The sequence below is a fragment of the Enterococcus sp. DIV1083b genome (genome assembly GCF_051713705.1).
In the GTDB taxonomy this organism is placed as follows: domain Bacteria; phylum Bacillota; class Bacilli; order Lactobacillales; family Enterococcaceae; genus Enterococcus_D; species Enterococcus_D casseliflavus.
The window spans coordinates 518812-634154 of the sequence record NZ_JBIOQJ010000001.1 but is presented as its reverse complement, the minus strand read 5'-3'; the positions used below and the strand labels follow the sequence as shown (position 1 = coordinate 634154).

Genomic DNA, 115343 nt, shown 5'->3' with positions numbered 1-115343 from the left:
GAACCAATTGATTTGATCGACGGTGACCAAACCTTAAACAAGACCGCCGTGTCAGAAACGATCGCAGCTTTCAATCACGTGCAGTTTACGTATGAAGGTGCCGAAGAACCTGTCTTAGAAGATATCAGCTTCGAGATCCATCGAGGCAAAACGACAGCGATCGTTGGTGGAACTGGTTCTGGCAAAAGCACCATCGCCAAAGCGCTGTTGCGTTTCAAAGATGTGACTGCTGGTTCGATCACGCTTTTTGGCCGCAACATCAAAGAGATCTCACAAGCCGAATTACGGGACCAAATTAGTTATGTCCCGCAAAAAGCGCTCTTGCTTAGCGGCACGATTCAAGAAACCTTGCGTTTCGGCAATCGTCCAGCAACCCATGAGGCGATGGCAAAAGCCGCTGAAGTTGCTCAAGCCAAGTCATTTATTGAAGGCTTGCCTGAAGGTTATGAAAGTCCAGTTGCTCAAAAAGGCAGCAATTTCTCTGGCGGTCAAAAGCAACGATTGAGTATTGCCCGAGCGCTGACAAAGCCAGCAGAAATCTACTTCTTTGACGACAGCTTTTCTGCTTTGGATTATCAAACAGACGCCAACTTGCGGCGTGCATTGAAAGAATACACGAAAGATGCCGCCGTCATTATCGTGGCTCAGCGGGTATCGACCGTCAAAAATGCCGATCAAATCATTGTCTTGGATAACGGCAAGATGGTCGGTAAAGGAACCCACGAAGAATTATTACGCAATTGCCAAACTTATCAAGAGTTTGCCTCATCTCAAGGAATGGGAGGAATGAAGGATGAGTAAACAAACAATGGATACCCCAAAAAACATGAAACATACAAGCCGACGCTTGCTGCGTTTGCTGATGGAACAAAAAGCCCGCTTTCTACTGATTATCGCTTCCGCCTTGTTCTTTTCCTTACTAATGTCCATCGCCCCTTTGATCTTGGGGCGTGGACTGGATAATCTGATTGCCTTGTTTCAACAAGAAGGCTGGCAGATCAATGATTTTTGGCAAAGTATTTTAGGTCCAGTCGTCCTTTTAGCGGGAACGTGGCTTTTGATTAGTCTCTTTTCCTTGCTGCAAGAGTATACGATGGCCAGTGTCAGTGAAACCCTGACCTTGACTTTACGCAAACAAATCAGTGACAAATTCAATCGCCTGCCTATCAGTTTTTACGACAAACATCATACTGGCGATATTTTAAGCCGAGTGATTCTCGATTTAGATAAAGTATCCGAAGTCTTACAAGTCGGTTTGATGCAGTTGATCACCGCAACCATCAGCATTACCTTCGGCTTGATCGCTATGCTTTATCTCAGCCCATTACTGACGATCGGCGTGGTTCTGATTTTGCTTTTGAGTGCTTTTGTGACCACCGTTCTCGCACGAAAAAACTTGAGCTACTTTACCAAAAACCAAGAAACATTAGGTGCAGTTAGCAGTCGTGCGGAAGAGTTTTATACCGCAAATCCGCTGATCAAATCCTACAACCAACAAGTTGCCGTTGAAGCGGAAATGGCGGAATTGAGTGAAGCCCAATTTAAAGCCTTTCGGAAAGCACAGTTCGTCAGTGCAGCTATCAATCCATTCGTGCGCTTTATCAATCAAATCGGCTTTATCTTAAGCGCCGTCGTTGGTGGTCTAATGGTGTTGCAAGGGCAATTATCCATTGGTCTCGTACAAGCCTATCTGCAATACATCAACCAAGTGTCTGAACCGATCACGCAAGCCTCTTATATTATGAACACCTTGCAAAGTGCCTTAGCATCTCTCGAACGAATTTTTGAGATCCTTGATTATCCTGAAGAAGAAACTGCGACCCAACAACTGCCAGTTCCACAAAACATCAAAGGAAAAATCGATTTTCAACACGTCTCCTTTGGCTACAGCAAGGAAAAACTCTTGATGGAAAACGTCGAATTTTCCGTCAAACCAAAACAAACGGTCGCGATCGTCGGACCAACAGGTGCTGGAAAAACCACCATGATCAATCTTTTGATGCGCTTTTATCCATTGAATGGTGGGAAGATCTTGCTGGACGATCAAGACATGATGTCCTTTTCGGCACCGGCAGTACGGAAAAAATTCGGTATGGTGCTGCAAGATACATGGCTGTTCCAAGGAACCATTGCTGAAAATATCGCTTATGGCAATCCCGATGCCACTCGGGAAGACATCTTGGCTGCCGCGAAAGCCGCCCAATGCGACCACTTTGTGCGGACCCTGCCCAACGGTTACGATACCGTCATTGGTTCCGAAAGCGAACTGTCACAAGGACAACAACAATTATTGACGATCGCTCGGGCGATTTTAGCAGACCCAACGATCCTGATCCTTGATGAAGCCACCTCCAGTGTCGACACGCGGACGGAACAAATGATCCAAACGGCGATGGATCGTTTGACCCAAGGACGAACCAGCTTTATCATCGCCCATCGTCTTTCTACCATCAAAAACGCTGACTTGATTCTAGTGATGAAAGACGGCTCCGTCGTCGAAAAAGGCTCCCATACTCAATTGCTGGCACAAGATTCCCTTTACGCCCAACTATATAACAGCCAGTTTGCAACAGCTTGATGAAAAAGCCGAACCACCAACCAATGACTTTATAAACTGTCGAGGTTGTGGGTCGGCTTTTTTCTTTTTCCGTAAAAATCTGTGAGCACCAAGGCTAACTACTATTACCTTCAATTGCTTCTCTTTTACTCAACTTTTTTTAGTGCTGCTTGGATAAGCGGTACTTTTCCTGGTTCTTTTTTTATGATTGCCATTAATTTTCCTGAAAAAAGTTTTTTCTCTTGGCAATTATACCCGTCTAGATCTGCGGGATCGCCATTAGCAAGTCCGAGGATTGTTCCATTTTTTACCAAAACCGCTACAAGTTCGTCTGCAGTTGGCACCTCGATCCCTTCTGAATCGATTCCTTGGATCTCAAATAGAGAGTAGTCCGCTCCACAGAATCGTTCTTTAACTGTGACAGAATCAGTCGGACCGCTTGTTTTTCGAGTTGCTTCAATTGTTTGTTCCTCTTTGACACCAATGGCTTTTAAACAACCTGGTTCATAAGGAATATGCCAAGATAGGCCATCTTTATCATTTTTTTTCTTTCCAAAACTCTTCCCGTTCAGAAACAACTCAACAGTATGACAATTAGAAAAAGTCCTCACCTCCGTAACCCCTTGGTCAATTGTTAACCCTTCTTTGTTCCAGTGAGGAAACACATGAACCATTGGTGTTTCAGTCCACCTTGATTGATAATAATAAAAAGAATCCTTTTCAAATCCGACCGTATCTGTAATTCCAAATTGAGAACTGATTCCAGGCCAGTGAAACGGTGCTGGCTCACCGTAGTAATCCATAAATGTCCACAAGAAGACACCTCCCATATAGGCATGTTCTTCTAAGTAACGCAGTACTTCTTTCGGTTTAGCCGTACCACCGGTTCCTGGCTCTTCAGGCTTTCGTTTCCCAGGTAAGACCATAGAATAAAGAGAACCAAAGTTTGAAGTATGACATTTTTCGCTGTTATCTTGATAGACCCCTCTTGTCGAAAAGTAAGAAGCACTTTCCGTACTAAGATATGAAAATAGCGGATACTTTTCCTTTACAGCAACTAAACCTGTCCCATTTACAGCAGACTCAGGATAATTGACCCCGTTCACATCAAAAATACGCATATAAGAAGCATCCACCTGACCAGCAGGATTAAGTAATTCCGCTGAAACAATGAGACTTTGCGAAGTATGGGTTCGGATCACAGCTGCTAATTTTTGTGCCATTCGGTAAGCAAGCGGCGTATGACCAATCACCTCTTCATTACAAAGGGACCAAAAACAAAGAGAAGGATGATTACGTGTTTGCTTCACCATTTTTACCAGCTCATTTGTCCGCCACTCACTAGATTCCAAGATGCGGTTCTCGTTCATAACGATGATACCTAATTCATCACATAATTCAAGGAGATCTTTGGAAGCAAAGTGATGTGCACTGCGATAGGCGTTTACCCCCATTTCTTTCATTTTCAACAGCTTATACCGTAAAATATCTTTTGGTAATGCGACACCTAGACCACCAAAGTCTTGATGCTCACAGACCCCTCTTAATTCTTTACGTTCCCCATTAAGCAGAAAACCTTTCGTAGTATATGCGACTGTCCTAATACCAAAACAAAGCTGATAGTCATCGATTTGGTTCTCGCCATCAAATAGTTGAAAAGTAGCTTGGTATAGATGTGGATTCTCGAGAGACCATAGCTGAGGCGCGCAGATTTTTTGGCAATAACTCCATTCTGTTGTCGCCAAAGGATCTACGTTACACTCATGGATATTTTGTTGATCAGCCACCTGACTTTTGATCGTTATCTTTTGTTTTTTCTCAAAATGATGGTTAGCAAGACCAATGGTGATTTTAAGGAGCGCTTCCTGCTGGTTTATTTCAGTTGTTTCGATAAACGATGCTTCTGCCACAATCTGAAGCTTTGGTTTTATTTCTAAATATACATCCTTATATATACCTGCTCCCTCATACCACCAGCCTTCCGCGCCTTTCGTCGTATCCACTTTGATCAACACCACATTCACTCCCTCTGAGCCGATGCGTATCAGTTCAGAGACATCAAAAGAAAAATCAGAGTATCCACTGTAATGATCACCTAGAAATACACCATTAAACCAGACAGATGCCATACGCATGACGCCCATAAAGTGGAGAGTCACTTGCTTTTCGTTCACTTCATCTAGAGTTAACGCAAAAGTCTTACGGTAATAGGCAATGCCATCTGGCTTTGATCCACTCATCAGTAAATCGGGATCATTAACATACGGAAGTTCATTTTTCCAATCATGAGGGAGATCAACAGATACCCAATCTTCGTCAAGTTCACTTTCCAAAGCAGTGTTCGCCAACATTCTCAAGCCTTTTTCACGATCACCTTGAGCAATCAGCCGTAGAAAATGTTCTCCACCAGCACCTATCAAAACAGTATCCCCCGCTTCATTTTCAAGCGGAGCTGCCAAGCCACCGATAGCTGCGGCTTTTCTGACTGTTTTCATTGGCTCTTCTATCTCACCTAAGTGAAATTGCCAGCCATCATTCAGTAATCGATTTTGTCTCATTTTTTCTCCTCCTTCTTATAAAAGTTATTTTGCTCTAGCTAAAAAGTCCCCACAAAATGGATCGATCGGGCTCTTACCTTTAAACGGTTCTTTCCCTAGCAATTTCTGGATTACAGCCTCCACTGTTTCTGGATTTCCTGTATACGCATTGATAAAAGTTGAAACATAAGGGATGTCAAATAAGTGATAGGGATTGGCAGTAGAAACAAAAATGGTAGGGAGATCCTTTTCATACCAGGGAGCATTTGCGGCCATCAAATGATTCCAATCCAAACGAACTGTTGTCTGATTGCTGGCGGTCTCAACATTAGCAACATACAATGCCAAATCAAATTTATTTCCAAGATCCTCAACCCCTGCCTCGAAAACCTCTTGGAAATCCAATTGTTGATTATCGAAAAGGTTGACTTCAAATCCAGCAGCTTCTAATCCAGCTTTAAAAAGCGGACCCACTCGTCCTCCCTCTTTAAATCCACCGTCGTCAGAATCACCCAAAATAACGAGACGGATTCGAGGGTATCGTTGTGGGGTGAGTGGTAAGTGTTTTTCTCTGTCTTTGACCAATGTAATCGACTCATCAGCAATTTTTTTCGTTACCCACTGATATTCAGTACGATCGATGACACTTTTAGGAGTACTATTGACTGTCTCTTCCCTTACTTCAGTAAATAAACCATGGTACATCTTGACTGCTAAAATTCGTGCGACTGCTTCATCCAAACGTTCCATACGAATGCTTCCCTCTTTTACAGCAGATGCGATCACTTCATAATCTTCATCAATATTTTTATTAAAAAGCAACATATCGATTCCTGCATTGATTGAAGCAACGAGTCGCTCTCTATGAGGCATGATCGTCATGTAACCGACCATTGGTGTTGCATCAGTGATAGCCAAACCATTGAAGCCCAGTGTATCTCTTAGTAACCCGTTAACTAGAAGTTTCGAGCAAGAAGCAGGCATCAATTCGGTTTCTCTGATAGTTGGTGAAAGTTTTCGCTCCCACGCAGGCTGATAAATGTGTCCCACCATGATACAGCTGACGTTTTTTTCAATAAACTGGCGATAAATAGTCCCATACGATTCCATCCACTCATTCGCGGAGAGTGAATTGATCGAACTCAGTAAATGTTGATCCCTTTCATCAACACCGTCCCCAGGAAAATGCTTGATCACTGGAATGATGTTACTCTCAGAAAAACCGTCTATCTGCGCTTGAGCCATGCGAATAATTCGTTTTTGATCACTTCCAAATGTGCGAGTATTCGTGATTGGGTTCTTGAAGTTATAATCAATATCGACAATCGGTGAAAAAGCCATATTAATACCAATTCGAGCCGCTTCCAGCCCAGCAATTTTTCCTAAGTAATAGGCATTTTCGGTGCAATCTGTAGCGGCGATCTGCATAGGATTACCGACCCATGTCCCTTCCGTAAGAATACCATTCCCACCTGACTCTAAATTTGCTGAAAGAAATAACGGTATTGTGCTAGCATCTTGGACTGCTCTTAGCTGATCCTTCAATTTTTCAGCATTGTCGGGGCGATACATCATTCCACCCGGTTGGTATTTCTTAATAAAAGCCGTCAATTCCTTTACAGAACCTGATTGTCCAATCACGAAAAAAAGCTGACCAATTTTTTCCATAACTGACATGTTTTCTACGATCTTCTGAATTTGTTTTTTCCTTGTCTCTGTAAATTTGAAAAGTGTTTCTCTTGTCTCTCTCACTGAGTTGTCCTCCAATCGATAGTTTCACAGACGACGAGCGCAAGAATCACTTCACTCTTGCGCTCGTTTGTTGTTATTATGGTTAACTGTAAATCCTGTGCGAGTTTCTTATCCAGCTTGTTCTTGTGCTAAACGTTCTTCTTGAACTGCTTGATTATCTAAGGTTTTAAAGAACGGGTAATAGATAGCCATAGAAATAGCAACTGCAAATAGTTGATAGATACCAAAAGAGAGACTCCCTTGAACGATGCCGTGGATCAGCGGAGGTAACGAGCCCGCCCCTAGGATGCCAATCGGTGCGGTAATGATTCCCATAGAAATCAATGCGTACCCAAGAGAAGTGATCACTAATGGCGTCAATAAGAACGGAATCAAAAGCATCACATTCAACATTACCGGCATTCCAAAGACAACTGGTTCATTTACACCAAAAAGACCGCTTGGAAATACGATTTTTGAAAATGATTTGTAGCGCTTACTCTTGGAAAATAAAAACATGTCAGTCACTAAACCAATCGTTGCACCGCTCCCCCCTAAACATGCCAAATCGTATAACCCAAAATTAATGGCATGAGGGACTGCTTCTCCCGCCGCCACAGCAGCACTATTGTCTGCAAGATAACCCAAGAAAATCGGCATGAGAATCGGCAATACGGTCATTGAACCATGAATCCCGAAAAACCATAAGAGATTCGAGATCAAAATAAGAATCAAAAAGGCAGTTAAGGAACCCGTCAATCGCTGCAATGGTTCTTGAAGCAATGTATAAACAAAATCTGTCGCTGAATTATAACTAGTTACGCTAAAACCAAATTTAACAATTCCAAAAAGTGACGCAATCACAACTGCTGGAATTAAAGAAGTAAATGACTTGGTCACCATTTCTGGCACCCCATCGGGCATTTTGATCGTAATATTTTTTTCCACAAACAATTTCATCAGTTGAATCGTGATCAGTGAAACGAAAATTGCCACGAAGACCCCGCGCGCGCCTAAATAATTGGTACTTAAAAATGAAGCTCTTGCTTCGGGATTTTCAGTGAGTGGCGTTAATAACAGGAAACATACCAATGAGATGAACCCCGTCCCCAAGGCTTGTTCTTTGATCCCGAATATTCCTGCTCCACAGTAGGCAATACTAAATGCCATATACAAACCTAATAAATCAATTGTGTAAGCTGGAATATAATTCATTACTGTACCAATGTTGGTCACTGATAGAAAGTTTTGATACGGTTCCCAGCTTAAACTAGAAATAACTGTAAAGATGGCACCTAACATAATAACGCCTAGTAATGACATCGAACCTGTACTCACACTTTTTAAATAGCGATTCGAAGAAATTTTATTCGCAACGGGAATAAATCTTTTTTCCATAAAGTGGATAAATGCATTCATTTTTCTTACCCCTTTTTAGTGTTTTTTATTTTATTTTGGTACCAATAGTAACTGTCTTTGGGAATTCGTCGACATTCTTTTGGATCTTCATCTGTGCGATCAACAAAAATCAAACCATATCGCTTTTTAAACCCTTGGTGTGAACTAACCAGATCAAGTAGTGACCAAGGACTATAACCCAATAAAGGATATCCTTCCTCCATAAAACGCTCACATTGCTTAATATGCTGTTCTAAGTAATCAATACGATAGACATCGTGAATTTGCCCATCTTCAATACGATCAGAATACGCTAAACCGTTTTCAGTCACCATCATTGGTAAATGGTATTTTTCATAAATCGACCGCATACCTATATATAATCCTTCAGGGTCAATACCAAATTCCATCCATTTCGTCTTCGTTAAATAAGGATTGTTCCCTAAGGTAAATCGCTCATTTCGATAAAATGGTGGTAGTTTGCTTGTATCTTCTCCCGGTTCAACGGCACGTATACAGGTACTACAGTAATAGTTTATCCCTATAAGATCTGGTTTATTCTTCTTCAAAATTTCTTGATCAGCTGGTTCCGTTTCTGGATACCAACCTTTCTCATTCAAATAATTGCAGTAGCTTTTCGGGTACTCGCCGAATACTGACATGTCGAGAAAACAATTTTGTAAAAAGTCTTCGGCGTTCTTAGCTGCTAAGATGTTCCTTGGCGAAGGTGTTTCAGGATAAACAACTTGCATAGAGCACACCGGTCCAATTTTCCCATCTCTTACGATTTTTCGAAAAACTTGAATTGTCTTTTTCTCAGCTAGCGACATATTGTAACTCATTTGATACATCTGCTTCATTTTTTCATCTGCATCCGTTTCGTGATTGCCATTTAAATCAGAAGCTGCTGTGACGATCAATTGCTCGTTGATCGTTCCCCACAACTTGACTCGATCACCGAAATGCTGAAAGCAAACTTTTGCATAAGCAACAAAGTAATCAATACATTTTCTTGATTTCCATCCGCCAAATTTGGTTACCAATGCTTGCGGCATTTCAAAATGATAGAGGGTAGGAAAAGGTGTGATTCCTTTTTCAAGACACCCATCAATCAAACGATTATAAAAATCGATGCCTTCTTGATTCGGCTGATCACCATCACCCATGACACGTGTCCAATTGAACGAAAAACGATAGAGATCGATCCCTAAGTCTGCCATTAATTCAATGTCTTCGCTTAGATGATGATAGTGATCGGACGCGATCTTCGAATCTGCAATTCCCTCCGGTACGTGACGCACATCTGTTGTTGCAATCCCTTTTCCACCTTCACCAAAGCCTCCTTCTACTTGAAATGCTGAGGTTGATGCCCCCCAATAAAAATCTTTTTTAACCATTGTTCCTTCCACCTTTCCCTTATAAGAAAACGATACCATTCAGAATTAATTCTAACGACAACAAAACAAGACCTCTGGTTTCAAATCCAAAGGTCTTGTTTCAAAATATGAAACTATTGAGGCAAATAGAACTTTTTCATATACATATAAATCAGTAACTCCATCGTGTATAGAATAGCAATCCGTCCTTCGGTGTTTTCGTTGATCTCTCCACAGAGGATAATTTGGTCTGCACTTCGCTCAATGATTGGAGAATGCTTAAACGTAAAGACGATAATTTTGATTCCCTTTTTCTTCAATGCTGCAATCACTTTTTCACTAAAGTAAAAGAAACCACCCTCCATCGAAAAAATCAAAACCAAGCTATCTGGCGAGCTTTCTTCCACAATTTTTAATTGCTCTTCCACTGTAAAACCAATCCGAATAATTTTATCCATGCTTGCTAATTTGCTTTGCAAATGCTGTCCCATAAAAGCAGCAAATTCTAAGCCAAACACAGCAACGTTTTCTGTTTCATAGATCGCAGAGACCACTGTTTCAAGTTCTGAAATCGAGAGATGTTCTTTGGCGTACCTCAAATTGATCAAAAGATTTGAGGTGAATTCGTCCAGAAATTTCTCCCTTTGTTCCACGGGCTGGATCACTTTTTTGGAATAATCGCTGACGATATCGATCTCTTTTTCAACCGCTTGTTTGAATTCCGTATAAGATGAAAAAGCCAAAATTCGAATGAATCGCGAAATCGCTGCAGTCGACACAAAGCATTCTTCTGCGAGTTCATAAATGGTCATCTTAGGGATTTTCGAAAAACTTCTTAGAATCGCCTGTGCAATAAAGTAATTATTGTCTTGTTTTTTCTGATTATTTAAATAGCGCAACAAAAGACTTCTGACTGAGGTTCCTTTATTTTCCATTCGTGCTACCTCCTAAATACGCTTTCACCTAAATATACAATGAAAGCTAGGGAAAGCAAAGTTGAATTGGTGAAATTCTCCTTATACTCTGCGCCCATTTCGATAATTTAAATCTAAAAACCTTTCCCTTGCCTTGCCCGTATCCATATTCCATAATCAGACGTGAGCGATGATCCATCAAACAGACCGTATGGGAGTGTTACGAATGAAAAATTTTCAGATGACGTTTATTACTTCTACGACCACCAATCGTTGGTTGAAACTATTGAATCTTTTGGAACGGCATAAGACCCTTTCGAATCGTGAGTTGTCAAAAGCTGTCCAGAGTTCGCGGCGCACGATCATTTATGATATGGAGGGGCTACGGAACTACTTTGGAAGTACGCTAATGATCGAATCCACGTCGAATGGCTATTCTCTTCATGAATTACTACCGAAAGAATATCTGGAACGAAAACGAGCGCTCCTTCAGAATGAACCGTTATTCGTTATTCTTGAGCATCTGTTTAAGGGAGAATATCGGACAGTTTCCGAATGGGCAGACTATTTTTATCTTTCTGAGAGTTCCCTTTTACGCTATTTGACACTTTTTGAAAAAGCCCTGAAGCCCTTTCAGTTATCTGTTGATCATAAGAATTTCCGTCTGATCGGATCAGAAGCGGATATTCGCAAATTTTTCCATGCCTTTTATTATGAGTCGGATGCTACGCCTCATACGGTACGTCCAACCATTGCTGTGCAAAATATCGTCTTAGATTTTTTTCGCAATATACGCGGCAAAACCAATAATACAGCTTCATTTTGGTATATCAGTTATTGGTTGTATATTATCCTTGAGCGTCATCAAGCGGGAGAAACTGTCGTTGTCTCCGAACAATTAAAAAAGATCGTCTTGGCAGATGAACTCTTCCAAGAAATCCAGCCCCTCAATCAATCTTTGCTTCTCTTCACTAGGAAACATTTGTTCCTCTAAGTTACTTCTTGTTGATGCAATTGTTTGCTGTGTTACACCTTCTTGTAGTTGCTCAAAAGTATCCCCTACAAAAAGATCATAGACACTTTGCCCGAATTGGCGATCATCTTCATAATAGCGATCTTCCATCAAGACGCCGGTAGCTGCCGCATGGATCGGATTACCTGATGGATTAAGATCTCTGATCGTATAAGTATCACCACGTCTCGGTCTCAATTGGTCATTTAAATTTACTTGCCAAATCATATGGGAGCCTGTCGCAGCATTTTTAAATGTCTGAGCCGACTGTCCATTGCTAAATGTAACCCTCGCGCCATAATTTATGAAATGCTTACTGATATCATGATTGAATACAGGTAACCCATTCGCATCTTCCTCTATCCATACATTAAAAATATAAGCACTACTTCCAGTTGTATTGAGTGTTTCTCTTTTGTTAAGACCCTTCAAAGAATAGATGGGGCTTCCTTGAGTATTCATCTGTAGTACTTGTTCAGATAATGCGTTTGTGTCCGTCATATCCCTAGCTTCTGACTTTTGGGTATCATCTGGTGCTAAATGTTGTTCTTGTGGATCGACTGGTTCATTTTCAGCTTGTTTTGCTGCCTCTGGCTGCTTCTCTTCTAACCCATCCACTAGTTTTTCTATGTTATAATTTTCTTCCAAATCCTCGTGCTCTTGTGCCATCGCTACCACTGGTAATGATGATAAAGTCATTTGGCAAACGAGTAATAAACCTGTTGCTTTCAATTTAAAATTGTTTTTCATTTTATTTTCCCTTCCAACTCAACCTATATATCTTTCTATCGTTGTATTTCTTCATGTTCTCCGGTTAATGATGCTTGTACGAATTCATCCTTCCTCATCAGGTAGTTTGTCATAGAATGACTTCGCATTTTCTTCTGAGCCAATCACCGCTGCTAGAATGGAGAACATTGTCCGATGACTGATCATTAACAAACCTGTGACTTCATCACTAAATTAGTTATTCATAAGTCACCCCTGCTTCTCTATTCTTTCGTACGTTAAAGATTCATTTCACTTTTATCACGCGTCCTTTCTTACTCCCTTAAAAAAAATCTGTCTTAGACCTTATTGGAACAACCTATTCGATAGAAACTCACTAAATATCATAGATGAGCTCTAAAAAAAGATGTTTTTTTGACGAAATTTTATTGTTTTAATCGAGGTTAAATTTAACACGGTTGCTCATCGAGCAATAAATCAAGATTTGCAAACCTGTGTGAATAAATTGATTTTCATTTTCTTTTCAAATAAGGCATTTTGAAAGTTTGTGCAAAAAAAAGCGTTATAAAAAAAGACGATTCCTTATGATTTAAAAAGGATCGTCCATTTTTGTTATTACCTGTAACCACTTGACTCAATACGATGGATACATTGTTTTTGCCTACTCATTCTTAGCATTGTCTGAAACATTTTTATCAACAGTTATCTTCAACAGAATGCTTCTTTTCTATAAAAAATGTCAGAAAAAAGCAAAATAAAAGAAATTATATGTAATTTTACACATCTTCTAAAAAAATTCATTTTTCTTTGGTATACTAAACGTAGATCTGCATATCATTAGATTTACGTTGCCCGTTAGTGAAGTTTCAGGCAACGTTTCTTTATGGGGGATAGATAAAAAATGGAAGAGAAAAAGATTTTTGAGAAGCGCTGGTTATTAGCTACCAGTGAACAACGAGAGAAATACCAAGCCTTGATTGCCTCTTACCCTTCAATCGAATGGACATTCAAAGAAAAAAGCTACCTTTTATGGCTGTGTCAGTTAGACAGTGATACGTTCAAAACCTTTGAAGCGATTTTTGATAAACTAGTAAATGCCAACTAATTATTTTCGCGTAGGCTGTTCTTTCACCAAAATAACCCAATCTTTTGGTATTCAGGAATAGTGGGCATATTTTCAGATAACTCCCTTTTTTATTAGACAAACGAATAAAAGCCGCACCCGTCGATCGTAACGGTTGCGGCTTTTCTCTTTGATCTATCCACCCATGTCCTCGTCATGCTGTGTTGCAACACGTGGATTAGGCTGTGGGAACGCTTAACGCTTGCCCTAACTGAGGATCGATTTTTTCAATCACTCTTAGCCAATCTTGATGATCGGGGATTGCTTTTAGTAAAAGAGAATCAGTCGATAAGATGAACTCTGATAAATATTCACTATAATTCGTGACCACAAGATCAATGGCGTTTTCCTTCAAATAATCGCTCGTCAATTCATTGATTTTTGGAAAAAATACCCGATGATCATTGCCGACATAACGCAAGAAGCGCGCACGAATCGTGTGACAGGCATAGAGATCACCTTCTATTATCAACGCGATCCGTTTAACTTTTTGAGCATAAAGCTCCCTGATTGCTTCACTGTAAAGGGTCAGTGCCGCACAAACATCTGACAGATACTCCTGTTTGACCCCTAGAATCGCTTGGTGCTGCTTCATAAATGCCAGATTTTTTTGATAAGCAGCAGAACCATGCTTTTGCGCTTCAGTTTTTACTTCTGTTAGCAAGTGATTTAAAACGGGCGCCAGCTGCTCATTGATTTTCTTTGACAGGAAAAAGGCGTGGATCATCGTCTGGACCTGTTGAGGCTCTTGAAAGGAAATGCCCCATTCTTGCACGAAGCGCTGACTCAGTTCTTCGAGTTCAGGATACAGCCCAAACGCTGCAACGAATTGCTGCTCTTTTTCAGGCTCGGTCAAAGTTCGTTTCATCACGGTCACTAAATAAAGCCACATCATTTCTTGTTGCGGTAGTCTTACTCGGTATAGCGCTTCGATTTTAGGCGCTAAGTTCTTCATTATCGCAAACGCCTCATGCGTTTCGACGATTGCTGCCAACGATCGAGGAATCTGAACAGTCTTTCCCAGTTGATAGCGCTTGATCGCAATATACAAACTATAATAAAAATCACTCGGAGAAACGCCTGTATTCACCAGCGCTGTGGGAATTTTTGAGAAGGCATCACTGACTAACGCGATCAGTTCTTTGGGGGGCAAGAGCGTATGCGGCGTGACATCTGATTCATAATAAAAATCTTTAAAAAACTTGCGAATATTGGCTTCTGATCCACTCAAATTCACCGGTTGCAAGATCCACTCTAAATGATACTTTCGTAACGTCGCAGAAGCGGTATTCAAATAACGACGCATCGTACTTTCTGATACATATAAGCGCTGCGCCCACTCTTCAACCGAACAGAATTCCCCGTGGAAAATGGCTTCCACGATTTGATACATGCCTTCTTCTGCAACAAGCTCCTTTTTTTGAGACAAGTATCTTTTCGGATCAGTTTCCCTAAAATGATAGCCATTGGCTTCAAGAGTAAATTCCGCTGCCTCCTGCAGATAGGTTTTCAATTCCTTGATGTCAGAGCTGATCGTCCGTTGGGTCACATCAAGCTTGTTGGCTAAACTTGCGATGGAACAAGTCCGTTCTCGCTCAAAGGTATTTAACATTTGAAGCCATCGAACGGTCGTTTTGTTTAGCATAAAATTTAACTGCAATTCTCTCATTTTGCCCTCCGTGTTTCTCCTTCACCGACTGGTTTCTTTTCTATAGTACAATATTTGCGTCTATAAAAAAACCTTCCTATTTCCCAAATTTACTTAAGTTGGTGTTAGAATATGTACTTAAGTGAACAAACAAGGTATTCTCTATGTAGACTCTTTTTGTGCAACTGGAGGAATTTGTATGACAAATATGGTTTATGGATACGCCCGTGTATCCACAAGACAACAGGATCTCTCTCGTCAATTGGATTTACTTGACCGGTATGAATGCAACAAAATTTATACTAAAAAGATCAGTGGTGTACGCGCAAATCGTCCTGAATTAAATAAACTAAAAAAACGAGTGAAAGAAAACGATAAAATCATTATTGAAAGTTTCTCGCGGCTAGGAAGAAGTACCAAAGACCTGATTGATCTCGTCTACTTTTTTGAAAAGAAAGGGGTAAAAGTCATCAGTATCAAAGAAAATTTTGATACACAAACCCCTCAAGGAAAATTAATGATGACTGTTTTCCAAGCCTTTAGCCAATTCGAACGAGACATCATCGTTGAGAGGACCAAAGAAGGCTTAGAATCCGCGCGTGCTAGAGGAAATATTGGCGGTCGTCCACGAATCGATCCCGCACTGATCCAACACGCATTGCACCTTTATCAAAAGGAAGGAAAAGCCGTTGTGGATATCTGTGCCCAAAAAGGCTTAAAGCACTCGACTTTTTATCGCTATCTTAGTCTGGAGAAGGATGAGGTCATTTCATAAATACACGTGCTGGTTGAACTTCGTACTTTCGGCTGCTCACTATATAAAAAACAGGACGAACATTGCTGATGTTTGTGATGGCTTAAAGATCGATTTTTTTCTCTCTTATAAGCGATTCATCCAGCTTGTTCGTCCTGTATGTTTTATTCTGCTAGCTCTTCTGTTGATCCTATTGTTGTTTTCTCCATGATTTCTTACGGAACAAGAACACCAGTCCGCCGATTAAGAATAGGATACCTGTCACACTTAGCAAGACACTGCTTGTTTCTCCTGTTTTTGGCAGTTGCTTAGCAGTGGATTGTTTGCTTGCTTTGATCCGTGCTTTCTGTTCCGTTGCTGAGGGTTTGTCTGATTGTTCTGATGGCCGTTTTCCGTTTCTCTCTTGATCGTTTGTTTCTGACGTCTCTGTCTCAGGACGTGTCTTGATCGGTTCTTCTATTATTGGATCAGACGCTTCAGTTTCAGGGATTTCAGTCACAGGCGACTCACTTTCCGGACGATTTTCTTCTGGTACTTCTGTTGGCGTTTCTTCAGGTGTTTCGTTAGGCGCTTCGCTGACTTTTGCTTGTACAGTAATCACGGCATAGGCAATCACTGCTCCGTAATGGTAGGAGACCGTGTACTGACCGACTATGTTGTTGTTCACTGTGCCGTTGACTTCTACTTCTGAAAAGGCTACTTCTTTGCCATCACGATCGATGGCAGAATCAATGTTTGTTTCTGGTAGCCATTCATCGCCTTGCTTGATCGTTGAATCGTGAACTTTCAGGGACGTTTGATCCGCTTTTACGGTGATAGTGGCTTTGCTTTTTAAACCGTGATAGCTGTAAATGACCACGTATTCGCCAGCTTTTGTTGTATCTGCTTTGCCTGTAACAGTGATATCCCCAAAATCAACAGGTTTACCATCCCGATCCGTTGCGCTGTCGAAGTTGTCCTTGGCTTCCCAGTGTTCCCCTGTGTACAACTCGCTATCGTGAACTTTAACTGTCGTTTGATCGGCTTTGACGGTGATAATGGCTTTGCTTTCTACGCCATGATAGCCGTAAATGACTTCATACTTGCCTGCTTGCGTTGTATCGACAGTCCCCGTGACAGTGATATCCCCAAAATCAACAGATGAACCGTCTCTATCTGTTGCACTATCGAAGTTGTCCTTGGCTTCCCATTGTTCCCCTGTGTACAACTCGCTATCGTGAACTTTAACTGTCGTTTGATCGGCTTTGACGGTGATAATGGCTTTGCTTTCTATCCCATCATAACGATACACTACCTCATAGGTCCCCGCTTTCTTGGTATCCACGCTTCCGTCAACGCTCACATCGGCAAAAGCAACTGGATGGTTGTCCCGATCGACGGCTTGGTCGAAGTTATCTTCTGGGGACCAATTTTCGCCGACGTACAACGAAGAATCGTGAACAGTAATCGCAGTGAATCGAGGTTTGACGAGGACCGTTGCTTCTTTGCTTACATTGTTTAAGTGGTAGCTGATTGTATAAGTACCCGCTTGACTAGTATCGACTTGCCCAGACACACTGCCGCCCTCAGCGAGGAATTCCTCGTAAGTCAGTATTTTTCCTTCTTTTGAGACTGCTTGTTCAAAATTATCCGCGGCTTTCCATGTATCTCGTTCATAAACCGTGGTATCTTTCACGGATAGCGCTGTGAAATCCGTTGGTGCTTTTTGATAGACGTAGGTCACTGTCGCTTCGCCTCGAGGAAAATTCCCTTTTGCATTCGTCGGTAGTTGATTGGTATCAAGAACGTACCCTGGAATTTCTGGAATAAACGCACTTGTAGAGACATTATAGGGTTCATTGGTACTATTATGGATGGTTTGAGAAGGATAGATTTCCATCCGAGATTCATCCACATACTTAATGGTCAGATGGCTATTTGTAAAGCGAACATTATATGTCGCCGTAAACAAAAGGTTTCCGTTAACATCGGTATATTCTACAACCGCTGTTAGACCGTAATAGTTGATCGTAAAACCTGTGAAGCTTGTCCAAGATATATTTAATTGATTGGTACCAGTCACTTCACTTGTATACCATAGCCCCACCAGCATGTATACCTTATCCGTTTTGTAGACATAAAAATCTTCTGTCAACTGCGGGTCTTGGTATAGTGTTTGGTGTGCGTATTTTTCCGGGATTGGCAAATCCAAAACCAGTGCTTTATACTTGATCGGATCATATTCTACAGTCAGATCGTAGTTGAAACTCTCGATACTCTTCGTTGATTCTGCAGCGAAAGGTTGACTATCCGTAGATTCTACATTGGTTTCAGCAGATGGGGCAGTAGCTGAAATTTGAATTTTTTCTGCAGTATCAGCTGCGTTAGATTGATTTGTTTCTGGGTTTGAAGTGGTGGTCACCACTTCACTTGCGGTTGTTTCGGAAGATACGACGTCAGCATTTCCTTCTTGGGAATCTGTCTTTTCTCCTGTGTCCATGCTTCCTGTTGAAGCTGTCAGCAAGGGAACGGTGGAGTCTATTGATGGTGTTTGCTGCTCTGTTTGTTGTGTTTCTGTTGCCTGAGCGATCGGCCATGTGCTTGGAAAGGTTGTCCCTAAAATCAGCATCCCTACTAAAGCGCTCTTACTTATAACTACGCGTTTTTTCATTTTCATTTTTTCTCCTTTTTCTTTTCCCCAACGTTATTCACACTTATCTTTGTACCAATCTATCCAAGCGTTTTAGGTCTGCAACTGGCAAGGTTGTTTTTTCTAAAAAGCTGTTTTCAATGACTGTTTCACACTCGATGAAACATGCGGCGCACCATTAACATGAAATCCGCCAATTTTCAAGGGATAAGACTTCTTGATTGGTGCAGAGTATTATATAATTTACTTAAAATGAGCGTAATTTCAATGGATAGGTGGTGACCTCAATGTTAGAAAATTTATCTATCAACTTGCATCGGGACAAAGCATTTTCTCGACAAGTAAAAATCTTGCAAGTGCTAAATGCTGCACCGACAGGGTATCATCCACAAGAATTGGCGACATTACTAGGGCTATCTTTGCCTACAGTTACCAAAGAGCTGAGTATTTTAAGTGACAGTTTGCCAAAAGACCTGGTCAAGATCACACTCTCAGAAACGAACATCGTCTCGATCGCTTATGCGCCGAACGCTTCCATCAATTCTGCCATTCAATACCTGGGGATGGAAACGCTGGAGTTTAAAATCATGACGAGTATTATTGATAATAAAAAATACTCTATTCACCGAGCAACGATTGAATTCGGTTATTCTCGCAGTCATCTTTTACGGACGATCAGCTACATGAACAAGTCGTTGCAAACCTATTCTGTAACTATTGCCACGAATCATCTTGACTTTATTGGTACCGAAGCGGACATCCGATTTTGTCTGTTCGTCTTTTTTTCTGCTTATGGCGATAGCACGATTTTAGATAAGGATAGTCCAGCGGATGCCCGCCTGCTGGTCCAAAAAGCCAAGGAAGCCAACACGAAAGATTTGCATTACAGCCATTACCGACTTGCTCTGTGGTTAAGTATCGCCAAGCGTAGGTGGCGCTATTCTTACTTTTTGACCTTGCCGCCGTCTTTAGAACGCAATCTATTGGAGAAAGAACGCTTCGCTATTTTCTCAGAAATATTAAACGAACATTACTTGAAAAAATACCGAATCATCCACTTGCCGCAACAAGAGCTGCTTTGGATCTTTGTCAATGCGCTCCACTGTCTTTCCTATAGTACGATGGACATCAACGGCGAAAGCGATGCGGATTACATTTTTCACCATACAGAAAGACCAGAAATTATTGCAGAAGCGGCTGCCTTTTTAGAGAAATCTGGCGTCGCTATTCCACCTGCAGCTGCCCACAAGATCATCGCTTATCTCGTAAATCTTCGCCTGCTGACGATGATTTCTGCCAATTATGAGTTTGCTGATCCGCAGATCAAAGCCTTTGTTGAAACAACATTCAAGACGGATTACCTTACTTGGAATGAGTGGTTGAAACCCTTCAACGATCAAAGCCGCTTCTTTTCCTTTACTCACTTGGAGCATATCTCAGTCACATTGACTTTGTTAAGCGAGTTAGCGCCTAATCCCCAGCTGAAAAAACACCTCAAAGTAGCCTTTGCTTTTCAAGGCGGTGCTGGATTAGATGCTTTCTTAGCCGCATCAACGGAATTATTTAAAAACGACCATACAGAAATCAGTTACTTTTTTGAAGTGGCTCCTGATGAACAAGAATTGATCCATCGGGAAATAGATTTGATCGTCAGCAATTTTGACTTGCATCTGAAAAGCAACACCAAATTTCAGCAACTGCGCATTTCCAATGTCCCCACCCTTTCGGACTGGACGATCATCCACAAAACGATTGAACAGCTGATTCAGCCAAGAATCACACCGATTCGTTGACCTAAGGAAACTGACGGCCTTCTTGAAGGAAGCGCCGCCAGTTTTTCATTGCGCGGTTTGCTATTTTGACCCTTTCCTAAGTATCCATTTTTCTTTTCTCTTAGCGTGTCTATTTTTTTCACATCAGAAAAAAATCAGACCTTTTTTGCAAGATTCCTCTCCTAATAAACGCTTTTCCATTCAAGCGCAGCGGAGAAAGCCCCTGTCTTGTTTTTATGTGCTGTTCGTAATCCCTGAAAAGTTGGCCTGCTTCGTGGATTTTTTAATAAATGAAATTTTAGCGGATATCCTTAGCCACAAATGTGAAATTCGTTATTTTAAAAGCAAAGAAACATACGGTCATAACAGACTGCATGTTTTAAATAACTTTTGTATCTATTTTTTTTATTTACTAGAAAAAAAAGAAATTTTCTCCCCGCTCCTTTTTTGTATAATAGGTAAAAAGAGAGGGGAACAAACGTGGATTTTATCAAGGAGCTGCAATCCTTCAAAACAATCGTCGAGGAAGGTACGTTTACTAGAGCTGCCGCCAAACTAAACTATGCCCAGTCGACCGTTACGAACCATATCAAAAAGTTAGAAGACGAATTAGAAGTAGCGTTATTTTTGGAAGGAAAAAGCAATGTATTGACCTTGGAAGGCGAATTGTTGAAACAGGAAGTACCCGAACTGATTGCCCACTGGGAGCGGGTCAAAGAACAGTTGATCAATGCTTCCCATACGGTCGAGTATTCGTTGCGGATGGGTATCCTTCAACCCTATGACATTTTGGTTTTGCCTGCACTGCTTCACGATTTTTCGCAGCACTATCCAAAAATAAACTTCGAGATCGTCGTGGGCTCAACACTGGAATTAGCCAATGCACTAAATGAAAACCGAATTGATTTCGCCTTATGCTCACTTCCTCACGAGAAACATTTTGCCTACGAGGAATTGTTTCAAGAAGAGCTTTGCTGCATTACCTCAATCTCAAACCCATTAATCATCAATGAGCTAGCCGACCTTGAAGGGAGCCATCTCTATCGTTCCAAGTCTGATTGTCCAGCTCGCACAAAAATTGAAAGCTATCTTGACAATCAGGTTCCTTCGATCCATTGGGAGTCTGTCAGCAACATCAGTACGATTCCTTACTTGATCGAACGAACTGGATACTGCAGTCTGATCCCTCGTTCCATCATTGAGCAAACTCATGCTCGAGTAAAAATCGTCTCGCTTCCTTTGCCTGATCCCCACATGTCGATCGGCTTATTGTCAAAACATCCACTGATGCTTTCTCCCAGCATCACAAAGAATTTTGTCTTCGAACTAAAAGTGCGCTTACTATCCTTGTTATAAAACGGTTTTAAACTACATTGATTTTTATGCAACTATGCTTTTGCTAGAAAATGATGACAGTCATTTTGCAAACCTCGTTACAGCGGGAAACAAAAGAGCTGCACCAAGTCTTTACGTTTTAAAGACTTGGTGCAGCAAGGTTTTTGAATTCGCTTACGGTTATAAAGTTACAAGATAGTATCTTTTCTCACGTTTCGATTTTTTGTTACTATTTTACTTTTTTTATGCAACCTGATACGATTATTCATGTAAATCGAAGAAAAATCAGAAAAGATGTCGTTATTCTTAACATTTCCGATTTTTTCTCCGATTGTAAAAAATAGAAACGTTTTTTCATCATTTATAAAGTATACTCAATTTTGAAGCGACGAGTTCTCAAGAAACTGAGGCTTGTACCCCGCAGGGCAAAGTCTTTGGGTAGTTATTGCTCAAGGAAGCTGTTTTTGCAATTGTCAGAAAAAATAGACGATGAGAAAAGGAGGAAAAACCATGTTTATCATTGAAGCGATCTTCAGCTTTCTAAGAGACGCATTAGGTGTGATCCTAGCTATTCTCTTAGGGACGCTTTGCTTGTCGATGGTGGTCAATTTGATCGTTATCGTTGTAAAAAACACCTATTCAAAATTTAAAAAGAATTATTAACGAATCGCTATCTTCTAATAGATAGCTTTTTTAGATCGTTTTTTCAATGGTTTTTTCAACCTCTCAGGTCTCTTTTTTGCCTTTGTAATATCTTTTTTCAAACTCAATCCAAGACTTGCTGAATTCATGGTTAGAAAAGGCACTTTTCAAACCTGAACGCTGCTTAAAGCGAAAGACCTCTTCGCGGTCCATCCCCAATTCCTTGGCAATTCGTTCATCCGACCACTCGTTAGCGACCAACTGCTGCACGATGTTTCCCATCTTCTCGATGCCATGGGTACCACGTGCTCGATTGTGGCGAATCGTTGAAGCGATGCGATTCTCAAAAGGCTTATCGATCACTGTGACCGGAACGCTTGGCAACGCCAGGCGGTCTTTTGCTACGACATACCGATGAAACCCATCGATCAAAATATACTTGTCCTGCTCCTTATCGTGGTAACAAACCAATGGCTGCGTAAAGCCATCTTCTCGAATCGACAGTTCCAGTAAATCCATTTCTGGAGCAGCCACGGTGTTGGGGTTATACGTATTCGCGTGAATCTTGCTGACTGGGATCAGCTTCGCCGCTAACACTGGAAAATCGATATCGCTCATGAGGTACTACACTCCTTTTTAGAAATGAATAATTTTTTGTTTGTCGATAGACCGCAAACCCTTTTGACTCCAAAAGTGCAATTTCACTAGGCTGGTTACTAGAAGCGAGAATCTCTGCTTCTGGGTAGTTGCGGCTGATATCCACCAGCATTTTCCGTAAAAGAAACTTTTTAAATTGAGCGGCTGGATCTTTTTCATAAAATTCCCCTAGCTCCACTTTGTTGGCGCCTTTTTCATAATAAGAAAAAGCAGTCACCCTTTTTTCGTCATCAAGAATCACGTACCAGTAGCAGTTCTCATCATTGACTAAGTACGGAAATTGCTGCTGATACACCCGTTCCGCAAAAAAAACCCCCATCAATTGATAGAATTGGCTTTTCTTATACGGTGGAAAAAATAAAACCAATCGTTCGTTCACAAAACCCTTCCTCTCTAAGGACGCACTCGTCCATCGTTAGGTGATTTTTTTCGTTAAATACTCGTATTTGGCATTCAATTTTTTTAACTGATACTTGGGTAAATACTCGATCCCCAAAGCCGCCCCAAAATCGACCGCCAACTCATACAATTCCGTCTCATCTTTTTTCGTCAAACTATATTGTCGCGTACTCAAAGAAAAATCATTTTTTTCTAACGCACGAGCGATCCCTTTCCAGTCATGCCAGAGTACTTCGTCTTTCAGCCAGTCCTTACGTTTGGTCACATCGGGTATATCTTCCACTTCGATCCCGTGCTTTTCTCGATAATGATCAATCAAAATCGTGATTTTGCGGTAATAATGATCCTGTAATTTCTTTGAATAAAGTCCAATTGATTCCAGTAAAAAGACCGCATACTCTTGCCAAGTCATATGACTGGGCTTTCTCGTATTGTAATGCGCCAGCAATCCTGTCTGGGCATACAAGCGACCAAAATTGGCTCCTGACACACGGTTGACGACGCGTTCCCACGTTTCCGGTTCCACCAAAGCATATTGGTACAAGCCTTTTCGTTGCTGCATGCCATAAGGCTGACAGATCCGCATTTGATGGATCGGAACGCCATGATCATACAACTTTTCATAAAAGCCATTGATCGGCCAGTCAAAATGGGCATAGGCTCCCCACACATCTTCGGTCTTCCAATCATAGATGGGGTAAAAATTGACGACCATTGAATCTGCTACTTGCCGTTTGATCCAGCATTGCTTCCGAAAGTTATACTTTGGCGATGTGATCGATCGATACCGATACAGACTTTCCTGGGTTCGTATCCCCACGCCACAAGCAACCGGCTCAAACTGATGATAGCTTGCGTACCAATGAGCAAAGTTTCGTAAAAACTTATCAGGGTTCATATTTGCACTCTGATAGATTTCCATCAATGATTCATCCAAATCAGCAAGTGAAATCGCATCTTTGGGCATCAGTTGTACCCACTTCTCACGTTCTTGTTCATCCCACATCAGCCATTGTGGCTGAAAGACGCTGGTATTGTTGTCCTCGTAAAAGGGCAAACAGAAGTGGAAGGTTTGATTGATACTTGGTAACGCTTTGATTTTTTCCATGAACGTTCTCGTAGCATCATAATTTGCCTCGATATCTAAAATCAGCAGATCAAAGGTTTTCTTTTTTTTCTGTGCGACTTGGTCAGCCAACTGGATCATGGCCCCGCTATCTTTTCCACCACTGAAAGAGAAATACACATGGGGAAACGTATCAAAAATATATTCCAAACGCGTCATCGCCGCTTCTAGCACATTTTCCTTACAATATTTCTTCATAAAAGCTCATGTCCTCATTTTATTTGTCCTTTTTTTGAATAAGTATTACATTCTAGTATAAAGTTTCACTTGGCTTCTTACAAGGACTTAAGGGAGATTTCCCTGTTATTTCATACAGCGACATGTTGAAATACGCGCGCTCAGTATCAGATAATGAGTCAACTACAGGCTAAAAAAAGCAGAGATATCAATTTTTTCAACGTCATAATCGCTGCTTGCTACTGATACATCTGCTCTTTTTTGAATCACAAAAAGATAGCCTGTTTTTTCTATGATTTAGCTAATAGAAAGCAATACCATCAACCTGATTATCCGTTCATTCATCACATGTACTTAATTTTCCATAACAGTGAAATTTCTTTGCTGAGGTCTTTGAGCTTCATAGCCTTTTGGATATTTTCAGACATCTTCTTGTAATTACTGATTTTTTCTTCTTTGGGCAGCAGTACATATTCTCGCTTGATTGCTTCAAACTTGTCTTCATGATCGATCACCAGAAGTTGCGTGATCAGATCATGGGCGATCCACCGATGATAGGAATTTTTGTGGGTATGCAGTGCCCAGATCCGTTCCCACTCATCATAAATCAGCTCAGGGTTTTTAGTGGCTACTTCTTTAATAATCAAATAACTATTAAAATACTCATTGATATGATTTTGACCATCAACGACATTCTCCACTAGCTTCTCCCTTACCTTTCGATCATCGATCGCCGTTTGCACAAACGGTTGGGGATCAAACGATGTTGTCTGAAAATGACGCGCGATTTCTTGGTAGTCCATGCTTTCACCTTCTTTAAATGATTGATTTGCAGCAATTGCTATTTTTTTATCCATATCATCATTTTAACAGAATCTTCGCACGAAAAAAGCGCTTTTTTGATTGCTTTTACGTTCCTTAAACGTTGGTCTCCTGTACCAATAGAAAGTGATCGTTCGTTGGCGCGCATTTTTCCTGGCAATATCCAATTTAAAATCGATCAAAAGAAACAGGGAAATCCCTCAATGAAAAGAAGGATTGTAGTCTTTCATCCAATGATCCATTGAGTTCTGACATTCGTTTCTTTGTAGTTTGTGATTTCTTATTCCATCGTATTCTTGACCTTGCGTCTGCAAAAGAGCGCCTATACTAATAATTTTCTCAATGAAGAATGTGATAAAAATGACATAAAAAAGGAAGTCCCATGACGGGACTTCCTGAGTTTCGTTTCTTTAAATACTATTTCACGCATAGCTGCGAGATGCTGGATCACGCGTCCTTTCTCCGAATACCTCGGTCGGTAGGCATTTTGATCCATTGTTCGGGTGGACGTTTTCTGATTTTTTTTGGTGCAAACATCAGTTGAACCGTTCTTTTGACAAAGTTATTTCGGTATACGTTTTCCATAACTTGCACGCCCTTTTCAATTGAATTAGGAAGTGGTGACGCCGATCGTTCTTCCTACCTTTATTATAAGCGTGAAGACGGGACAAAACAAACAATATAGCTGGGGATTTCTGGCTTTCTTTCCCTCAACTTTGTAATCGATCGCTCGCTAAATTGGTATGATCCTTTGAATAATATTCAACTAGCCATCGTATATTTATTGAAAAACCAAATGAAAAATTACAGAAAAGGTTGATTTCCACTCGAATAAACAGCCGAAAGGACGAGTTTTTGAATGAAAAATCGTTTCACTTTACTTTTTCTTAAATTTTAATTATTATTCTTTTGAAATAAGATTAATGAAGGAGATAAAAACATGGAAAAATACCAAGTGTTCCCTGGTCAAAACTATCAGGCAAATGTTATTGGCTTTACCGGTTTACAAGAAGTTAGTGTGATTCATGTTTACGAAAATACTGCGACTGTTCTAATCAAAGAAACAGCTGAAACAGGTGTTGCGAAATTATGTAATTTTCTAGTGGGTGCAACACAATTAGTTAGTTGATGCTTTGTAATTAATCAAAACATGATGGAGCAATTTGCCATCCAGCATGTTGTAGGAAATCGCTCCAGAGATACTCGTCTGTGAGATTGCCTTTTTCCTATTCATCAATTACAGCAGTATTTTTATTTATCTACTCAATATCTCTCTACTTTATATATAAATAGTGTTAGAATGAACAAAAGGAAACGTATCAGGCTTCCCCCAAGAGAATCTTCCCCAAGTACTCTTGTCTGATACGTTTCCTATTTTTGTGGCGAAAAAGCCACAGACCAATGGTAGCCCTTTACTCTGTGAAAAGCAAGCATTCAAAATTGATTTTTTATTTATTTTTTTATTTTCCTTCCTCAAATTCCCTTTAAAAAGCAGGCAAAAACACACCTCTCGACGAAAAGGTGTGTTTTTTTATAACGATGATTATTCACGAATAATAAGTTCGTAAGGCAGAATGATCTGCTCTTGTTTTCTTTCTTGAAACAAGCGAAAGGCTTCTTTGCCGCATTGATCCAGATGAAACTCAACGGAAGAAAAGTGCAGCATATGACTGATGAGCAGGTTTTCTTGCCCAATCACGATGGGTGCTGTCCCGTGGGAGTATTGATTTAAGATCATCGCTGCGATCTCGTCCCCATTTGTGATCACCCCATCGATTCCTCGTTCCTTAAAAAATGCAGCTGCGGGAATCCCATCTTGTGCTTTGATACAATCCCAATAAATATCTGCTTCAGAAAAATTAGGAAACAGCTCCTTGGCTTTTGCGATCGTGTTGACTGAATTGCAGCTGAGGCGTTTGCTGCGCCCTAGCGTCAGTCCCAAGCATTTTACACCTTGTTCTTTCAAATAATTGATACTGGCTGTCACAGAGCCGACCAAGTCGATCGCAACGAAAGGAACGGCAGTACCGGTCGAATTTTCACAAAAAACAATCGGTCCTTTTTCCATGTAGGGATAAAATGTCTCGATATGATTTGCGCGAGTGATGACGATCAAGCCATCAAATCCCTTTGCAGCGAATTCTTCTAGATATTCTAGCTCCAGCTTCCGATCAAAATTGGTCGGCAGCAACGTCACCTTGTATTTTTGGGCAAAGGCTTCTTCCATGATGCCATTTAAAATTCCATCAAAGAAGGCGTGATTGACAAACGGTACGATGACTCCAATATTATAGGTTTTCCCCGAGCTAAGTTTTTGGGCGATTTTATTCGGTTTGTAATCCAGTTCTTCCATCACCGCCAAAATCGCTGCTCGCTTTTGCTCATCAACATAAGGATGTCCATTGATCACACGAGAGACCGTCGTGATCGAAAAACCAGTAATTTTTGCTATATCGCGAATCGTTGCCATTTCTTTCATTCCTATCTGATTGTTTTGCTCGTGACCTAAGTCTACCATAGAAAATTAGTTGTTCCACTTTCGACAATTTTCTGAAAAGGTCCCTTAGTTGATTGTACGGTATGAAACGAGTTTCATAGCAAGACTATTGCCCACATAATTTTTCTTTAACTTCTACCTAGCATACGAAAAAACTGCTCAACATCTCTAGAAGAGCAGTTCTCTTTGATAAGCGCTCAATTCATTTCTCTAAACTGCTTTGGCGAACAACCTGTTACTTTAAAAAAAATAGCGATAAAAATTACTCAAATCGCCATAACCGACGAGTTCAGCAATTTCTTGGATCGGTAAGTTGGTTTGTTTTAAATAGACTTTGGCTTTGCTGATTTTCATTTCCAATATCAATTGTGAAAAAGTTTTACCAGTTTTATTTTTTAGAATACGTGCAATTTGTCGCTGGCTATAGTTGAACTTCTTAGATAAGTCGGCAATTGATACTTCTGCAAAATGATTCTGCAAATATTGAAGCATATCGATTATTTCTGACTCCTCTCCCGCTTCAGTATCTAGGCTGACTTGATTGGTTTGTAATCCCCTTAAAAGCCTGATAAAAAAAGTATCAAGAATATTCTTCAACATTCTTTGAGAATAACCATCTGTTTTATTGATTTCTTCTGTCATCAATAAAATTCCTTCTGATAAATCAGCAGCTGGCTTCGTATGAAAATAAAGAAATCGCTTGCTGTTTTCGTAAAGTGCATTTAAAAAGAAGTGCGATAAAATATCCTTATCCTCTAATAAACCGAAAAAAGAAGCATTGAATGTACTTTTACGAATCAAAATATTGAAAGCTTCTAAATCATCGGTAAATCCACTAATAGCATGGGTAGTCCTCGGTGCAATAATCACAACATCCCCTTTTTTCAATTCATAGGTCTGATTTTCAAAAAAATTATAACAGCTACCATTTAATACATAAATCATTTCAAAAAATTCATGTGCATGGTAATTTGCCGGTAAATAGCGAATGTGTCTAATCACTTGAATGTCAGCATCTTCTTCGATCAAGTAGTGCTCCGAGAGTTCTGGTCTGAATTCCGAGAAAATTTGTTCTAGGATCAACCGTTTGCTTGATGCTAAATTTTTGGGAATTACTTTGTCATGAAACGGTACCTGGAGTTCTAATTCTGGGCAAGCCAAATAAACTTCTTTTAATGCTTTTTCAAGAATCGTTAGTGTCGCCATTGTGAAATCCTCCAATGTCTTTTTTTACTAATCGGGTTGGCAATAATAGCTAAGACACAAAAAAGAATACCGCTTACAATTTAGGTATCAAAAACTTAGTAGTAATACTAGCAAGCCATTAAAAGAATTGCAAGCTTCATTTTTGGCAAATGTTGAAAAAAGGAAGGAAAATTTATGACAAAAACTTGGCAAGCAACTTGGATCGAACCGCAGCAAGAGCCAACTCGAAAAGAACCACCATTCAGTTTGGCGGATATGTTTTCAGGAAAAAAAGTTGTGCAGGATCCTCCCGAAGAAAGGTTACTCCCACCACATTATTTGAAAAAGATATTCACTGTTGAAAACAAGTCTATCAAACAAGCATCCCTTACGATGACGACACACGGCATCTACCAAGCAAAAATCAATGGACAAGCTGTATCAGAAGCCTTATTTGCGCCAGATTATACCTCTTACACGCAGTATCTTCAATACCAGACATATGATGTGACCCACATGTTAAAAGAAAAAAATGTTTGGTCGGTAACGTTAGCTGACGGCTGGTACGCCGGCAGGGTCAGTGTCAGTGGAGGCAGTGCTCAATTCGGTGATCGACTAGGTATTTTAGGAGAAATCGAAATCTACTATACCGACGGTACGTATGAAATCATTGTGACAGACGAAGATTTTGTTAGCAGCCATGGCAAATATGTCTACAGTGATCTTTTTATTGGTGAAAAACAAGATTTGCGTTTAGAAAAGGAAAACTGGGAAACCGATTTTGACCTAACTGGATTTACGAAAGTATCAAAAGCAGATTATGGCTTCGATCAGTTGACTCCTCAAAGAGGACCGCAAGTCAAACGCCAAGAAAAGCTTGCAGCAAAGAGTGTTTGGTGGGAAAAGGACGCTGTGATCGTAGACTTCGGCCAAGTGATCGCAGGTCGTGTCCAGTTGCAGATTCCATTGGCAGATGGACAGGAAATCACCATTGAGCATAGCGAAGTGCTCGATCGGGAGGGGCATTTTTTCAATAATATCGTTGGAAGAAACAAAAACCAAAAAGATGTATTTATTGGCAACGGACGTGAAGCCTGCCTAGAGCCTGATTTTACCTTTCACGGATTTCGCTACATCAAAATTGACGGGCTTGACGTACTGCCTGATAAACAGTCTGTTTGGGCATATGCGATTTATTCTGATATGAAAGCAACCGGCTCTTTTACTACATCCAATCAAAAATTAAATCAGCTGATTGAGAATATTCAATGGAGTCAAAAAGGGAATATGCTATCGATTCCAACAGATTGTCCGCAACGGGAACGGGTCGGCTGGACAGGTGACATTCAAGTGTTCGGTCCAACAGCAACTTTCTTTATGGATGTTTATGACTTCTTAGGTCGTTGGCTAGACAATGTCCGCTTGGAGCAACAAGCAGATGGACAAGTTGTCGATTATACCCCTGCCCCACGAGATTATTTTGAAGGGGAGTCACTTACTGGTTCTTTGTCTTCTGCTGGTTGGGGCGACGCAATCGTCTTACTTCCTTGGACATTGTATCAACGGTATGGCAAGTTAGAAATTTTAGCCGAAATTATCAAGCAATGAAGCGTTGGCTCTCCTTTAGTCGAAAAAGCGCCGCTGGGAACAAGACGGATGACAAACAATATTTATGGGATACAAAGTTTCATTTTGGTGACTGGATGTTTCCTAGCTTTATGATCGGAGAAGATGCGAAAGGTCCGATGGAAACGGCACTCGTCACGAAAGACCTTTTCGGTACGGCTTTTCTAGCACACTCGTCTCAACTTTTTGCTCAAATCAGCCAGCTACTGGATGAAGAGGAAGAAGATTGGAATGATTTTAGTCATAAGGTAAAAGCTGCTTTTCAGAAATATTACTGGCGCGATGATCACCTTACCGCTGATTTTCAAGGAAGCTATGTGATCGCACTCGCGTTTGATCTTTTAGATGAAACAGCGTCAAAAGCTGCAGCAGCAAGACTATCCGAACTGATTATTGCAAACAATTATTGCTTAGACACTGGCTTTTTATCCATCCCTTATCTCCTTGACGTTCTTTGTGATTATGGCTATCAAGAATTGGCATTGAAGCTCTTACTACAAGAAGAATGCCCTTCTTGGCTTTACGAAGTCAATCATGGGGCAACCACGATTTGGGAGTCATGGGCATCGATTCAACCTGATGGTACAGTCTGTGATTTTTCTTTCAACCACTATGCATTTGGTTGCGTTGGGGATTGGCTAGTGAGACGTTTGGCAGGATTGCAAGTAACAGAACCTGGTTTCGCTTCTTTTACAATTTCACCGCTTGAGCAAAACGTGATCCCAAGTTATCACTTGAACTATACAACGGCATATGGTGACATTGAGATCGAACGAAGCAATGACCAATTCCATTTAAGAGTGCCACAAAATACGAAAGCAACCTTCCAATATGGAGAGACCTCAAGAGTGTTAACATCTGGCGAACACCATTTAACGATTAAAGGAGAGAAAATAGATGAATAAAACAAGACTAAAAATAGGAGTTCTCTGTTTGAGCTTTTTAGGCATGAGTTCTCTGGTCATCACAAATGCTTACAGTGCGATTATTTTAGATTTCCCCAATGAATCAGTGGCAAAAATCCAAATGATAGGTACGATTCCAAGGTTAGGATCAATGATCACAACGTTACTTGTCGGTATCTTAGCCATGAAATGTCCAAAGAAAGTTCTAGCTCTTTTAGGGGTTTTATTAACAGGAATTGGTGGATTAGTGCCTGTTTTCTTTCACTCTAGCATCAATATATTACTAGTATTTGCTTTTGTTTTAGGGATCGGACTTGGCTTCACGAATACACTTAGTCCAATGCTACTATCCGAGTACTTTGAGGGTGAAGACCGAGCAAGTTTGATGGGTATAGGTACATCTATTGGTTCTCTCGGATCGGTTGTCATGATGTTAGGTGGAAGCTTCCTCGGTGCCAATGAATGGCAAAATACGTATTACATTTTTCTAATCACTATATTAATTTTCTTTCTAATAGCAGTAAATCTACCGATGGATAAGGTAAAAACCAAGGATTCTACTAAAGCCGTTGACAAAGAAACAAATCCTTTCAACGTTTTGAAATCAATGAGTAAGCTTATTTACGTTCTTGCCATTTTATCATTCTTAATGACGTTCATTTATATAGTCTATCCAAGCAACCTATCTATTTTGGCTTATTCTAAGGGTATTGGGGGAACAAGCACAACAGGAGTGATTAATGCTGTTGGTACAGTCGGAGGATTTTTCGTTGGGTTCGCCTTAAAATACATTAACCGTGTAACCAAAGATAAAACACTAGCTTTAGGCTTCTTAGCAATGGGACTTACTTTCTTAGTTAGTCGTTTTTCTTCTACAATCTTTGGCATGTCAATTGGTGCAATTTTATCTGGATTTGCTATGGCAATGGTTATGGCTTCAATTCCGTTTTATATTTCATTGAAAGCTCGCCCATTTGAAATTGCTGTCGCTATGTCAGTATTTCAATTCCTTAGTTCATTGGGAGGAATTTTTACACCGATGGTCCTCGGCTGGTTGCAGATTGATCCGGGAGAGCAAGCTTTTCTATTTGGTGGAATTGTCTGCATAAGCATCAGCATAATAACTTTAATAACTCGTATTGGAAAACGTGCGTTAAGTCAAGAACCTGTAAATGAAAAATCACTATCCCAGAATCAAATTTAAACATCTCATGTACGAGTAATTGTTTTAACACCAAAACAAGCCTAAACCGACCATTTCGGGTTGATTTAGGCTTGTTCTATTAGTTTTGCACTTTCTGCAGCGCTCGTTTCTTCGTATATCTTCGCATCAGCAGCTCGATGCCCTTATCCGCAAAGCGTTGCATGTAGGCGGAAAAATTCAACAAGGCAATCAAGAGAATGAGGTTGAGATAGCTGGTATTGCCTAGGTTAAAGAGGTCGCGACCGACGATCAAAGCAGCAAAGTACAAGATCTGAGTGCTGAAAAAAATCATCGTTCGATAGCTGTTGATCGCTGGATAGACTTTTTTCTGGATCAAGCGATAGTTCCAAGCAGTAAAAATAATGCTCATGATCGATAGAGCTTTACTGCTGCTGTTGAACCAATAGCCAAAGTTGATGATCAGCAAAGTTCCTACCGTAATCGTCAAGGCTGTTGGAAAAGCATTTTTGAAAATCGTCGTCATAAAGTCCCCTTTGATCCGATTGAAGTCTGGTTCAAAGTTTAAAAAGAAGGTCGGAATGCCGACAAAGCAGGCATTGATGATCGTTAATTGGATCGGCTCAAAAGGATAGGTCGTTCCTGATAACAACGTCCCCATGGTGATCATGATGGAGAATAAGACTTGCACTAGCACCAATGAACCTGAGCGGGTAATGTTATTGATCACTCGGCGGCCTTCATCCATGACCGATGGCAAAGCATCAAATTGATTTTCCAAAAGAACCAGATTTGACACTTGACGCGCAGCATCAACACCAGAAGCCATTGCGATGGAGCAGTCGGCTTCTTTTAGCGCCAAAACATCGTTGACGCCATCGCCAGTCATCGCGACGGTATGCCCTTGTTCTTTCAAGTAGAGCACCATTTCTTTCTTTTGTTGCGGCGTCACTCGACCAAAAATCTGATAGTTGCTGACAGCTTCTTTTAATTCGGTCGCAGTTAATTTTGACACATCGATAAAATCAGCTGCTCCTGGTAGATTGACTTTTTTCGCGATTTGACTGACTGTCACTGGATCATCGCCAGAGATGATCTTGCATTGGATTGCCTGTGAACGAAAATACTCCAAGGTCTCTTTGGCATCTTCACGGATCGTGTCTGACAGTAAATAAAATCCTAACGGTTCAATATCCGTCGGCAGTCCTGCCTCCTCATAGCCTTGCGTACTGTGGGCCAAAACGATCACTCGGTAGCCTTCTTCTGCCAGCTGCCTTTCCTGTTTTAAGACAGCTTCATGGTTGGTTCCTAGTAAAATCGACGCAGCTCCGATGAAATAAGTGCCTTGTCCTTCAAACGTGACGCAACTGAATTTACGATCTGATGAAAAAGGGACGACTTGCTGCATCTGGTACGTCGTTTTTTCTGGGAAAAAGGTTCGCAGCGCCATTGCCGTTGGGTTCTGATCGGGTAGCTGCGCCATTAAGTTACCAGTGATTTCTGCCAACGGTGTGTCCGATTGAAAGGAAATCGTCTTTTCCACCGTCATCTTGCCTTCGGTGATCGTGCCCGTTTTATCTAAGCAAAGAACATCGACCCGTGCCAAGGCATCAATGCAGTTCAATTCCTGCACCATCACTTTTTTGCGCGCCAGATAGACGGCACTGATGGTCAATGTGACACTGGTCAATAAAAACAAACCTTCGGGGAACATTCCCACAGCTGCCGCCACCGTCCGTAAGATGGCGGTGTTGAAAGTTGCATGAGAAAAATAGAACTGTTTGACGAACAAGAGGGTACATAATGGGACCAAAATCAGGCTGATCCAACGAATGATTTTGTTTAAACTGCCTTGGATCAAGTATTTTTGTCGTTTGATGGTTTTGGCTTCTTTGTTGATTTTTGCGATATAGTTGTCAGCGCCTACGTGGATCACTTGGCATAACGCTTCGCCAGCAGTGATAAAACTGCCAGAAAACAACTCGTCTGCTGGCTGCTTGTAGATCGTATCCATTTCACCAGTCAGCAAGGATTCATTGACTTCTAAAGATCCTTGAATGACTTTGGCATCCGTCGGCACTTGATCCCCGCTTTTCAGTCGTAACACATCATCCATTACGAGTTTGTGTATCGGCAAGTTCTCCAGCTTGCCATCCCGATAAACATCGGCTTTGGCAACTTTTAGCAGTGCCAGCTTATCCAGCGTTCGTTTGGAACGAACTTCTTGAAAGAGATTGATGATCACATTGCTGAAGACAACAAAGACGAACAAACCGTTTTGATAAGAACCCGTCAAACAGACGAGAAAGAATAGGACACAGTTGATCAAATTGAAAAAGGTAAAGATATTGGTAAAAAGGATTTTCGGGTACGTATTCGTCGTATCCTTTTTTGTCTTATTGACTTGACCGCGCTGCACCCGCGCCTTGACTTCTCCTGACGCCAAGCCAATGGTTTGGTTGTTTTCGATGATCCTCACCCTTTCTATTCTTAGTCATTTACTTTTATTTTGCTGAATATTCAGCAAACTTGCATCAGACTTGGGAATGGTTTTGTGTGTTTTCTATAAAACCAATTGGCGGCGATTGCGTAAGATAGGCCATCGACTCCCCGCTTTTTTTCTGTAAAAAAACAAGTACTGTTTAAAATATAGCATACCCTTTTACGAATTGGCGTTTCATTTTTGTCACCTTCGCGTCACTTTAGGAATTAAAATAACAGTTTATTCCTTAACCTAAACCGACTAGACAATAAGCTAGTATAGGCTTTCCAGGTGGTTTCTTGCGATGACACAAAACAAAAAAAACAGCTGATCTTCACAGATCAACTGTTTAACAATTCTTTAAGTTAGCTGTTCCTCAGTTGCTAAAAAACGCTCAACCCGCTTGCTTCTTTTATTGATCAATGCAGTGCTTCCTTTTTCCATTTTCGGATTTTCGTTCGGAAATTGGTAAAGGGTGCTACTGTATTGATATGGATCCATTTATAGACTGGCCACTGTGCTTTGGTGGTTGCCCAATCCCGCTGCCCTGCTTCAAACAATTCCTGATCGGATAAGCCTTCGATCCACTGGCAAAGGGCCGTCACTTTTTGGTCTAAGAGCTCCTGCTGCTGTGCTAAGGTCAAACTGCCGTATGTCTGATAAAAAGATTGATACAATCCGCCAAGGTTGTTCCATTTGTACCCTTCAGCAGGTGTGTGAACGCTCATCCCTTGCTGTTCCTGTGCTTCCCATGACAATAACAAACTGACCCAGCCGATTTGGTAAGACAAGTTTTCTGAAGGGGTCTTGTCGACACTTGCTATCCGTTGATTTCGCAGGGCTTCAGGAATTTCATCAAATTCTTGGCGAAATTTTTGGTAACGTTCTGTGATCTCTTGGATCAAGTCTGCTTTGCTTTCGTACTGTCTCATTGTTTGGCCTCCTATTCAGGAAAATAGCTGCTCTTTGTCGCTTTCAGCAATGGCGATAAAAATCGTTACTTCGCCGTCTGGCGCATATTGTTCAAAATCAAAGGAATACTTGCGCTGCAGCTGCTGGTTTTCTTCCTCAGACCAGATTTGACGCCAAGTAGTCAAAATGCCCTGCGCATCGCGCCGATCGATCGGATACTTTTTCCAAGTATATTTTTCTGTATCAAAGTCTGCTTGCTCCGTTTCTTCGAAACAAAGCGAAACGGCATAGTCTCCTTTATAGTTTGACTCATACTCGTGGTAAACGCAAGCGATGACCGTTCCTTTTTCTGCGGCTTTCTTGACCGCCTCGCTGTTTTTCTCCCATAAGCCAGTGATTTTTGCTTGAATCGCTGGATCAGTAAAATTATTGGTTCTTTCCGTTGCCATTATCGAAAATTTCATTGGAGTTCCTCCTTCTTTGTCTTTATGATACGATAGAAACCTAGACACCTTGTGTCAGTGTTTTATCATCTTTTTATAAAAGGAGTAAACCAAGTGAGCACGACACGCCTATTCGGCCTTATCTACCACCTGTTGAATCATGAAAAAGCAACCACTTCTGAATTAGCCAAACAATTTGAAGTCTCGACTCGCACCATCACCAGAGATATCAATACCCTAAGCAGTATTGGCGTGCCCATCTATACCGAAACGGGTCGAAATGGCGGCGTTTATTTGTTAAGCAGTTTTGTGTTGGATAAAGTGTTATTATCAGAGGAAGAACGGAAAAACCTGCTTTTGGCGTTGAAAGGGATTCGCCAGCTGACGCCACAGATCAGTGGGCAATCGCTGGCAAAACTGCAATCCTTGTTTAAGCAGCCCGGTGCTGATTGGCTAGAAGTGGATTTTTCCACTTGGCATCGGCGAGAAAACGGCAACGACACGTTTGATTTATTAAAAAAGAGTATTTTAACAAACCACGTGATCACCTTTGACTATATCAGTAAACAGGGACTGCAAAAACGCATCTGCCAGCCTTATAAACTGCTTTTTCGCTCGCAAGCTTGGTATCTGCAAGCCTTCGACCAGCAAAAGAATGCCTTTCGGACATTTAAAATCAGCCGCATGAGTCAAGTCCACGTCACTGACCAGCATTTTTTCCCAGTCACTGCACCTGATTCTGCCATTGAGTTGACTGTTGACACCTATCCTGCGCGTCTATTCTTTCAAGCCGACGTTCTTTATCGGGTATATGATGAGTTCGATCATCAGGATATTACTTTGACGGAGGAAGGCACTGCTGTGGTTACCGTTGATTTGCCCGAGGAAAGCTGGGTAGTGCCCTATTTGTTCTCTTTTGGAAAAAGCCTACGCATTTTAAGTCCCCCTCGACTAAAGAATCGTTACCAAGAAGAAGTTGCTGCGATTTATGCCAATTTGTCCGAGAACGAGGGCGCAAACTGATTTTTTTAGGAAAAGGTTCCCTATTGAAAGGAGTGTTTGATTTGAAGGAAGTGATCGTACAGTATGGCGGAGTTTCGCTAAACCGCCTTTGCCAGCAGTTGGAAGAAAATCAGATTCACTTAAACGCGTATGCCAACCAGCTCTTGCGCCATCCCCAGCTCTCCTTCAGTGCCGATAAACAGCGTGCTGCTTGTGTGATTGTTCCCCTTAAAGAACTGGGACTCCCCCAAGGCGGCTCTTTGACGGAGATTTTTGCAGCTGCGCCTTCTTATGGATTGACTTGTTGTACCTTGGAAATGGCCTTACACTTTCGTCTTAGCTATCGCCAACTGGCAAATAGTACCGGACTGGAATCCCAAGGAAAAGCGCCAGCTGCCGCAATCACGATCGCTTCTGTGCCTTTGGAAAAAACCGACGATTTCCCCAAAGGATTCTACGTTCGCCGCATCGATGGGGTTGACTGGCTACGAGGCTATACTTGCGATGCACGCCACCAGTTTGCACCGGATGACCTGTTTTTGTTTCAACGACGAGACCCGCTGCCAGAGACCTTCAACTGAAGGGGGAACAAATAGTTACCAATCAAGCGTCCCCATTTCCCCTTACTGCAATCATTCTGCAAGATAGGGAGAATCCAAAAGGACGAAAGGAGAAATAGATGAACTTAATACCAATGAAAGACAGCTACTACGCTGCCTACTTAGCCAATGCTGTTTTCGAATACGCCAATGACAAAGTCCAAGCAGGCACATGGGCCAAAGACGAGGCCCTCTCCCTCGCCAAAGAAAGCTTTGCTTCTTTACTTCCTCAAGGGACTGCCACTGAAAACAATCACTTGTTTTCTTTATTTGCAGCTGATTTTAGTGAACCGATCGGGGTGATTTGGATCAACACAGCTGCCCAGAAAGCCTTCATCTATGACTTTATCATCGAGGAAGACCAGCGAGGAAAAGGCTATGGCACCAAAGCGTTACAAGCTTTGGAAAAGTGGGCGATCCAGCAAGGCATCACTGAGATCGGCTTGCACGTTTTTGCCCATAATCAATCTGCGTATCAGCTATACAAAAAAATGGGCTATTTGGAAACAGATATTACGATGGTTCGACGTTTCGCTGAATGAGTGGTGTTGAAACACGAAACCTAACGATCGTTCTTGAACGATAAGAAAGGAGTGAGAAAACTTGTATTGGTTGATTTACCTTTTGGTCGTTGCATTTGCTCTCGGATGCTTTTTGTGTAGTGTTCAGTTTCGCAAACAAAAATGGGGCTTCTTGATAGCTGGATACAATGATTTGACTGAAAACCAAAAAGCACAAGCAGATAGTCAGGCAATCTCAAAGTCAATGAGCAAATGCGCCTTTTGGACAGGTGTTTATGTTTTGGCTTTGGGTCTTGTGCTCTATCTGCTGCTTGAAGAAATCGGTAATCCGTCAATAATTAGGATAGTATGTGCCATCCTTACCTTGCTTTTTGTTCTCTTCATTTTCAATGAAGTCCGAAAAAATCGTTCGTACTATTCGATAAATAAAGACTGAGATAAAGAGAGAATTTCTCGTTTTACTCATAAGGTATTTCTAAGCGATCACTGTAATCCAAGTTTTTTTAACCAATGATTGGTTGTTTTAAACGAAAACATCTGAATGTGATCCCCCTAGGACCGTCATCTAAGACGGTTTTTTTTTTAGGTTATTAGACGACAGTTCTTCCTTGTTTTATAAGAAGATTTCTCACATATCTTTTCGCAATCGAGCCAGCTGTCCTTTCTGAATTCTCCCTTGCCTCTTGTTTTTCTTACACTGCACCATTATATTTATACTTATTAGACATTTTTTTATAGAGAGGACGTTTCCCTTGAATTATCCCTTATTAAATGAACAAATGCCTCAGACCATCATCCGTGTTTGGCGGTTGCGGACAATTACTTCACTGATCATTTTCAGTTTACTTTTCGCTGCTTCTTTTTGGTTTTTATCCATGCAAAACTGGCTTCATTTCTGGGTGTTCGCCCTTTGGTCAAGCCTATTGGCACTGACTTTGATCAGTCATCTGCTTTCTTTTGTGTTGATGAGCTACCGTTACAAATTCCATCGCTACGAGATCCAAGAAAAGGATATCGCTATTCAACGTGGCTATCTATTTCGCAGCACCACGTATATTCCGATCCGTCGAATCCAGCACATCGAAACGGACCAAGGGATCTTTTTGCGAAAATACGCTTTAGTCTCCTTACAGATCCATACGGCTGCCACCAACCACACCATTGAAGGCTTGCCAGTGGCGCAAGCCGAACGCTTGCGAGAAACCATCATGAATTTAGTCGAGGTGGTCAAAGATGATCTATGAAAAACAACGACTGCCGTTGCTGTGTATCGGTCTTTATTGGTTCAAAAATTGCAAAAATTTTCTGGTACTAGCATTTTTGCTTGTATTCAAATTATTCAACGACGCCCCTTCTTTTCCGATGATTCTGGGCGGCATTCTGCTATTTTCACTGGTCTGTCTCCTTTTTGCGGTACTGTCTTACGCTCGCTTTACCTTTCAAATCGATCAAACGAGTGTACTAGTCAACAAAGGACTCTTTATCCAAAAACAAACGATTTTGCCATTTGAACGCATACAAACGATTCAAGAGAATCATTACTTTTATTTACGTCCGTTTAAACTAGCTGAAGTGAAGTTGGAAAGCGCCGCAAGTTCGAGTGGCGAAGCCGAAATTCTTTTCCCCGCATTGCCGCTGGCTCTCATTGCCTCCATCGAAGCGTCAAAAAAGGCGGCGACACCACAACAGCCGAATGCCCAAGCAGCTATTGGAGAAGAACCAACCGACGATTACGCTGCGTTTTCGGCTGAGAAGTCAGCCAAGCCGCCGCTAGAAACATTCACTTTGAAATTCAAGGAGATTTTCTTGTTTTCTCTCACTGATTTTTCTGTTTTCACCTTGGTTCTAGTCATCGGCTACAACGTGATCGACAACATTCCCAATTTCTTTGCCTATGCATCGGAATTGCAGCAAATTGGCCTTTTATTAGGTGCTGCAATTTTACTCGGGCTGCTGATTTTGTTTTTCTTCCTTGCGATCGCCAGGAATCTTTTCCGCTATTATGGCTTTACGGTGAAAACGAACCAGCAACAGTTGTTGATCACGCAAGGCTTGTTTTCTAAACGTCACCAAACGATTCCCCTCGCTAGGATCCAAGGGCTGAGTGTCGAACAAAACCTTTATCGAAGAATCTTTCATCTAAGCTCCGTCAAATTACTGCTGGCTGCTGGCAGTTCGTCAGAAAGCGACGATACGGTCTATCTGTTCCCCATTTTGAAAGAGGCGCAGCTGACCGAAACATTGACCCGCTTTTTACCCGAATGGTCGTTTCAACAAACCGCTCTAGTGAAAAATCCACGACCCAACTTTTGGTACTTCTGCCGTTGGCCGCTGCTGATCGGACTGCTTGCTGTAGGAATCTCTGCCTTCTTTTTCTGGTGGTTAGCGCTGATTTTCTTCGTGTTCTTTGGCTCCTTCGTGTTATCAAGCATCTGGCGAGGCAAAATACAAGGCTATCAATTTTTAGATAACCACGTATTGTTGTGCCAAACGATCCGCGGTCTTACGAAGGTGACCGCTTATCTGAAGAAAAATAAAATCCAAGATTTCACTGTCACCACCACGCATTGGCAGCACAAAAGAGGGCTTGGCAAGTCACAGCTAACCATCAAAACCGAAGATACTCTCACCGAAAGTAAGCTGTTCTACTTTCCATTAACCGAAGCAGAAAACTTACGGCGCTGGTTTTTGTCTTAGTTCATAAAAAAGCGTCAAACAGCAGGACTGACACGCTGTTTGACGCTTTTTATACAAGATCTGAAAGGAATGAAAAGGAAGCATCAACCATTGATTCGCTGATGCTTCCTTTTTCTATCCCTTGACCTTCCACTCGACTATTTGCTGCTTGATTGAAGCAGCATCTAAGCCATATTCTTTTTGCAAAAAATCGGGTGTGCCGACTTGACCGAATCGTTCGTTGACACCAATACGTTTTAAGGGGACAGCACTGCCTGTTTCAGCAAGCACTTCGGCGACGGCACTTCCTAGTCCACCGGTAATAGAATGATTTTCGATGGTGATGACTTGCCGTTTCCCCTGAACTTCGCGGAGGATCAATTCTTTATCGATTGGTTTGATGGTAAACATGTCGATCACTTCGCAGCTAATTCCTATTTCTGCTAATTCTTCTGCCACTTGCAGTGTTTCAGAAACCAATTGTCCGCTAGCAATCAACAACAGTTCATCGCCTGGTCTTAAAATATTGCCTTTTCCTAGTTTAAAGGTCGAGCCTTTTTCATAAATCATCGGAACCGCTTTCCGATTGCCTCGTACGTAATGAATGCCTGATAATTGGCTAAAGGTTTTTATGATCCACGCCATTTGGACTTCATCCGCTGCATCGCAGACGACCGATTGGGGAATCATTCGCATCAAAGCCACATCTTCCCATGTCGTATGGGTGCCGCCGTTGTGCCCGACTGCAAACCCTGGATCAGAACCGTAAATATTGATCGTATTGCCGCCATAGCCGCCAGAAATAAACAGCTGATCGAATACCCGACGCGTTGCAAATGGCCCAAAGGTGTGGATAAAAGGTGTATAACCAGTTAAACTCAAGCCAGCTGCGACACCAACCATATTGGCTTCCGCGATCCCCATGTTGATAAAGCGTTGGGGATGTTTGTTGGCAATCGTGGTCCAGCCGCTGGCAGAACCAAGGTCGGCATCTAACGCAACTAGCTGGTTATTTTCATCCATGAGTTCCACCAATGTGTCAACGACACAAGTACGCAGCTCTTTACCAGCAGCAGTGGTTTTGCTTAATGTAAACATGCCTTAGCGTCCTCCTTCGATTTTTATCGTCAATTCTTTGATTGCCGCTTCTGCCGCTTGATTGATCTCATCCGTGGTAAACTTCACGGAGTGATTGGCATCTAGTTCTTCAAAGAAAGGAACGCCTTGTCCTTTCACGCTGTCCAAGACAATGCAAACCGCTTGGTCTTCGATTGCTTTGCAGCGCTCGATTGCCTCATCAATGGCTTGCATGTCTGCCCCTGGAACTTTTTCTGTATAAAAGCCAAAAGCAGTCATCTTCTGCTGGATGTCAAAGGGATCAAGAATGTCTTTGGTTGGCCCATCTAGCTGTTTTTTGTTGTCATCAATAATGACGATACAGTGATTCAGTTTAAAGTGGGCAATGTATTGGAAGGCTTCCCAGCACTGTCCTTCATTTAGTTCGCCATCTCCAACGATCAAATAAACAAAATTGTCCTTGCCTGCCAAGCGCAGGCCTGTCGCGATCCCAGCAGCCATGGAAGTCCCCTGTCCCAGTGAACCTGTGGTGGCATCAACCCCTGGCGTTTTCCAGCGATCCGGATGGGAAGGCAGTCTCGTGCCGCCCTCATTGATCGTCCATAACCACGACCGATCAAAATAGCCCGTATTTGCTAATGCACTATACAAGGCGGCGCCAGCATGCCCTTTTGACAAGACGAGTCGGTCACGATCCGCCCACTGTGGATCTTGTGGATTGATTCGCAGCTGTTTGCCGTACAAAACGGCCAATAATTCAACAATTGAAAAGGAGCCGCCCAGATGGCCTTGCCCCATTTTCTTGATGCTGCAAAGGGTATCTAAACGAATCTTTGCCGCTAATTCTTCAAGCTCGTGGTATTTTTGTTCACTGATTGCCACTATTTATCCCTCCATCCTCTATTTATTCAGAAACAGATTTTGCCCGACTGTTTTTCTTGAAAATCGTCAATCCGATCAAGACCGCGACTACCGCAATTATCCCTGAGAAGATGGCGATTTGACCGCCCATATTGGCTAGGTTTCCTAGGAAGATCCCTGCAACCCCATAGTCGGTATCAGAGAAAGTTGATCCTTGGAACCCAAGATCCCCCATGACTGGCATCAACAAGATCGGCATGAAGCTGATAATGATCCCATGAATAAAGGAACCAATGACAGCGCCTCGCACACCACCCGTTGCATTGCCGTAAACACCTGCTGTTGCGCCGCAGAAGAAATGGGGCACGACACCTGGAATAATAACGGTTGTTCCTGTGAAGACCATGATGATCAAACTAACGATCCCTCCGACAAAACTGGTTAGAAAACCAATCAGAACAGCATTTGGCGCATAAGGAAAGACGATTGGACAATCCAATGCAGGAATCGCATTAGGAACAAGCTTTTCAGAAATCCCTTTAAAGGCTGGTACGATTTCTGCCAAAATCAGACGGACACCAGCTAAAATCACAAAGACACCAGCGGCAAACGAACCTGCTTGCTGCAACGAATAAATGATCGAGTTCGTGCCATTGCTAAGATTTTCCGTAATAAATTCACTCCCAGCAAAAATTGCTACGATCACGTATACAACCGCCATCGTAATCGTGATACTAACAGTAGAATCCCGCAAGAAAGACAGGCCTTTCGGAAAATTGATGTCTTCGGTAGATTTTTCCTTATTGCCGACGTATTTCCCAATCAACCCGCTCAATGCGTAGCCGAAGTTCCCCGTATGCCCCAATGCGACGGAATCATTTTTAGTAATTTCTCGGGTAAACGGTTGTGCGATCGCTGGGAAAATCGTGTTACAGATCCCTAACGCTAAGCCCCCAAATAAAACTAGATTAAAAGTATTCATTCCAGTAACGCTCAAAATAACCGCAATCATACACGCCATATACAACGTGGCATGCCCAGTCAAATAAATGTATTTAAAGCGAGTGATACGGGCAATCAAAATATTGAAGGCCATTCCGGCTAACATAATAAGTGCGGTATAGGTGCCGTAAGTTGTCAACGCTAGCGCAACGATCGCTTCGTTATTTGGTACGACCCCTTGCATGTTAAAGGCTGCTTGGAACATCTCCCCAAATGGCGCCAGAGAGCTTTCGATCACTCCAGCCCCGGCAGTGACCACGAGAAACCCAACAAAGGTTTTGATGCCCCCTTTGACGATCGTGGCAATGTCTTTTTTCTGCAGCACATTCCCCAAAACGGCGATCAGCGCAACTAAGATCGCTGGGGTACTCGCGATATCAACAAGAATATCTAAAAATTCGTTCATGACTGTCTACTCCTTTTTATAGTAATCCTTTTTCCTGACAAACGGCTTGAACCTTTTGCTTCAATTCATCGAGATCGATAATACTGTCTAAAACTACGATCTCACCTAGATGCTGCGCACTATCGGCTAAATCGCCGCCAACGAAGAAAACATCCGCCATATCGGGTGCAGCACTTCCTAAATCATAATGGGACACTTCCACGCCTGAGACACCCAGTTCATTTAATACAGAATTGATATTCATCTCCACCATAAAACTTGATCCTAATCCTGACCCACACACTGCTGCAAATTTCATTTTTCATCTTCTCCTTCTCTAATCACTTCAATTATTTGATCCGCATTGGTTGCGGAAAGTAACGCAGTTAGTTTTTCATTATTCGACAAAATTTTAGTTAAACTCGCTAACGCTTTTAGATGGAGTTCATTGTCAACCGCCGCCAAACATATAAACACGTGAATGGGGTGTTGCGGATCATCATTCAAAAGCACTGGTTCTTTGACTTTTAATAACGACATCCCGATGGCATTGACCCCATCTTCTGGACGTGCATGAGGCAAAGCGATGCCTTTTCCAATATGGATAAAGGGACCGTGATCCACCACTTTATTGATCATGGCGGTAATATACTGCTCCTCAATTTTATTGGTCTTTTTTAATGGCGCAGCAGCTGCTCGAATGGCTTCTTGCCAAGTCAGCGGCACCTCGGTAAATTGGATGGTTTCTGCTGTTAATAAATCTGATAACATCGGACGTTGGTCTTCCCTTCTATTCAATTCTCGATTGATTTTTCTTTGCAAAATTTTTCTCAGCTTTTGCTTACTGATTCCTGCTTTTAAATCAACATAGGGTAAAATCACTTCTAACACATCGTCAATGGAATGCAATCCAGTTTTTGAAGGGAAAAATGCCGCTTGTACTTTTTTAACCAGTTCATCCTTCTCAATGGGTGTCATAATCGGATTGATCACATAACAGGGTCGTTTGGTTTTGATCGGCGCACTGGAAAAAATCAGATCAATCTCTTCATTAAACCGAACATTTTCATACTCTTCGATCGAACGAGCCGGCAAAAAATGGATCTGGGGAAACAGTTCCTTTAATTCTGATTCCAAAATCAAGGATGAACTGATGCCACTGGGACAAACGACTAATGCATTCAGTTGGAAGTAATCACGTTTGGCCTTTTGTTTACTGATTTCTCCACCAAACAAAATCGTAAAATAACCGATTTCTTCATCAGGGATCGTGCCGACGAGGTCTTCTAAAGAACCCAGTGCTCGTCTCGTCAGTTCAAACAACTCATTGTATTGCAGCTTGATTTCTTCAATCAGTACATTCTCCAGTGGAAAACCGTAGCGGATTCGAAAATACGCTGGGACAAGATGATAGAATGTGTTCATCAAAAGGGTGCGATAGTCCACAAACTCGATAGCTGCCAGCCGTTCCATTTCATGAATGATCTTACTGGCACATTCCAATAAAAACTCTAATGAAGTATCTTCGATATCTCCTTGCAGAATCGTTTTCAACAGGATCGTTACATAAAGTTCTTCTGTTTTCCGATCTTTGATGTCAGGAAATTCTGCTAAAAACTGCTGACTGACTTGATGGACATGCAGCGACTGGAGCAGCGGTATTTCTGTCTCCGCTAAAGAAACAGCCGTTTCTGCCATCCGAAAGGAGAGATAATTAAGAAAATAAAGCATTTCTTCGAAGCGACTCGGAACGATCACCAGATTGAAGGCAGTCAGTATTGCGGACAAACGATCTCTGATTTGAACATATATCGTTTTATCCTGCTCATAGATTCCCTCAAATAAGAGCAAGTTCCCGTTTTTCGTATTGGATAACGTGCTGACCTTTCGAAAGGCAAGAGCGCGAATCTGATATTCCTCTCCCTCTAGATAAAAGCCATATTTTCGAGAGTACAATAGTTGAATCTTGAAAGCTGCAAGTTCCTCTCTGATCCCCTTTACATCCTTCAAAATCGTATTTTTACTGACATAGAACAGCTCTTGAAACTGATAGACGGATAAATCTTTCACTGCTGAAAAAGTCAGAAGATAAATCATGGACCGCCGCTCTTCTTCCGAAAAAAACAACGTATTCTTCTGGACATCGAAAAGAATTTCCGGCCATTTTCGTTGAATCAGTGAAGGAATCAAAACTTCTCCCTCATGAATCATGATTCGTTGATTCAACCGCTGTTCAGTGATTTGATTGATTTTGGCAATCTCCGCCAAAAAATCCTCATCCCTCCACTTCGTCAAATCAAGAAACGCCTCAACATTTGGTTCTGAAAACAGATACGTCAATTTGAAATGAATCATATTTGCTACCCCCACCTAAACTATAGCTTGCACAAAATGAAATCGCCATCATTTCTCGGTACAACTGAAACTTCGTTTTTTTTTAACGATGGACCGAAGAGGTGATTTCAAGGATTACCATAACATCCAATATAGTATCCGAGAAGGTTTTGTTGATAGAAACAAATGGATAAAAAATACAACATTAAAAAAAGCGAATCATTTACTGATTCGCTTAGATACTGATGCTATTTGTTGTTTTATTATTGAAACTATCAGAATCATTAAAAGCAATCGTCATTTTTCCAATATACTTTTTTAAAGTTATTTTCTGATACCTAAAAGACTTATCTTAATGAATGATGGAAAATAAGCTTTTTCTATCTACTCACTTATACTCACAGGAATCGTTGTTTCCGTTTCTTGCGCCTCTGCGGTTTCATTTTTCACTTGCTGCTTTTCCAATATTTTGAAAAATGGCATATAAATAAAATATGAGATAGCAATTGATACAAAAGACCAAACGGCTGCTCCAATACTACCATTAGTAGCTAAATAAGGACCAATAATAGGAGGAATAGTCCATGGAACTTGAATAACAATCGGTCCTACTATACCAATATTCATTAGGATATACGTACCGATACATAGGACCATAGGCGTTGCTATAAAGGGAATAAGCATTACAGGATTCATCACAATAGGCAAACCAAAAATAACCGGTTCATTGATACAAAAAATAGCTGACGGCAATGATAATCGTCCAATCGACTTATACATCTTACTTCTGGAATGGAGCATATTTAACACTAGACCTAGTGTTGCTCCAGTTCCGCCTAAACACATAAAGACAATCCAAAATCCATCGGCAAAAACATGAGGAACTTCTACACCACTTTGAAAAGCTGCCGTATTATCAGCAAGATAACTTAGGAAAACAGGGGTCGCAATTCCAGACAAAACATTGTCTCCGTGGATTCCACATATCCATAGCAAACAAACGAGAAGTGTGTATAGCAGCATGCCTGGGAGTGTTCCCATCCCTTGCATTAAAGGTTGGAAAACAATAGTAATGATTTCATTGATATCAACCCCTAATAAAGTTCTGACGATCCATATAACGGTCAGAATAAATGCTCCTGGGATTAACGTTGCAAAAGAAGTTGCTACAGTGGGCGGCACACCTTCTGGCATTTTTATTACAATATTATGAGTGACAAACCATTTAAAAGCATGAGTGACAAATACCCCAACAATGATCGCGGTAAACATACCACTAGCACCAAAATTAGCCAAATTTATCGTCCAGTCATCGTTTAATGTTGCTAGAAGAAAGCCGATAGTTGTGAGCATCGAATTAGAAATAGCATCAACACCAAACTCTTTTCCTAAATGATAGCCTATGCCAATTGCAGATATCAGTCCAAGGATTCCGAACGTAACATTGACTGGTGCATTCAACTGCGGCCCCCAATTTGACACAAAATCCATCCATGACTGTATTGGAAAGTTACCAATGATTAGGAAGATACTTCCAACAATAGTAAAAGGAATCGTCATGGAAATCCCATTTCTTATAGCAACTAAGTGTTTACTATTGCCTATTTTCAGCAATATAGGCAATACCTTGTTCTCAATGACCTGCATCGTTTTTCCTCCTTTTAGTTCACGACTTCCTTATCAACCACCAACACAGGATCTTTGTGCAACCATAGAGAAGTAACTGGACACTCTTTTGTAATCGTACCGCTTAGAAATTGTTGTATCGCAGATTTCTTTTTTGCTCCACTAGCTTGTACGATCATTGTTCCAGATTGTAATAATTGTCCTATCCCTAACGTAATTCCTTTCGTACGATCAACTTTCTCGTCTGAAAAATATTTTTTCCCAACACTTTGGGTTGATTCGTCTAAGATCACTATATGAGCTTTATCTTCGAAGGACGAACCAGGCTCATTAAAACCTAAGTGACCATTTACTCCAACCCCAAGCAAACTCAGTGTTAATCCTCCATTCTCCTCGATAAATTTATCAGCTTTTTTGCATTCCTCATTTAAATCATCGGCTAAAGGATCAAATGTGTGAAGTTGCTTTAGGTCAATAGGAACCCGATTGAATAAGTTTCTTTTCAAATAGGATATACAACTGCCTTCATTTTTCGGATCGATTCCAACCCATTCATCTAGTTCAATAAACTTTGCCTGGGATAAATCTATTTCTTTATTGATTGCTGCTTCTGCAATGATGTTAAGCGTTCCTACGGGTGTATCACCACCTGCAAAGCAATATAACCCATTTGGCTTTTCTTTCAAGACATCTAAAATGAGTTTTGCACAGATCTTACTGACTTCCTGGTAATTTGCCTCAACATAGTATTTTATATTCATTGTCATTCTCCTTTAAAAAAATTCGGCAGATATTCTTTGTGTGCCAAAAGCATTTCATCAAGTAGTTGCTTTGCTGTCCTATCACTTGGAACTAAGGGATTGATCGTCATCGCTAATAAAGCAGTGTTATAGTCTCCCGTAACAGCTGCTTGGGCCGCTATACGTTCAAAAGACTTAATTTGTTGAACTAGCCCTTTGATAGGAATAGGTAATTCACCTGTAGTCAAAGGGATCGGTCCTTGTTTTGTAATCAAACAATTTACTTCAACCGCTGAATCACAATCGATATCACTGATGGCTCCATTATTTCTTGTATTGACCGTTTGAATATCACGTTTGTCATTATAGATGGAATTAATTAAATTACATGCTGCTTCACTATAATAAGCGCCCCCACGTTCTGATAATTGAGGTGGTTTGATTGCTAGATGTTCATCTTTATAAAGTTCAAACAATTCATGTTCGATTTTCTGCACAACTTCTGCACGAGTTCCTTCTTTTTCTGCTGATTGTTTTTGCTCAGACAACATAGTGGCTGTTTGATAGTAATACCTTAAATAGCCGATGGGAATCATGCCAAGTGTTCGGAAAAAATCTGGTTCCCATTCTAAATCAGCAATATTTTTCAGACCAACTGCATCACCAGCATCTTGCGTCATCAATGTAAGTACTTTTTGGGTCACATCAATCCCTTTATGATAAATCTTTTTCGCAAAAACCATATGATTTAGTCCAGTAAATTCAACATATAATTCTTCTTTGGGTACTTTTAATGTTTCTGCAATGCCACGTTCTATTCCAATTGGTCCATTACACAAACCTACTACTCTACGCATATTGCTATGGCGTAAGACAGCTTCTGTCACCATGCCAGCTGGATTAGTAAAGTTGATCAGCCATGCTTCTGGGCAAAGACGCTCCATGTCTTTCACTATTTCTAAGATAACGGGAATCGTGCGTAATCCTTTAAAAAGCCCTCCTGGACCATTCGTTTCTTGTCCAATCGTGTCATATGTTAAAGGGATTCTCTCGTCTTTCGCTCGCGCTTCCAAAAGACCTACACGAAATTGGGTCGTAACGAAGTCCGCATCCTTTAATGCCGCTTCACGATCAAGAGTCATATAAATTTTCATTGGAAGTTCCGCTTTTTTTACCATACGTTTAGCAAGTTCCCCAACAATTTCTAATTTCTCTCTTCCTTGTTCAATATCCACAAGCCATAATTCTGAAATCGGTAATTCAGCATATCGTTTAATAAATCCTTCTATCAATTCTGGTGTATAACTTGATCCACCGCCAATTGTTGCAATTTTTATTCCTTTATCCATCCTGAAACACTCCTTTAACTTAACTACATGGTCAGTATAGATTATTTTTATCTCCATAAATACCGCCTTTAAGTAAACGGTTACAAAAGCAAAAGATTGACACCGGTTACAATCCTGTTACAATTTGTAACAGGAGGGGATTACTATGTTGTTTCTTGACTATCAACCAGACTTAAATGAAACGGATATTGAAGTATATAAAGCAATAATTTCAGACGTAAATGCAGTTGCTTCCATGAGTATTCGTGAATTAGCTGAGAAAAGTCATACGAGTACTGCCAGCGTACTACGCTTTTGTAAAAAATTTCGCTGTACCGGTTTTTCTGAATTTAAAATTTACCTCAGTGCGTATCTCGAATCTCTTAAAGAAGAAAAAGAGGTAAAAACACTTGATTTTGAGAGTGAACTCTTGAATTTTTTAGCACGGACACAAGACAAATTCTTTGAAGATAAATTTGATGAGGCAGTTCACTTATTGATGGAAAAAGAGCTGATTATTTTTATTGGCGTAGGCTCCTCAAATGTTGTTGCTGAATATGGTTCTCTTTATTTCTCGTCACTATTTAACATGGCGATTCGCATTGAAGATCCTAGTAATTACCCTATTAATTACCTATCCACTGAGTTAGCAAAAAAAATGTGTATCGTCGCTTTATCCGTTTCGGGCGAGACCACAGAAATCATTCAATATTTAAATCATTTGAATCTATCAGAAAGCTCAGTAATAGGAATTACCAGCAGCTCTAATTCAACACTTTCTAAATTAGCTGATATTGCAATAACCTATAATATTTCGCTAGAAAAAATTAATGAAGCTGATATTACAACACAGATACCGGCAATGTATATTATTGAAAAGTTAGCCAAAACCGTGAGAAAAAGAATGGAAACTCAATAGATTTGTAAAAAAAATTCTTCAGGTAATTCTTTCCCTCTATTCACAAGTTCACTGATTGATATTTCCACAAAAAAAAGAGACTCACATGTATCTATGTGGTCTCTTTTTGATATACAAATTTGTTCAATTTATTTGTTTCTCTTCCCTTTGGTTTGAGAAGACTTCAAAAAATCTTGTGAAGTTTCCTCTTCTCAATCATTTGCCTCTTCATTTCCTATTGTTGAGGTAACTTTTTCATCGATACGTAAAAATGGTAAGTAGATAAAAACACTCACAGCAATGATCGCAATTTGCAAGACTGATGCTCGCCAATCGCCACCAGTTGCTAAAAATCCAGATATGACGGGAGGAGTGGTCCAAGGTATCTGCACGACTACATGATTGATCAAACCAACAGCTGTCGCAAAATATGCAACTGTTAGGGAAAAAATCGGCGCCAATACAAATGGAATAATCAAACTAATATTGAAAACAATTGGTAAACCAAAAATGATTGGTTCACTGATATTAAAAAGTGCTGGAGTTACGGATAATTTTGCAAAGTCTTTGTAATCTTTACGACGACTAAAGATAAAAATAGCAATTAGCAAAGCAATAGTATTTCCTGATCCTCCCATAACAGCAAACGTATCTTTAAATGCCATGTTTATGATATGTGGAATATCTTCTCTATTCGCATAAGCAGCCATATTCTCTTGCATATTTTGAATCAAGAACGGATCGAGAAGTGAACCTGATATCACTGCTTGATGAATTCCAAACCCAAAAAAGAGATTTGCAATTGAGGTAATTAAGAGGAACCCTGGTAAACCTGTCGTTACCCTACTTAAAGGCCCAGTGATTAGAGTAGTAATCAACGAATTAACATCCATATTGAATAATTGATTGACAGCAAATGAACCAATTGCGAAGGTAGTCACGGTAATCATGATTGGAATAAGGACGTTAAAAGACTTCAACACAGCTGGAGGGATATTTCCTGACAATTGAATTTGTAACTTTTTATTATTAGATAACTTAATAAAGAGTTCCGTAGCAGCTAAGCCCACAAAAATTCCAACGAACATTCCTGACGCACCAGTATGAGTGACAGGAATAACCCCACCTACTTCCAGCGCTTCTTGACTTCCTTCTGGTGTAAACATCGTCATCATAGGGGTGAGAACAATAAACGTTGAAATAGCGACTAGAACAGCAGCAATATGATTTGTATAATTTCTGCTAACACACATATGATAAGAAACTGCCGCAACAACTAATAGCGTCGTTATACTTAGCGTTCCATTACTGATGGAAGTCCCGATTTCTTGAATCGTCGTTAATGTTGCTGGATCAATGATATTTCCCATAAATCCTGTTGGCTCTAAAATAACATAGTTGATCAATGTAACAAATCCCGCCAACATCATAAAAGGCATAAAAGTGGCGAAAGCATCCCTTAGTGTTCGAAGATGAATCTGGTTCCCTAGCCTTGTGGCTATTACTCCGAACTTTTCAAAAATAGCATCTTTTTTACTCATAATCCCGATCAGTCTCCTTTTTTAGTTGTAAGCGATTGCTTATGGGATGATCATACACCAGCTTTTTAAAAAAGTAAATATCTTTATTTAAAATTATATATCTTTTTCAAAAGTCAAAAAAAGACCAACGAAATTCGTTGGTCTTCACTTCTCAACAAAAACTGCTTCAAAAATAAAATCTTTGTATAAATGTCTCGAAAGAGAATATTCAAACGGTACACCAGATGACAATGACACCACTTTGTCTACCTCTATCATAAACTCGCCTGGTTTTACAGAAAGAATTTCCGCATCGAAGTCATTTGCCACATCACCTTTGATCCAAATATGGGAAGATTTAATCTCTAGACCAAGCTCATTTGTAATGTAGCCATATACAGAACGTTTCAAATGCTTTGGTTCTAACCCCGGTATAACAGAAAGTGGCATAAACGTTTGCTCAATAGAATACGGTTGTTCATCAATAAAACGACTTCTAATAATATTATAGACATACTCTTTTTGATTTATTTCTAAAATTTCTGCCACTTCATTCGATGGCAACTCAATTGAGAACGTATGGATTTCAGAAGTCACATGTTCTTCCCCTACTAAATCAAAAAGACCTTCATTTGGTCCAAACACTTTCGAATTATCAATTGGTCTGCGTAGAACTTCCGTTCCGAATCCACTACGTGTTCGTAAAACTCCCTCTGATACTAGCATATCAATACCTTTCTTCACAGTGAGCTTACTTGTTTGATACTCATGCGCAAGTTCATCGCCTGTAGGTAATTTTTCGCCGATTTGATAGGTTCCATTGGCAATTTTTTTCTTTACCTCCGTATAAACCTCCATATATTTTGGCTGTTTCTTCATAACTTACTCCCTCATACTCATCTCTATTACTTATACTTTAACATAAAAAATTGTCTTTTTACAGCTAAAAACATACCCATCACGAAAAGATATATATTTTTAATAAAAAGTATTTATTTATACTAAAAGCAATGTTACACTATTAAAAACGAACAGGAGGAAACGATAATGTCAAGACAAACTCAGTTAACATTTCCAGATGACTTTTGGTGGGGCTCCGCTTGGTCAGCAGAACAATCTGAAGGGCGTGGAGAAACAGGAAAAGCAGAGACCGTATGGGATCGGTGGTTTCACGAAGAACCTCATCGTTTTTATAAACGAATTGGACCTAGTATTACGACAGACCATATCCATCGTTACCACGAAGATATTCAATTGATGAAACAAACGGGGCACAATTCATTTCGTGTGTCTATCTCATGGGCACGAATGTTTCCAAATGATGGGGTTGGTAAACCAAACGAGAAAGCGATAGCCTATTATCGAGATCTTTTTACCGAAATGAAAAATAATAATATCAAAGTTTTTGCGAATCTCTATCATTTTGATATGCCCGCAAAATTACAAGATAAAGGGGGATGGGAATCACGTGAAGTTGTTGATGCTTATGTAAATTTTGCTGATACCTGTTTTCTAGCGTTTGGCGACTTAGTTTATCATTGGTTCACCTTTAACGAACCTTTGGGGCCAATCTTGGGCTCTTATTTAGAAGATTTTCACTATCCAAATCTCATTGATTTTAAGCGTGGTGCTCAAGCAGCGTTCTTTACCATATTAGCCCATGCAAAAGCCATTCAAACTTTTAAAAAATACCAGCTATCTAGCAAAATCGGAGTAATTCTCAATTTGAGTCCGACTTTCCCAAGAAGCCAAAATTCAGCAGATAAAAAAGCAGCAGAAATTGCGGATCTTTTTTATACTCGTAGTTTCTTAGATCCCATGGTCAAAGGAGTATTTCCAGAAAAACTAGTCTCGTTGCTGGAGGAATATGACCAATTACCCGTTGATTTCAATGACACAGACCTAAAAATTATTGAAGAGAATACCGCACAGATACTTGGTCTAAACTACTATGAACCACGCCGTGTCAAAGCAAGAACTTCTGCCGTTAATCTAGAAAGTCCATTCTTACCAGAATGGTTCTTTGAACCGCATATTATGCCTGGCCGTCGAATGAATGAATATCGTGGATGGGAAATCTATGAAAAAGGAATTTATGATTTATGTATGGACATCAAAAATAACTACGGAAATATTGAATCCTTTATCTCAGAAAACGGTATGGGTGTTGCTAATGAAGAACGGTTCATGGATGAAAATGGACAGGTGATTGATGACTATCGCATTGAATTTATCCAAGACCATCTCGCCTATTTATGGAAAGCAATTCAAGATGGCTGTAATATAAAAGGATACTATCTATGGACATTCATTGATTGTTGGTCATGGATCAATGCATATAAAAACCGCTACGGCTTAGTTTCTTTAGATTTAGCCACACAGAAACGTACAATAAAGAAAAGCGGCTTGTTTTACAAGGAACTAAGTAAGCAAAACGGTTTTTCCTACGATCTCGAGCGACTGGTAGATTAGCATTCACGAATATGATCGATAGTGATCTGTATAGAAGAAACCTGTTGCCACAACTCCTCTTTCGCACCTTTTAAGAAGGCGACAGGGTTTTATTAGTAAAAAAATAACCGTTTCCTTGCTAAAGTCGACGGTTATTTTTTTGTCATTTTTCACTGTGGCTAGGATACGAAAGAGCAGCATGGCAATAAATGTACCAGAATTTATCTGGAACTTATTAGCCGCTAGTTTCGATAATCATGCTTCCCTTTTCTTTAAACATTGCATTCGTTTTTAAATGTTCGAACACTTTTCCAAAATGACTACATCGAACACCTTATTCCAATTGAGAATAAGGTTTTGCCTATGTCGCTTATCGATTTTGTTTGAAAATATCCTTGTTAAAGTTGAAAAATCACTCTCTTCTTGCTATACTAACTATGTAAAGAGGAGTTGTGGCCACAACCCCTCTGCAGCGCCATTTAAGACGGCGACAGGTTTATTAACTTAAAAAATAACCGTTTTCCTGCTAAAGTTGACGGTTATTTTTTTTTGTCATTTTTCACTGCGGCTAGGATACCAAAGATCAGCATGGCGGTAAATGTACCAAAACTGATCATTAGCCCGATTGCTTCCGCTGTGGACAAAAAGGCTTCTCCTTTCTGAAGAGTTAGTACTTACATTCATAAGCACCACCACCTTTCAAAGATAGCCACCGTCACAAACTTTACTGCAGTCAAATGGTACCATACTTCCATCAATAAAACTTTCAAATGCCAAGGATTTATCGTTATTTTTTTCACGGTGCATGGTCTATTTGCTTTGATTCATTCCATAGAATCGTCAAAATAACCTGCTGTTCTTTCTTCAAGGCTGATCCGCTCTTTCCCGACATTCTCCAGTCCCTTTTCTCAGTCCCAATCAAGGGCCTCCATCAAGAAAAATAGTCAAAAGTCAATATCATTCTATTCACCAAAAACCACTTTTGTTATAGTAACAAAAAGGAGAATGCAGATGAGAAATGAACGAAAAATCATTCAAGATAGCACCCTTGGTGTAGAGGCTTTATTATTTAACGGCATCCAGCAGGAGTTTCCTAACCATTGGCACGAATATTATGTGATTGGCTTGATGGAAGCTGGGACGCGTCAATTCACCTGTCAAAATACCTGCTATATCGTTGAAGCAGGCGACTTGATTTTGATTCCGCCAAAGGCTGCCCACCGCTGCCAGCAACTCACGGAGGAAAAGCTGGTTTACCGCAATATCCACTTAACCCCGGAGAACATGGCGGTACAAGTACAAAAAATTTTTAACACTCAATTGACGCCGCACTTTCCTGAACCGGTCATTCGCCAAGTGAAAGAAAAAGAGGAATTTCATGCAGTGCACCAGCTGTTGCTGTCGGATCGCGGCGATGAGTTTGAAAAGCAAGAACGCTTTACTTGTCTCCTTCACGACCTGCTTGTTCAGTATGCGGATTTCACCCACGAACAAACAGATCCGGTTTCAAATAAAGCCGCAGCGGCAAAAGCCTATATCGATCAACATTATGCCGAAAAATTGTCCTTGAGTGAATTAAGTGACGTTCTTGGAATGAATCAGTACGTCTTGATTCGGCAATTTACCAAAGCGTATGGGCTGTCGCCGTTTCAATATTTAAGTACGGTGCGCATCAGTGCTGCCAAGAAAAGACTGGAAGCACAAGAAGCAATTGCAGAAGTCGCTTTTCTGACAGGTTTTAGTGACCAAAGTCATTTTACCCGTATCTTTAAAAGCTTGATTGGGGTCACCCCGAAAGCTTACCAAACAATTTACCAAGAAGATGGAGTGAGAACGTATGAATAACCAAGAAAAATGTGTCATGATTATCGATGAACAATTACCGATTGGCTTAGTTGCAAATACTGCTGCAATTTTAGGCGCAACCTTGGGCAAATTGTTTCCCGAAGGAATCGGAGAAGATATTTACGATTCGACAGGCAGAAAACACCTTGGCATTGTCAACTTTCCCATTCCTATCTTAAAAACGAACAAGGAGCAGTTGCAGACCATACGTGAATCAATCAGTCAACAAGCGGATCCAGAAGTAACCATCATTGATTTTTCCGACGTTGCTCAGACCACCAATTCTTACGAGCAATACCGTCAGACGCTTGAGACAATTCCCACAGAAACACTGGCTTATTTTGGTCTTTGTTTAAAAGGCAAGAAAAAGAGTATCAATAAAGTCGCTGGCAGCTTGCCGTTGTATCGGTAAAGCGCTAGTAAGAAAACGATCGTTTAAAATAAGTTTTCTTTTTGTCGACCGAACAGTCTTCTTGCTATATACGTTTTTTATAAAAAGTCCTACAAAAAAACAAACACTTTTAAGGTGTTTGTTTTTTTGTAAGAGATTTTCTAGCATACATTTTCTTGCTCTTTGATTTTGCCAAGATCAATTGAAAAATAAACTACTCTCCTTGATAAATATTCAACCCCACTTCAGTATCTTCCACACAACTGTTCACTGGTGCTTTTACAATGAGAAAAAGAAAGTAAAAGTCTCCCACACAAGAAGCGGCATGTGCGGCAGCAATCAAGATAAAAAGAGATGCCGTCAACCAGCCAAATAAATAAAATAGAAAGAGACCCACAGAAATGCCAAGGAATGGCGCCAATAAAATGATGGCAAATTTCTCTTTTGAATAAAAGGAATGGGGACTCGTGGCATATGCTACGCCATTTTTGAACCCAAACATTACCTTCCCTTTAGGGTCAAAAAGCTTGAAGAAGGCACCATGGATCAATTCATGAATAATGATGAGAATAAAATACGCAACCATTAAGATCAAAAGATCGAAAATAAACGAAGTTTCAGCATTTGACCCATGACCACCTAAGACAAAGAGTGTAAAGAACACATAGAAAAAAATAAAACTAGGGATCGCCGCGAGATTCAATCTCTTTATTGTTTTTTTATCATCCATTAAATTAATTTGTTTGAGTAATTTCATCGCTGTTCTCCTCTTCTTTTTGTCATTCTTCTTAGTACATGATTTCTATGAATTCCCTTTACCCAACCAACAAGAGCAGCAAACACAAAACCAGTGCCGTTAAAACGAAGAGGAAATTGATCATCTCTGGCGCACCTTCAATCCTTCTCTGTAATGGCGGAGGACGAAAACTTGGATTCATACGTTTCGTTTGGTAGTCCACGCTGCTTGATAAAAAGCTGTCGGAAGGGATCATAAACACCAACAGAACGCCATAAATAATGGATGCAGGAATCAGGAGTGAGCATTTGGCTAGGTAGCCAATCAGTAGACTCACGATCAAAGGAATAGCTACGTACAAAACACTTTGGTACAGTATTCGTCGAATTGGTTTCATAGGGAAGTCTCCTTAGTCAGTAATCGTTACGCACAGGTACAAAATAATTTTATTTACTTATCAAATAAATATACCATTGCTTTTAAAGACTGTAAACACGCCAGAAAACCAAGTCGATGCTGCCAAGCGCGACTGCCCAATGCTTGGTGCAAAAAAAGAAGTGGTTTCTTCCCACTTCTTAAAAAGCACTCTACTTGCCTTTCTATACTCGCTTAACCTCTCAAGATAATCGGCAAACCGTTTAGTAAACCGTTATACTTACCAGATTGCTTCCTCTCTTCCCTTTGAAAAAGACACGACGCTGGAAAAAGAAGCCTGCGAACCTTGTCTCTTTATTAAAACTTCTTCTGAAAAATATTCGTCTAAAAAAATCATACGACCTTGTCTTTCCTTTTGGTTTCCTACAACACCCGATCTACTTGAGAAAAGACTGCGAAACCTTCTTTAGAAAAGCAAACGTCTCAAGAAAAAATAATCGTGCGGTTTCTGCCCTTCCTTTTGGCTTCGTACAATGCTTGATCTGCTTGGTAAAAGGTTTCTGAAATGTCTAACGCAGAGGCTGCTTCTGAAATCCCTGCCGAAAAGTAAAGGGTCAGTTGGGCGGTTTCTAATTTCAACTGTTCATTGCTTAAAAACAAATGGAATTCTTCAATAATTTTTTTCACAGCATCAGAAGTATTCTCTTTAAATAGGACTAAAAATTCTTCGCCGCCATATCGATAGACTTCGACTAAATGGGAAGGACTTTTCTGGTAGAGAAACGTCATCAGTTTTTCCGAAAAGAAGGATAGGGCTTGATTGCCGATTTGATGTCCATGGTGATCATTGATGCGCTTAAAATGATCTAAATCCATCATCACCACGACGAGCTGGTCCTTCTCAAGTAGCGCCAGCTTTGAAATATCCTCGTTCAGACTGCGGAAATTTTTCACCTTGGTCAACTCATCATAATTGCGTTCAATGATTTTTGTGTTAATTTTTTCCAGGAAATTTTTTTGATTCTGCAAATAATACTTCCATAAAGAAACGATCCCCACAGATCCAATGCCTAAAGACACTACATCCCAAACGTTAATTTCGCGGCGATAAAAAAGCAAGGCGTTGAGCATCGGCGAGACAACCGTAACGAAAATCGAAAATAGGTAAAATGCCGTGTGATTTGGTTGTCCATAAAATCTTTTCTTTAATAAGCCCGTAACGATTAAAATGATGTAATTTAATCCGATAATAAAGAGCATGGCTTCCCATTCAAATTTATTGATCAATGCAAAAAAGGTCAGCAAAATGACGGGTACTAACCCAACCAGATAGATTTTTTCTTTGAGAATGCCAAAATAATAAATAAAGATTGGAATCGTATATTCATACGCAACATAACCGATACTGTTCAAAGAAAATGATATAATAAAGTAGACTTGCGAAATAAACAAAACAATACCAATAAGAATTTTAAACGACAGGCGTAAATTCAATTCTTTGAAGTTCTTGATAAACAAATCATACGAAATGAGCAAGCTCACGACTAAAACAGAATAGATCGCAGCATAAATCAGATGGACAAACACACTACTCCTTCTTTCTTTCATAGATTTTTCTTTAAAATCGTTCGCCCATGATTTTGAAAGGCTCGATTCTTTAACGATGAAGTGCACGAAATAAGCTTTTTTTCCTGCACTTCATGAAACCAAAAATAAAGCGACCCCAGAAAGGAGCAGAAACCAATGTCTGAGAAAATAGAACAAGAACTCTTATCGATATTTCCCCAATTATATTTTGATGCCCAGCCTATCTTTCAAATGAAAGCAGATAGTCAGAAAGTGATTGGCTACGAATTATTATTGAGAAGTACCGAAAGAAATAGGTTTCCCCTTTCCTTCTTCCAGCAAGTGATCAAATACAAAAAATTACATACTCGATTACTGCAGTGGTATCGAAATGAAATTTTCAGCTTGCTTCATCCGAACGAAGAAACAAAAATCAGTCTCAATATCCACCCGCAACAACTCAGCTACCCAGAAACCTTTTTGATGTTAGCTGATTTAGCTCCCTACCATGATCGTATTTTGATCGAGATCACCGAAGACGATACAGAACCTTCTATCGCCTGTGATCCCAAGTCCTTTCTTATGAACAAAATCAACCAAATAAAAAAGATGCGCTTTTCTGTCGCATTGGATGATGTAGGGACAGGCATTCATTCACTGACAAATATTGCACCGATGCTGGATAAAATCGATGTGATCAAATTTTCGCCTATCTCGTTGCGAGTGCTTTCCCAAAAGGAAATTTTCTTTTTGATCGACTTCTGGCGAAATATCGCCAGCAATCGTAAAATCCAATTTATTGTCGAAGGGGTCGAAACCTCGGATATCCATGAGTACCTGCTTGAAGAAGAGATTTTTCTTCAACAAGGGTTTTATTTGGACAAACCTGCCCCAGCTGATCAATTAAAGCGAAAAAAATAGCCCTCGCATCGTTTATTTTTCTCACTATACGCGATCAAAAATAAACGATTATTAAAAAAATGAACAGATGCCCTTCAAATATAACACAAATAATTTTATTTGCAGAATTTTTGCTGATTCGGCATCGTTTTAACGGTAATTTCACATGAGAGAAAGTAGAAATCAAAGAAAAGACCTTTTTTTGATAGGTGAATAGACAAAAAGCATTCAAGAAGTCAATTCCTGAATGCTTTTTGTCTATTCACTCTTTTTTCGATACACCCCTTCTATTTCAATCGCTCACCTTCCCTAATTGCAAAAGTATTAAAAATAGTCATCACTTCTTACCTACTCGTCTTGCTAGAAGTGATGCCTACCATTCCCTCTTTGATTCATCTCACATTGAAAACCAGAGAATGTTTCGCTTTTGTTCCTAGATTGTAACCACACAGTTCTTTTAGATAAAAGCGGTAATCATTTTCAACGATTCGAATGATCTCATTGTCGGAAAAATCGTCGAATCGCATCATTTCTGTGACTAAGACCAGTTTGGCGTCGATGCCCAAAATATCTGGGGTGATCGCCCAAAATGTTTCTGGTGAAATGGCTGCTACCAATTCATCAAGGAGGGCCAATTGCTTTTCAACATACGCCGCTAAAGCGCCATTGGCGCGGCGTGACTCCGCAAATTTCTTTTGAAATCCATCAAGGTATTCTGTTTTTGAAGTAAATACCGTCATGCTTTTTTACTCCTTTCTTTTAGGGGAACAAGCCCCGTTATTTTCTTCCTAAGCTCAGCTTGTTCTTCTAGTTATTCATTCACTATTTTTTCTAGTTGCTGAAAAAGCCCCCAGGCACAGGCGTCAATGCAGAATATCCAGCAATCCTCTAACCAGCTGCTTGTAATGCTCTTTTTGATCTTTTGCTCCATTTTCTGCCTTGATTGAAAGACTTTGCTCAATGGCTGCTTGAGGAATCAGCAGATGGGTGTTTAAGCTTGAGATAAAGGAAACACTTTCTTCCAATAATTGATACTCTTTTTGCAGGTTGCTGGGTAATTTATATTTACGTAAAGGAAATAAATAGCGAGCACTGGCTTTTATTTCTTCTATACGATCGTTTTCTAGTAAGTAACGCATGGTATCGAGTTGCTTTCCTTGGTGATACGGGCAAGTATCTGCACTCAGCAGATGGGTATAGTACCCGATGTATTCACTATTTATGATGGTTCTTTCAAACGCTTCTTTCTTGATTTTCATCTTCTGTATCCTTCTTTCAAAACTATCACTGATCTCACTTATGCAGCGTTTGTGGTATCACTAAGTACTGTTTCTTCTTTTGGTCCATTTTTTGTTAAATCTTTCATCAAAAAAAGAGAAACTGCAAGTTTTCCCCACAGTTTCTCCTATACGCTTCTAGCGATGCCTATAGTTAAGGAGCGACGCTTTCACCGTGTTTCTTTTTTCTTGTTACTGCGACGACAAACAGTACTAGGAGTGTATACCCAAGAATGATCAAACTGCTTGTGTTTGATGAACCTGTTTGTGGTAATTTTCCTTGTCCGATTTGAGAACCATCTGCTACGATCGTTTTCTTATTGTCATCGTCTGCTTCTTCCTCTTGCGTCACCGTTTCACCGATTCGACCGGTCACAGAGACTTGCCCTGTCGTCGCCTCTGCGACGCTGGTTTCCGATAGATCCCAGACAGTCAGAGTCAGTAACACAGCGACGAAAAGAACGATTCGTTTTCGTTTTTTCATACGATAGATCCCTTCTTTACTGGGATTTCAATTCTTAGTCTTCCTCTACATTCGGCGCAAAGCTCAAGACCAATTTGAAACTTGGATTTGATTCTTCTGATGCATCGGTCGGTGTTGCTTCACCAGTGAACGCAAACGTGCCTTCATTCGTACCTTGGTTGCCTTCAAGGGTAAATAATTCTATTTCTGCTACGGTTGGTGTGCCGTTTTCAAACAACTCGATACCATTTACGTTTAACAAGTCTACTTCATCCATATTCAATGGTGTATCGACACCCGCAACAGAAGCGATCACACCAACTGCTGAGTTATTTGTCACAGTGTAGCTAGGTGAAACGATCTCTTTGTGGCTTGACTCTTCTGTTGTATAGAACAAAGCAGTCGTTGGAATCGTCACATTGATCCATTGGTTCAAATCGTCGGGATTTGGTCCAGGGGTTGTGTTATCGAATGATCCGATGATCCCGTTTACTTGGACATCTCCTGACGTATCGCCTTCACGTCCGTCAATGGTTTGTGTCGCAAAAGCGGTGGTGCCGCTGGTGATTACTCCTGCGATTGTTGCTGTACTTAGAATGGCTGCTACAAATTTTTTCATTTTTATTTCCTCACTTTTCCTTTTTTTTTAATTCTTAACGATAATCGTTAATTCAGCTTCAGTGACCCCTTGTTTTTCTTTGCTTTCAGGGTCGTAAATATTGATCGTGGCTTTCGCGGGATATTCCCCTTTTGCCAACGGTGTCGCCAAGGCGACATTTTCAACAAATTGGTTTGGATAGATCGCACCGGAAGAGTAGATGACTTCCCCGCTCGACAGTAAAGAGATATCCACGGCGATTGGGTACACATTGGTGCCCGGATTGACGATCTCGATGGATCCTGTGCTTTGACCATCTTCAAAAATGGCTTCTGGATTGATTTGCAGCGTGAAATAATTCGCATCCGCAATCTCCTGCGCTCGTTCAGAAACCCGCTGATCGGTGGCATCGCCAGATTCTGGCAACAGGTCGGCACTGATCAAAGGGACTGCTGTTTTTGATTGGTAAAAGTAGTACCCGATCCCACCGATAAGTACTAGCAACAGCAACAACCACAAGATCCATTTCCGTCGATCCTTCGTTTCGGTTTGATTCGTTCGCTCCAATGGATTCACCTCCTTCACGTTTGGTACGATCTTTTTTCTTTAATCTCGTGGGACAAAGCGTAAGACGATGCGATACTTCGGTACGAGCAAGTCTTCATAGTACCCACCTTGGTCGGCTTCTGTATCAACGATCCATTGGGGATAGTCTCCATAGAAGTCCCCCGTTAAGGAAATCGGCACGCGGCTTCTTTCTTCTAGGCGAACCAAGTGTTGTTCCTCCATCGCTTCATAGAGTTGGATCTGTGTTTCTTCCGTTTTTAGATTCAATCGCAACAGCGGGGTTGAGATGTCGTCATAGGTCAGGGTTGGGTCTTCTTCTTCACTTTCACTTTCGGCATAGTCGAGAGGATCTTCTCCCGCTTCTAATAAGACAATACTGGCACTATCATCGATCGCCAGTTGATTGACGTAGGTATCCACGGCAAGTGGCGATTGATTGCGGATCTCATACGTTTGGCTTTCAAAATTACGATTCGATTCCGCTGTGTTGTACAAGGATTCGAAGACCATTTTGGTCGGGATCGTCACTCGCATATGCTCCAGTTTCGATGTCACATCGATACCGATAGCCATCTGGTAGGCTTTATTCCCCACCTCAAGAACAGCAAAGTAGCTGCCGTCTTCGTCCACTTCTCGTGTAAGATCCGTTTCTACGATGCGAAAGTCATCCGTCATATCCGCTTCCGTCAAGACGTTTGCGGCTTGCGCACGACTTTCTTGAAGGATCAAGGTATCTAATTCTTCTTGCGTGCTTAATTCATTAATTTTATAGCGATCTAAGGTGATATTGTATGCTTCAAAGTTCACACCTTTAATCACGGTTTGACGAGCCGTCACATCGACATAGGTCTCAATCGACGGTTTTGATAAGAAAATCGACACTTCTGTCTCGGTTTCCAATCGTTCATTTTCTCTTAGTGGAATACGGAAATAGCGATACAGCTGATTTTCATCACGATAGTCGCCCCATTCGATTCGTTCAGAGTTTTTGTCTAATTCGACGAGTTCTCCGTCAGTATTGGTATAGGAGATCACTGTGATATCGGTATCCTCGTACATAGAACCAGTGATTTCAGTCGACTGATCACTCAATGCATCGATTCGGGCAACGAGGCCTTCTGGTTCTGAAAAACGAATTTTATTGTAATTATTTTTCGCAATCACTTGATAAATATCTGTTTGTGTTTCAAGACTTTCTAAGGAACCATCGAATTGTTCGCCACTCAGCAATCTGGAACGTGCTTCGCCATTTCCTGTGCCTCCATAGGGGAAGGTATTCCCACCATTTCGATTGATTCGCATCGTTCCTGATATATTGATAAATTCTTCCGTTGGTGCCTCTAAAGAAGCATTTTCCCAAACTGCTAGTTTTTGACTTGCCACATTGATTCGCAAACCATTCGCAACCGTATTTTGTGCGGAGCGGATCAAACGCTGCAATTGCGCATTGGCTTGACCAGTTCTTGTCGTAGGGTGACTAATTTCAAACAAATTCACATTGTTTATATTCAATCGTGCATTGGCTAGTCTGAAATAAAGAACTTCAGATTTATTTCTTATGGTTTCTAATGCAACCGTAGCGTCTTCTTCTGCCGAAAATGAATTACGCACATTGACTAGTGGTCGATTGATAAATTCTGCTGATGTCCCCATCCCTGTTCGGTTATCAGTAAGGGAAAATTCCGCTCGTTTACCAACGGTAATGTTTGCGAACGAATTCGAGTGACTAGATGACCAGTTTCCGCCTCCTTGCGTATTTAGCCCTCTCGCAACCCCTTTAAAGGTCGCGTCATCATTGAGAATGAAATTAGAGGAAGTCGTGACTCTAAAGATTCCTCCAGATTGATCCACGTCAAGGGTAGCTCCTTTGCCAATCCGAACAAATGAATTACTAGCCGTCAACCATATAAAGCGGGAATCTGAAGTCGTTCGATCTCTTCTTGACGTCATGGTGGCATTGTCTTGCAATTCCACTCTTTGCGACACTTGGATTCTGGAGTAGTTTTGACTTGTTGCTGAATTTTGAATCGCCGTCGTTGTTGGCTCTGTCAAATGAACTTCAGCATGTTGTCCAAGCGTAACGGAACGAACAGTGGTGTTTCCTGTCATTCCCCTCGCTGCGTTGATTCTCGTATAGGAATTTTCGCCAAATAGCAGATCCGTCGTTCCGACTCCTTGTAAAAATCGTCCCCCCGTATCAACTTCGACTTTACTTGCTTCTTCCATCGTAAATTTCGAGTTCGCCAAGGTTAAACGAAAGACCGCTCGTGCTGCTTGTCGCGTAGTATGATTGACCGTTACTTTCGCTTCACGTCCGAGTTTGATTTCTTCTCTAAAGCGGAAAAAATCAACATTTGCATTGCTTCGTCCAGAAACGGTGATCTCAGAGTGATCGCCCACATGCAACCTGCGAATGGTTGAAGAAGCAGCAGATGAGGTACCGCCAGTAAAGCCTTGTGCGGTTTGTAGGCTGATCGTATTTGCTTCACCAATATAGATATCTGTTGTGCTGCGACCAGTAACCAATGGTCCTACTTGATTGAGGGAGATGGTTGCATTTGCTTCTGATAGAAATTGGGATGCCGCCGACGTTGAACCCAATGCAATGAAAGGATTGGCGGCTGATGACGTGCGAGAATAGTTGATCGTCGCTTTTTCTCCTAGAAAGAAGCGTCGTTGCACGGAAAATGCATTAGCTGCTGCACTCGTTGAATGCTCAGCAATCGTGATTTCAGCCCCTTCAAGCAGCTCAAATTGATCGACCATCGTTCCAGCGGTGAAGCCATGACCTAACACACCAGTAAGTTTCGCATATTTCCCTAAAGTTACCTGAGCCAAGCTTGCATTGACGAACGCCCCACGCTGATTCACAGCTATTTCTGAATAGTCACCAATGGTGATTTTTCCGTTGCTCGAGGCTAAACCGATGACGACATTCGATGTACTCGCTGAAGAGGTCGTTCGCGTTCTCGGTACGTCAATTGTTGTATGACTGCCGACTTGAACCGAAGACGTTGCGAAAAAGGTGCGATACGCTTGACCAACAGTGGCATTACTAGGTTCACTGATGGCTATTTCCACCTGATCACCAATCGAAATACTGTCAACGGCTATGTTGCCATTAAACCCGTTGCTATGCTGATTGTTCATTTTCACATGGTCTTGGATCACGATCGTGGAACTCGCCACCCCTGTAAACATTGGTCCATGCTGCGAGACCTTGGTTTGTGTGTGCTCCCCCAAATCGATGGCAGAATTCGCACTTCGAAGTTGAATAAATGCCCCGGTCGTTGTGCCCGTCCGCGTTCCCTCGATGATGGTAGGTTGGTCTGCGGTACTATTTTCAACGATGAAGCGGCGTCCGACATTGATGGCAGGCGTTCCGCTGACCGTCCCGTATTCAGATAGCTTTAACTGACTACCTGCTTGTAACCGTATCTCTCCTAACGTACTGGTGGAGTTCCCAGAAAGTCCTTGTCCTGTACCAACATCCAGAGTTGCCCCTGTGGCTAACGTCAATCGGCTATCTTGATTGGCATTTGGCAAGGAGACCATCGCACCAGATTGGCGAATCGTCGTCACACTTCCTTGACCAAAATCAAGGCTTGCTGCGGTACCCGTCATGTGAAAGACGGTGCCAGTATTGCTGTTGGTACTGCGAGTGACAGAAATTTCAGCTTGGCTAGCGACTGCTACTTGGTTCATTTCAAAAATCGGTGTGGCATTTGAGGAGCGATGATTGATCGTCAATTGTCCTTCAACCAAAAGCCTTTCCGCCGTGAACAAGGTTGGAATAGAAGACGTCGCTGTCGTCACCACATTGGTTCCTTTGAAATGAAGTTGTGCTTGGTTGTTATTCACCACGCGTCCTGCGGTAGTGGTCAGCTCCAGTTGGGTATCTTCAAAAGTAATCGTTGATGCCCCAGTTGTTTGAGCCAGCCCTTGCGCTGACTGGATGCCTTGTTGCTGCACCCCTTGCCAAGTCAGTTGAACAGGTGCTGCAAACTGCATCAGGTTCTCGGCTGCCGTCTGTGAAACGATCACAGGCATCTCTTGACTACGAAAAGTAACGTTCGTCCGTTGGATCCCACTGATTGGCTCAGTTAATGCCAAGTTGCTGGCAAAAGTAAGCACTAGCGATTGCTCATTGGCGATTTCTTCGTAACGATACTCCGTGCCCTCTTCATCGGTGAAGGATTCCCCAAGTAAAATTGCCCGCAATTGCGCCTCACTTGCTACAGTCAGTTGGATGGTTGCAGCTTCTGCATCGAACCCTTCGACTTGCTCGTTTTCAGATTCAGACTCCTCTTCATCTTCTGAGCTGTCTGGCGTTTCTGCTTCGGGCAGTGCTTCAGTTTCTTCTACTTCTTCTTGGCTAGCGGTCGTTGAATCATCGGTGGCTTCCGATGAGGTTGTTTGTTCCTCGCTGCTTTGCTCGGTTGACTCTTGCGTTTCCGATTGATCAGCAGAATTATTGGTTTCCTCCCCAGAAGATTGTTGCGTCCCTTCAGAAAGTGACTCTGTTTCTGCATAAGCAACTTGCTGGAACGCCATCGTCGTGTTGACGCCCGTGCTGCTCAGTAGTAATACGGCCGAAAACAATGTAAGTAATTTCATCATATCCTCCTTTCTTCAAGTCTTTGTTGCGTTAAGAAAGCTGAAACCTAGGGAATAGCTTCTTGCTTTTTCACGCAAAGCTGTCTCAATATTCTTCGTTTTTGAGGGAACGACAAAAAAAGACATTTTGATGAATCAAATGTCTGGAGAAAGTTGTTAGATTAAGTTTTCATAAAATAATAACTACATACGAGTTCTGGATTCTCAAAAACGAAGGTTATTGGGACAAATTATTTGTAAGTATGACACGCGTGTTCCTTACTAAACTAAGAATAGCGTGGTCGTTTCTCAAAGGAAAATCATTATTTTCATAAACACCTGAAATAGATGAATAAATAACATACCTGTTTGAACGCGTGACCAGCACAGCAATTGGTTTAAAAGAGCGGTTTTTGATGGGGATTTATTTTCCTTTCGAGGTGTTCCCAATCGCGATCATCCGGGAGAGATTTCAACAATAAGTAATCTGTTTTGACTTTATAATCAACGAGGTAGCGATTGTAATTGGTCACGATCAAATCGATATGGGCAGCATGAAGCGTATGTTTTGTTAAATATTGCAGTTGAACAAACGTCAATTTATGCTTGCTGCCAAATCGCTGGATCGCTCGGGTTTGGATATGCTGGCACACAAAATGATCCCCTTCTAAGAGGAAATAAATGGTTTTTGCTGGTGCATAATAATCGAAAATCAGCTCGCTATAAATCGTTAAACTGACACAGATGTCTTCTAAGTAGGCAGTAGACAAAGAGAGTTTTTTGCTCTGCTCCTTAAGAAATTGTAAGTTCTTTTGGTAACTCTCACTGTTGGAACGCATGATCACCTCTTTGATATCATCCATTTCCTTGTTCAAAACCGGCGCAATCGCATGGTTAATTTTTCTCGATAAAAAGAAAGAACGTAAAAAAGTCGCAACCGTTTTGGCTTGTGCTTGGGGCACCTCATGGTTTTGAAGAAACAAGTCCGTCACAGTTGTGATGGCTTCGCCTTGATGAAATTGTTGGTAAAACTTTTCCTCTCGTTCTTCTTGATCCAAGGTTCGCTTGCACAAGGTGACTAAGTAGATCCAAGCGAATTCTTCTTTAGGCAGCTGAACCTGATAGATTTTTTCAATGCCTTCCTTCAGTGCGTATAGCTTGGAAAAACTGTTCCCTTTATACGCCTGTCTAACGAGTTCTTTCGGCATAGTGATACGATAGCCGAGGCTCGCACGCTTGATGGCAATATAAAATGTGTAGTAAAACGCTGCGGGAGTCGCCCCAGATCCGATTTCATAATAGCCGAACTTGTCCTCCAATTGACCTAAGATCAAGTCATGCAAGGCTTGATCTGGAACCAACGTATAGATCGTTTCCACACCTTCGTAATAAAAATCTTTGAAAAACTTACGCAAGTTGGCTTCACTTCCTTCAATCGTTAAGGGATTAGATGCCCACTGCAAGCCATAGCTTTTTAAAATAGGGTTTCGCTGATTGAGTAGACGCCGAAACGTACTCTCTGAAAAATGATAATGATGTGCCAGCTCATCCACCTTAGATAGTTTGCCATGGAAAATATTCCCGATAATTTCAAATAAGCATTCATTTTTTAACAAGCTTTGCTTTCTTTTTTGATAGTCTGCTGGCTTTTTCTCTTCGAAAACAAACCCGCTATTGCCCGAAACGAGGGCAATACTGTCCCCAAAATATTCTTTCATGTATTTGATATCATTGGCAATCGTTCGTTGCGTCACCTGATTGCGCTCTGCTAAGTCGCCAATCGTGAACACACGGTCTCGCTCAATCGTACTCAGCAGCCGAAACAAGCGCGCAGTCGTACGGTTGCTGATGAAGGCCAATTGCAACTCTCTCATTCATCCCACTCCTTTTTTCAAGAAATTCTTTTCTATACTATTACATAAATAGCACACTATTTGGTAATTATATACTCAAATTTATATATTTTTAATCAAAAAACCTACTAAAAATGAAAAAAATAACGAGGAGAAATTCACTTTTTAGACTTATCATATTCTTTTTTGCTGGAGGAAAAAGAAAAAAAGCCGCAAGCAGCGCTCGATGAAAGAGCTGCTTGCGGCTTTTTTGGTTTTCAAATTAAAATAAATACTGGGCTGTAATCGAGGACTGGCACTCGATCAGTTTTTCTGGAATCCCTTCGTACAACACTTCGCCACCGCGAATCCCGCCATCAACACCGACATCGATCAGCCAATCCGCTGCTTTCATGACCTCAAGGTTGTGTTCGATCACGATCACCGTGTTGCCTTTTTCCACTAGTCGTTCGATGATCGCCAAAATGCTCTTGATGTCTGCCATGTGCAATCCGGTTGTTGGTTCATCCATAATGTAGATATTGCCTTTTTTGCTTAATTCTTTTGCTAACTTCAGTCGCTGGCATTCACCACCAGACAAGGTATTCAATGGCTGTCCGAGGGTCATGTATCCTAGTCCCACAGCCAAAATCTGTTTTAATTTTCTTTGGATCGCTTTTTCCTCAAAGAATTCCACCGCTTCTGTGATGCTCATGGCAAGGACTTCATCGATCGACTTGCCTTTCAAGCGATACTGGTAGACTTCTTCTTTAAACCGTTTGCCGCCGCATGCCTGACACAAAACCTCAACGGAATCCATAAAGGACAGCTCCATCTTGATGGTCCCGTGGCCCTTACACGTTTCACAGGCGCCTTCGGAATTGTAGGAAAAAAGACCTGCTGAGACCTTGTTTTCTTGGGAAAATAACTTCCGAATGTCATTCATGATCCCTGAATAGGTCGCTGGATTGGAGCGAATATTTCCCGCCACCGCTGATTGATCGATCGTAATGGCTTCGGGGTATTCTTTAGCAAAAACCCCATTCACTAAACTGCTCTTTCCAGAACCAGCGACACCGGTCACCACTGTAAATACTCCTAATGGCACCCGCAGTGCTGTATTTTTCAAGTTATGCAGCGTCGATTTTTTCGTTTCGATAACCTGCTGACTCTGGCGAGGTGCTTCTTTAAAGTCCACCATCTGTCCAAATGCTTTGCCAGTCAGTGTATCTGAGCGCAGCAATCCTTCAAAGGTTCCTTCGTAGGTAATATAGCCGCCATTTTTCCCAGCTTTAGGACCAACATCGATAATATGGTCAGCTGCTTTAATGACGTCTGGATCATGCTCCACTACGATGACAGTGTTCCCTTTGTCCCGTAGTTTGACTAACAATTCATTCAATCGATGGACATCCCTTGGATGCAGCCCAATACTCGGTTCATCAAAAATGTAGATCACATCGTTCAAGCTAGAAGACAAGTGTTTGACCATTTTTACCCGCTGACTTTCCCCACCAGAAAGGGTCGTTGTTTCACGGTCTAAGGAAACATAATCCAACCCGATATTGATTAGATCAGTGATTCTCGCTTGGATGTTTTGAAGCAGCGGTTGGACACTCTCCTCCGAGATTTCTTGAAGAACCGTCAATAGTTCATCCACTTGCATCGCCAAAACGTCCGCAATCGAATAGCCCGCGATTTTACACGCGAGTACTTGTGGATTGAATCGTTTTCCCTGACAGTCAGGACACTTCTGCTCATTCATGAAAGAAGCGATTTTCTTCTGCGTAGTAGCGGAGCTTTCATTGCCACCTTTGATATTGGAGCGATTAAAACGAGCGACTAAGCCTTCATACGTGGAACTCATGCCTTCCATATACAAGGAATCGATTTTTTCTCCTTGGGCATACAAAAAGCGGTTCATTTCCTCTTCGCTATATTCTTTCAACGGCTTGTCATTGTCAAAAAAGCCCGTATTGGTGAAGGACTTCAGCAACCAAGAGCCGACTTTGTAGCCAGGAAGCAGGATCGCCCCTTCGTTCAAGGACTTTTCAAGATCCAGTGCTTTTTCTAAATCTAAGCCGACGATGCGCCCAATCCCTTCACAAGTGGGACACATCCCATGAGGATCATTGAAGGAGAAATTCCATGCAGGACCTAAATACGGTTGACCAAGACGAGAAAAAAGCAAGCGGATCAAGGGATTGATGTCTGTGATCGTCCCTAATGTGGAGCGGGAATTGCCGCCTAAACGGCTTTGATCGACCACTACCGCCATCGAAAGATTGTCGATGGCATCCGCATCGGGCTGGCTGTATTTTGGCAAAAAGTTGCGGACAAATTTCGAAAAGTTCTCATTCAGCTGTCGGCCAGCTTCTTGTGCGATCGTGTCAAAGACGATCGATGACTTGCCTGAACCAGAGACACCCGTGAAAATCGTGATTTTTCTTTTGGGAATCTTCAAGCCAAAGCCCTTCAAATTGTTCTGCCTGGCGTTGTGGATTGTAATGTATTCCTGCATGCTATACCTCCCAGATTCTATTGAATTTTTACAGTGAGCGAACATTATAGCACAAACATTCTCGCTGTTTCTCGGAATTTTGAAAAAAAACTATGTTTATTTTATGTTTTGTTTTAAATGTTGGAATAGCAATGGTGGGGGCTTATGCGATTTTTCGATAACTGTTGCATAGAAAGGAATTTAGCGTGCGAACGAAGTTAGAAGACAGAGCGAAGAACGAGTATTTTGAATGACCTTAAATTGCTAAAAGGTAAAAAAACAGTCTATTTCCCCTTGCTTACAAAGTGAAATGGACTGTTTTCATGAAATAACCTTTAACCGTTTGAAGCCGACTGTTATAGATCAGCTCAATGCAGTTGACGGAAACGTTTTGATCAATGTCACCGTTTCTTCTGCCCCATAATCCCCTTCGGCATATAAATCAAGATACTCTTCCAACAAATAGTCAGCAAGGTCTTGGGAAGATTGCGTAAAACCAGCCTTTTCGTAAGATTTGACTGCAGCAATATTTTTTCTCGATGGTCGCATCATCAATTTTTGAATGCCGAATGCTTCATGTAAATGATCACCGAGGGTGACGATCGCATCGGTGCCAAATCCTTTGCCGCAATGAATTTCCCGATTCAACCAGATATCCAGTTCTGCTATGCCGTCTTTTAGATGAAATGAGGAGTAGCTAATAAAGCCAATAGGTTCACCTGCATGTAGAATCAAAAAGCCTCTGCCATCTTGCGGTTGGGCACCAGTAAAGTAATACTCTTGATAGTCCTCAAAAAACTCTGCTTCAGTGGCGATCGGTGCATTAGGATAAGAAGGTGGTCCGGAATGATACTTTGTGGTTTCAGAGTGAAAACACCATTGATAGACCGCTTCTTTATCTTTGATTTCCGCAGGGGTTAAAGTGACTTTGTTGCCTGTTAGCATGTAGCACACTCCTTTCGCTCTTCCTAATGTTTACCCCAATTATAGCGGATGATGTCCCTTAAAAACAAACCACTTTTTTTCTTTACTTGAATCGAACATCGACATTTCTTAACTACTCATTGTTGCGCCAATAATCTTCCGATTGATTCCTCTATTTTTTCATCCTCTAAAAATTAAACTCATTTTCCCAATTAAAATCAGCAGATTCTTCCAAGCTGTTCGGCCAATGATGGCACCATGAAGGAACTCTAGGCGCTTCTACTCGATCTAAACTTGGTGTGTAAGGTTTGATATCTATTAGCGGCGTTTGGTCGTTTGCATCAATATAAGGAATAGAAAGAATTCCTTTCTCAACATCGACTGATAACACTTGAACAACACTTAATGCAATTGGATTTGGTCGAATGGGTGATCTCGTAGCAAATATTCCCATTTTTTCAGGCGCATATTTATAGGGTTGCTCAGCATCCAAAATCATTCGATACTTTGCATCCGCAAAATCACTGAACCACCATACTAATTGAAAGTGACTAAATCCTTCAATCCCTGCCAAAGCTGGAACATATTCTTTCTTTAGCTTGAGCAAGCATCCGTCCTCATTGTTTTGAATGATTCCGATCGGTTGTAGTTTATATTCTGTCATTTTCTTTCCTCCATTTCCTCTTTGTGCTCTTAGAATAGTGCCTGACACAATGTGAGAGTCAAGAGAAAATAGAAAAAATCTGCTACTCATCGTTTTATGAGTGGTATTTGTATTTCAGTCAAATAATTGCTTTCCTCCTGCTCATTCCAAGGACCGCGATGCACGATTTGCCTGTCTGGTCCGTCCATTTGGTAATAAGGATGTTCTTGTAGCCACTCAGCCAAGGACAAATAGACGTTGGCTATGTTGGAGAATGCACCGTACACCATCGTGCACGCCATAATTGGCACTGCCTCCGTTTCGTAGATAGAAAATACTTTGGAATCTACTTGCAGGCCTGCTTTCACTTGCACACACAATTCAACATCGACATTTTTTTCTTTAAACTCTTGGTCGTGATAAATCGAAAATGATTGTCCGAAATTCTTTATTTTATGAAGCTCCATAAAAGTGGCTAGTTCTCTCCACAGTTCCTCTTCAGCAAAATAATTTGGTATGACTTTGCGAAGGGAGAGCACATGATAACTCGGGACTGCTTTCATTGTGACCTGATAATGGCGCTCTGTTCGTTCCTTCGTCAATTCTAATTTAGCTACTTCTAGTTTGATTAATTTTTGTTTTTCCGCCTCTATAGTTGTCTCAATTTCATCTTTTTTTCTTTCTAATTGTTCTGCAAGGAAGTCCTGCTCTTGGTTTTTCAGCAACACCGCAATTTCTGCTACACTAAAGCCGCTATCGCGCAAATAGAGTATTTTATTGAGTTCAGGCAATTGAACAGCCGAATACAGTCGATAACCAGTAAACGTATCAATCCTATCGGGCTTTAATAGACCCATCTCATCATAGTAACGCAACATTCTGATACTCACTTGAGAGAGCTTTGAAAATTCACCTATCTTAAACATACGCACCTCCGATAGATTTATTATAAAAACACTTTATCCACACTTCAATGCTACTCACTATAAAAAACCGAAACAAAGAACTCACTCTCTGTTTCGGTCTTGCTTCATTATTCAACATTCAACGAAAAATTCTTCTAACACTTCTTGCATTTCATAGGCATGTGCCGATTTGTTCCACCTATCGGTTCACTGAGACGGCCATTCGGTGATAGGTATGGCGCTTGCCTCTGATGGCGATGGATAGTTGCAAGATGTTCTCGGGATCAGCGGTCCCAGAGAAACCTGCATCTCCGATATGATGAAGGTCGCAGCCGGCACGTTTGCTAGTCAATGCCAAGGCACGGATCGTACCTTTATCTGCACCTTCCTGTGTAGTGCCAATGGTGCCCATGACCAACTTCTCTTTTTGGTGGATAAAGGCCACTAGATCACTCATATGTTGTTCACTCAGCCCAGGAATCGTGCCCGCGATGGGTACAAGAATAACATCGGCTCCCGCTTGAATGAACGCAGACGCAATTTCTTCATCTAACACGGGTTCATTGACACCAGCTCCGTGCATTTTTCCAGCAATAATGATCCCAGAGAAAACGGCTCTTGCTTGTTTGATTGCCGCTGTGATCTCTTTATTTGAAACGCCAGTGGAAGGATTTCCTGTCAGACAGATAAAATCAAATCCAAGTGCTTCTGCACGAGCCATGTTTTTCTTTGTTGCCAAACGTCCAGTAGCGATAGTTGTCAACTGTTCCATCTGCTCCGCACAATCGTCGACAGGCTCAAGATTGACCCCAACAGGCCGCCCCGTTAAGCACTGCAAAAAGCGAATGGGGTCATCCGTTGTCGGTAATCCTTTGATAGCGCCGTTTTCGAAATCAAATAGGTTCAGCAAAATCAAATCCGCCCCAAATGCAGCGACGAATTCAGCATTGGTGATTCCTCTAGACATCGGATCGATCTGGACGTCATTTTCTGCTACGATCGTCCGACCTGCACTTCCTCGAATACTTTCCAATAGTTGGTCTTTATCAAATGATTTAAAATCAGCTGCCGTGCAATTCAAAAATCGTTTTGTCTTCATTTTACGCCCCACTTTCTGAACCGAGTTCACTGGCTAATGTCCGATTATCCAGCATTTTGAAGAATGGATAATAGATGGCGATAGAAACCGTCAGATTCACCAGCTGTAAGATTGCCCCCGAAATATGTCCGCCTGTGGCTAGATAACCACCGATGATTGGCGGCATCGACCAGGGAACCAAAACGACGGCAGGTCGGACGATCCCCATGGCAACTGTCGTATAAGAGATAATATAGCAAACGACCGGTGTCAGAATATATGGGAACAAAATCAATGGATTCATGACAACGGGCAACCCAAACATGATGGGTTCATTGACATTAAAAACCGTTGATGGAAATCCGAGTTTCCCCAACTCTTTTAAATACTTACTTTTACTTCTGACTAAAAGCAAGATCGCCAAGCCCAAAATCACCCCACTACCGCCAATCCAGACAAAGGTATTCATAAAGGTATAATTGATGATATGCGGAATCGTTTCGCCGTTTTGAAAAGCGATCCGATTCTCATCGATCATTTGAATCCATGTCGGCTGCAGGACGCTCAGGACCAAGTCCCAACCGTGGATGCCCACTGACCAAAACAATGACGTAAACATAATGGCAAACAGACCGCCTATAAAGCCTCCGCCAATGATCGATAAAGGTTGTCCCACAAGGCTATACAGCAGATCATGAACATTCGTGTTGCCGAATGATTCCACTAATAAACGAATCACCCAGAAAAGCGAGAGGCAAAAGAATGAGGGGATCAATGCAATAAAGGAGCGACTGACCGCCGGGGGAACGTTTTCTGGCATGCGAATCACGATATTCTTTTGTACGAATAATCGGAAGATCTCCGCCGTGATTAGACTAGTGATGATTGCTACGATCAGCCCGCGGCTACCAAGATACGACATTTGAATGCCGCCATCTTCAATCGGAGTGACTAAAAGAAAAACCGAGGCTGCCAATACACCGGCAGATAAACCGCTGACGCGGTAAGTGGTTGCTAAACTATACGCAATAGCAAAGGAATTGAACAGCGCCATCACACCAAAGGTCACTTGAACGACAAAGTCTAATTTGCTGCGCCATTCCCCGCCAAAAATACTCGTAACAAATAGGTTAAAGTCTTCCCATGGAACGTTAGATAAAATAACAAAAATGGAACCGATAATAATCAAAGGCATCGTGGTGACAAGTCCATCACGGATGGCAACTAGATGCTTTTCACCGCCAATTTTCATTCCCCATGGCAGCATTTTTTCTTCCATAAATTTCTTTAACGAATCCTTCATAAGCTTCCTCCTTAACCTTAAAAGAACGCTGAAAGATTGCTTTCAGGTATCTTTTCGAAGTGTGAATAGAAACCAAGGCTTGCCACCTTCAAGAACCTAGGATTGAAGTGCTGATCGCCAGAACGCTATTTCTATAAACACAGTAAGAACGCATGGCATTGGATTTCTCAACTATGACTGCCTATTTTCCATGCAACTGTCCTCAACTGATCTTCACACCTGTTATTTGCCGCAAACGATCCTGCGCATGAACCGTTTCAAACGACAAAAAAGGCATTGGACAAGATTGTCCAATGCCTTTGGCATAGCAAAATAAGCGTCCAGCATCCCACGGTTTTTGCCCAAAAACCTGCCTGAATCTACTAGAAATCGACAAGGAAATCGGGTACAATAAACACGTTGATGCCTTTGGCGATCAACTATGGCAACTTGATTGGTCATCCGTCTTAAGGGTGTGACTGATCAGGGCCTCGTAAGTCTGCGCCAACAGAATTACGGGGTGCCTATTTTTTTGGTTTCTATTCGCTTACATTTTATAGAATGTTTTTGGGAAAAGCAAGCGAACATCGTAACAAAATTGTAAATAATGGTCAAAAAAATAAAAAACTATTGTGATTTGTTCGATTGAAACAGAAAATAGTAATTGCTTTTCGTATTTATAAAAAAAGGAGGACCGAATCATCCATGATTCAGTCCTCCTTTTCGCGCTAGACAAATACAAACAAAATTCCAGAGCAGATCGTGCCTACCAATAGCCCACGAATACTGCCTTCCCCTTCATTAGGTAACTCAAATTTGATGATATTCACCAGCAAAGCGCCGGTGATCAAGGCTTCAATGATGACCACCAAATAGTAGGGCAATGAAACAAAGAGGGAGAACGCCGCTCCCGCGAAAATACTGAAGGAAAGCACAAAGCGGCCATATTTGTTATAGAGGGCACCATGATGGTGATAGAGCAACCAATCGTTCATGAGAAAGTGCAAACCAAAGGCAATAAAGTAGGTCAAAATGTAAAAACGCTCTGATAACGTATTGGCAATCACGATATAGCCGATCATAATATTGTAGATCACATGAAAAGCGATATCCGACCAAAAAAAGGCGTTTTTGGCACTGGTGATGTCTTTCTTTTCTAACACCATAAACGTCCGCTCATCGATTTTGTAGATCACATAACTGAAGACCAAGCCAAACAAAACGATGCCATAGACCCCATGACTATAAAAAATCCCCGAATTCCAGCCAAATTCATCGATCAACACCGTTTGAAAATACGCCAAATGGGGCAATAGATGAACGATCGCATAGGAGATCCCTACCCCAGCGGCAAAGGAGCTCATGTATTGCACGTTTAGTTTTCTGGATGAGATAACATTTGAAGATAGATGGATGAAGATAAACCCTAAAGTGATCATGCAATTCACAAGATTGTTTGTTAGATACGTCATTGTTTTCTCCTTCTTACATTCCGTTTGCGGCATCGTTTAAGCGCAATTTTCAATAACAAAGTCTTTGTAATTAGTTATTTTTGGTTATTTTCATGAAATATTCTTGTTTACTATACAGTAAGTGGGCTCGGGGGGCAATAGGTTTTTTAGGTTTTTGGGGAGAAATATTTTTGATAGAAAATGACCTTCATTGTTGCCGATTTTTTCCCGATAATCTTGTCTTCATTTTCGGATAGGATAATCTTGTTTTTGCTCTTGCAGACAGTAGGTCTAACTTCATTTTTATAAAAAATTGCGCTTATTTGAAGTTAACTTCAAATTTCCGAAAAATTGTAACCAATTTGAAGTTATCTTCAACTTTCTCAATTATGACAGATTTTTGACGTTCGTATCCAATCACTGATGAATTCAGAAAGCCGTTGTTGCTCCTGTTCCATCAAAAAAAAGAAGCAAGAACTTGCAACGTCCTTGCTTCTTTTTTGTTACAATTCATTATACTTCTTTTTCGAATCTTTGCTTTCTTTCATCGGATACTTCATGTTGTTTTTTTCCAGCTTTTCTTTGATGATCTCATCAATATCAAGACCCAAATTGTCTGCCAACATATAAGAATAAATCAGAACATCGGCAATTTCTTCTTTTAGATGTTCGAAATCTTGAGTGGCTTCTTCAGGTGTTTTCCATTGAAAAATCTCCAACAATTCGGCGGCTTCGATGGAGATAGAAATAGCTAGATCTTTTTCATTATGGAATTGTCGCCAATTGCGATCATCTCGGAATTTATTGATCCGTTCCATTGAAGAGGGTTGGTTTTGCATGGTAGGACTGGCTCCTTTCGTTTTGTAGGGTTATGAGTTTTTGACGCAGATTGGGATTGATTGCATAGATGTAAAGCCCTTTGATTGCTCGCTTCATTAATACATTCAATGAATTAAGGATGATCGTTTCTTTGGCTTTCTTCGTCAATTCTTGGTTCATATCGTCACGTCCCGTAAACGCCCCTTTGTCCTCATATTTATCGATATCGATGACAAGCTGGTCGGTCTCTGGATCGTAATCAACGGAAGGACCAATGACGACTCCTACATTGTTTAAATCAAACCCTTGAACGGTGTAGATTGATCCGACTTCACTGATTGTATCTGGTCGCTCCGCCCATGTTCGCTTCGTGTCGGTCGTATTCCATGGCAGGTTGATCCCACCAGGATCTACAAGATAAGAAGCTCCGTCTTTTTTATGAACATAATCGAATGTTGAGATGATCCGTGACAGACCTTCCTTTTTATCGAGAGAAAAGATTTTATTCTTCAACGCATCATGGGTTTCCATAATCTGAAGCTCAAAAGATGCTGTTGATTCTGGAATCGGTGTTACACGTTTTTCTACGATATCATCGATCCATTGAATTATTTGTGGACTACTTTTCATTCTTAATTGATCTTTTAGCTTAAAGCGAGAAGCATTGTACCTTTTCTGAAACTGATCCAGTTTGTCCTGATTCCAGTAACTTTTGATTTTCAATACTTGCTTCGGATCAAAAATGCAAATCGTGATTTTTGCTCGCTTGATAATCTCTTCTAGTTGGTTTTCATAGTGAAAACTGTTATAACTGTCTTTCTTCGTTAAAAGCAAATGGGCTTCATCCACAATAACGATGTCTGGGTGCAACTTCTGATTATCTGTTTTATTAATAAAAGAAGTTGGCTTTAACATATGATTCTTTTTTAAATTTGGCAAACTTTCTGCCATTGTATGATAGGTTTTTAACATCTCTGAATGGTTGACCAGCAAATAGTTATCGGTGTCTCTTAATACAGACTCTGACTTTGTATAGTCTTGAAGGGTGTTATAGAGAGATGCCAATAGGACGCTCTTTCCCGTTCCAGCTTCTCCTTCAATCATTAAGACTTTTTGTGTTTCATCCTGCTGAATCGCTTGTTTACAGTACTCAATGATTTCAAGTTTTATATCTAACTGTTCTGGCGTCAGTTCTTTAAAAGGGGACAATTTATATACATCTTTGTTGCGAATCGTATCGATTGAGTGCTTCGCCAACTGACGCCTTTGCAATTCTTCCCATAACTCTTGGAAGACCACTTCATCATAATACTCTTTTTCATAATACTGATGCATCTGCACCTGTCTTGTTTGACTGACGTTTTGTAACTGAAACTGCTCATCCCCAATGAAGTGATTGATCAAATTGGTTTCGATATTGTAGGTCGCTGATTGATTGAATTTTTCATGTCCAATCAGCAAGACTTCTTTAATTTCTCTGCGCTTAGAGTTATTCAAGTGCTGCTTCAATCGTTTGTTCACTTGAACCGTTTGACCAATGTACGCAACAGGTCTTTTCTTTTCATTTCGGTTGTAGAGTATGTAAACGACTGGGTACTGATCGATATAAGCCGTCGTTATGCTAGATAGCTCACCTTTCTTGAAATGATGATCTTCTATGATTAGTTGGTTGGTCATATTTTAGAGTCTCCGTTTAGTGTCTATTCCATTAAGGTTATTTATTTTAGTATATCATTGCATATTTTTCTCTTAAAGCATTAAAGACAAATTGGTAATTTTTTGTTTTAGCAAAATAACCATTATCTAAAAAAATCACTGTTGATTAATCTACTAATTTTGTCCAACGTGCATACTTTGCTAATGATTTAATAGACTAACCTATTATCCTGAAACTCTTTTCAAACGAATCCTCTCTAAAACGTTCTAATATAAATAGCTGAAAATCCCATTTGCTAATTCATCAAACATCCTCTGTTTAGGATATTTATAAATTGTTTATTAAATTAAAAGAATTTATTTTTCAACATTAAAATAAATAAATATTTTATAATTTTAATTTGACCAAATTATTTAATATGAGATAATCATTTACGAAAGGATGATTTGATGAACTATACAGTTACCAACCTAAGACATCTGCGGATCGCTCAAATTTCTTTGTTAACATACTATATTTATTTAGCCTTCCATGACAATATTTTCAAAGCTATTCCATTACTTTTTATCAGTGGATTTTTAGATTCCGTATACCCGCCAGACTACGCAAGCCAGTCATTTTGGTTCCCTTATAAAAAGAAAACAATATTTTTAAAAAGCAACAATTTGTTTCTAGAAAGAGCATTGGAAATCTTAATCATAATTGTTCTTGGTGTTTTTTTATCGCTTGTTTTTTAAATTAAAGGAACAACTTGTGATTGCTGGTTCCCTTTTAGCCAACGACTGAATCCTTTTTCTATTGCTCACTACTTTTTATCCATTTGCTTATTAAATTAGATTTACCAAATAAATAACGAATCCTTCACTGTTGAGATGACGCTAGTATCTAGTCGAAAGGAAAGGTGATTTTTTATGAAAAGAATTTGTTTTGTCTTAGTTTTGAGCAATGGATTATCTTACACACCATTAACTCCAGGTGTTCTTTATCAAAGAGACACAAGCCTCAAAGACTATTTTTCACCGTTTTACGACGTTTCAATCAATTATCTGAGAGATAAAGATACTGTTGATTACTTGGTCCTTCCTGAGCCATTTGCTCCTTTTGATAATGAAAATAACCTCCCTATCATAAAAGTTCCTTCAAAATTTTTTCTGACTAAAGACTTTGAAAAAATTAAGGATTACATTGATGACTACTTTAAAGAAAACGCGGATAAGTAATACTATCCTCGATCGTTTTACGCCCTTACTGATTGATACCGTTATCAATCAGTTTTTTCGTCGGGTAATGGACTAATAATCAGATATTTTGTACACTTAACTTAAAAATATAAGGAGATATACATGGATTTCTATTTCAAAGAATTAAAGTCTAACTCAGAGATTAGCCAGTTTTGGGAGAAGAAAAGACAATATGAAGAAAGTGACATTTTCCCCAATCTTCCAGAAAGCGGTGCCGAATTAGATGAAATCGTAGAGTGGTTTCGCTCTTCCGAATATTACGAACTAATCATGGATCTTCATAATTCTCCAATAGAGGAAGATTCTCGGCTGGAATTTGTATTCATATACAATAATCAACAAGAATATATTGGATTTACTACTTATAAAATCTACTTCTCGGAAGATTCAAAAGCATTTATTCTCGATTTTTGTATCGATAAACCTTTTAGGAACCAAGGAGTAGGTAGCCGCATTGTTTCTGAATTAAAGAATTACCTTAAAGCAAAGAACGCTCTATATATCGCTTTAAATGCCTCCAATGAACATAATCAGCGATTTTGGCAAAACCAAGGTTTTATTCCTCAATACGTTGATGAAAACGGCGAAGTAATCTATTTTTGTGTTCTTTAATAGATATAGATTCCTACCATATATGTTTTAGTTGACTATTTGGCAGATAGCTAATTCAAAATTTTCCGATCCCTACGAAAAAAATGAAAGAAGCGAGCAACTTCTTTGTGATACTATCAATAAAAAGGAGAATTTTTGTATGCTTATCCCAGCTATAAGTTTTCAAGGAAATTGTGAAAATGCAATAAAATTTTATCAAGAGGCGTTAGACGCTCAAATTAAGTCCATCGTTTATGCGAGTGAAGCACCGATAGATTCAGGCTTAGATCCTGAGATGCCTGATGATTTCATTATGGACTCAGAAATCATCATCGACGGTCAGAGAATCATGATGACAGACGGCAGACTAAATAGACCAGCAAATGATTTTTTCTCCTTTTGTCTTGTAAAAGAATCCGCTGATGAAGTTACTACTATTTTCAATAGCCTCTCGATAGATGGAAAAATAATTGATCCCCTTGCACCAGTGTTCTGGTCCTCGCTCTATGGTATGGTTGAAGATAAATACGGTATCACATGGATGATCATGACCTCGCATTAGCATACTGCCTTTTACTTACTACTCTTTTAGCTATTTTTTGTTTCAACAAATTGGGTGAATAGCTGATCGAACCCTTCTGTACATTATTCAAAATATCGATAACTCGTTTAAAATTCTTTTGGTATAATCTTCTTGTTAGGCCCGATATGTAAAAAAACATGTCATTTGTTGATCATATACTTAAAGAGCAGGGTAATTAACTCAACATCTTTGAATATAAGTGATAGCATTCAGTAAAAACTATTGTCTGAAAAAGCAAAACAGGCATAAAGTAAAATATGGAGGATTCCCCAACATGAAGAATTTATTTATTTTAGAATTGACCTATCAAAAAGATTTAAGCCAAGTAGAAAAATTTCTTCCCCCACATAATCAATATCTACAAAAAAACTATGATTCAGGTCATTTTATCTGCTCTGGACGTAAAAATCCTAGAACAGGAGGAATCATATTAGCAAGTTTTTCCTCCAAAGACGAGGCACAATCTATTATCAAAGAAGATCCATTTTTAATTCATGGTATTGCTACTTATTCTATTATCGAATTTGTTCCTACTAAATTCAGAAGTGACTTTACATTTAATAGTTTGTAATGAGGGCGACTGATCCATATTGGTCGCTTTTTATTTCAATCAATTCCACTATTCTTCTATTAACAAAACGATTAACTCAATTCACTCACCTGAATTACCAGCAAGTGATGAGGAATGTTTTTCCGTTTATACACATAAATTAGACAATCGTATTTTTAACTCGTTTGCGTTTTAAATTAATCACGAAGCTTTTTTGTAAGAAAATTGATAGTAGAATAACGAATAAACAAGTTGAATGAAATGACCGTATATGCTGAAGAATTAGTATAAGTGTCGAAGTCGTAGTAACCAAAAAAAATTGTAATCTTCCTGTGAGCTGCGAAAGATAGTCATGGTGCGGTTTTTCTATGCAGATTTCCACTATGGTCACACTTTTTTACCAATAAAAAATGACAAAAAGGAGCACTCCTAAGAGTACTCCTTTTTCATTATTTAATGGAAAACAGTAAGATACTAATCAGATCAACGGAGCTCTGATAGTAATGGTGTATCCCAAACCCTTCCAATGACTATATTGAATAACGTAGGTATATGAGTCGTGTCATAGAAGCACTTCTTTCGGTCAGGGATGTATTACTGATACCTTATCATGGCACATGGTATCGTCCAGAACTTATCCAATATCGTATCCAAAAAAAACAAGTAGATAAGTTATTTAAGGAATTGAAGATGCTACACTTCAGTCATTAGGTTGTCTCAATTATGAATAGATGAAGATATTTGTTATTCAACGTTTCTTTAATCAGTGAAATTAATATTTAGTTAATAATTATGATAGATAGAACAGTTGAACGTATACCAACTATGTGGGTGCTTTGATTAAAAACTATACTTTTCCTTTAATTATTAACTGATGGTTAACTGATTAATATATTTCCAGAAATAATTAAAAACTTCTCAGGTCTAAGTTTTTTAATTTACCAGCTTTCAGGACTGTTCATTCTTATTTAATTTTGTGGCTAATAAGCTGATAATCATATTTCTCTCAAAATAATTGTCTGTAGATTTAAAAACTATCTCTAAATCATTCATATCAAAATCTTTTGACATTATTTTCTTTCTATATTCAAAGATTGTTTTCGGTAAATACTGAGCTTTAGTATAAAATTCAGCATCAGTCATTGAGTCACTATAATACTTTTGCTCAGGCCCTCCTTGAGGGTTTATACTCGCTAAAATAGCGACTGTCTGTTTTGCTAGATTGAGAAAGGATTTCGCATTTTCTACAGATATTTGTTTTCTGACTTCAGAATCCGCTAATTCTTTTGTAATATCACCAAACGCCTTCAATCCTTCATAAATATTATTATTAAAAATATTTATGCCATATAAGAAATCAATAGCTAAACCATAGGTGATATCATCTTTTTTTAAATACTGTTCAAGGAAAATGTATGCTAATCCAGTAGCAAAATCTTCTATAATACCGAACGAAACAGAAATTGATCGGACGGGATCAGTCTCAATAAAACTTTCACTATTTAGAAAACTTTTTTTCCCTTTAGGTAACAGATCAAAGCCAAAATCAGCACCCACTGGAATCTTTAAAAAGATAGGTGATAATTTTTCATCAATATCCTTTATCGCTAAATTAATTTCTATCTCTTTATACTTAACTGATGTTGCTTTTGTGATTCTGTCTAAAATAGATTTCAATTGTGATTTAAATAAGATGAGGAATAATAAAACAACAACAGGAAATGAAATACCCTCATATACTTTTAAAATAAATTCAATTAATCCCATTTAATTTCCAATCCTCTCCTACTGCTTATAGTTATAGTGTACTTTCCCCTTCCTTGATTATATCTAATATTTTTTGCCTATCCAATTGATATTTTTCTATAATATTAGGGTGTATATCGAGTATATTTTGTGAATTGATAGTTCTGTGTGGCAATCCAGAAAACGCGATATAGCATCTCTCCTTTGTCCATAATTCTTCATCATTGCCAATAAAATCCGTGATTTTAGGATAATATTTTTTACCAACTTTCGTGTTAACGTTTTTTAAATACGTATATAGTAAAAAATCCTTGTATCTATTTTGGTTTGCGTAAGTATTTTTAAAATAATAGTTTTTAAGGCTTTTCAAAAAGATGGTAGTATATATAAATTCGTAAATTTTCCGAATGATAATCAAATTATATCCATAAGTTATTCCAACAGAGCGAATTAATTGCATTTCTAAAGTAGAATAGCCTCTGATATGTTTAGTAGTTTTTACATAAACCTTTGCCTTTTGATATTTCTGAGACATAGTATTGATTTTCCTAAATTGACTTATTTTGTATTTTAAGAATTCGAATGAAAAAAAATTATAGGTGTTTTCTCTAATCCTATATGTTCTGTCTTCCATATCAACAAGCATATTGAATATCTCAGAATCAATTTTATTGAATGGCACCATATTAATTGAAGGTTTAAACGCCACCAAAAGATCATTTATATTCTTGATTTTAAATTTTTCAGAAGTTATTTTAACGATTCCAGTTACAAACAATAAGACAGAAATACATTGGAAGAAAAGCTTCACATCCTCAAAAGGACAATCTATTCTTGTTGACAGATAATTACTTAACTTAAAGCTAGTCAATAAAATGGATGAAATAATATATACAATTCCATATTGAAAATTGATAACAAAAAGGTAATCCAACACCTTATACCTGATTTTAGTTATTATTTTCATTTTAGAGTCGTCAGGCGTTAGTACTTCCAAAAAAAGAAAAGTACTAATTATCAAAAATAGAATTGTAGTAATAATATTAAATATTTTCAAAAAACCTATTCCAAATGTAGTAAGATATAAAATAATGATTTTTTGATTTTCTCTGAAAGAGGAATAATTGAAGATAGTTATGCACGCGAATATATATAGAAAAAAATAATTATTTCCAAATAAATCAGACATTGTTCACCTCACACATTTGATAAGAATTTCATGTAACTTAAGGGCATACCCTTAAGTTACATATCTCATTCATTATTATACCAGTATCTCTTTGTAACATATAAGGGGGTAACACAACAATTTTAAATGAATAGCTACAAGTAACCATCGAAGCAAGTTTTCGTACGACACCTGCAAAAGTGATAGCGCAGCTAAAATTTTGATGTTAGTTTAAAAAGAGTGGAGAATAAATAATATTTCTCATACATTGCCATGGTTCAAAAGGATAAAACAGTAAGAATTAGAAATATTCTTTATAGGTATCTTTCAATAATATTAAAATTCAAAAAAAAAACAAATCATTGAAACATAAAAAAATATATCTTTAGAATCACTCTTAAAGTAAAATAAAAAAACTTCAAATGCTGGTATATCAACATTTGAAGTTCATACTATATGATTACCCCACAGACCCTTCCAATGACTCTTTTGGGAAGCAATGGAACGGAACAGGCTTTAAATAAAGATTTCATTTAACAAATTTCCATAGACTGACAGTGTATATTATCAGGTAATATCATCGAGAACGTAGCCAATATCGTAGCCAAAACAGCAGGTAGAGAAGTTATTTGGAGAATCAATTATTTCACATCAATACAGAGATTGATTTACTATTTGTAATCCAGTTTTGTAAAATAGTTTCGGTTGGTAACCAAACTTATTTTAACATACTGTATCAAGCTTTCGAAAAGCAACATGTTAATTATTACACTTGTTGTCTTCCCTCGGATCTCACCTGAATTGATTGTAATATAGGATACTTGGACATCACATTGTCGTAAATACTTGTATCTTTTACAAATCTAACAGTCACTACTAATACATATTCAATTCTATCTCGATTTTCTGATCTAGATAGACCATGTAGACGAATAAAGGGCCTTTTCAATCCATGTACTCGTTTTCGTATTCTTTGAGTTTTTGATGTATCCCACTTTAAAAATTTATTTCTTCTTTCAGTTTCATCTAAATATTTTGAAGGCTGCTTTTGGGGATAAGAACTTTTTTTAAAGCCTTCCTCTAATAATACTTCTGCTGAAGCTTTGCCTTCCTCAGATGATAAATCAACATAGATTGTCTTATCTCCTTTACGAAAAGGGTACTTGTCAGCGTTTGGGTAGAAATCATCTTCTATTCCATATTCTGTATACTTATCAGTATTATCAGGGTTGATTTTTGTTTTAGTCACAAGAGTCCAAGTGAACTCCGCTGTCTTAGCAATTGTCTCTTCTGGTATCGGAATAGGTAATATTACATATCCTTTTGCAGAAATAATTCCAGAATACATAATTCTAATCTCATCCTCTTCAGAAGCAATCAATTGAACCGATCCTTTGTCAAACTCGCCCTTCCCTTCAAATTGAATATCTTTAGCAGAAGATATCCGTAAAGCCAGAGAGTGTTCTAACAGGGCACGAGCTTCCCAAACATTAAAATCCGGATATTCATTCAAAATTAAAGCTAACTTTCTTGCTACATTCGGAGCAGAAAAAGAGGTGCCTTGTACTTTATTTAAAAAGTAATTGGACGAAGAAATTGTGTATATTGGATCAATAGGAAGTAACCCCCCATGATCAATTAAGTCAGGTTTGAGTTTAGCACCTTCCCTACCTAATCCAATAGAACTGTACGGACTCGTAATTTTGTTTTCATGATGTTTATAGTAAGCAGAAACTGTAAGATTATTAACAGCATCACCAGGTATTTGAATTCTTTTAGCAATACCGGTATGTTCACCCGTATTGCCTGCCGCAATAACAAAAATAATATCATTTTCATAAGCTATTTGATCCAAAATCCTAGTTAATGAAGAAACAACCTCATCTTGTATAGGTCCAACTGGTCCAATCGAAAGATTCCAAACCCGAATATTAGAATACTTAGGAACTATTTCCATTATCATCTTATCCAAAGTTAAAAGGTTAAACTCCATATCTTCCTCTGACGGTAATGCACGAATGCTCTGAACTCTGAAAGAGGGCACTAGCTCTCCTCCGCCATTCTGACCGTCTAACTCTCCATAAAGAAGCACACTAGCTACCGATGATCCATGTTCTATAAACCGCGAACTAGCAGGAGCTGTTGATTCATGAATTTGCTCTACGGGCAAAAAGAAGTTATTCGATTTTGAAACTCCTCCATCAATTAAACCAATCCAAGGTAATTGCTTTACAGATTCACTATCCAAACTTATATCAGTATATTTATTAAGTATCTGTTCAGGAAAAAAATTATCAGCTGAAAATTCTCTGTTTTCTGAAGAATAAGCAGCTCTCAATGGATTAAAATTCCTCAAATTAATTAATTTTTCATTTGTCAATTTGCATACTATAAATACCACATTGTTAACAGTGTGAATAAAACTATATTCATTGCTATTTAATCCTGTTATTGCCTGAAATTTTGAAAGTAGCTCTTCAATATTCTCTACTGAATGAAAAACTAATTCATATGATTTACTTTCACTATCGTCAAAAATGAGCGGTTTTAATAACGAAATTTCTTCCATTCTACGAATTTCTTTTTGCTGTATTTGTACAGAAGAATCACTTATCGCCAAAGAAAGAGCTTCAATATTATCTTTAGTGCCAAAAAGATAGTCTGATTTTCCTTCTTTTCCTTCATCATCTTTCCAAGAAGATGAACCTATCAATGTAAGTCCTGAGTCTCGATATATTGAAGATACCTGATAAGATTTTGCAAGAAAACCATTTGGGTAACTAATTCTAAAATAAATGTTCTTCAAAATGTTTTCTTGTGGCAATTCTTCTACATCTAATCTTAATTGGTTGATTTGAGGTAACAAATATTCCTTAGCTTGAGCTAAATTTCTTTTGTACTTCCGTTCCTCAATCCTTGAGTCTCCTGTTGGGGGTGGTATCACTCCTGTTTCTGCAAGAGCTTTCCCATTAATAACTAATAAGTGTTTCTTTTCATTCAACTTCAGATACCCCCTTCAAATATCTTTGCACAGAACTTTTTGAAATATTCATTAATTCACCAATATCCCTTGTAGTCAGGTTGGGATAATTGGATTTCAAATATTTAACCAAAAAAACTTTTTTTTCGAGACTTAGTTTTGGGACTTCTAACTGGTTCATAATTGTTAAAAATGGATTTTTGCCCTTAATAACCTTGAGACGCAAACCTTGTTGAGAATATATTTCTATTTCTGCAGGAGAAAAGCCATTACTTACTTCTGCTAAAATATGTAATTCATCTCTTGTTAGTTGACTTTTTGAATACATATCCCAAAGCTTTAGACGATTCTCTTTATCTGGTAAACCAACCTTAATTTTCTCATCAAATCTCCGCCATACCGCATTATCAAGATTTTCTTTGTCGTTTGTTGTAGCAATAATTAAGCCTTCACCTTCCCAATTATCCAAACCAGTTAATACGGAATTGACAATTCGTCTCATTTCCCCTACATCATTCATTGAATATCTACCCACTGCAATACTATCAAATTCATCAAAGACTATTATCGCTTTTTTTGAACTCAAAGATTTAAATAGCTTGGTAATAGTTTTTCCTGAATCTCCCAAATAACTTGAAAAAAGAGTAGGTATATTAACTAAAAGAAAATCTAGTCCTAATTCATATGCTAACGCTTCACCTATTGATGATTTTCCAGTTCCAGGTGGTCCGTTCAAAATGATTTTTTGGCTCAACTTTATTTCTAATTCATTTAACTTTTCTCTATTACGATAAGATACGATAATGTCATCAATCTGAGTAAATGTTTCCCTATTTAAAATTAAATCTGATAAACTTTTTGTTGGTCTTTTTCGATAAACATAAGACTCAATACCCTCAAAATCTTTATTTTCTTGATAAAATCGAGTCAGTTTTTGATCTGGATATAAACCTGCTTGATGCTTTGAAAGAAGCTCAGACAACTTTTCTGAAATCTTCTTCGTATCCTCCTCTTTAGCAAGTAATCTGATAATTGATAGTAAAATAGCTTCGAACGAACTATTATCATTACTAAAACTTGCCTCTACAAGGTCTGGAAGATAATTTATTATATTTTTTTTCATGAAATACTCCTTCCTAGCCTGTCCCTAAACACTAAAATAAATTAAAAAAGGGACAAAAAAACAAAATATCATTGATATAAAAGCTTTTAAATACTCCATTTTCCTGTCCCATACATTATACGTTATCTTAACTTAATAAGGAAGACATATCAAGAATTTTAGACTATTATTTCGAAATAAATACGATCTGTGCGATCATAACACAAGATATACCTCATAATTATATACCTCTTTTTTACCCCAATAATTCTCTTGTAGCACATGTGGATGTAACAATAGGTTATTATTTATTCTAAAGACGACAAGTAGTCACTTAAACAAACCTTAGACATCTGTAAAATCTTCAAAAAAAGAAGCGTTGAAAGACGGAACTTTTCTTCAACGCTTCTTTTTTTGATTTAGTTTACAGTCCTACCTGAGCGAATAATCTGATTTCTAAACTCTCGAAAAACTTCTTGTGGTTGATAATAGTCTGTATCTATTTCAAATATTTCCGAAAACAATTCAAGGAACTTTTCTACTGAAATGATAATGTTACCATCTTCCTCTTGGCTGTTTTCTTTTATTTCTGCTTCTAATTCAAATAAATCTAGTGACGAACTAAAATCATAAATCCTGTCATATTGAACAAAAAAATCAAGAAAAAGTTGCTCAAACTCTTCCTTATTTATCACTAGTGTTTCAAGCGGATCAACTTTATTTTCTTCAGCCATTCTTCCAATTTCCTCACTTTCATTTTCAAAAATCACAAAAATGATATTAACTTAAAAGCCACTAATAAAATAAGACTTACAAAGTGAAGGGTAAGCCAACAAAATAACCATTTGCTCTACGTACTACGATTTGGTAATCCTGCCTTTCACTTGGTAATTCATAATAGTAATTTATTGTTTCTGCTCTGCCACTTTCAATATACTCTGGATTATCTAATATCATAGCATACTCATAAAGCTCTTCACCATCCTTATTTTCAATCGACCATTGTTGCGGACATATCGGATTTTCTGTATCATTTTTAAGTGTATAGGTCACTTGTAATACACGATCATGTTGTGCAAATTCATTTCTTTTTTCGGTCAATTCAATATTTTTAAATGTTAATTCAACCCCATCTGCCTGATAAGTTTCACCTATTTTTAAATCTTTTGTTACAATTTTTATTGGCTTTTCTTCTGGAAAATATTTTGCTTTAATTGTTAAATAACTTCCAAAAAGAATCAATCCTAGTAACACTAAAAGGATTCCTTTAACGAGCCACTGAAACGGGAAGTAAACTTTAAACATCTTTTTTCTCCTCCGTTTTGTATTTATTTTGTAGAGAATACGATAACTTTTGATCAATATCATCCAGCTTTTCAATTACTTCATTACTTATCATTGATTCTAATTCTGAAATTTTTTGTTCAAATTTAATGCTTTCAGGATCATTAAATTTATTATTTGATAGACTAGCTAACACTGGTAAATTTGAAACCATAACACGAAACATATTTGCCTTGGAACCAAAAAATCCTTTGTTTTGGTTGTAAAAATTGTTGAATATTTCTTTAGTTTCATCTGAAGCCGAGACTTTAAAATATGGATAGTTCATTTTTTTCTTCCACCTTTCTTTTTTGGAAGGGAGTCTGTAGGGAGCTTGCTCCCTCAGAGATTTACCCACCATCTAACTTGCCAGAGAGTAGCCTAGCGTGAGCGGGGCGGATTGACTGGCAAGTAAATGGGTAGCTGGCGTATGTCCTAAAAACTGCTTCTTTCCAAGCAACTCTTCATAGGCAAAAAACTGGAAAGTCCACTAACAAGCCCATTCAGAATTCCATTTCAAAATTTTGTTGCCTCTTTTGCTGATTTTCAATCATTTGTTGTGTGAATTCATAATCCTTTTTAGCACGATACATTTTTACATCGTCATTCATTATGCGACTGATTTGATAGTGAATCTGTTTAGCAGAAGGTGTATGAGAACAATTTTTAAAACCCTCTGCCGGTAGAATTAACTCTTTCTGATCAGTCTTTTTAATAGAAATTGTTTTACTTTTCGCACTACGTAAAGTTTGAGGATTCACATCCGTATGAAGTTTAATCGTGTATTCTTGATCATCTTCTAAATACATTGTATTTACAAAATGCTTGTCTACCTCTCGCAAGAAGTCATCATATTTAATGAATTTTTCATCGCCTTCACGGTCGCTAAATTGCTTTTGTGCGATGGAATCTAATTCCACAAACGGTACATTTAACTCACCAGTTTTGTAATTTACTCCACTAATTAGCGACATAACTTGCTCTCTTTCCATATTAAAAAAATTTTTTATATGTGATTCTTCTAAATTCTTTTCAAGTTGTTCAGAAACAGATTCAAATGAATATCTTTTCCCTAACTTTCTTGCACTAAAAGTACGTTCGACATACTGACTTTTTTCTTTTCTAGATTGTTTATCTCTTCCTAAAGTAATTAACTCATCTCTACGCTCATAGAAATTTACATCTTGTTTGTAAAGAACATAGCCAAGTTTGTTATTTGTTTTTGAAAATTGATAAACTTCAATGTTATATTCTTTTGCCAAATGATCCGAAAAATCTTCAAAAGAATTCACTTTGCATTTTTCCAACGTTGCTTCGATCGCATTTTGCACAAACTCTTGATAATTAATTTTTCCATATTTCATCTTAGAAGGATCGTTTGAATAAAGATTGGTTCTCTTTTCTAAGTTTTCATAGTACTCATTATTCACTGATTCAAGACCATGTTCATTGAGGACTTGATCGTTAATTTTTCGCATTCGTTCTAAATCTTTAGGGTCAATACGCAACCTTTTACATGTTTCCATGTTAATATTATTAATGACAAGATGACTATGAAAATGATCTTTATCATTGTGACTTGCAACAATGATTTGTGTATTTGGAAAAGCTTTCTCTGCAAATTCGACAGCTATTTCGTGCATTTTATTAATACTTAACTCTTTAGAAGTACTCTTATCAAACGAATGAATAACATGAAACGCTTGTGCTATATCTTTAGATTTATTCATCTTGGTACGTACTAAATTCATTTCTTGCAGTGCTTCCTCACTATCATCACTACAATTTATTCCTGAGACTGCAACACATTTTTCTTTTTTTGAAGGATTAGCTGCATATTGTAATAGCGAGGATAAATTTTTCTTGCGTCCTTTCGATGTTATAGTAGCTCCCAAAGTTGTTTCACCTCATGTTTTAAACTTGCAATAGTCTGAATCGAATGAATTAAATTTCGATCAACTTTTCGGGAATACTCTTCTTTCGAATCTGGTCTAGTTTGCTTTTCTACCCAATATTCGAAATATTCTTTTTCTACCTCTGATAATTTAAAAAAAGAGGGAGCATTCCGATTGGACTCCAAAAAAATGTCATCTGGATAACTAATCATCAACTTTTTTGCTATGCTATTCGCAAGTTCATCTTTAAAAATGTTGTAACGGCTAGCGTCAAAACTAAAATGTAGGCTCTTTTCTTTCTTATTTTCAGATTGTTCTCTAAAATATTTAGCAATGATATTTAATGCTTTTACCGCTTGATTCAAATTGTTTCCAATTTGATTTAACTGTTTGATTAAAGCTACCCTATCATCTTCATCTAACAACGGCGGTTCATATTTGAGTCCCTTTAACCGCTCACGACAAACGTCTGCTCTAGAAATTCCTCTTTGTTTTGCAATCAATGTCAGTTCAAGATAAGTCTTTTTATCAACACGAAAATTTAAGGCCTCACTATGTTTGCGATTTTTTTCGTACATTTTTTGTTTATCATCCATTGATTATCCCCTCACATTTTTTTCTAAAGAGCAACATTTGAAATTGCTCTCTATTTCATTTTTCATATTTAATTCTTCTTGAATCATCAGTTCAAGATAATTAGTGACCGTGATTTTTTCATTTGTTGCATTCTTTACTGATTCACATAATTCGTCAAGTTCTAAGAAATCATGCGTACTAATCTTTAGAATTAATTGCATGACAATCCCCCCTTTTATTTTTTTAATAGATTATCGAAAAGCGGATTAGGATCATTAAGTGTATCTCTGAATAATTCGTTATCTTCATAAGTGAATCTTCGTCTTGGTTTTGATCCCTTATCATTTTCACGAATTTCACTATCAATAATCACTGTTTCATGATTTGAATCAAATTTTTTCGCTGACTTTCTGTCTTCAACGATATTGATTTTTTGTGTTTTTTCTTTCATTTCTCCACTATCTTTTTGAACGTTCTCCCAAACATCTACTGTTTTGAATCCTTGACTACTTGTAGAACTTTTTACATTTTCTCGGACATCTACTGTTTTTGGTTGACCTGCACTGCTACCTTGCACATTCTCTCGGACATCCACTGATTTAAACCCTTGACTACTTGTAGAATTTTGTACATTTTCTCGAACATCTACTGTTTTTGGTTGACTTGTACTGCTACTTTGCAGATTTTCTCGAACATCAATTGTCTTAGTACCTTGACCATTTGAAGAACTTTGTAAATTCTCTCTTACATCAACATTCCGTCCGACATGACCATTCAATGAACCTTGAATATTTTCTCGGACATTTACTGATCGGCCACCTTGACTACTTGTAGAATTTTGTAGATTTTCTTTGACCAATTTTTCTAATCCGGTATTTGAATTTTTAGTTTCTTGGATTCTTTCTTTGGTCAACGCTTCTTTTTCGTCCATATTAGCGCCTGTACGCCCTTCTACACGTTTCCTTAACATTTCCTCACGATTCATTGCTTCAGGCGTGTATTTAGCTTCTTGTCGCTTCTGATTAATTAATTCTTCAGCAGACTTAGCTTGACCGTGCATAGCATTTTTACGTTCTTCAATATCTTGTTGAACTTTTTGCTGAATTGCACTTACAGGATTATTATTCGATTCAGCATTATTTTTCATTGCTTCACGCATACGTTCAGAACTAGACATAATTCTATCGGCATTTTCAACCTTAGCACCATCTTTTCTATCCGAAAGACGTGTTGGCATGGAATCAGCATATTTTCCAGTTTCATCTTCTTTATTTTTAGCTAACATAGGTTTGCTATTTTTATTAATAGCGGACACTGTACCATCATCTAAACCTTCTTTGAACTTATTCTTAGTATCATTAGCCATATCACGCATACTCTTAAATGGTTTTGTTGCTCTTTCACTAGCCATTGTAGCTCCATCTGAAGCTAAACCTGATAATCCACGTTCATGGGCATATCCCAAAGCTCTTCCAGTTTTGCCAGCTTTCTTTGATAAAGTTTCGCCGAAATTCTTTTCTGGTTTTCGATCTTCTCCTTCTCCGCTGTCTGATCCATTTCCATTTCCGCTTCCTTTAGCACGATTAAATCCATTTGATCCTTTTCTAAACAGCATTGCACCCATGCCGAATGCTGAAGCAAGCTGGCCATAGCCTTCTTTTAAACCAATATCCACGCCAAAGTAACGCATGACTGTTCCACTACCCTTTATTAGAACGAACACGGCACAGATATAAGCAATTGTTTTTATAAAAATATTTGTTGAGATACCTTCGCCAGCGTTTAGATAATTTATGAACATTGCAAACATAGACAATCCGAATCCTTGAAATCCGACTGTCAAATAGCACTGTAAAATATCTGACAAAACTTGTTTTGATCGTTGTCCTGTTTCTAAGTCAGTAGCAAATACTAAAACTCCGAGTACACGTTTGAATGCTAGCTCGAGTATTGCTGTAATTATAATGAAAGCACTAAAAACATACGCTACCGCTAAAGCAATCAATCCAAATGAAATTCCCCACAGGTTCGCTTGATAGCGATAATATCCTGATTTGATACCATCAACAAAGGTTGACAAAAAATTATCTGAAAATTTAGTAGCAACAAATTCATTATCAGAATTTTCAACTAATTCATAACGCAGGTTATCAGCTGTTGAGTTCTCTTTTTCCATTTTATCAATTACATTATCTGTCAATACTTGCGTAAGATCCGTTTTCCAAAAATTTTCTTTTGTTAGATTATTCCGGTCATTCGTTTTGTTAATCATTGAATACTGATCTGTTTTATTGATATAAGCTAAATCAGTGACCCCTTGTTCAATCAGCGACCACGCCACGCCTTCGTCCGAATTTGTAATCGTAGTCGTATCATTATAAAATGTTTTAGAAAACTCTATTCCACTGTGAATCAAAGTCGGCATTAAAAGAATCAATGCAATCGACATAACTACGTTCATTCCAACCGATTTTAAGTCTAAAGTCCCTTTTCCAGTCACCATTTTATATCCAATAATCATTAGTGAGAGTACCATCAATCCAATAACAATTGTATTTAAAACTGACTGATAGACTTTGTTCAATCCGGTACTTTCTACAAAGCTAAACAAATCTAAAACCTCGGGAATCATATTTTGAATGCCATCGACAACAGCGAACATTGATTTTATAACAGACCAGCCTATCCACATACCGAACTGGCTGTAAAAATTTCCGTTATATTTTTTCAAATAATTCTGATAAAGTGGATTAGTTAAAAACTCAGTTTGACTCTCAGTATCATCAAACCAGTTGAAAATACTGCCTTCTGCAACGTTACTCGTAAAAATAATCATAGCTGTTAGAATAAGAAAACTAATCGACAACCAATTAATTTTACTCTTAATTACCTTCATTGTTACCTCCCTCAGCCCATTTTTTTAGGCTCTCAGAAAGCTTCTGAGCTGTTTTTCTGTCAATTATGATGTGAGTTACACATTTGTCATTTTCAGATCTTAAATCGAGAACTACAGTATTGAAGCAGATACTCTCGATTAGTTCGAGAGTATCTGTGTTTTGATCAAGACACCATATTTGATCTATTAGACGATTTTTAATCATGTTTTTTCTCCTTCTAACCAATTATGCATAGGGATTTTAGGTAACTCTTTAATTCCGAAGGCTTTATTGAATTGATCTGTAGTTTCTATATTTTCTAGAAGCTGATTTTTATATCTAATTTGAAGTCCCTTTAGAAAAAACTTTGTGTAATCGAATAGTCCTTGATCTGTTTTTGCTTGAAAAACGCATGCTTTATGTTGTGTTATAATGCATTGAGCGTTAAGATACTGAGTATTTTCATATAAAAATTCAATGATTTTTCTGATATCTTTTATGTCTACATTAGCGTTTTTCAAATAGTGATACACTTGAAATAATTTTCGACCATCTTCGTTATTTGCTTCATAAAGAACACTAATCTTACTGTAAATCCTCTTTATATTAATATCCTCTTCTTCCATAACGGGAGTAGTCTTTGATGTGTTCTGTGAAGTAGTCTTTGTATACGTATATACGAATTTGTACATACCTCTACCTTTTTTTAAAGAGACATATCTCTTTTTTTCGATAACCCTCTGACGGATTTTCGACACATACTCCTTTTTTTCACGATCTAAAGCAGGAAAAGTAATTTCTATCAATTTATGTACATTTAAAACAATGTACATAACATTTGATAATGTAACTGCTCTTTGCTCATAATAAATATTTCTAAAAACTCTTTTGATAATTCCCTTTTTCTCTAAGTACACAATTGCATCTTTTATAGCTCTTTCTGATAGTCCTGTTTTTTTGCTTAATTGCTTATATGATTTTTGCAAAATATCTTCAATAAATTTCTTTTTATATCCAATTAACTGGCCCTCATCGTTAAAAATTTTTTGAGGTCTGTACCAGTAAGTAATTTCTGCTAAGATAACTATTGCATTCAAATAGGGCTTCTCAACGCCTTTTTTCGTTTTTTTTCTTAATTGACCGTACCACGAATGTGGAATTACATTTCCGTCAAAATTTATTTCTCTAAGTTTGTCAACTACAACATTTCCAGAAGAAAACACCTTTTCACCTTCTTTTTGATATAATAGCTATAAATAAAGTTTTCTCAGAACTTTATTGTCGAGTGCTTCCTGTGGTCGCCAAACTATCGGGAGCACTCTTTTATATATTTTTTTCAATTCTTTTCAATACTAAATTTGCTATTTCATCTTCTCTCAAAACTTTCACCTCTCTTCATTCGAGCAAACATAAACTCATTAACTGCCTTTTTCGAATAAAATTTTCTTGCCCCTAATTCAACGACGGGCAATCCCTCATTTCTCACAGCATTTTTTAAAAAGTTTTCGCTCACATTTAAGTATTCTGCCATTTCCTTTTGATTTAGATATTCTCTTGTCATACCCGCATTTTCTTGAGCCTTCTCAATCGCTTTTGTAGCAATCTGATAAAACTGCTTTAGAAACATTTCCTCCTGCTCTTCTGAGATCATTAATTTTATTGCTTCCACAAAAACCTCTCCTTTTTGATTGTTCTATAACTTCTCTACCTAACAAATTATTACTTTTTGTTACAAAATATCGTGAAGTAACAAAAAGTAACAATTTACATCATTAATATACTATCGTCTCCTATTAATGTCAATTGTTTTTTTGTCTTTTTTTGTTACTTGATATATAATGAAACCAAATTCCATAAGAGAGGTGATTGTATGAAACCAAATCCTGTTGAAACAGGTAAAAGAATTAAATCAATTCGTTCTAATTTTGGAATGACTATGGAACAATTTGCAGATTTAATTGGAAATGCTCAAAAAGGAAATATTAACAATTGGGAACGAGGATTCTCCCTTCCCAACAAAGAAAGATTAATTAAAATTGCTGAATTAAGTAACAAAACTATCGACTGGATTAAATGGGGAACTTTGGAAGAATACATAGCTTCATACCTTAAAGATTCAGGGTATGAACTATATATTAAAGACTTCCCAGAGATACCTCACAAAGTCTTTAATGACATTCAAGAAAGATATAGTAATACGTTTTCGCTAAATAAAGACTATGAGTTGTTGAATCCTATAATAAAAAATATATTTACAAAATATTACTCAAAAGATTTTGAAATTTATCTAAATGAGATACTTGCTAATAATATCAATCCTCTTATCGAAGAGTACGCTAGTCAGAAACACTCTATCTCTAAAGAGTTATTTTTCAAAAGAGCCAACAGTAAACTTCAAGACAAAATAAGAAATGGTGATTTCAAATACGGTGAAAAAGAAACACTGATTGATTCTTTAAAACAGCTATTAGACGAAATGGACTTAGCCTATCAAGATATTTCAGAGTATTCATCTGTCGAGGATTTCTTTTATAAAATTACTAAAAACCAATTTGAAACAGAAAAATTCATTTCTGATCTTAGCAAAAAATACAATTTTCCATATGAGAAAAATAGTATAATCGCAACATTTCTAACTAATAATCACGATAAATTTAAAAACAATTGATTCTTCAAATAACTTCTCTACCTGCAATCATGAAGTAAGGAGAGAATCAAATGGCAACATTTTTTTGTTATAAATTACAAAATGGCGAAAAATATTGGGGATTTGAAACTTATTTAGGAAAAGATCCCAAGACTGGAAAAGATATACGTACAAAGCGTAGAAGATTCAAGTCAAAAGCTGAGGCGCAAACAGCACTTAATAGACTACTTGTAGACTTTAAAGAAAAACAAGAGTTTAAAATAAATGTTACAACTTTTCAAGAGTTGTATGAATTATGGATTGATAACTACAGAACAAGAGTAAAACCGTCTTCTGTTGCCGTTGCTCAACGTTTTTGCAAGAACCATATATTACCTGCTTTTGGGGAATTACGATTGGATAAAATAAGTGTTAGTTATTGTCAAAAACAGGTGAATGAGTGGCACAAAACATTAAAACAATATGGTTTCTTGAGAAAAACAACTGCTCAAATATTTAAATTTGGAGTAGCAATGGAAGTCTGTAAGGATAATCCTATGTCTAAAACATTGCTTCCAAGAAAAATTGAAGAAGAACAACCCTTGAAGTTTTACACGAAAGATCAATTACAACTGTTTTTACAGAATACTAAAGAAAATAATTCAGTTAAACTGTACACTTTTTTCCGTTTATTAGCTTATACAGGAATGCGTAAAAGCGAAGCATTGGCGCTTCAATGGGAAGATATAGACTATTTCAATAAAACAATAACAATTGGTAAAACTATCGCTCAAGACGAGTTTAATCAAGTAGTTCTACAAGTACCTAAAACTAAAAATTCATCAAGAACGATTCAGCTTGATGATTTTACACTTAAACAACTGCGTATTTGGCAACAAGAACAAATGAAAATAATGATCTTATATGGCTATAACACGAATTCACCAAAACAGTTTCTTTTCACTACAAACACAAACAAGTTGTACTACCCCCAAGTAGTAAACGATTGGTTAGACTGGATTTACAAAAAGACACCGATGGAGCCTCAAATTACTCCACATGGATTTAGGCATACCCACTGTAGCTTATTGTTTGAAAGTGGTGCGTCGATAAAAGAAGTACAGGAACGATTAGGTCATAAAGATATTAAAACTACCATGAATATCTATGCTCATGTCACACCACAATCTGTTAAGAAAACTGGTGACCGATTTGCAAAATTTATGGGCGAATAATTCCAAACGTAGCCAAAAACGTAGCCAACCATTAAAATACAAATAAAAAAACGCTCGAAACGCTTTAATATCAACGTTTCGAGCAATGAAATAGTTATTAACCCACAGACCCTTCCATCTCATAACTAATCAACCGGTTCAATTCGACTGCGTATTCCATCGGTAATTCTTTGGTGAATGGTTCGACGAATCCCATGACGATCATTTCGGTTGCTTCGCTTTCGGAGAGGCCGCGACTCATTAGGTAGTATAGTTGTTCTTCTGAGATTTTGGAGACTTTGGCTTCGTGTTCTAGGGACACTTGGCTGTTGTGAATCTCATTGAATGGGATGGTATCGGATTTCGATAGGTCATCCATGATGATAGTGTCACACTCGATATGGGAGATAGAGCCTGCGCTCTTCTTGCCGAAGGTGACTTGTCCACGATAGTTTACTGCACCGCCGTCTTTAGAAATTGATTTTGAGACGATGGAGCTGGAGGTATTTGGTGCGTTATGGATCATTTTTGCACCAGTATCTTGGATTTGGTTGGCACCTGCAAAGGCAATGGAAAGCATCGTGCCTCGTGCGCCTTTGCCATCAAGATACACACTTGGGTATTTCATGGTTGTTTTGGCACCTAGGTTGCCATCGATCCATTCAACGGTAGCACCTTCTAAGGCTTTGGCCCTTTTGGTTACTAGGTTGTAGACGTTGTCTGACCAGTTTTGAATGGTGGTGTAGCGGCAGTAAGCGTCTTTTAGGGTAAAAATTTCAACGATGGCTGCGTGCAAACTATTGCTTGAATAGGTTGGGGCGGTACAGCCTTCGACGTAATGGACGCTGGCGCCTTCGTCAACGATGATCAATGTGCGTTCGAACTGACCAGTATTTTCGGCATTGATTCGGAAATAGGTTTGTAATGGCACATCGACACGAACGCCTTTTGGTACATAGATAAAGGTACCACCTGACCAAACGGCTGAGTTTAAAGCAGCAAGCTTGTTATCGGTTGGTGGGACTAATTTTGAGAAGTATTGTTTGAACAGCTCAGGGTATTCCTTCAAGGCTGAATCGGTATCGGTAAAGACGATGCCAAGTTTTTCAAACTCTTCTTTCATGTTGTGGTAAACGACTTCTGATTCGTATTGGGCAGAAGCGCCGGCCAGGTATGCCCGCTCGGCTTCTGGAATACCAATGCGCTCAAAGGTCTCTTTGATTTTTTCTGGTACGTCATCCCAATCACGGGCAGGACGATCACTTGGTTTTTGGTAATATTTGATGGCATCAAAATCGATGTCAGACAGGTCTGGGCCCCAGTTTTGCATGGGCATCTTGTTGAAGGCTTCAAGAGACTTCAAGCGGAACTCAAGCATCCATTCTGGCTCTTGCTTGACCCGTGAGATTTCACGGACGATGTCTTCGGTCAATCCTTCGCCGGTACTAAAAACAGGCTGCACGTCATCGTGGAAGCCAAATTTATATTCTTCTAATTCGGGTACACCCATGGTTCTCACTCCTTTTGTAGTGCGGTTGTCTATTCGCTGGTTTCTTCAGTGTCAGATTCATTGGCTTGGCTGTGACTGACAGATGCTTGTGTACTGTCGGCAGCAATGGCTTTTTCTAATGCTTTCCAAGCTAAAGTCGCACACTTGATGCGTGCAGGAAACTTCGCCACCCCCCCAAGCATGGAAGCATCGCCTAAGCGATCGCTTTGGGAAATGTCGTTTCCTTGGACGAGCTCAGAAAACAAGCCTGATAGTTCACCAGCTTCTGCTAGTGTCTTACCGATAATCGCATCCCCCATCATGGATGCACTGGCGGTACTGATGGAACAGCCTTCGCCAGTAAACGCGATGTCTTTGATGGTGTCTCCTTCGACAGCGAGCTCCAAGTGGATCACGTCGCCACAGGTAGGGTTATTCAATTCGACTTTGTACGTTGAATCATCCAAGGTGCCCCGATGATGTGGGTGGCTGGAATGATCCAGAATGACTTGTCGATACAAATTATCTAATTTCGTTAGTGCCATGTTGGAAAAACTCCTTCGTCAGCTTGATGGCGTCAACCAGTCGATCGGCGTCCTCTCTTGTATTATACAGGTAAAAGCTGGCCCGTGCAGTCGCTGGGACTTGCAAATAGGTCAAGAGGGGTTGGGCACAATGATGACCTGCCCGTACCGCGATGCCTTCCATGTCTAAAGCGGTGGCAACATCATGAGGATGGATGCCAGCTAGATTAAAGGCGATCACTCCCGTGCGTTTTGCTGCTTCTTGGGGGCCATAGATGGTCAAGCCTTCAATGGCTTGCAGTTTTGGCAAAACGTAAGCAGCTAAGTCTGCTTCATGGGCGTGGATGTTTTCTAAGCCGGTTTCTGTTAAGTAATCCACCGCTGCACCTAAACCGATCGCACCGGCAATATTTGGTGTACCAGCTTCAAATTTCCACGGCAGCTCTTTCCACGTGCTTTCTTGCAGATGGACAAAATCGATCATTTCCCCGCCAAATTCGACGGGCTCCATCTGATCCAGCCATTGCCGCTTGCCGTATAAGACACCGATACCAGTTGGTCCGCACATTTTATGGCCAGAAAAGGCATAGAAATCACAATCCAGTGCTTGGACATCAACTGTCATATGTGGAACAGCCTGAGCACCATCCACCACCATGACGGCTTGGTGCTGATGCGCCAATTTGGTTAGCTCCGCAATCGGATTGATCACGCCTAAAACATTGGAAACGTGAGCGATCGAAACGATAGCGGTTTTTTCTGTGATCTGTTTCTTGGCATCTTCCATGTCCAAGGTGCCTTCTGGCGTCAGCTGGATATATTTCAAGGTAGCTTTTTTTCGGGCTGCTAATTGTTGCCAAGGGATGATATTGGAGTGATGTTCCATATAGGAAATCACGATTTCATCGCCTTCATTGACAAAACAGTCGCCGTAGCTGCGGGAGACCCAATTTAAACCAGTGGTCGTCCCTCGAGTAAACAGCACTTCCGCCGTTTCATTCGCATGGATAAAGCGGCGCACTTTTTCCCGTGCGCCTTCATAGGAATGGGTCGCCCGTTCTGCGAGGGTATGGACCCCACGATGAACATTGGCATTGTCTTGATGGTAATAATCGGTGATCGCCTGCAGCACCGCCTCTGGCTTTTGCGTAGTGGCGGCATTGTCGAGGTAGATCAATGGTTCGTCATTTACGAGCTGATCCAAGATGGGAAACGCTTGTTTCACTTTTTGGGCATCGATCATGCGAGTAACTTCCCTTCGATAACGGCAACCAATTCTTGTTGCACTTCTTTGACTGGGATCGCGGTCAAGACGGAGCCTAAGAAGCCACGAATCACCAAACGTTCCGCTTCTGCTTTGCGCAGCCCACGACTCATCAAGTAGTACATTTCTTCTGGATCGACCCGTCCCACACTGGCTGCGTGTCCGGCGGTTACTTCGTGCTCATCGATCAAAAGGATTGGGTTGGCATCGCCCCGGGCTTGGTCAGAAAGCATCAAGACCCGACTTTCTTGTTGCGCGTCCGCCCCTTTGGCTCCTTTTAAAATGTGTCCGATACCGTTAAAGGTTAAGACGCCGCGTTCTCTAATGACGCCGTGTTGCAGGATATGGCCAATGGAATGCGGTGCTTTGTTGGTGACGCGAGTGTCGATTCCTTGTGTTTGACGCCCAGCACTGATGGCGACCGCTTTGACTTCCGAATGCGCGCCTTCGCCTACAAGATCAGAATCAAAGTCCGCCACGACGTCGCCGTCATTCATGACTCCAATTGCCCAATCTACCATCGCATCTCGTAATACGTAGCCGCGACGATTCATGTACGTAGTGATGTTGACACCTAACTGATCAATCGCAGAGAATTTGACCTTCGCACCTGCTTTGGCGATCACTTCCACTACGATATTGCCAGACAGTTTTTTCGCTTGGTCGCCTTTGGTTTGGAAACGTTCCAAGTAGCTAAACTCACTGTGCTCATCAGCAACGATCAAAATGTGTTTGAAGAAATGCGCTTGACTATTGCCATTGTGATAGAAAATCGCTTCAAGGGGTTCTTCGATCACCACGTTTTTTGGTACATACAAGAACATGCCGCTATTCATAAACGCCGCATGTGCTGCAGTCATTTTGTCTTCATCCATTGGCACTGCTTTGGTCATGTAGTATTGATTGACCAACTCTGGTACTTCTTTCATTGCTGTAAACAAGTCAGTGAAGATCACGCCTTTGTCGATCAACTCTTGCGGTAATTGCTCAAAGATGGTGGTGTCATCAAACTGAACGAGGGTCGGATGGTTATCCATCGCGTCAAAGGCGGGAACTGCGCCTGCCACTTCTTCTTCTGACAAAGCGTACTCACCAGCAAGTGCTTGTTCGTCGATATTGAACAATGGCCAACGCTCGTAACGCACCCGCTCGATTTTTGGAAACGCAAGTTCATCCACTTTCGCAAGGGCTGCTTGGCGTAATTCCAACATCCATTCAGGCTCTTCTTTTAACGCTGAAAAAACGTTGACTTGTTCAAGATAATCCTGTAATTTTGCCATTTACCTTGCCTCCTTACGCTTCTTCTTCTTTGTAGTCGATCCCTAACTCTTTACTGATCCCAGCATAGCCTTCTGCTTCTAGGCGTTTGGCTAAATCTGCCGAACCGGTCATCACGACACGGCCTTCCATCATGATATGAACCACGTCTGGTGTGATGTAGTTTAACAGACGTTGGTAATGGGTGATGATTAAAGCGCCAAAGCCTTCGCCGCGCATTTCATTGACGCCTTTTGCTACGACTTTCAAGGCATCGATATCTAGACCAGAGTCGATCTCATCCAAAACCGCAAAGGTTGGCTCTAGCATCAACAATTGTAAGATTTCATTTCGTTTCTTTTCTCCACCAGAGAAGCCTTCATTCAAATAGCGTTCCGCCATTTCTTCGGGCATATTCAATAAATCCATTTTTTCATCTAATTTTTTCAAGAAATCCATGACAGAGATTTTGTCGTCTTCGTCACGTTTGGCATTGATCGCTGCCCGCATGAATTCTGCATTGGTGATGCCTGGAATTTCGCTTGGGTATTGCATCGCCAAGAACAGACCTAAACGAGCTCGCTCATCCACTTCCATTTCCAAGACGTTTTCGCCGTCGAACAAAATTTCCCCTTCTGTCACTTCATAATTCGGGTTGCCCATGATGGCAGCGGACAAGGTTGATTTCCCTGTACCGTTTGGTCCCATGATGGCATGAATCTCTCCAGTTTTTAACACTAAGTCAACGCCTTTTAAGATCTTTTTATCTTCGATTTGGACGTGTAGATTTTTGATTTCTAAAACTGACATTTCTTTCCCTCCAGTATCTTTTCTTTCTCACTATTTTAGACTAATTGAGAATGAACTTCAAACGCTATTCCCGACTTTTTTAAAATATTTCTAATCTGTACATTGGAATTATTATAAAGTATTACATAGAGATAGTACATGGTTATTGTCTGTAATGCTAGAAATTTTTTTGATTTGTTGTAAAAAAGAAAAAGGAATACGACATTGGCTGTCGCATCCCCTACCTTCACTTCTGCTGTGCCCATTCTTCTCGCAAGATGCCATACTTGATGGAATCATAATAGGTGCCTTCCCAGAAACGGACTTTGCGGATCTGGGCTTCTTTGGTCATCCCTAGCTTTTCTCCTAGTTTCATCATGCGGTGATTGCCCGACCACGTGGTATAACCGACACGCTGGATATGAGGCTGTGATTCAAACAACTCATTGATCCACTGGCGAATTGCTTGGCTGCCAATCCCTTGATTCCAAAGGGAAGCATCATAGATGGCTATCCCGAATTCCAACCACTGCTGCAAGGTATTGTCTTCCCAGTAAGCGGTCGCGATCCCCACGATTCTTCCTTGATAGCTGATCGCTTTACGTAACGGGTTGTCGATGCAGCTAGCACCAAACCCCGTTCGAAATTCTTCCCACGTCAACACGGGGTCTTGGAAATACGGTCCGTCCCATTTTTTCCATTCTAAATCTGCCTTAGGCCCATAGCTGATCGACCAAAGTTCAGCAATCATTTCTTCCGTAATCGGTTGAAGTGTGACTGTTTCTGCCATCTTCAAGCCCCCCTTTCTCCTAAAAAAAGTCGTCTCCTTTATTCGTAGACGACTTTCTTTCTATTTTATCTGAAATTTCCGTAAGTTTAAATAAAGGAGTCCGAAAAAAAGGACTGGAAAAAGAGTAAAGCCAAATTGCGGCTTCAAAATCAAGGCGACAAAAACGGCAACAAACAAAAAGGTTGCTAACAAACTAACAGGCCATTTTTTCAAAGTGAAGAAAAGTGCGGTACGCAGGACATCTTTCTTAGCGGCTTTTGGATTACGCACTTGGAAGTACCAAGCGTTGATACTTAGAGCTATGGAAAGCATCCCTAACAAAAGAAAGAAAGGAACGAGCCATTTGCCACTTTCAAATTGAACCGCAAACAGAATATCCACGATCGCAATGACACTTCCCAGCCAGCCGATGAGCCAATAGAGAAACCCGCGCACGGCAAAGGTTCGTAAAAAGTAGCAGAAATCTTTTACTGGATCGATGTCTTTGTGTTCTGCAAAGCGATCGATCGCAGCCAGGAGGCTGATCATGCTTGGACCAATCAGCAAGAGTGCCAATGCAAACCAAAGGAGGTTTCTAGGATCGACTGCCAAGAACATTGCCGTGAGGGTGTAGGGTGTATTCACGACCCAAAAACTGATATTCAGGGCAAAGCCAATATATAGCCAGCGGAAGATCCGCATGTAAAGATTGTTTTCAAAGGTAGGTTTGGTAAACATGATTGATCACCTCAATTTTTCATTCCCGAAGTAGCGATTCCTTCTACGAAGTATTTTTGCATTGCTAAAAAGACGATCGCTACTGGCAAAATGGAGACCACAGATGCTGCCATGATCAGGGCGTACTCGGCATCATATAAGCCGACAAACATTTTCAACCCTAACTGAATGGTTTTGTTTTCGGTTGAGGAGAGGTAGATAAATGGTCCCATATAATCGTTCCATGTATTGACGAAGGTGATGATGGTCAGACTCGCTAAAGCGGGCTTCGTCAGTGGTAGAATGATTTTTCGATAGATCCCCCACTCACTCAGGCCGTCGATCCGCGCACTTTCACACAATGAGTCAGGAATACTACTATAGTATTGTTTCAACAAAAAGACGCCAAAGGCACTGAAGGCTTGTAAGAGGACCAAAGACCAAAGCGTGTCTGTCAGCCCGAACTGGCGCATCATGATGAACTGAGGAATCATATAGGATTGCCAAGGAATCGCAATCGTACCGATGTATGTCAGAAACAACAGGTCGCGTCCTTTGAAATGCATCTTCGAAAACCCATAAGCCGCAAAGCTAGAGGTAAACAGTTGAATCAAGGTAATGATGACGCTCAAAAATGCTGTGTTCTTGAAAAAAGTCAGCAAAGGAATGCGATCCCAGATCACCGTATAGTTTTCTGGGTGCCAACTTTTTGGAATCCATTGGATCGGTACGCTAAAAACATCGTTATTGGTCTTAAAAGAAGCAGAAATCATCCAGAGAAACGGGATCAGTGTCACTAACGCGAGAAATGTTAATAAAAGAATCAAGGAGACACTGCCGACCGACAGCTTGGCTTTTTGTTTTGGTTTGGCTTGAACATTCTTTTTACTCAGTGTATTTTCCATCTGTACTCCCTCCTTACACCCGTTCTTGTCTTTGGTTCCACTTAAACTGGATCACCGTGATGCCCCAAACGATCACAAACAAGACCATGGCGATCGCAGATGCGTAACCAAAATTAAATTTCACAAACGCTTCGTTGTAAATTTGATACACCAAGACATTGGTGGCTCGACCGGGTCCGCCGGCAGTCATGACTTGGACCAAATCGAAGATCTTGAAACAGTTGATGACCAGCATGATCGAAACAAAGAAGGTCGTAGGTCGCAAGGACGGCAACGTCACGTTGCGAAACTGCTGCCACTTGTTGGCGCCATCGATCGAAGCCGCTTCATACAATTCCTTTGGCACACTTTGTAACCCTGCCAAGTATAAGATCATGTAATACCCCATGCCACGCCAGACGCTGACTATGATGATCGCCGTCAAAGCCCAATCAGAGCTGGAGGTCCAACCAGGAGGATTTTCAATAAAAAATTTCAAAAACTGATTGATTGGTCCCATCGTTGGGTGAAACAACATGTTCCACACGACAGCGATCGCAACTAACGAGGTGACATAAGGAAAGAAGAAGGCCGTACGGAAAAACTTCATTCCACGTACTTTTTTATTTAATAAAATCGCTAAGCCTAAGGAACATACTAACGTCAATGGAACGACGCCAATCGTATAGAGAAAGGTGTTCTTTAACGAGATCCAAAAGGTGTCGTCCCCTAGCATTTTGCTGAAATTTTTCATTCCCACAAATTCAGGCGAACTAAAGGAATCCCATTCCATGAAAGCCAGAATCAATGAGAACACAACGGGCACTAAGGTAAATAAGAAAAAGCCGATAAAGTTCGGTGCAATAAAAGACAGCGCGGTTAGCGTATTTTTGCGTTTCAACTTATTGGCTGCTTTTGATTTTGAGGTTATTTCCATATTTGTCTCCTGCTGCTTGCCAGCAGGCCCCCTTTCATTAATAAAGAGAAGGAACTTTTTTGCCCAAGTCCCTTCTCTCGTTAGGACTATTCGGTTTCAGATTTCACCCTTTTTTCCATATTCGCAATGCCTTCTTTTGGTGTTTCGTCCCCTACAAGAATCAAGTCATGTTCTTCTTGCAAGATTTTGTCGATCGCTGGTCCATTTTCATCGACAGGAAACTCGATCGCGACGGTTTCTGGATTGAAGGCTTTTTTCGATACTTCATCGGCGGGCATGCCTTCACGGGAGAAGTAAAGTTCATCAATGGCGTCAGTCTTATACGAAGGAACGACACCGACTTCTGCTAATACTTTGGCGCCTTCTTCACCAGAACAAAAGTCTAAGAACTTTTGCGCGGCTTCTTGATGTTTTGAATTTTTATTGATGGCAAAAGCAGTCGGAGAACCAAATGTCGTTACTTCCCCTTTTTCATTTTGCGGCATTTCCGCAATACCCCACTCGACATCTGTCTTGCCATCGTCGATATTGGTCATCAATGCACCCATATACCAAGTTCCCATGTACATCATGGCTGCTTTTTCATTTTCAAATTGTGATTGGTACGTAACTTTCGTTGATTTTGCTGTCCCAAAGTCCATTTGCGCCTTTTCGTCTTGCATCCGCAATGCACGATCATAATATTCTTCTAAATAGTCGTATTGAGGATCGATCAAGTTGGCGCCATTTTGGGCAGCTGCAATCGCTTGGGTAGTGGAACGCCACGTGTGTTGATACGCACCATAAATTTGTTCGTCTGGTTTTGTTAGCTGCTTGGCAAGCTCCTCATATTCGTCCCAGGTGATGTTTGATGGGTAGTCTAAGCCTGCTTCATCGAACATTTTTTTGTTATAATACAAGACCCAAAAATCCGTCCGATACGGTTGTGCATAGGTTTTGCCTTCTACGTCATACATGTCATAGCTTTCTTGCGCTGGGGCAATATCCAATGATCCGATATGGTCGGTGAGATCCACCAATTGGTCCCGCAACGCATAATTAGAGTAAGAAAGTAAATTTTTCATGGTCAAAATATCTGTCGTATCTCCTGAAGAGAGCATCGTCGTTAGCTTGGTATCATAATCATCTGAAGCAATATCGACAGGTTCAACGGTAATGCCTGGATTCGCTTCTTCAAAGGCACGGAATAGTTTTTCGAATTCAGGTGTCGTATCGTAATTCCAAGTGGTTACGGTCAATTTGATGTCGCCATCTTCAGAAGCAGCGGAATCATCTGTCGCTCCGCCTCCACACGCTGCCAAGGCTGCGATTGTCCCAAACATCGTTACTGCTAATAAACCTTTTTTCAAAAAGTGCATGTTCATTCCTCCATTAAACATTTTTTTAAAGGGTCGCCCCTAAAACTACCAATAGGAATACCAACTTTGTGACACCCGCATCAGCGCTTCCATGTAATAGTAATCGCCCCAGATCATGCATTCATCGACCCCTTTGAGGGAATTCTTGTCATAAACCCCATGCATCAATAGTCCGTTTGATTCGGGATGGTCGATCGTTGTATAGTTTTGGGCTAACGACGCCAAGATCGCCAAGGCGTTTTCCTGATAGGCGGCTTGGTTTGGCTGCGTGATCGGTAAATGTTTCGCCAGTTCTAGCAAGCCACAGACTGCGATGGCGGCGGCCGAACTATCCCTTTCTTCCTGACTACCATCGTTAAACACTAAATCCCAATAACTGACCTTGTCCGCCGGTAATTCAGCAATAAAGTAATCCGCAAGGTCTTGAGCAGTCTTCAAGAAACTGGTATCACCGGTGTAAAGGTAACTCAGCGTAAATCCGTAGATTCCCCACGCTTGCCCTCTCGCCCAGCAGGAATCATCGGCATAGCCTTGTTGGGTATTGCCGCCGATCGCCGCTCCAGTTTCAACGTCGAAGTAATAGGTGTGGTACGTCGTGGCGTTGTCTCGCACGATGTATTTCTGGGTCTGCTTGGCATGAGCATAGGCTGCTTGTTTGTAGGATTCATCCCCCGTCATTTGGGAAGCAAAATACAATAGCGGCAAATTCATCAAGCAATCAATAATGATGCGCCCTCGTTGTTGCGGATCATCGAGATTGCCCCACGCTTGAATGATCTGGGCTTTGGGTGAGTAACGGGCCATCAATAGATCGGCGGCGGCAATCGCGAGTTTTTTCGAAGATTCCCGTCCGTTCACTCGATAGTCGGCAATCGCAGTCAAACTATACAAAAACCCGATATCATGGGTTTCTAGTCCAATTCTTTGGTCCAATCGTTCTTGGAAAGAGTGCAGTTGTTTTTCGATGGTTTCATCAAATTCTGTTGATCCCGTCAGTTCTTTACTCAAAAACAACATGCCAGTCCAAAAACTCGCCGTCCAATCATGGTTGGCTTCTGGTCGATAGACAAGCTGTTCACTTGCTGCAGGTGGGACCAACGTGTCAAAGGTCTTAGTATTCTTTCTTACTTGATTAACGGTGAAGTCGATTTGCTCGGCTACCCATTGTGATAGCTGTACGTCATAGCTGGTTTCCATTTTTTCCTCCTATTCGCTCAACCTGGATCATATGTCCGGATTGATTGATCGTAATGTTGTTTGTTGTCACTTCGACGGTCACTGCTTGTTCTTGTTCTTGTGGAAGCAAGCCGGTGACGAGGGAAACGAACAGGTGCTTTCCTGCTTGTCGTTGAGCAGTTAAATACGGCAGCCACGTTGCAGGATACAAGAGGTTCGTATTTGGCTCCGTTCGTATGACATCGCTCGTTTCATAGCCAGCGATCGCCTCGATTTTCGAATAGCCGATCGATGTTCGTACCGCAGCGCTGCTTGCGGTTTTTTCAGTGATGGCAGTTGCCTCTTTCGGTGATGAAAACCCACCCTCATAGAAAGAAAGGGCGCGCTGAGAATTGATCTCATGAATGCGAAGGTGACTGCCTATCAGTGGAATGATTGTTGTTTTTATCTGGACGTCTTCCCATGGATTCCATTCATGAATGATCCGATCAGGTAAAAGCTGATACTGGCGATCCAATCCTTTGGTGCGAAAGTAATGGTCATCTTCTGATAAAGCCAATGTGTTGTCATAATTTCCTTCATAAAACCAATAATTGCTCTTGGGCACGCTATTGCCAAACGTCGTTGAGTAGACAAATTTGCTATATTTGCTGCTGGCATGACTTTGATAGTTGATACATTGTCCTGCAGGAAACATCAAGGCATGGGTCAAGTCTTGATTGTGTTGATAAAAGTTCTTACTGATGGGATGAGCCAGTGTTCTTTCAGTGATCACTAATGGCGCTGGGGTGGCTTGCCAATAGGGATGCTCCTTTGGTACCGCTAACAAAAGAAAGATTTTTAACGCCCAATAAGGTGAACCTGGTGCATTGTAGCCTTCGGCAAAGATCAGATTCTGGTACGAATAGCCGACCGTCAGTATCCCTTCGGAAGTAAAAATGTCTTGCTGCATCCACTGATGCAGGTGACGACTGATCAACCCTTTGATCTCTCCCCATGGCAATGCTTCAACATCCGCAAAAACCAATGCGCTGAAGAAAGAAACTTGCGCAAAGCGATACGTCAAACTTCGACCAAAAGGAACGGCAGCTCCACCTGCTGCAAACCAATGCTTGAAGGTTTGAGCAAACTCGGTGGCTCGTTGTTTGAACTTCCTTCCCCTTTCAAGATCCTCAGGGACAAATCGACAGTACAGAAGACTATAGTAGTGGATCGCAAAAGATACATAGTAATCGATTTGAGTGGCTACTCCGTCACAGTACCATCCTTCCCCTAAATAAAAGGTCTCGATCAATGCCAAGTCAGCATCGATCTTTTCTTGGGAAAAGCTGCTGCCACAACGCTTCATGGCTACATTGACGAGAACCCGAAAGAAATGCCAATTGTTTGCGGGAATTTCTCGTTGATTGACTTGGATCAGCCACGCATGGAGATTATCTTTTTGGCGTTGGGAGAAAACATCCCACGTTTTTTCCTTGTTTAATAATAAAAAGGTACTTAGCGAAGCCATTTCCACGATTCGTTGGTCGAAGTCTTCCACAACACCCCAATAATCGGGACTCTCTGGATCTGTACCAGCAATAATTCCTGAGAGATAGGTTTCCATGAATGAATCTTCTTGCTGGGTTAGATAAGGCGCGAGTCCCCAAAGCGGTCGCAAGAACGCTTCAAGTTCCTGTACCTCTTTCTCATAGACAGTCCCATGGCTGCCTAAAGCCAAATGACCGGGACGA

General features: G+C 39.9%; 101 protein-coding genes and 1 pseudogene (2 of these 102 only partly in view). 29 read left to right on the top strand and 73 right to left on the bottom strand.

Translation table 11 applies throughout. The annotated features are described in order from the left end of the window. A protein-coding gene (locus tag IGI69_RS02905) for an ABC transporter ATP-binding protein (RefSeq protein WP_010748829.1) crosses the window boundary here: on the top strand, positions 1–801 show its 3' portion. The gene continues 933 nt to the left of window position 1, outside the view; 801 of the gene's 1734 nt are visible here — the last part of the coding sequence; the start codon falls outside the window, past its left edge; it ends in the stop codon at positions 799–801. Then, on the top strand, positions 794–2578 hold the full coding sequence (locus IGI69_RS02900) for an ABC transporter ATP-binding protein (RefSeq protein ID WP_438739688.1): 1785 nt from the start codon (positions 794–796) through the stop codon (positions 2576–2578). The genes IGI69_RS02905 and IGI69_RS02900 overlap by 8 nt, the downstream gene beginning before the upstream one ends. Before the next feature lie 125 nt (positions 2579–2703). On the opposite strand, the gene IGI69_RS02895 is transcribed toward IGI69_RS02900, so the two are convergent. From IGI69_RS02895 to IGI69_RS02875, 5 genes are all read right to left on the bottom strand, one after another. After that, a complete protein-coding gene (locus tag IGI69_RS02895; RefSeq protein ID WP_311954040.1) occupies positions 2704–5115 on the bottom strand; it encodes a glycoside hydrolase family 2 TIM barrel-domain containing protein in 2412 nt (803 codons plus the stop codon). 24 nt (positions 5116–5139) lie between these two features. Continuing rightward, entirely contained in the window at positions 5140–6846 is a 1707-nt protein-coding gene (locus IGI69_RS02890; protein WP_438739686.1) for a glycoside hydrolase family 3 protein, read from the bottom strand. Between the two features lie 108 nt (positions 6847–6954). Next, positions 6955–8244, bottom strand: a complete 1290-nt coding sequence (locus IGI69_RS02885) for a PTS sugar transporter subunit IIC (protein WP_008378054.1) — start codon at positions 8242–8244, stop codon at positions 6955–6957. Between the two features lie 5 nt (positions 8245–8249). Then, positions 8250–9620 (bottom strand): glycoside hydrolase family 1 protein, encoded by a 1371-nt coding sequence (locus IGI69_RS02880; RefSeq protein ID WP_008378052.1) that lies wholly within the window; start codon positions 9618–9620, stop codon positions 8250–8252. 113 nt (positions 9621–9733) lie between these two features. Then, entirely contained in the window at positions 9734–10534 is an 801-nt protein-coding gene (locus IGI69_RS02875) for a MurR/RpiR family transcriptional regulator (RefSeq protein ID WP_010748825.1), read from the bottom strand. 205 nt (positions 10535–10739) lie between these two features. Here IGI69_RS02875 and IGI69_RS02870 point away from each other — a divergent pair, with 205 nt between their 5' ends. Then, on the top strand, positions 10740–11507 hold the full coding sequence (locus IGI69_RS02870; RefSeq protein WP_010748824.1) for a helix-turn-helix domain-containing protein: 768 nt from the start codon (positions 10740–10742) through the stop codon (positions 11505–11507). On the opposite strand, the gene IGI69_RS02865 is transcribed toward IGI69_RS02870, so the two are convergent. Next, on the bottom strand, positions 11412–12275 hold the full coding sequence (locus IGI69_RS02865) for a hypothetical protein (RefSeq protein ID WP_438739683.1): 864 nt from the start codon (positions 12273–12275) through the stop codon (positions 11412–11414). The genes IGI69_RS02870 and IGI69_RS02865 overlap by 96 nt on opposite strands. Before the next feature lie 880 nt (positions 12276–13155). Between IGI69_RS02865 and IGI69_RS02860 the strand changes: the two genes are divergently transcribed. Then, complete coding sequence (locus tag IGI69_RS02860) at positions 13156–13359, top strand: hypothetical protein (RefSeq protein ID WP_081116967.1); 204 nt, start codon at positions 13156–13158, stop codon at positions 13357–13359. 196 nt (positions 13360–13555) lie between these two features. On the opposite strand, the gene IGI69_RS02855 is transcribed toward IGI69_RS02860, so the two are convergent. Then, positions 13556–15046 carry a helix-turn-helix domain-containing protein gene (locus IGI69_RS02855; RefSeq protein ID WP_438739681.1) on the bottom strand — a complete coding sequence of 497 codons (1491 nt, stop codon included), beginning with the start codon at positions 15044–15046 and terminating at the stop codon, positions 13556–13558. A gap of 178 nt (positions 15047–15224) precedes the next feature. Between IGI69_RS02855 and IGI69_RS02850 the strand changes: the two genes are divergently transcribed. Beyond that, a complete protein-coding gene (locus tag IGI69_RS02850) occupies positions 15225–15800 on the top strand; it encodes a recombinase family protein (protein WP_438739679.1) in 576 nt (191 codons plus the stop codon). Between the two features lie 169 nt (positions 15801–15969). On the opposite strand, the gene IGI69_RS02845 is transcribed toward IGI69_RS02850, so the two are convergent. Then, positions 15970–18429, bottom strand: a complete 2460-nt coding sequence (locus tag IGI69_RS02845) for a bacterial Ig-like domain-containing protein (RefSeq protein WP_438739677.1) — start codon at positions 18427–18429, stop codon at positions 15970–15972. A 266-nt stretch (positions 18430–18695) separates the two neighbouring features. Between IGI69_RS02845 and IGI69_RS02840 the strand changes: the two genes are divergently transcribed. The 3 genes from IGI69_RS02840 to IGI69_RS02830 all read left to right on the top strand — a co-directional run bounded on the left by IGI69_RS02840 (position 18696) and on the right by IGI69_RS02830 (position 22178). Further along, positions 18696–20201, top strand: a complete 1506-nt coding sequence (locus IGI69_RS02840) for a helix-turn-helix domain-containing protein (protein ID WP_438739675.1) — start codon at positions 18696–18698, stop codon at positions 20199–20201. Positions 20202–20660: 459 nt separating this feature from the next. Further along, entirely contained in the window at positions 20661–21536 is an 876-nt protein-coding gene (locus IGI69_RS02835; protein WP_438739673.1) for a LysR family transcriptional regulator, read from the top strand. A gap of 489 nt (positions 21537–22025) precedes the next feature. Continuing rightward, positions 22026–22178 (top strand): hypothetical protein, encoded by a 153-nt coding sequence (locus tag IGI69_RS02830; protein ID WP_010748814.1) that lies wholly within the window; start codon positions 22026–22028, stop codon positions 22176–22178. 63 nt (positions 22179–22241) lie between these two features. Here the strand turns inward: IGI69_RS02830 and IGI69_RS02825 are convergent, their stop codons facing one another. The 4 genes from IGI69_RS02825 to IGI69_RS02810 all read right to left on the bottom strand — a co-directional run bounded on the left by IGI69_RS02825 (position 22242) and on the right by IGI69_RS02810 (position 25319). Further along, on the bottom strand, positions 22242–22775 hold the full coding sequence (locus IGI69_RS02825) for an IbrB-like domain-containing protein (RefSeq protein WP_034871891.1): 534 nt from the start codon (positions 22773–22775) through the stop codon (positions 22242–22244). Beyond that, positions 22702–23193, bottom strand: a complete 492-nt coding sequence (locus IGI69_RS02820) for a hypothetical protein (protein WP_438739671.1) — start codon at positions 23191–23193, stop codon at positions 22702–22704. The genes IGI69_RS02825 and IGI69_RS02820 overlap by 74 nt, the downstream gene beginning before the upstream one ends. Positions 23194–23229: 36 nt before the next feature. After that, positions 23230–24537 carry a DUF3440 domain-containing protein gene (locus IGI69_RS02815; RefSeq protein ID WP_438739669.1) on the bottom strand — a complete coding sequence of 436 codons (1308 nt, stop codon included), beginning with the start codon at positions 24535–24537 and terminating at the stop codon, positions 23230–23232. A gap of 323 nt (positions 24538–24860) precedes the next feature. Continuing rightward, a complete protein-coding gene (locus IGI69_RS02810; RefSeq protein ID WP_015508979.1) occupies positions 24861–25319 on the bottom strand; it encodes a hypothetical protein in 459 nt (152 codons plus the stop codon). A gap of 959 nt (positions 25320–26278) precedes the next feature. Here IGI69_RS02810 and IGI69_RS02805 point away from each other — a divergent pair. After that, the gene (locus IGI69_RS02805) at positions 26279–26467 is read left to right on the top strand and encodes a hypothetical protein (RefSeq protein WP_005227564.1); all 189 of its coding nucleotides are present in this window, start codon (positions 26279–26281) and stop codon (positions 26465–26467) included. 414 nt (positions 26468–26881) lie between these two features. Here IGI69_RS02805 and IGI69_RS02800 read toward each other — a convergent pair whose 3' ends face one another. Continuing rightward, positions 26882–27808, bottom strand: a complete 927-nt coding sequence (locus tag IGI69_RS02800; RefSeq protein WP_438739667.1) for a LacI family DNA-binding transcriptional regulator — start codon at positions 27806–27808, stop codon at positions 26882–26884. A gap of 267 nt (positions 27809–28075) precedes the next feature. Then, on the bottom strand, positions 28076–29041 hold the full coding sequence (locus tag IGI69_RS02795) for an AraC family transcriptional regulator (RefSeq protein ID WP_438739665.1): 966 nt from the start codon (positions 29039–29041) through the stop codon (positions 28076–28078). A gap of 174 nt (positions 29042–29215) precedes the next feature. Here IGI69_RS02795 and IGI69_RS02790 point away from each other — a divergent pair. The 3 genes and pseudogenes from IGI69_RS02790 to IGI69_RS02780 form a co-directional block, all read left to right on the top strand. Beyond that, positions 29216–31236 (top strand): annotated as a pseudogene (locus tag IGI69_RS02790) (family 78 glycoside hydrolase catalytic domain); the annotation flags it as partial. Between the two features lie 51 nt (positions 31237–31287). Continuing rightward, positions 31288–31551: an alpha-L-rhamnosidase C-terminal domain-containing protein gene (locus IGI69_RS02785; protein ID WP_438741486.1), complete on the top strand. Its 264-nt coding sequence runs from the start codon at positions 31288–31290 to the stop codon at positions 31549–31551. Next, positions 31544–32755: an MFS transporter gene (locus tag IGI69_RS02780; RefSeq protein ID WP_167827337.1), complete on the top strand. Its 1212-nt coding sequence runs from the start codon at positions 31544–31546 to the stop codon at positions 32753–32755. The genes IGI69_RS02785 and IGI69_RS02780 overlap by 8 nt, the downstream gene beginning before the upstream one ends. Before the next feature lie 79 nt (positions 32756–32834). Here the strand turns inward: IGI69_RS02780 and IGI69_RS02775 are convergent, their stop codons facing one another. From IGI69_RS02775 to IGI69_RS02765, 3 genes are all read right to left on the bottom strand, one after another. Then, positions 32835–35192 (bottom strand): HAD-IC family P-type ATPase, encoded by a 2358-nt coding sequence (locus IGI69_RS02775; protein WP_438739663.1) that lies wholly within the window; start codon positions 35190–35192, stop codon positions 32835–32837. Positions 35193–35614: 422 nt separating this feature from the next. After that, a complete protein-coding gene (locus tag IGI69_RS02770; protein WP_438739661.1) occupies positions 35615–36127 on the bottom strand; it encodes a ClbS/DfsB family four-helix bundle protein in 513 nt (170 codons plus the stop codon). Between the two features lie 15 nt (positions 36128–36142). Then, the gene (locus IGI69_RS02765; protein WP_438739659.1) at positions 36143–36571 is read right to left on the bottom strand and encodes an effector binding domain-containing protein; all 429 of its coding nucleotides are present in this window, start codon (positions 36569–36571) and stop codon (positions 36143–36145) included. A 93-nt stretch (positions 36572–36664) separates the two neighbouring features. Between IGI69_RS02765 and IGI69_RS02760 the strand changes: the two genes are divergently transcribed. The 6 genes from IGI69_RS02760 (at position 36665) to IGI69_RS02735 (ending at position 41369) form a co-directional block, all read left to right on the top strand. Next, positions 36665–37573 (top strand): helix-turn-helix transcriptional regulator, encoded by a 909-nt coding sequence (locus IGI69_RS02760; protein WP_438739657.1) that lies wholly within the window; start codon positions 36665–36667, stop codon positions 37571–37573. 41 nt (positions 37574–37614) lie between these two features. After that, entirely contained in the window at positions 37615–38133 is a 519-nt protein-coding gene (locus IGI69_RS02755) for a helicase (protein WP_438739655.1), read from the top strand. A 98-nt stretch (positions 38134–38231) separates the two neighbouring features. Continuing rightward, positions 38232–38693 carry a GNAT family N-acetyltransferase gene (locus IGI69_RS02750; protein WP_438739653.1) on the top strand — a complete coding sequence of 154 codons (462 nt, stop codon included), beginning with the start codon at positions 38232–38234 and terminating at the stop codon, positions 38691–38693. A 61-nt stretch (positions 38694–38754) separates the two neighbouring features. Continuing rightward, the gene (locus IGI69_RS02745; protein WP_373192800.1) at positions 38755–39108 is read left to right on the top strand and encodes a DUF3784 domain-containing protein; all 354 of its coding nucleotides are present in this window, start codon (positions 38755–38757) and stop codon (positions 39106–39108) included. A 316-nt stretch (positions 39109–39424) separates the two neighbouring features. Next, positions 39425–39916 carry a PH domain-containing protein gene (locus IGI69_RS02740; protein ID WP_005227545.1) on the top strand — a complete coding sequence of 164 codons (492 nt, stop codon included), beginning with the start codon at positions 39425–39427 and terminating at the stop codon, positions 39914–39916. Then, positions 39906–41369, top strand: a complete 1464-nt coding sequence (locus IGI69_RS02735) for a PH domain-containing protein (RefSeq protein ID WP_438739650.1) — start codon at positions 39906–39908, stop codon at positions 41367–41369. The genes IGI69_RS02740 and IGI69_RS02735 overlap by 11 nt, the downstream gene beginning before the upstream one ends. Before the next feature lie 114 nt (positions 41370–41483). On the opposite strand, the gene IGI69_RS02730 is transcribed toward IGI69_RS02735, so the two are convergent. From IGI69_RS02730 to IGI69_RS02695, 8 genes are all read right to left on the bottom strand, one after another. Further along, positions 41484–42446, bottom strand: coding sequence for a transketolase family protein (locus IGI69_RS02730; protein ID WP_438739648.1), 963 nt, complete (start codon positions 42444–42446; stop codon positions 41484–41486). A 3-nt stretch (positions 42447–42449) separates the two neighbouring features. Further along, positions 42450–43307, bottom strand: coding sequence for a transketolase (locus tag IGI69_RS02725; RefSeq protein WP_005231438.1), 858 nt, complete (start codon positions 43305–43307; stop codon positions 42450–42452). Between the two features lie 22 nt (positions 43308–43329). Next, a complete protein-coding gene (locus IGI69_RS02720; RefSeq protein ID WP_005232062.1) occupies positions 43330–44694 on the bottom strand; it encodes a PTS ascorbate transporter subunit IIC in 1365 nt (454 codons plus the stop codon). 16 nt (positions 44695–44710) lie between these two features. After that, complete coding sequence (locus IGI69_RS02715; RefSeq protein WP_005227537.1) at positions 44711–44992, bottom strand: PTS sugar transporter subunit IIB; 282 nt, start codon at positions 44990–44992, stop codon at positions 44711–44713. Then, a complete protein-coding gene (locus IGI69_RS02710; RefSeq protein WP_438739646.1) occupies positions 44989–47028 on the bottom strand; it encodes a BglG family transcription antiterminator in 2040 nt (679 codons plus the stop codon). The genes IGI69_RS02715 and IGI69_RS02710 overlap by 4 nt, the downstream gene beginning before the upstream one ends. A gap of 363 nt (positions 47029–47391) precedes the next feature. Continuing rightward, the gene (locus IGI69_RS02705) at positions 47392–48654 is read right to left on the bottom strand and encodes a PTS sugar transporter subunit IIC (protein ID WP_438739644.1); all 1263 of its coding nucleotides are present in this window, start codon (positions 48652–48654) and stop codon (positions 47392–47394) included. 14 nt (positions 48655–48668) lie between these two features. After that, positions 48669–49394, bottom strand: coding sequence for a glucosamine-6-phosphate deaminase (locus tag IGI69_RS02700; RefSeq protein ID WP_438739642.1), 726 nt, complete (start codon positions 49392–49394; stop codon positions 48669–48671). A 2-nt stretch (positions 49395–49396) separates the two neighbouring features. After that, a complete protein-coding gene (locus IGI69_RS02695; protein ID WP_074536597.1) occupies positions 49397–50722 on the bottom strand; it encodes a 6-phospho-beta-glucosidase in 1326 nt (441 codons plus the stop codon). 145 nt (positions 50723–50867) lie between these two features. On the opposite strand from IGI69_RS02695, the gene IGI69_RS02690 reads away from it, so the two are divergent. Then, on the top strand, positions 50868–51620 hold the full coding sequence (locus IGI69_RS02690) for a MurR/RpiR family transcriptional regulator (protein WP_438739639.1): 753 nt from the start codon (positions 50868–50870) through the stop codon (positions 51618–51620). 191 nt (positions 51621–51811) lie between these two features. Here the strand turns inward: IGI69_RS02690 and IGI69_RS02685 are convergent, their stop codons facing one another. After that, positions 51812–53140 (bottom strand): PTS sugar transporter subunit IIC, encoded by a 1329-nt coding sequence (locus IGI69_RS02685; RefSeq protein WP_074536599.1) that lies wholly within the window; start codon positions 53138–53140, stop codon positions 51812–51814. Positions 53141–53284: 144 nt separating this feature from the next. Then, complete coding sequence (locus IGI69_RS02680; protein WP_005227520.1) at positions 53285–53998, bottom strand: GntR family transcriptional regulator; 714 nt, start codon at positions 53996–53998, stop codon at positions 53285–53287. Between the two features lie 168 nt (positions 53999–54166). Here IGI69_RS02680 and IGI69_RS02675 point away from each other — a divergent pair, with 168 nt between their 5' ends. After that, entirely contained in the window at positions 54167–55591 is a 1425-nt protein-coding gene (locus tag IGI69_RS02675; protein WP_438739637.1) for a glycoside hydrolase family 1 protein, read from the top strand. A gap of 518 nt (positions 55592–56109) precedes the next feature. On the opposite strand, the gene IGI69_RS02670 is transcribed toward IGI69_RS02675, so the two are convergent. Continuing rightward, positions 56110–56214: a putative holin-like toxin gene (locus tag IGI69_RS02670; RefSeq protein WP_017144486.1), complete on the bottom strand. Its 105-nt coding sequence runs from the start codon at positions 56212–56214 to the stop codon at positions 56110–56112. 367 nt (positions 56215–56581) lie between these two features. On the opposite strand from IGI69_RS02670, the gene IGI69_RS02665 reads away from it, so the two are divergent. Both IGI69_RS02665 and IGI69_RS02660 read left to right on the top strand, forming a co-directional pair. Continuing rightward, positions 56582–57415: an AraC family transcriptional regulator gene (locus IGI69_RS02665; RefSeq protein WP_008377906.1), complete on the top strand. Its 834-nt coding sequence runs from the start codon at positions 56582–56584 to the stop codon at positions 57413–57415. Beyond that, complete coding sequence (locus IGI69_RS02660; protein ID WP_005232083.1) at positions 57408–57827, top strand: DUF2000 domain-containing protein; 420 nt, start codon at positions 57408–57410, stop codon at positions 57825–57827. Before IGI69_RS02665 ends, IGI69_RS02660 begins: the two co-directional genes overlap by 8 nt. A 193-nt stretch (positions 57828–58020) precedes the next feature. Here IGI69_RS02660 and IGI69_RS02655 read toward each other — a convergent pair whose 3' ends face one another. From IGI69_RS02655 to IGI69_RS02645, 3 genes are all read right to left on the bottom strand, one after another. Beyond that, positions 58021–58563 (bottom strand): DUF3267 domain-containing protein, encoded by a 543-nt coding sequence (locus IGI69_RS02655; protein ID WP_438739634.1) that lies wholly within the window; start codon positions 58561–58563, stop codon positions 58021–58023. A 58-nt stretch (positions 58564–58621) separates the two neighbouring features. Beyond that, a complete protein-coding gene (locus IGI69_RS02650) occupies positions 58622–58939 on the bottom strand; it encodes a hypothetical protein (RefSeq protein ID WP_034868787.1) in 318 nt (105 codons plus the stop codon). Positions 58940–59400: 461 nt separating this feature from the next. Next, the gene (locus IGI69_RS02645) at positions 59401–60525 is read right to left on the bottom strand and encodes a GGDEF domain-containing protein (RefSeq protein ID WP_438739631.1); all 1125 of its coding nucleotides are present in this window, start codon (positions 60523–60525) and stop codon (positions 59401–59403) included. Positions 60526–60660: 135 nt separating this feature from the next. Between IGI69_RS02645 and IGI69_RS02640 the strand changes: the two genes are divergently transcribed. After that, entirely contained in the window at positions 60661–61404 is a 744-nt protein-coding gene (locus IGI69_RS02640) for an EAL domain-containing protein (RefSeq protein WP_010748787.1), read from the top strand. 371 nt (positions 61405–61775) lie between these two features. Here the strand turns inward: IGI69_RS02640 and IGI69_RS02635 are convergent, their stop codons facing one another. The 16 genes from IGI69_RS02635 to IGI69_RS02560 all read right to left on the bottom strand — a co-directional run bounded on the left by IGI69_RS02635 (position 61776) and on the right by IGI69_RS02560 (position 81995). After that, entirely contained in the window at positions 61776–62123 is a 348-nt protein-coding gene (locus IGI69_RS02635) for a DUF7006 family protein (protein WP_086294543.1), read from the bottom strand. Positions 62124–62246: 123 nt separating this feature from the next. Beyond that, the gene (locus tag IGI69_RS02630) at positions 62247–62642 is read right to left on the bottom strand and encodes a hypothetical protein (protein ID WP_115231767.1); all 396 of its coding nucleotides are present in this window, start codon (positions 62640–62642) and stop codon (positions 62247–62249) included. A gap of 172 nt (positions 62643–62814) precedes the next feature. Further along, positions 62815–63144 (bottom strand): LPXTG cell wall anchor domain-containing protein, encoded by a 330-nt coding sequence (locus IGI69_RS02625; protein ID WP_016609681.1) that lies wholly within the window; start codon positions 63142–63144, stop codon positions 62815–62817. A 34-nt stretch (positions 63145–63178) separates the two neighbouring features. Next, positions 63179–63742 carry a hypothetical protein gene (locus IGI69_RS02620; RefSeq protein ID WP_271771167.1) on the bottom strand — a complete coding sequence of 188 codons (564 nt, stop codon included), beginning with the start codon at positions 63740–63742 and terminating at the stop codon, positions 63179–63181. 27 nt (positions 63743–63769) lie between these two features. After that, on the bottom strand, positions 63770–64288 hold the full coding sequence (locus IGI69_RS02615; RefSeq protein WP_438739628.1) for a hypothetical protein: 519 nt from the start codon (positions 64286–64288) through the stop codon (positions 63770–63772). A gap of 39 nt (positions 64289–64327) precedes the next feature. Beyond that, a complete protein-coding gene (locus tag IGI69_RS02610) occupies positions 64328–68908 on the bottom strand; it encodes a hypothetical protein (protein WP_438739626.1) in 4581 nt (1526 codons plus the stop codon). Positions 68909–69282: 374 nt separating this feature from the next. Continuing rightward, positions 69283–70758, bottom strand: coding sequence for a helix-turn-helix domain-containing protein (locus IGI69_RS02605; RefSeq protein ID WP_015508951.1), 1476 nt, complete (start codon positions 70756–70758; stop codon positions 69283–69285). A gap of 241 nt (positions 70759–70999) precedes the next feature. Then, the gene (locus IGI69_RS02600) at positions 71000–73237 is read right to left on the bottom strand and encodes an ATP-binding cassette domain-containing protein (protein WP_438739623.1); all 2238 of its coding nucleotides are present in this window, start codon (positions 73235–73237) and stop codon (positions 71000–71002) included. A gap of 342 nt (positions 73238–73579) precedes the next feature. Beyond that, on the bottom strand, positions 73580–74161 hold the full coding sequence (locus tag IGI69_RS02595; RefSeq protein ID WP_438739621.1) for a GNAT family N-acetyltransferase: 582 nt from the start codon (positions 74159–74161) through the stop codon (positions 73580–73582). Positions 74162–74327: 166 nt separating this feature from the next. Beyond that, positions 74328–74804, bottom strand: a complete 477-nt coding sequence (locus IGI69_RS02590) for an SAM-dependent methyltransferase (protein WP_438739619.1) — start codon at positions 74802–74804, stop codon at positions 74328–74330. 86 nt (positions 74805–74890) lie between these two features. Continuing rightward, the gene (locus tag IGI69_RS02585) at positions 74891–75709 is read right to left on the bottom strand and encodes a MerR family transcriptional regulator (protein WP_128432463.1); all 819 of its coding nucleotides are present in this window, start codon (positions 75707–75709) and stop codon (positions 74891–74893) included. A 178-nt stretch (positions 75710–75887) separates the two neighbouring features. Continuing rightward, the gene (locus IGI69_RS02580) at positions 75888–76787 is read right to left on the bottom strand and encodes a DUF7916 family protein (protein WP_438739617.1); all 900 of its coding nucleotides are present in this window, start codon (positions 76785–76787) and stop codon (positions 75888–75890) included. Between the two features lies 1 nt (position 76788). Further along, on the bottom strand, positions 76789–78069 hold the full coding sequence (gene celB / locus IGI69_RS02575; RefSeq protein ID WP_438739615.1) for a PTS cellobiose transporter subunit IIC: 1281 nt from the start codon (positions 78067–78069) through the stop codon (positions 76789–76791). Positions 78070–78776: 707 nt separating this feature from the next. After that, positions 78777–79520 (bottom strand): hypothetical protein, encoded by a 744-nt coding sequence (locus IGI69_RS02570; protein ID WP_167822129.1) that lies wholly within the window; start codon positions 79518–79520, stop codon positions 78777–78779. 482 nt (positions 79521–80002) lie between these two features. Beyond that, the gene (locus tag IGI69_RS02565) at positions 80003–80338 is read right to left on the bottom strand and encodes a nucleotide pyrophosphohydrolase (RefSeq protein ID WP_086294531.1); all 336 of its coding nucleotides are present in this window, start codon (positions 80336–80338) and stop codon (positions 80003–80005) included. Beyond that, a complete protein-coding gene (locus IGI69_RS02560) occupies positions 80301–81995 on the bottom strand; it encodes a DUF2075 domain-containing protein (RefSeq protein WP_438739612.1) in 1695 nt (564 codons plus the stop codon). Before IGI69_RS02560 ends, IGI69_RS02565 begins: the two co-directional genes overlap by 38 nt. A gap of 891 nt (positions 81996–82886) precedes the next feature. Between IGI69_RS02560 and IGI69_RS02555 the strand changes: the two genes are divergently transcribed. The 4 genes from IGI69_RS02555 (at position 82887) to IGI69_RS02540 (ending at position 84961) form a co-directional block, all read left to right on the top strand. Then, the gene (locus IGI69_RS02555; protein WP_438739610.1) at positions 82887–83195 is read left to right on the top strand and encodes a hypothetical protein; all 309 of its coding nucleotides are present in this window, start codon (positions 82887–82889) and stop codon (positions 83193–83195) included. A gap of 123 nt (positions 83196–83318) precedes the next feature. Then, on the top strand, positions 83319–83828 hold the full coding sequence (locus tag IGI69_RS02550) for a GNAT family N-acetyltransferase (protein WP_438739608.1): 510 nt from the start codon (positions 83319–83321) through the stop codon (positions 83826–83828). Between the two features lie 139 nt (positions 83829–83967). After that, positions 83968–84369, top strand: a complete 402-nt coding sequence (locus IGI69_RS02545) for a VOC family protein (protein WP_438739606.1) — start codon at positions 83968–83970, stop codon at positions 84367–84369. Positions 84370–84664: 295 nt separating this feature from the next. Next, on the top strand, positions 84665–84961 hold the full coding sequence (locus IGI69_RS02540; RefSeq protein WP_368741949.1) for a YciI family protein: 297 nt from the start codon (positions 84665–84667) through the stop codon (positions 84959–84961). A 927-nt stretch (positions 84962–85888) separates the two neighbouring features. Here the strand turns inward: IGI69_RS02540 and IGI69_RS02535 are convergent. The 14 genes from IGI69_RS02535 to IGI69_RS02470 form a co-directional block, all read right to left on the bottom strand. Further along, positions 85889–86707 carry a hypothetical protein gene (locus IGI69_RS02535; RefSeq protein ID WP_438739603.1) on the bottom strand — a complete coding sequence of 273 codons (819 nt, stop codon included), beginning with the start codon at positions 86705–86707 and terminating at the stop codon, positions 85889–85891. Between the two features lie 31 nt (positions 86708–86738). Then, positions 86739–87875: a hypothetical protein gene (locus tag IGI69_RS02530; RefSeq protein WP_438739601.1), complete on the bottom strand. Its 1137-nt coding sequence runs from the start codon at positions 87873–87875 to the stop codon at positions 86739–86741. A 745-nt stretch (positions 87876–88620) separates the two neighbouring features. Then, positions 88621–90855 (bottom strand): S8 family peptidase, encoded by a 2235-nt coding sequence (locus IGI69_RS02525; protein ID WP_002337862.1) that lies wholly within the window; start codon positions 90853–90855, stop codon positions 88621–88623. Further along, positions 90848–91957 carry an AAA family ATPase gene (locus tag IGI69_RS02520; protein WP_002337863.1) on the bottom strand — a complete coding sequence of 370 codons (1110 nt, stop codon included), beginning with the start codon at positions 91955–91957 and terminating at the stop codon, positions 90848–90850. Before IGI69_RS02520 ends, IGI69_RS02525 begins: the two co-directional genes overlap by 8 nt. A 398-nt stretch (positions 91958–92355) precedes the next feature. Continuing rightward, positions 92356–92670 (bottom strand): hypothetical protein, encoded by a 315-nt coding sequence (locus tag IGI69_RS02515; RefSeq protein WP_010778232.1) that lies wholly within the window; start codon positions 92668–92670, stop codon positions 92356–92358. 76 nt (positions 92671–92746) lie between these two features. Further along, positions 92747–93241 carry a hypothetical protein gene (locus IGI69_RS02510; RefSeq protein WP_002337865.1) on the bottom strand — a complete coding sequence of 165 codons (495 nt, stop codon included), beginning with the start codon at positions 93239–93241 and terminating at the stop codon, positions 92747–92749. Beyond that, complete coding sequence (locus IGI69_RS02505; protein WP_002337866.1) at positions 93234–93548, bottom strand: hypothetical protein; 315 nt, start codon at positions 93546–93548, stop codon at positions 93234–93236. Before IGI69_RS02505 ends, IGI69_RS02510 begins: the two co-directional genes overlap by 8 nt. Positions 93549–93762: 214 nt before the next feature. Next, positions 93763–95154: a relaxase/mobilization nuclease domain-containing protein gene (locus IGI69_RS02500; RefSeq protein WP_142973111.1), complete on the bottom strand. Its 1392-nt coding sequence runs from the start codon at positions 95152–95154 to the stop codon at positions 93763–93765. Continuing rightward, positions 95139–95750 (bottom strand): plasmid mobilization protein, encoded by a 612-nt coding sequence (locus IGI69_RS02495; protein WP_002337868.1) that lies wholly within the window; start codon positions 95748–95750, stop codon positions 95139–95141. Before IGI69_RS02495 ends, IGI69_RS02500 begins: the two co-directional genes overlap by 16 nt. Positions 95751–95753: 3 nt before the next feature. Beyond that, complete coding sequence (locus tag IGI69_RS02490; RefSeq protein WP_010778233.1) at positions 95754–95951, bottom strand: hypothetical protein; 198 nt, start codon at positions 95949–95951, stop codon at positions 95754–95756. Positions 95952–95965: 14 nt separating this feature from the next. Then, positions 95966–98626: a pLS20_p028 family conjugation system transmembrane protein gene (locus IGI69_RS02485; RefSeq protein WP_010778234.1), complete on the bottom strand. Its 2661-nt coding sequence runs from the start codon at positions 98624–98626 to the stop codon at positions 95966–95968. Beyond that, on the bottom strand, positions 98613–98831 hold the full coding sequence (locus IGI69_RS02480; protein ID WP_002337871.1) for a hypothetical protein: 219 nt from the start codon (positions 98829–98831) through the stop codon (positions 98613–98615). The genes IGI69_RS02485 and IGI69_RS02480 overlap by 14 nt, the downstream gene beginning before the upstream one ends. Then, on the bottom strand, positions 98828–99703 hold the full coding sequence (locus IGI69_RS02475; RefSeq protein WP_025480856.1) for a hypothetical protein: 876 nt from the start codon (positions 99701–99703) through the stop codon (positions 98828–98830). Before IGI69_RS02475 ends, IGI69_RS02480 begins: the two co-directional genes overlap by 4 nt. 269 nt (positions 99704–99972) lie before the next feature. Next, positions 99973–100275, bottom strand: coding sequence for a helix-turn-helix domain-containing protein (locus IGI69_RS02470; RefSeq protein WP_002313373.1), 303 nt, complete (start codon positions 100273–100275; stop codon positions 99973–99975). Positions 100276–100476: 201 nt separating this feature from the next. On the opposite strand from IGI69_RS02470, the gene IGI69_RS02465 reads away from it, so the two are divergent. After that, entirely contained in the window at positions 100477–101274 is a 798-nt protein-coding gene (locus tag IGI69_RS02465) for a helix-turn-helix domain-containing protein (protein WP_010778236.1), read from the top strand. A 50-nt stretch (positions 101275–101324) separates the two neighbouring features. Beyond that, complete coding sequence (locus IGI69_RS02460; RefSeq protein WP_002337874.1) at positions 101325–102467, top strand: tyrosine-type recombinase/integrase; 1143 nt, start codon at positions 101325–101327, stop codon at positions 102465–102467. Between the two features lie 97 nt (positions 102468–102564). On the opposite strand, the gene sufB is transcribed toward IGI69_RS02460, so the two are convergent. The 12 genes from sufB to IGI69_RS02400 all read right to left on the bottom strand — a co-directional run. Next, positions 102565–103956: a Fe-S cluster assembly protein SufB gene (gene sufB / locus IGI69_RS02455; RefSeq protein ID WP_005232103.1), complete on the bottom strand. Its 1392-nt coding sequence runs from the start codon at positions 103954–103956 to the stop codon at positions 102565–102567. 29 nt (positions 103957–103985) lie between these two features. After that, positions 103986–104480 carry a Fe-S cluster assembly sulfur transfer protein SufU gene (sufU, locus tag IGI69_RS02450; RefSeq protein WP_438739595.1) on the bottom strand — a complete coding sequence of 165 codons (495 nt, stop codon included), beginning with the start codon at positions 104478–104480 and terminating at the stop codon, positions 103986–103988. After that, a complete protein-coding gene (locus IGI69_RS02445) occupies positions 104458–105702 on the bottom strand; it encodes a cysteine desulfurase (protein ID WP_438739593.1) in 1245 nt (414 codons plus the stop codon). Before IGI69_RS02445 ends, sufU begins: the two co-directional genes overlap by 23 nt. Continuing rightward, entirely contained in the window at positions 105699–107003 is a 1305-nt protein-coding gene (gene sufD / locus IGI69_RS02440; protein ID WP_086299074.1) for a Fe-S cluster assembly protein SufD, read from the bottom strand. Before sufD ends, IGI69_RS02445 begins: the two co-directional genes overlap by 4 nt. A 13-nt stretch (positions 107004–107016) precedes the next feature. Continuing rightward, on the bottom strand, positions 107017–107790 hold the full coding sequence (sufC, locus tag IGI69_RS02435) for a Fe-S cluster assembly ATPase SufC (protein ID WP_438739591.1): 774 nt from the start codon (positions 107788–107790) through the stop codon (positions 107017–107019). A gap of 226 nt (positions 107791–108016) precedes the next feature. Beyond that, positions 108017–108559: a GNAT family N-acetyltransferase gene (locus IGI69_RS02430; RefSeq protein ID WP_010748768.1), complete on the bottom strand. Its 543-nt coding sequence runs from the start codon at positions 108557–108559 to the stop codon at positions 108017–108019. 60 nt (positions 108560–108619) lie between these two features. Then, on the bottom strand, positions 108620–109276 hold the full coding sequence (locus IGI69_RS02425) for a hypothetical protein (RefSeq protein WP_010748767.1): 657 nt from the start codon (positions 109274–109276) through the stop codon (positions 108620–108622). Positions 109277–109287: 11 nt separating this feature from the next. Continuing rightward, on the bottom strand, positions 109288–110160 hold the full coding sequence (locus IGI69_RS02420) for a carbohydrate ABC transporter permease (RefSeq protein ID WP_005232123.1): 873 nt from the start codon (positions 110158–110160) through the stop codon (positions 109288–109290). A gap of 13 nt (positions 110161–110173) precedes the next feature. Continuing rightward, a complete protein-coding gene (locus tag IGI69_RS02415) occupies positions 110174–111076 on the bottom strand; it encodes a carbohydrate ABC transporter permease (RefSeq protein ID WP_438739588.1) in 903 nt (300 codons plus the stop codon). A gap of 86 nt (positions 111077–111162) precedes the next feature. Continuing rightward, entirely contained in the window at positions 111163–112434 is a 1272-nt protein-coding gene (locus IGI69_RS02410; RefSeq protein ID WP_086294521.1) for an ABC transporter substrate-binding protein, read from the bottom strand. Positions 112435–112479: 45 nt separating this feature from the next. Next, positions 112480–113631 carry a glycoside hydrolase family 88 protein gene (locus IGI69_RS02405; protein ID WP_016609652.1) on the bottom strand — a complete coding sequence of 384 codons (1152 nt, stop codon included), beginning with the start codon at positions 113629–113631 and terminating at the stop codon, positions 112480–112482. Beyond that, positions 113615–115343 carry the 3' portion of a DUF2264 domain-containing protein gene (locus tag IGI69_RS02400; RefSeq protein ID WP_167826670.1) on the bottom strand. Its footprint extends 113 nt past the window's final position, so only the last 1729 of its 1842 coding nucleotides appear in the window; its start codon lies off the right edge, out of view; it ends in the stop codon at positions 113615–113617. Before IGI69_RS02400 ends, IGI69_RS02405 begins: the two co-directional genes overlap by 17 nt.

What these genes read in the sequence shown, in the direction of transcription:
- IGI69_RS02535 (WP_438739603.1), bottom strand. Translation starts at nt 86,707, where the DNA reads ATGGGATTAATTGAATTTATTTTAAAAGTATATGAGGGTATTTCATTT.
- IGI69_RS02545 (WP_438739606.1), top strand. Translation starts at nt 83,968, where the DNA reads ATGCTTATCCCAGCTATAAGTTTTCAAGGAAATTGTGAAAATGCAATA.
- IGI69_RS02625 (WP_016609681.1), bottom strand. Translation starts at nt 63,144, where the DNA reads ATGAAAAAACGAAAACGAATCGTTCTTTTCGTCGCTGTGTTACTGACT.
- IGI69_RS02885 (WP_008378054.1), bottom strand. Translation starts at nt 8,244, where the DNA reads ATGAATGCATTTATCCACTTTATGGAAAAAAGATTTATTCCCGTTGCG.
- IGI69_RS02830 (WP_010748814.1), top strand. Translation starts at nt 22,026, where the DNA reads ATGTTTATCATTGAAGCGATCTTCAGCTTTCTAAGAGACGCATTAGGT.
- IGI69_RS02715 (WP_005227537.1), bottom strand. Translation starts at nt 44,992, where the DNA reads ATGAAATTTGCAGCAGTGTGTGGGTCAGGATTAGGATCAAGTTTTATG.
- IGI69_RS02800 (WP_438739667.1), bottom strand. Translation starts at nt 27,808, where the DNA reads ATGGCAACGATTCGCGATATAGCAAAAATTACTGGTTTTTCGATCACG.
- sufD (WP_086299074.1), bottom strand. Translation starts at nt 107,003, where the DNA reads ATGGCAAAATTACAGGATTATCTTGAACAAGTCAACGTTTTTTCAGCG.
- IGI69_RS02730 (WP_438739648.1), bottom strand. Translation starts at nt 42,446, where the DNA reads ATGTTTACATTAAGCAAAACCACTGCTGCTGGTAAAGAGCTGCGTACT.
- IGI69_RS02900 (WP_438739688.1), top strand. Translation starts at nt 794, where the DNA reads ATGAGTAAACAAACAATGGATACCCCAAAAAACATGAAACATACAAGC.
- IGI69_RS02700 (WP_438739642.1), bottom strand. Translation starts at nt 49,394, where the DNA reads ATGAATATAAAATACTATGTTGAGGCAAATTACCAGGAAGTCAGTAAG.
- IGI69_RS02520 (WP_002337863.1), bottom strand. Translation starts at nt 91,957, where the DNA reads ATGAAAAAAAATATAATAAATTATCTTCCAGACCTTGTAGAGGCAAGT.
- IGI69_RS02720 (WP_005232062.1), bottom strand. Translation starts at nt 44,694, where the DNA reads ATGAACGAATTTTTAGATATTCTTGTTGATATCGCGAGTACCCCAGCG.
- IGI69_RS02845 (WP_438739677.1), bottom strand. Translation starts at nt 18,429, where the DNA reads ATGAAAAAACGCGTAGTTATAAGTAAGAGCGCTTTAGTAGGGATGCTG.
- IGI69_RS02430 (WP_010748768.1), bottom strand. Translation starts at nt 108,559, where the DNA reads ATGGCAGAAACAGTCACACTTCAACCGATTACGGAAGAAATGATTGCT.
- IGI69_RS02710 (WP_438739646.1), bottom strand. Translation starts at nt 47,028, where the DNA reads ATGATTCATTTCAAATTGACGTATCTGTTTTCAGAACCAAATGTTGAG.
- IGI69_RS02570 (WP_167822129.1), bottom strand. Translation starts at nt 79,520, where the DNA reads ATGACGTATCTAACAAACAATCTTGTGAATTGCATGATCACTTTAGGG.
- IGI69_RS02780 (WP_167827337.1), top strand. Translation starts at nt 31,544, where the DNA reads ATGAATAAAACAAGACTAAAAATAGGAGTTCTCTGTTTGAGCTTTTTA.
- IGI69_RS02870 (WP_010748824.1), top strand. Translation starts at nt 10,740, where the DNA reads ATGAAAAATTTTCAGATGACGTTTATTACTTCTACGACCACCAATCGT.
- IGI69_RS02595 (WP_438739621.1), bottom strand. Translation starts at nt 74,161, where the DNA reads ATGCTAACAGGCAACAAAGTCACTTTAACCCCTGCGGAAATCAAAGAT.
- IGI69_RS02675 (WP_438739637.1), top strand. Translation starts at nt 54,167, where the DNA reads ATGTCAAGACAAACTCAGTTAACATTTCCAGATGACTTTTGGTGGGGC.
- IGI69_RS02530 (WP_438739601.1), bottom strand. Translation starts at nt 87,875, where the DNA reads ATGTCTGATTTATTTGGAAATAATTATTTTTTTCTATATATATTCGCG.
- IGI69_RS02855 (WP_438739681.1), bottom strand. Translation starts at nt 15,046, where the DNA reads ATGAGAGAATTGCAGTTAAATTTTATGCTAAACAAAACGACCGTTCGA.
- IGI69_RS02690 (WP_438739639.1), top strand. Translation starts at nt 50,868, where the DNA reads ATGTTGTTTCTTGACTATCAACCAGACTTAAATGAAACGGATATTGAA.
- IGI69_RS02565 (WP_086294531.1), bottom strand. Translation starts at nt 80,338, where the DNA reads ATGCAAAACCAACCCTCTTCAATGGAACGGATCAATAAATTCCGAGAT.
- IGI69_RS02880 (WP_008378052.1), bottom strand. Translation starts at nt 9,620, where the DNA reads ATGGTTAAAAAAGATTTTTATTGGGGGGCATCAACCTCAGCATTTCAA.
- IGI69_RS02640 (WP_010748787.1), top strand. Translation starts at nt 60,661, where the DNA reads ATGTCTGAGAAAATAGAACAAGAACTCTTATCGATATTTCCCCAATTA.
- IGI69_RS02490 (WP_010778233.1), bottom strand. Translation starts at nt 95,951, where the DNA reads ATGCAATTAATTCTAAAGATTAGTACGCATGATTTCTTAGAACTTGAC.
- sufB (WP_005232103.1), bottom strand. Translation starts at nt 103,956, where the DNA reads ATGGGTGTACCCGAATTAGAAGAATATAAATTTGGCTTCCACGATGAC.
- IGI69_RS02405 (WP_016609652.1), bottom strand. Translation starts at nt 113,631, where the DNA reads ATGGAAACCAGCTATGACGTACAGCTATCACAATGGGTAGCCGAGCAA.
- IGI69_RS02645 (WP_438739631.1), bottom strand. Translation starts at nt 60,525, where the DNA reads ATGAAAGAAAGAAGGAGTAGTGTGTTTGTCCATCTGATTTATGCTGCG.
- sufU (WP_438739595.1), bottom strand. Translation starts at nt 104,480, where the DNA reads ATGGCACTAACGAAATTAGATAATTTGTATCGACAAGTCATTCTGGAT.
- IGI69_RS02765 (WP_438739659.1), bottom strand. Translation starts at nt 36,571, where the DNA reads ATGAAATTTTCGATAATGGCAACGGAAAGAACCAATAATTTTACTGAT.
- IGI69_RS02505 (WP_002337866.1), bottom strand. Translation starts at nt 93,548, where the DNA reads ATGAACTATCCATATTTTAAAGTCTCGGCTTCAGATGAAACTAAAGAA.
- IGI69_RS02425 (WP_010748767.1), bottom strand. Translation starts at nt 109,276, where the DNA reads ATGTTTACCAAACCTACCTTTGAAAACAATCTTTACATGCGGATCTTC.
- IGI69_RS02850 (WP_438739679.1), top strand. Translation starts at nt 15,225, where the DNA reads ATGACAAATATGGTTTATGGATACGCCCGTGTATCCACAAGACAACAG.
- IGI69_RS02795 (WP_438739665.1), bottom strand. Translation starts at nt 29,041, where the DNA reads ATGGCGACACTAACGATTCTTGAAAAAGCATTAAAAGAAGTTTATTTG.
- IGI69_RS02610 (WP_438739626.1), bottom strand. Translation starts at nt 68,908, where the DNA reads ATGATGAAATTACTTACATTGTTTTCGGCCGTATTACTACTGAGCAGC.
- IGI69_RS02550 (WP_438739608.1), top strand. Translation starts at nt 83,319, where the DNA reads ATGGATTTCTATTTCAAAGAATTAAAGTCTAACTCAGAGATTAGCCAG.
- IGI69_RS02865 (WP_438739683.1), bottom strand. Translation starts at nt 12,275, where the DNA reads ATGAAAAACAATTTTAAATTGAAAGCAACAGGTTTATTACTCGTTTGC.
- IGI69_RS02685 (WP_074536599.1), bottom strand. Translation starts at nt 53,140, where the DNA reads ATGAGTAAAAAAGATGCTATTTTTGAAAAGTTCGGAGTAATAGCCACA.
- IGI69_RS02750 (WP_438739653.1), top strand. Translation starts at nt 38,232, where the DNA reads ATGAACTTAATACCAATGAAAGACAGCTACTACGCTGCCTACTTAGCC.
- IGI69_RS02620 (WP_271771167.1), bottom strand. Translation starts at nt 63,742, where the DNA reads ATGAAAAAATTTGTAGCAGCCATTCTAAGTACAGCAACAATCGCAGGA.
- IGI69_RS02555 (WP_438739610.1), top strand. Translation starts at nt 82,887, where the DNA reads ATGAAAAGAATTTGTTTTGTCTTAGTTTTGAGCAATGGATTATCTTAC.
- IGI69_RS02650 (WP_034868787.1), bottom strand. Translation starts at nt 58,939, where the DNA reads ATGAAACCAATTCGACGAATACTGTACCAAAGTGTTTTGTACGTAGCT.
- IGI69_RS02510 (WP_002337865.1), bottom strand. Translation starts at nt 93,241, where the DNA reads ATGTTTAAAGTTTACTTCCCGTTTCAGTGGCTCGTTAAAGGAATCCTT.
- IGI69_RS02660 (WP_005232083.1), top strand. Translation starts at nt 57,408, where the DNA reads ATGAATAACCAAGAAAAATGTGTCATGATTATCGATGAACAATTACCG.
- celB (WP_438739615.1), bottom strand. Translation starts at nt 78,069, where the DNA reads ATGAAGGATTCGTTAAAGAAATTTATGGAAGAAAAAATGCTGCCATGG.
- IGI69_RS02705 (WP_438739644.1), bottom strand. Translation starts at nt 48,654, where the DNA reads ATGCAGGTCATTGAGAACAAGGTATTGCCTATATTGCTGAAAATAGGC.
- IGI69_RS02485 (WP_010778234.1), bottom strand. Translation starts at nt 98,626, where the DNA reads ATGAAGGTAATTAAGAGTAAAATTAATTGGTTGTCGATTAGTTTTCTT.
- IGI69_RS02480 (WP_002337871.1), bottom strand. Translation starts at nt 98,831, where the DNA reads ATGATTAAAAATCGTCTAATAGATCAAATATGGTGTCTTGATCAAAAC.
- IGI69_RS02875 (WP_010748825.1), bottom strand. Translation starts at nt 10,534, where the DNA reads ATGGAAAATAAAGGAACCTCAGTCAGAAGTCTTTTGTTGCGCTATTTA.
- IGI69_RS02445 (WP_438739593.1), bottom strand. Translation starts at nt 105,702, where the DNA reads ATGATCGATGCCCAAAAAGTGAAACAAGCGTTTCCCATCTTGGATCAG.
- IGI69_RS02495 (WP_002337868.1), bottom strand. Translation starts at nt 95,750, where the DNA reads ATGGATGATAAACAAAAAATGTACGAAAAAAATCGCAAACATAGTGAG.
- IGI69_RS02810 (WP_015508979.1), bottom strand. Translation starts at nt 25,319, where the DNA reads ATGGACTACCAAGAAATCGCGCGTCATTTTCAGACAACATCGTTTGAT.
- IGI69_RS02590 (WP_438739619.1), bottom strand. Translation starts at nt 74,804, where the DNA reads ATGACAGAATATAAACTACAACCGATCGGAATCATTCAAAACAATGAG.
- IGI69_RS02825 (WP_034871891.1), bottom strand. Translation starts at nt 22,775, where the DNA reads ATGAGCGATATCGATTTTCCAGTGTTAGCGGCGAAGCTGATCCCAGTC.
- IGI69_RS02600 (WP_438739623.1), bottom strand. Translation starts at nt 73,237, where the DNA reads ATGCAGGAATACATTACAATCCACAACGCCAGGCAGAACAATTTGAAG.
- IGI69_RS02895 (WP_311954040.1), bottom strand. Translation starts at nt 5,115, where the DNA reads ATGAGACAAAATCGATTACTGAATGATGGCTGGCAATTTCACTTAGGT.
- IGI69_RS02815 (WP_438739669.1), bottom strand. Translation starts at nt 24,537, where the DNA reads ATGAAGAAATATTGTAAGGAAAATGTGCTAGAAGCGGCGATGACGCGT.
- IGI69_RS02560 (WP_438739612.1), bottom strand. Translation starts at nt 81,995, where the DNA reads ATGACCAACCAACTAATCATAGAAGATCATCATTTCAAGAAAGGTGAG.
- IGI69_RS02580 (WP_438739617.1), bottom strand. Translation starts at nt 76,787, where the DNA reads ATGAAGACAAAACGATTTTTGAATTGCACGGCAGCTGATTTTAAATCA.
- IGI69_RS02635 (WP_086294543.1), bottom strand. Translation starts at nt 62,123, where the DNA reads ATGACGGTATTTACTTCAAAAACAGAATACCTTGATGGATTTCAAAAG.
- IGI69_RS02840 (WP_438739675.1), top strand. Translation starts at nt 18,696, where the DNA reads ATGTTAGAAAATTTATCTATCAACTTGCATCGGGACAAAGCATTTTCT.
- IGI69_RS02655 (WP_438739634.1), bottom strand. Translation starts at nt 58,563, where the DNA reads ATGAAATTACTCAAACAAATTAATTTAATGGATGATAAAAAAACAATA.
- IGI69_RS02680 (WP_005227520.1), bottom strand. Translation starts at nt 53,998, where the DNA reads ATGAAGAAACAGCCAAAATATATGGAGGTTTATACGGAGGTAAAGAAA.
- IGI69_RS02735 (WP_438739650.1), top strand. Translation starts at nt 39,906, where the DNA reads ATGATCTATGAAAAACAACGACTGCCGTTGCTGTGTATCGGTCTTTAT.
- IGI69_RS02665 (WP_008377906.1), top strand. Translation starts at nt 56,582, where the DNA reads ATGAGAAATGAACGAAAAATCATTCAAGATAGCACCCTTGGTGTAGAG.
- IGI69_RS02460 (WP_002337874.1), top strand. Translation starts at nt 101,325, where the DNA reads ATGGCAACATTTTTTTGTTATAAATTACAAAATGGCGAAAAATATTGG.
- sufC (WP_438739591.1), bottom strand. Translation starts at nt 107,790, where the DNA reads ATGTCAGTTTTAGAAATCAAAAATCTACACGTCCAAATCGAAGATAAA.
- IGI69_RS02695 (WP_074536597.1), bottom strand. Translation starts at nt 50,722, where the DNA reads ATGGATAAAGGAATAAAAATTGCAACAATTGGCGGTGGATCAAGTTAT.
- IGI69_RS02415 (WP_438739588.1), bottom strand. Translation starts at nt 111,076, where the DNA reads ATGGAAATAACCTCAAAATCAAAAGCAGCCAATAAGTTGAAACGCAAA.
- IGI69_RS02420 (WP_005232123.1), bottom strand. Translation starts at nt 110,160, where the DNA reads ATGGAAAATACACTGAGTAAAAAGAATGTTCAAGCCAAACCAAAACAA.
- IGI69_RS02805 (WP_005227564.1), top strand. Translation starts at nt 26,279, where the DNA reads ATGGAAAAATACCAAGTGTTCCCTGGTCAAAACTATCAGGCAAATGTT.
- IGI69_RS02605 (WP_015508951.1), bottom strand. Translation starts at nt 70,758, where the DNA reads ATGAGAGAGTTGCAATTGGCCTTCATCAGCAACCGTACGACTGCGCGC.
- IGI69_RS02585 (WP_128432463.1), bottom strand. Translation starts at nt 75,709, where the DNA reads ATGTTTAAGATAGGTGAATTTTCAAAGCTCTCTCAAGTGAGTATCAGA.
- IGI69_RS02770 (WP_438739661.1), bottom strand. Translation starts at nt 36,127, where the DNA reads ATGAGACAGTACGAAAGCAAAGCAGACTTGATCCAAGAGATCACAGAA.
- IGI69_RS02540 (WP_368741949.1), top strand. Translation starts at nt 84,665, where the DNA reads ATGAAGAATTTATTTATTTTAGAATTGACCTATCAAAAAGATTTAAGC.
- IGI69_RS02515 (WP_010778232.1), bottom strand. Translation starts at nt 92,670, where the DNA reads ATGGCTGAAGAAAATAAAGTTGATCCGCTTGAAACACTAGTGATAAAT.
- IGI69_RS02465 (WP_010778236.1), top strand. Translation starts at nt 100,477, where the DNA reads ATGAAACCAAATCCTGTTGAAACAGGTAAAAGAATTAAATCAATTCGT.
- IGI69_RS02860 (WP_081116967.1), top strand. Translation starts at nt 13,156, where the DNA reads ATGGAAGAGAAAAAGATTTTTGAGAAGCGCTGGTTATTAGCTACCAGT.
- IGI69_RS02630 (WP_115231767.1), bottom strand. Translation starts at nt 62,642, where the DNA reads ATGAAAATCAAGAAAGAAGCGTTTGAAAGAACCATCATAAATAGTGAA.
- IGI69_RS02410 (WP_086294521.1), bottom strand. Translation starts at nt 112,434, where the DNA reads ATGCACTTTTTGAAAAAAGGTTTATTAGCAGTAACGATGTTTGGGACA.